The sequence below is a fragment of the Bacillus sp. FSL M8-0063 genome (assembly GCF_038005545.1).
In the GTDB taxonomy this organism is placed as follows: domain Bacteria; phylum Bacillota; class Bacilli; order Bacillales; family Bacillaceae_G; genus Bacillus_A; species Bacillus_A wiedmannii.
This window is the reverse complement of record NZ_JBBOTJ010000002.1, coordinates 57,672-173,014: the sequence shown is the minus strand read 5'-3', so window position 1 is coordinate 173,014 and position 115,343 is coordinate 57,672. Positions and strand designations below refer to the sequence as shown.

Annotated in this window: 111 protein-coding genes, 20 tRNA genes, 9 rRNA genes and 2 other annotated features (2 of these 142 cut by a window edge); of the genes, 138 read left to right on the top strand and 2 right to left on the bottom strand. The window is 39.8% G+C overall.

The annotated features are described in order from the left end of the window. The 116 genes from glmU to MKX31_RS22855 form a co-directional block, all read left to right on the top strand. Positions 1–847 carry the 3' portion of a bifunctional UDP-N-acetylglucosamine diphosphorylase/glucosamine-1-phosphate N-acetyltransferase GlmU gene (gene glmU / locus MKX31_RS23430; RefSeq protein WP_064475154.1) on the top strand. Its footprint begins 533 nt before the window's first position, so 847 of the gene's 1,380 nt are visible here — the last part of the coding sequence; the start codon falls outside the window, past its left edge; the stop codon is at positions 845–847. Positions 848–865: 18 nt separating this feature from the next. Further along, a complete protein-coding gene (locus MKX31_RS23425) occupies positions 866–1,819 on the top strand; it encodes a ribose-phosphate diphosphokinase (protein ID WP_000107420.1) in 954 nt (317 codons plus the stop codon). Positions 1,820–1,891: 72 nt separating this feature from the next. After that, positions 1,892–2,452 carry an aminoacyl-tRNA hydrolase gene (pth, locus tag MKX31_RS23420; protein WP_078183735.1) on the top strand — a complete coding sequence of 187 codons (561 nt, stop codon included), beginning with the start codon at positions 1,892–1,894 and terminating at the stop codon, positions 2,450–2,452. A gap of 70 nt (positions 2,453–2,522) precedes the next feature. After that, entirely contained in the window at positions 2,523–2,747 is a 225-nt protein-coding gene (locus MKX31_RS23415; RefSeq protein ID WP_000399441.1) for an anti-sigma-F factor Fin family protein, read from the top strand. Positions 2,748–2,852: 105 nt separating this feature from the next. Beyond that, on the top strand, positions 2,853–6,383 hold the full coding sequence (mfd, locus tag MKX31_RS23410; RefSeq protein ID WP_064475156.1) for a transcription-repair coupling factor: 3,531 nt from the start codon (positions 2,853–2,855) through the stop codon (positions 6,381–6,383). 136 nt (positions 6,384–6,519) lie between these two features. After that, complete coding sequence (gene spoVT / locus MKX31_RS23405; protein WP_000648312.1) at positions 6,520–7,056, top strand: stage V sporulation protein T; 537 nt, start codon at positions 6,520–6,522, stop codon at positions 7,054–7,056. 232 nt (positions 7,057–7,288) lie between these two features. After that, the gene (locus MKX31_RS23400) at positions 7,289–8,890 is read left to right on the top strand and encodes a putative polysaccharide biosynthesis protein (protein WP_154131842.1); all 1,602 of its coding nucleotides are present in this window, start codon (positions 7,289–7,291) and stop codon (positions 8,888–8,890) included. A 12-nt stretch (positions 8,891–8,902) separates the two neighbouring features. Further along, positions 8,903–10,363 (top strand): nucleoside triphosphate pyrophosphohydrolase, encoded by a 1,461-nt coding sequence (gene mazG, locus MKX31_RS23395; protein ID WP_064475158.1) that lies wholly within the window; start codon positions 8,903–8,905, stop codon positions 10,361–10,363. A 14-nt stretch (positions 10,364–10,377) separates the two neighbouring features. Continuing rightward, on the top strand, positions 10,378–10,653 hold the full coding sequence (locus MKX31_RS23390; RefSeq protein WP_001234876.1) for an RNA-binding S4 domain-containing protein: 276 nt from the start codon (positions 10,378–10,380) through the stop codon (positions 10,651–10,653). 58 nt (positions 10,654–10,711) lie between these two features. Beyond that, positions 10,712–11,020: a sporulation protein YabP gene (gene yabP / locus MKX31_RS23385; RefSeq protein ID WP_001059101.1), complete on the top strand. Its 309-nt coding sequence runs from the start codon at positions 10,712–10,714 to the stop codon at positions 11,018–11,020. Beyond that, complete coding sequence (gene yabQ, locus MKX31_RS23380; protein ID WP_016085301.1) at positions 11,017–11,670, top strand: spore cortex biosynthesis protein YabQ; 654 nt, start codon at positions 11,017–11,019, stop codon at positions 11,668–11,670. The genes yabP and yabQ overlap by 4 nt, the downstream gene beginning before the upstream one ends. Beyond that, the gene (gene divIC, locus MKX31_RS23375; RefSeq protein WP_001208737.1) at positions 11,667–12,026 is read left to right on the top strand and encodes a cell division protein DivIC; all 360 of its coding nucleotides are present in this window, start codon (positions 11,667–11,669) and stop codon (positions 12,024–12,026) included. The genes yabQ and divIC overlap by 4 nt, the downstream gene beginning before the upstream one ends. Positions 12,027–12,113: 87 nt before the next feature. Further along, entirely contained in the window at positions 12,114–12,602 is a 489-nt protein-coding gene (locus MKX31_RS23370) for a S1 domain-containing RNA-binding protein (RefSeq protein ID WP_000021454.1), read from the top strand. 160 nt (positions 12,603–12,762) lie between these two features. Further along, positions 12,763–12,836 (top strand) — tRNA-Met (locus tag MKX31_RS23365). Between the two features lie 13 nt (positions 12,837–12,849). Beyond that, a tRNA-Glu gene (locus MKX31_RS23360) sits at positions 12,850–12,921 on the top strand. Positions 12,922–13,181: 260 nt separating this feature from the next. Continuing rightward, positions 13,182–15,653, top strand: a complete 2,472-nt coding sequence (gene spoIIE, locus MKX31_RS23355; RefSeq protein WP_340981596.1) for a stage II sporulation protein E — start codon at positions 13,182–13,184, stop codon at positions 15,651–15,653. A gap of 233 nt (positions 15,654–15,886) precedes the next feature. Next, on the top strand, positions 15,887–17,317 hold the full coding sequence (tilS, locus tag MKX31_RS23350; RefSeq protein ID WP_064475160.1) for a tRNA lysidine(34) synthetase TilS: 1,431 nt from the start codon (positions 15,887–15,889) through the stop codon (positions 17,315–17,317). After that, a complete protein-coding gene (gene hpt / locus MKX31_RS23345) occupies positions 17,314–17,856 on the top strand; it encodes a hypoxanthine phosphoribosyltransferase (protein ID WP_000981838.1) in 543 nt (180 codons plus the stop codon). Before tilS ends, hpt begins: the two co-directional genes overlap by 4 nt. A gap of 85 nt (positions 17,857–17,941) precedes the next feature. Continuing rightward, complete coding sequence (gene ftsH / locus MKX31_RS23340) at positions 17,942–19,843, top strand: ATP-dependent zinc metalloprotease FtsH (protein WP_016085296.1); 1,902 nt, start codon at positions 17,942–17,944, stop codon at positions 19,841–19,843. A gap of 225 nt (positions 19,844–20,068) precedes the next feature. Beyond that, complete coding sequence (locus MKX31_RS23335; RefSeq protein WP_000578367.1) at positions 20,069–20,857, top strand: type III pantothenate kinase; 789 nt, start codon at positions 20,069–20,071, stop codon at positions 20,855–20,857. A 6-nt stretch (positions 20,858–20,863) separates the two neighbouring features. Next, positions 20,864–21,742, top strand: coding sequence for a redox-regulated molecular chaperone HslO (gene hslO / locus MKX31_RS23330; RefSeq protein ID WP_088047084.1), 879 nt, complete (start codon positions 20,864–20,866; stop codon positions 21,740–21,742). Between the two features lie 110 nt (positions 21,743–21,852). Beyond that, on the top strand, positions 21,853–22,776 hold the full coding sequence (gene cysK / locus MKX31_RS23325; RefSeq protein WP_064475161.1) for a cysteine synthase A: 924 nt from the start codon (positions 21,853–21,855) through the stop codon (positions 22,774–22,776). Positions 22,777–22,995: 219 nt separating this feature from the next. Next, positions 22,996–24,393 carry an aminodeoxychorismate synthase component I gene (gene pabB, locus MKX31_RS23320; protein ID WP_087979110.1) on the top strand — a complete coding sequence of 466 codons (1,398 nt, stop codon included), beginning with the start codon at positions 22,996–22,998 and terminating at the stop codon, positions 24,391–24,393. Between the two features lie 5 nt (positions 24,394–24,398). Beyond that, the gene (pabA, locus tag MKX31_RS23315) at positions 24,399–24,986 is read left to right on the top strand and encodes an aminodeoxychorismate/anthranilate synthase component II (protein WP_064475163.1); all 588 of its coding nucleotides are present in this window, start codon (positions 24,399–24,401) and stop codon (positions 24,984–24,986) included. After that, complete coding sequence (pabC, locus tag MKX31_RS23310; RefSeq protein WP_088047082.1) at positions 24,980–25,837, top strand: aminodeoxychorismate lyase; 858 nt, start codon at positions 24,980–24,982, stop codon at positions 25,835–25,837. Before pabA ends, pabC begins: the two co-directional genes overlap by 7 nt. Further along, positions 25,827–26,687: a dihydropteroate synthase gene (gene folP / locus MKX31_RS23305; RefSeq protein WP_142315072.1), complete on the top strand. Its 861-nt coding sequence runs from the start codon at positions 25,827–25,829 to the stop codon at positions 26,685–26,687. The genes pabC and folP overlap by 11 nt, the downstream gene beginning before the upstream one ends. After that, positions 26,688–27,050 carry a dihydroneopterin aldolase gene (gene folB, locus MKX31_RS23300; protein ID WP_064475166.1) on the top strand — a complete coding sequence of 121 codons (363 nt, stop codon included), beginning with the start codon at positions 26,688–26,690 and terminating at the stop codon, positions 27,048–27,050. It abuts the gene before it with no gap. Beyond that, positions 27,047–27,562, top strand: a complete 516-nt coding sequence (gene folK / locus MKX31_RS23295; protein ID WP_064475167.1) for a 2-amino-4-hydroxy-6-hydroxymethyldihydropteridine diphosphokinase — start codon at positions 27,047–27,049, stop codon at positions 27,560–27,562. The genes folB and folK overlap by 4 nt, the downstream gene beginning before the upstream one ends. After that, a complete protein-coding gene (locus MKX31_RS23290) occupies positions 27,514–27,717 on the top strand; it encodes a helix-turn-helix domain-containing protein (RefSeq protein WP_000387029.1) in 204 nt (67 codons plus the stop codon). Before folK ends, MKX31_RS23290 begins: the two co-directional genes overlap by 49 nt. 23 nt (positions 27,718–27,740) lie before the next feature. Further along, positions 27,741–28,739: a tRNA dihydrouridine synthase DusB gene (gene dusB, locus MKX31_RS23285; RefSeq protein WP_064475169.1), complete on the top strand. Its 999-nt coding sequence runs from the start codon at positions 27,741–27,743 to the stop codon at positions 28,737–28,739. A gap of 159 nt (positions 28,740–28,898) precedes the next feature. Then, the gene (gene lysS, locus MKX31_RS23280) at positions 28,899–30,398 is read left to right on the top strand and encodes a lysine--tRNA ligase (RefSeq protein ID WP_000369672.1); all 1,500 of its coding nucleotides are present in this window, start codon (positions 28,899–28,901) and stop codon (positions 30,396–30,398) included. 373 nt (positions 30,399–30,771) lie between these two features. Continuing rightward, positions 30,772–32,321: ribosomal RNA gene (locus MKX31_RS23275) — 16S ribosomal RNA — on the top strand. A 146-nt stretch (positions 32,322–32,467) separates the two neighbouring features. Beyond that, a 23S ribosomal RNA gene (locus MKX31_RS23270) occupies positions 32,468–35,381 on the top strand. Positions 35,382–35,482: 101 nt separating this feature from the next. Continuing rightward, positions 35,483–35,598 (top strand): 5S ribosomal RNA (gene rrf, locus MKX31_RS23265). A gap of 5 nt (positions 35,599–35,603) precedes the next feature. Further along, positions 35,604–35,679, top strand: a tRNA-Val gene (locus MKX31_RS23260). A gap of 4 nt (positions 35,680–35,683) precedes the next feature. Continuing rightward, positions 35,684–35,759: transfer RNA gene (locus tag MKX31_RS23255), tRNA-Thr, on the top strand. A gap of 13 nt (positions 35,760–35,772) precedes the next feature. Continuing rightward, positions 35,773–35,848, top strand: a tRNA-Lys gene (locus tag MKX31_RS23250). Positions 35,849–35,862: 14 nt separating this feature from the next. Further along, positions 35,863–35,942: transfer RNA gene (locus tag MKX31_RS23245), tRNA-Leu, on the top strand. 29 nt (positions 35,943–35,971) lie between these two features. Beyond that, a tRNA-Gly gene (locus MKX31_RS23240) sits at positions 35,972–36,046 on the top strand. A 16-nt stretch (positions 36,047–36,062) separates the two neighbouring features. Further along, positions 36,063–36,150, top strand: a tRNA-Leu gene (locus MKX31_RS23235). Positions 36,151–36,153: 3 nt separating this feature from the next. Beyond that, positions 36,154–36,227, top strand: a tRNA-Arg gene (locus MKX31_RS23230). Positions 36,228–36,235: 8 nt separating this feature from the next. Continuing rightward, positions 36,236–36,309 (top strand) — tRNA-Pro (locus MKX31_RS23225). A gap of 9 nt (positions 36,310–36,318) precedes the next feature. Next, positions 36,319–36,394, top strand: a tRNA-Ala gene (locus MKX31_RS23220). 77 nt (positions 36,395–36,471) lie between these two features. Further along, positions 36,472–38,021, top strand: a 16S ribosomal RNA gene (locus tag MKX31_RS23215). A gap of 145 nt (positions 38,022–38,166) precedes the next feature. Continuing rightward, positions 38,167–41,081 (top strand): 23S ribosomal RNA (locus tag MKX31_RS23210). Positions 41,082–41,130: 49 nt separating this feature from the next. After that, a 5S ribosomal RNA gene (rrf, locus tag MKX31_RS23205) occupies positions 41,131–41,246 on the top strand. Together the 16S, 23S and 5S rRNA genes with 9 tRNA genes alongside form the textbook arrangement of a ribosomal RNA operon. A 207-nt stretch (positions 41,247–41,453) precedes the next feature. After that, on the top strand, positions 41,454–41,915 hold the full coding sequence (ctsR, locus tag MKX31_RS23200) for a transcriptional regulator CtsR (protein ID WP_340981593.1): 462 nt from the start codon (positions 41,454–41,456) through the stop codon (positions 41,913–41,915). Between the two features lie 169 nt (positions 41,916–42,084). Beyond that, entirely contained in the window at positions 42,085–42,633 is a 549-nt protein-coding gene (locus MKX31_RS23195; RefSeq protein WP_000128406.1) for a UvrB/UvrC motif-containing protein, read from the top strand. Between the two features lie 4 nt (positions 42,634–42,637). Further along, complete coding sequence (locus tag MKX31_RS23190; RefSeq protein ID WP_061672638.1) at positions 42,638–43,702, top strand: protein arginine kinase; 1,065 nt, start codon at positions 42,638–42,640, stop codon at positions 43,700–43,702. Between the two features lie 22 nt (positions 43,703–43,724). After that, positions 43,725–46,160, top strand: a complete 2,436-nt coding sequence (gene clpC / locus MKX31_RS23185) for an ATP-dependent protease ATP-binding subunit ClpC (protein ID WP_000971181.1) — start codon at positions 43,725–43,727, stop codon at positions 46,158–46,160. A 96-nt stretch (positions 46,161–46,256) separates the two neighbouring features. Then, positions 46,257–47,633, top strand: a complete 1,377-nt coding sequence (radA, locus tag MKX31_RS23180) for a DNA repair protein RadA (protein WP_001085204.1) — start codon at positions 46,257–46,259, stop codon at positions 47,631–47,633. 3 nt (positions 47,634–47,636) lie between these two features. Further along, entirely contained in the window at positions 47,637–48,710 is a 1,074-nt protein-coding gene (gene disA, locus MKX31_RS23175; protein ID WP_000392165.1) for a DNA integrity scanning diadenylate cyclase DisA, read from the top strand. Between the two features lie 160 nt (positions 48,711–48,870). Continuing rightward, positions 48,871–49,974 (top strand): PIN/TRAM domain-containing protein, encoded by a 1,104-nt coding sequence (locus tag MKX31_RS23170; RefSeq protein ID WP_000919687.1) that lies wholly within the window; start codon positions 48,871–48,873, stop codon positions 49,972–49,974. 16 nt (positions 49,975–49,990) lie between these two features. Further along, positions 49,991–50,671 carry a 2-C-methyl-D-erythritol 4-phosphate cytidylyltransferase gene (ispD, locus tag MKX31_RS23165; protein WP_064475094.1) on the top strand — a complete coding sequence of 227 codons (681 nt, stop codon included), beginning with the start codon at positions 49,991–49,993 and terminating at the stop codon, positions 50,669–50,671. A gap of 115 nt (positions 50,672–50,786) precedes the next feature. Then, positions 50,787–51,263: a 2-C-methyl-D-erythritol 2,4-cyclodiphosphate synthase gene (gene ispF, locus MKX31_RS23160; protein ID WP_098516956.1), complete on the top strand. Its 477-nt coding sequence runs from the start codon at positions 50,787–50,789 to the stop codon at positions 51,261–51,263. Between the two features lie 89 nt (positions 51,264–51,352). Beyond that, entirely contained in the window at positions 51,353–52,810 is a 1,458-nt protein-coding gene (gene gltX, locus MKX31_RS23155) for a glutamate--tRNA ligase (RefSeq protein WP_064475095.1), read from the top strand. 47 nt (positions 52,811–52,857) lie between these two features. Continuing rightward, positions 52,858–53,104 (top strand) — a binding site (T-box leader). A 147-nt stretch (positions 53,105–53,251) separates the two neighbouring features. Beyond that, positions 53,252–53,917, top strand: a complete 666-nt coding sequence (gene cysE, locus MKX31_RS23150) for a serine O-acetyltransferase (protein WP_064475096.1) — start codon at positions 53,252–53,254, stop codon at positions 53,915–53,917. Beyond that, positions 53,898–55,295, top strand: a complete 1,398-nt coding sequence (cysS, locus tag MKX31_RS23145; protein ID WP_064475097.1) for a cysteine--tRNA ligase — start codon at positions 53,898–53,900, stop codon at positions 55,293–55,295. Before cysE ends, cysS begins: the two co-directional genes overlap by 20 nt. A 2-nt stretch (positions 55,296–55,297) precedes the next feature. Beyond that, a complete protein-coding gene (locus MKX31_RS23140) occupies positions 55,298–55,705 on the top strand; it encodes a Mini-ribonuclease 3 (protein ID WP_087979119.1) in 408 nt (135 codons plus the stop codon). Then, positions 55,702–56,445 carry a 23S rRNA (guanosine(2251)-2'-O)-methyltransferase RlmB gene (rlmB, locus tag MKX31_RS23135; RefSeq protein ID WP_000093757.1) on the top strand — a complete coding sequence of 248 codons (744 nt, stop codon included), beginning with the start codon at positions 55,702–55,704 and terminating at the stop codon, positions 56,443–56,445. The genes MKX31_RS23140 and rlmB overlap by 4 nt, the downstream gene beginning before the upstream one ends. Positions 56,446–56,448: 3 nt before the next feature. Further along, on the top strand, positions 56,449–56,961 hold the full coding sequence (locus MKX31_RS23130) for an NYN domain-containing protein (RefSeq protein WP_000997888.1): 513 nt from the start codon (positions 56,449–56,451) through the stop codon (positions 56,959–56,961). A gap of 67 nt (positions 56,962–57,028) precedes the next feature. Next, complete coding sequence (locus tag MKX31_RS23125; protein WP_000387198.1) at positions 57,029–57,688, top strand: RNA polymerase sporulation sigma factor SigH; 660 nt, start codon at positions 57,029–57,031, stop codon at positions 57,686–57,688. Between the two features lie 128 nt (positions 57,689–57,816). Further along, positions 57,817–57,963 carry a 50S ribosomal protein L33 gene (rpmG, locus tag MKX31_RS23120; protein ID WP_002070160.1) on the top strand — a complete coding sequence of 49 codons (147 nt, stop codon included), beginning with the start codon at positions 57,817–57,819 and terminating at the stop codon, positions 57,961–57,963. Positions 57,964–57,995: 32 nt separating this feature from the next. Continuing rightward, the gene (gene secE, locus MKX31_RS23115) at positions 57,996–58,175 is read left to right on the top strand and encodes a preprotein translocase subunit SecE (RefSeq protein ID WP_001241321.1); all 180 of its coding nucleotides are present in this window, start codon (positions 57,996–57,998) and stop codon (positions 58,173–58,175) included. A 131-nt stretch (positions 58,176–58,306) separates the two neighbouring features. Continuing rightward, on the top strand, positions 58,307–58,840 hold the full coding sequence (gene nusG / locus MKX31_RS23110) for a transcription termination/antitermination protein NusG (RefSeq protein WP_000415794.1): 534 nt from the start codon (positions 58,307–58,309) through the stop codon (positions 58,838–58,840). A gap of 167 nt (positions 58,841–59,007) precedes the next feature. Continuing rightward, positions 59,008–59,433 (top strand): 50S ribosomal protein L11, encoded by a 426-nt coding sequence (gene rplK / locus MKX31_RS23105; RefSeq protein ID WP_001085872.1) that lies wholly within the window; start codon positions 59,008–59,010, stop codon positions 59,431–59,433. Positions 59,434–59,609: 176 nt separating this feature from the next. After that, positions 59,610–60,302, top strand: coding sequence for a 50S ribosomal protein L1 (gene rplA, locus MKX31_RS23100; protein ID WP_002096939.1), 693 nt, complete (start codon positions 59,610–59,612; stop codon positions 60,300–60,302). A gap of 49 nt (positions 60,303–60,351) precedes the next feature. Beyond that, positions 60,352–60,495 (top strand) — a sequence feature (ribosomal protein L10 leader region). A 39-nt stretch (positions 60,496–60,534) separates the two neighbouring features. After that, on the top strand, positions 60,535–61,035 hold the full coding sequence (gene rplJ / locus MKX31_RS23095; protein ID WP_000048721.1) for a 50S ribosomal protein L10: 501 nt from the start codon (positions 60,535–60,537) through the stop codon (positions 61,033–61,035). A gap of 67 nt (positions 61,036–61,102) precedes the next feature. Beyond that, complete coding sequence (gene rplL, locus MKX31_RS23090) at positions 61,103–61,462, top strand: 50S ribosomal protein L7/L12 (RefSeq protein WP_000159737.1); 360 nt, start codon at positions 61,103–61,105, stop codon at positions 61,460–61,462. A gap of 75 nt (positions 61,463–61,537) precedes the next feature. Continuing rightward, positions 61,538–62,137 carry a class I SAM-dependent methyltransferase gene (locus MKX31_RS23085; RefSeq protein ID WP_064475099.1) on the top strand — a complete coding sequence of 200 codons (600 nt, stop codon included), beginning with the start codon at positions 61,538–61,540 and terminating at the stop codon, positions 62,135–62,137. A gap of 291 nt (positions 62,138–62,428) precedes the next feature. Beyond that, positions 62,429–65,962 (top strand): DNA-directed RNA polymerase subunit beta, encoded by a 3,534-nt coding sequence (rpoB, locus tag MKX31_RS23080; protein WP_064475100.1) that lies wholly within the window; start codon positions 62,429–62,431, stop codon positions 65,960–65,962. Positions 65,963–65,999: 37 nt separating this feature from the next. Then, on the top strand, positions 66,000–69,611 hold the full coding sequence (rpoC, locus tag MKX31_RS23075) for a DNA-directed RNA polymerase subunit beta' (protein ID WP_000567948.1): 3,612 nt from the start codon (positions 66,000–66,002) through the stop codon (positions 69,609–69,611). Positions 69,612–69,724: 113 nt separating this feature from the next. Then, positions 69,725–69,973, top strand: coding sequence for a 50S ribosomal protein L7ae-like protein (locus tag MKX31_RS23070; RefSeq protein WP_000121828.1), 249 nt, complete (start codon positions 69,725–69,727; stop codon positions 69,971–69,973). 114 nt (positions 69,974–70,087) lie between these two features. Beyond that, positions 70,088–70,510 carry a 30S ribosomal protein S12 gene (rpsL, locus tag MKX31_RS23065; protein WP_001142341.1) on the top strand — a complete coding sequence of 141 codons (423 nt, stop codon included), beginning with the start codon at positions 70,088–70,090 and terminating at the stop codon, positions 70,508–70,510. Positions 70,511–70,539: 29 nt separating this feature from the next. Then, a complete protein-coding gene (gene rpsG, locus MKX31_RS23060; RefSeq protein WP_001137489.1) occupies positions 70,540–71,010 on the top strand; it encodes a 30S ribosomal protein S7 in 471 nt (156 codons plus the stop codon). A gap of 208 nt (positions 71,011–71,218) precedes the next feature. Next, positions 71,219–73,297 (top strand): elongation factor G, encoded by a 2,079-nt coding sequence (gene fusA / locus MKX31_RS23055; RefSeq protein ID WP_000196381.1) that lies wholly within the window; start codon positions 71,219–71,221, stop codon positions 73,295–73,297. A gap of 117 nt (positions 73,298–73,414) precedes the next feature. Next, positions 73,415–74,605, top strand: coding sequence for an elongation factor Tu (gene tuf / locus MKX31_RS23050; RefSeq protein WP_001029616.1), 1,191 nt, complete (start codon positions 73,415–73,417; stop codon positions 74,603–74,605). 402 nt (positions 74,606–75,007) lie between these two features. Continuing rightward, positions 75,008–75,316 (top strand): 30S ribosomal protein S10, encoded by a 309-nt coding sequence (gene rpsJ, locus MKX31_RS23045; RefSeq protein WP_001040595.1) that lies wholly within the window; start codon positions 75,008–75,010, stop codon positions 75,314–75,316. 34 nt (positions 75,317–75,350) lie between these two features. Then, positions 75,351–75,983: a 50S ribosomal protein L3 gene (rplC, locus tag MKX31_RS23040; RefSeq protein WP_000160209.1), complete on the top strand. Its 633-nt coding sequence runs from the start codon at positions 75,351–75,353 to the stop codon at positions 75,981–75,983. A 25-nt stretch (positions 75,984–76,008) separates the two neighbouring features. Continuing rightward, positions 76,009–76,632, top strand: coding sequence for a 50S ribosomal protein L4 (rplD, locus tag MKX31_RS23035; protein ID WP_001127258.1), 624 nt, complete (start codon positions 76,009–76,011; stop codon positions 76,630–76,632). Further along, complete coding sequence (gene rplW / locus MKX31_RS23030) at positions 76,632–76,922, top strand: 50S ribosomal protein L23 (protein WP_001205558.1); 291 nt, start codon at positions 76,632–76,634, stop codon at positions 76,920–76,922. Before rplD ends, rplW begins: the two co-directional genes overlap by 1 nt. A gap of 28 nt (positions 76,923–76,950) precedes the next feature. Further along, the gene (gene rplB / locus MKX31_RS23025; protein WP_000511583.1) at positions 76,951–77,781 is read left to right on the top strand and encodes a 50S ribosomal protein L2; all 831 of its coding nucleotides are present in this window, start codon (positions 76,951–76,953) and stop codon (positions 77,779–77,781) included. A gap of 60 nt (positions 77,782–77,841) precedes the next feature. Then, on the top strand, positions 77,842–78,120 hold the full coding sequence (rpsS, locus tag MKX31_RS23020) for a 30S ribosomal protein S19 (RefSeq protein WP_000124454.1): 279 nt from the start codon (positions 77,842–77,844) through the stop codon (positions 78,118–78,120). 17 nt (positions 78,121–78,137) lie between these two features. Then, positions 78,138–78,479 carry a 50S ribosomal protein L22 gene (gene rplV, locus MKX31_RS23015; RefSeq protein ID WP_001148024.1) on the top strand — a complete coding sequence of 114 codons (342 nt, stop codon included), beginning with the start codon at positions 78,138–78,140 and terminating at the stop codon, positions 78,477–78,479. A gap of 3 nt (positions 78,480–78,482) precedes the next feature. Then, a complete protein-coding gene (gene rpsC, locus MKX31_RS23010; RefSeq protein WP_000529958.1) occupies positions 78,483–79,142 on the top strand; it encodes a 30S ribosomal protein S3 in 660 nt (219 codons plus the stop codon). 1 nt (position 79,143) lies between these two features. Next, positions 79,144–79,578, top strand: a complete 435-nt coding sequence (gene rplP, locus MKX31_RS23005) for a 50S ribosomal protein L16 (RefSeq protein WP_000928969.1) — start codon at positions 79,144–79,146, stop codon at positions 79,576–79,578. After that, positions 79,568–79,768: a 50S ribosomal protein L29 gene (rpmC, locus tag MKX31_RS23000; RefSeq protein WP_000855718.1), complete on the top strand. Its 201-nt coding sequence runs from the start codon at positions 79,568–79,570 to the stop codon at positions 79,766–79,768. The genes rplP and rpmC overlap by 11 nt, the downstream gene beginning before the upstream one ends. Positions 79,769–79,788: 20 nt before the next feature. Beyond that, positions 79,789–80,052, top strand: coding sequence for a 30S ribosomal protein S17 (rpsQ, locus tag MKX31_RS22995; RefSeq protein ID WP_000004106.1), 264 nt, complete (start codon positions 79,789–79,791; stop codon positions 80,050–80,052). A gap of 43 nt (positions 80,053–80,095) precedes the next feature. Next, the gene (gene rplN, locus MKX31_RS22990; protein WP_000615912.1) at positions 80,096–80,464 is read left to right on the top strand and encodes a 50S ribosomal protein L14; all 369 of its coding nucleotides are present in this window, start codon (positions 80,096–80,098) and stop codon (positions 80,462–80,464) included. 38 nt (positions 80,465–80,502) lie between these two features. Then, positions 80,503–80,814, top strand: a complete 312-nt coding sequence (rplX, locus tag MKX31_RS22985; protein WP_000558201.1) for a 50S ribosomal protein L24 — start codon at positions 80,503–80,505, stop codon at positions 80,812–80,814. A gap of 26 nt (positions 80,815–80,840) precedes the next feature. Further along, positions 80,841–81,380 carry a 50S ribosomal protein L5 gene (gene rplE, locus MKX31_RS22980; protein ID WP_001080829.1) on the top strand — a complete coding sequence of 180 codons (540 nt, stop codon included), beginning with the start codon at positions 80,841–80,843 and terminating at the stop codon, positions 81,378–81,380. A 33-nt stretch (positions 81,381–81,413) separates the two neighbouring features. After that, positions 81,414–81,599: a 30S ribosomal protein S14 gene (gene rpsN, locus MKX31_RS22975; protein WP_001085700.1), complete on the top strand. Its 186-nt coding sequence runs from the start codon at positions 81,414–81,416 to the stop codon at positions 81,597–81,599. A gap of 29 nt (positions 81,600–81,628) precedes the next feature. After that, positions 81,629–82,027: a 30S ribosomal protein S8 gene (gene rpsH / locus MKX31_RS22970; RefSeq protein WP_000245511.1), complete on the top strand. Its 399-nt coding sequence runs from the start codon at positions 81,629–81,631 to the stop codon at positions 82,025–82,027. A gap of 32 nt (positions 82,028–82,059) precedes the next feature. Further along, a complete protein-coding gene (gene rplF, locus MKX31_RS22965; RefSeq protein WP_064475101.1) occupies positions 82,060–82,599 on the top strand; it encodes a 50S ribosomal protein L6 in 540 nt (179 codons plus the stop codon). 31 nt (positions 82,600–82,630) lie between these two features. After that, positions 82,631–82,993: a 50S ribosomal protein L18 gene (gene rplR, locus MKX31_RS22960; protein ID WP_000628818.1), complete on the top strand. Its 363-nt coding sequence runs from the start codon at positions 82,631–82,633 to the stop codon at positions 82,991–82,993. 21 nt (positions 82,994–83,014) lie between these two features. Further along, complete coding sequence (rpsE, locus tag MKX31_RS22955; protein WP_000554646.1) at positions 83,015–83,515, top strand: 30S ribosomal protein S5; 501 nt, start codon at positions 83,015–83,017, stop codon at positions 83,513–83,515. 13 nt (positions 83,516–83,528) lie between these two features. Then, positions 83,529–83,711 carry a 50S ribosomal protein L30 gene (gene rpmD / locus MKX31_RS22950; protein WP_001085231.1) on the top strand — a complete coding sequence of 61 codons (183 nt, stop codon included), beginning with the start codon at positions 83,529–83,531 and terminating at the stop codon, positions 83,709–83,711. A gap of 33 nt (positions 83,712–83,744) precedes the next feature. Then, a complete protein-coding gene (gene rplO, locus MKX31_RS22945; protein ID WP_000766083.1) occupies positions 83,745–84,185 on the top strand; it encodes a 50S ribosomal protein L15 in 441 nt (146 codons plus the stop codon). After that, entirely contained in the window at positions 84,185–85,486 is a 1,302-nt protein-coding gene (gene secY, locus MKX31_RS22940; RefSeq protein WP_000490119.1) for a preprotein translocase subunit SecY, read from the top strand. The genes rplO and secY overlap by 1 nt, the downstream gene beginning before the upstream one ends. A 56-nt stretch (positions 85,487–85,542) precedes the next feature. Next, positions 85,543–86,193, top strand: coding sequence for an adenylate kinase (locus MKX31_RS22935; RefSeq protein ID WP_001048998.1), 651 nt, complete (start codon positions 85,543–85,545; stop codon positions 86,191–86,193). Next, a complete protein-coding gene (gene map / locus MKX31_RS22930) occupies positions 86,193–86,939 on the top strand; it encodes a type I methionyl aminopeptidase (protein WP_000582542.1) in 747 nt (248 codons plus the stop codon). The genes MKX31_RS22935 and map overlap by 1 nt, the downstream gene beginning before the upstream one ends. A gap of 68 nt (positions 86,940–87,007) precedes the next feature. Next, positions 87,008–87,226: a translation initiation factor IF-1 gene (gene infA / locus MKX31_RS22925; RefSeq protein ID WP_001029884.1), complete on the top strand. Its 219-nt coding sequence runs from the start codon at positions 87,008–87,010 to the stop codon at positions 87,224–87,226. A gap of 35 nt (positions 87,227–87,261) precedes the next feature. Continuing rightward, on the top strand, positions 87,262–87,375 hold the full coding sequence (gene rpmJ, locus MKX31_RS22920) for a 50S ribosomal protein L36 (RefSeq protein WP_000868344.1): 114 nt from the start codon (positions 87,262–87,264) through the stop codon (positions 87,373–87,375). 21 nt (positions 87,376–87,396) lie between these two features. Beyond that, positions 87,397–87,762 carry a 30S ribosomal protein S13 gene (gene rpsM, locus MKX31_RS22915; protein ID WP_000090790.1) on the top strand — a complete coding sequence of 122 codons (366 nt, stop codon included), beginning with the start codon at positions 87,397–87,399 and terminating at the stop codon, positions 87,760–87,762. Between the two features lie 24 nt (positions 87,763–87,786). Then, complete coding sequence (rpsK, locus tag MKX31_RS22910) at positions 87,787–88,176, top strand: 30S ribosomal protein S11 (RefSeq protein WP_000101797.1); 390 nt, start codon at positions 87,787–87,789, stop codon at positions 88,174–88,176. A gap of 180 nt (positions 88,177–88,356) precedes the next feature. After that, positions 88,357–89,301 (top strand): DNA-directed RNA polymerase subunit alpha, encoded by a 945-nt coding sequence (locus MKX31_RS22905; protein ID WP_000569644.1) that lies wholly within the window; start codon positions 88,357–88,359, stop codon positions 89,299–89,301. 35 nt (positions 89,302–89,336) lie between these two features. Beyond that, positions 89,337–89,699: a 50S ribosomal protein L17 gene (gene rplQ / locus MKX31_RS22900; RefSeq protein ID WP_000331490.1), complete on the top strand. Its 363-nt coding sequence runs from the start codon at positions 89,337–89,339 to the stop codon at positions 89,697–89,699. 103 nt (positions 89,700–89,802) lie between these two features. Continuing rightward, on the top strand, positions 89,803–90,645 hold the full coding sequence (locus tag MKX31_RS22895; RefSeq protein WP_064475103.1) for an energy-coupling factor ABC transporter ATP-binding protein: 843 nt from the start codon (positions 89,803–89,805) through the stop codon (positions 90,643–90,645). Beyond that, positions 90,621–91,502, top strand: a complete 882-nt coding sequence (locus tag MKX31_RS22890) for an energy-coupling factor ABC transporter ATP-binding protein (RefSeq protein WP_340981591.1) — start codon at positions 90,621–90,623, stop codon at positions 91,500–91,502. The genes MKX31_RS22895 and MKX31_RS22890 overlap by 25 nt, the downstream gene beginning before the upstream one ends. Then, a complete protein-coding gene (locus MKX31_RS22885; protein ID WP_064475104.1) occupies positions 91,490–92,284 on the top strand; it encodes an energy-coupling factor transporter transmembrane component T family protein in 795 nt (264 codons plus the stop codon). Before MKX31_RS22890 ends, MKX31_RS22885 begins: the two co-directional genes overlap by 13 nt. Positions 92,285–92,298: 14 nt before the next feature. Beyond that, entirely contained in the window at positions 92,299–93,042 is a 744-nt protein-coding gene (gene truA / locus MKX31_RS22880) for a tRNA pseudouridine(38-40) synthase TruA (protein ID WP_002096935.1), read from the top strand. Between the two features lie 152 nt (positions 93,043–93,194). Then, positions 93,195–93,632, top strand: coding sequence for a 50S ribosomal protein L13 (rplM, locus tag MKX31_RS22875; RefSeq protein WP_001260795.1), 438 nt, complete (start codon positions 93,195–93,197; stop codon positions 93,630–93,632). Between the two features lie 21 nt (positions 93,633–93,653). Beyond that, positions 93,654–94,046: a 30S ribosomal protein S9 gene (gene rpsI, locus MKX31_RS22870; protein WP_000079986.1), complete on the top strand. Its 393-nt coding sequence runs from the start codon at positions 93,654–93,656 to the stop codon at positions 94,044–94,046. Positions 94,047–94,207: 161 nt separating this feature from the next. After that, on the top strand, positions 94,208–94,636 hold the full coding sequence (locus MKX31_RS22865) for a YbaK family protein (RefSeq protein ID WP_001101006.1): 429 nt from the start codon (positions 94,208–94,210) through the stop codon (positions 94,634–94,636). A gap of 66 nt (positions 94,637–94,702) precedes the next feature. Then, a complete protein-coding gene (cwlD, locus tag MKX31_RS22860) occupies positions 94,703–95,416 on the top strand; it encodes an N-acetylmuramoyl-L-alanine amidase CwlD (RefSeq protein WP_000822446.1) in 714 nt (237 codons plus the stop codon). Between the two features lie 143 nt (positions 95,417–95,559). After that, complete coding sequence (locus MKX31_RS22855; protein ID WP_064475105.1) at positions 95,560–96,627, top strand: Mrp/NBP35 family ATP-binding protein; 1,068 nt, start codon at positions 95,560–95,562, stop codon at positions 96,625–96,627. 56 nt (positions 96,628–96,683) lie between these two features. Here the strand turns inward: MKX31_RS22855 and gerD are convergent, their stop codons facing one another. Further along, positions 96,684–97,301, bottom strand: a complete 618-nt coding sequence (gene gerD / locus MKX31_RS22850) for a spore germination protein GerD (protein ID WP_064475106.1) — start codon at positions 97,299–97,301, stop codon at positions 96,684–96,686. 139 nt (positions 97,302–97,440) lie between these two features. Here gerD and kbaA point away from each other — a divergent pair, with 139 nt between their 5' ends. Then, positions 97,441–98,052 carry a KinB signaling pathway activation protein KbaA gene (kbaA, locus tag MKX31_RS22845; protein ID WP_046958112.1) on the top strand — a complete coding sequence of 204 codons (612 nt, stop codon included), beginning with the start codon at positions 97,441–97,443 and terminating at the stop codon, positions 98,050–98,052. A 128-nt stretch (positions 98,053–98,180) separates the two neighbouring features. On the opposite strand, the gene pdaB is transcribed toward kbaA, so the two are convergent. Beyond that, complete coding sequence (gene pdaB, locus MKX31_RS22840) at positions 98,181–98,945, bottom strand: polysaccharide deacetylase family sporulation protein PdaB (protein WP_064475108.1); 765 nt, start codon at positions 98,943–98,945, stop codon at positions 98,181–98,183. A 170-nt stretch (positions 98,946–99,115) separates the two neighbouring features. Between pdaB and MKX31_RS22835 the strand changes: the two genes are divergently transcribed. The 21 genes from MKX31_RS22835 to MKX31_RS22735 form a co-directional block, all read left to right on the top strand. Further along, positions 99,116–99,334: a hypothetical protein gene (locus tag MKX31_RS22835; RefSeq protein ID WP_000900298.1), complete on the top strand. Its 219-nt coding sequence runs from the start codon at positions 99,116–99,118 to the stop codon at positions 99,332–99,334. Between the two features lie 225 nt (positions 99,335–99,559). Then, positions 99,560–101,108: ribosomal RNA gene (locus MKX31_RS22830) — 16S ribosomal RNA — on the top strand. A 145-nt stretch (positions 101,109–101,253) separates the two neighbouring features. Then, positions 101,254–104,170 (top strand): 23S ribosomal RNA (locus MKX31_RS22825). An 89-nt stretch (positions 104,171–104,259) separates the two neighbouring features. After that, positions 104,260–104,375, top strand: a 5S ribosomal RNA gene (gene rrf / locus MKX31_RS22820). Between the two features lie 9 nt (positions 104,376–104,384). Continuing rightward, positions 104,385–104,459 (top strand) — tRNA-Asn (locus MKX31_RS22815). A gap of 4 nt (positions 104,460–104,463) precedes the next feature. Further along, positions 104,464–104,536, top strand: a tRNA-Thr gene (locus MKX31_RS22810). A gap of 22 nt (positions 104,537–104,558) precedes the next feature. Then, positions 104,559–104,633, top strand: a tRNA-Glu gene (locus MKX31_RS22805). A 5-nt stretch (positions 104,634–104,638) separates the two neighbouring features. Further along, positions 104,639–104,714: transfer RNA gene (locus MKX31_RS22800), tRNA-Val, on the top strand. A 17-nt stretch (positions 104,715–104,731) separates the two neighbouring features. Then, positions 104,732–104,814: transfer RNA gene (locus MKX31_RS22795), tRNA-Tyr, on the top strand. Between the two features lie 96 nt (positions 104,815–104,910). Next, a tRNA-Gln gene (locus tag MKX31_RS22790) sits at positions 104,911–104,985 on the top strand. A 5-nt stretch (positions 104,986–104,990) separates the two neighbouring features. After that, positions 104,991–105,066: transfer RNA gene (locus MKX31_RS22785), tRNA-Lys, on the top strand. A gap of 5 nt (positions 105,067–105,071) precedes the next feature. Next, a tRNA-Gly gene (locus MKX31_RS22780) sits at positions 105,072–105,143 on the top strand. A 10-nt stretch (positions 105,144–105,153) separates the two neighbouring features. Then, positions 105,154–105,226: transfer RNA gene (locus MKX31_RS22775), tRNA-Ala, on the top strand. Positions 105,227–105,342: 116 nt separating this feature from the next. After that, entirely contained in the window at positions 105,343–106,488 is a 1,146-nt protein-coding gene (locus MKX31_RS22770; protein WP_064474424.1) for a glycerate kinase, read from the top strand. Positions 106,489–106,697: 209 nt separating this feature from the next. After that, a complete protein-coding gene (rocF, locus tag MKX31_RS22765; protein WP_000711562.1) occupies positions 106,698–107,591 on the top strand; it encodes an arginase in 894 nt (297 codons plus the stop codon). Positions 107,592–107,840: 249 nt separating this feature from the next. After that, on the top strand, positions 107,841–108,662 hold the full coding sequence (gene cdaA / locus MKX31_RS22760; protein WP_064474423.1) for a diadenylate cyclase CdaA: 822 nt from the start codon (positions 107,841–107,843) through the stop codon (positions 108,660–108,662). Next, the gene (locus MKX31_RS22755) at positions 108,655–110,142 is read left to right on the top strand and encodes a CdaR family protein (RefSeq protein ID WP_088048205.1); all 1,488 of its coding nucleotides are present in this window, start codon (positions 108,655–108,657) and stop codon (positions 110,140–110,142) included. Before cdaA ends, MKX31_RS22755 begins: the two co-directional genes overlap by 8 nt. Continuing rightward, positions 110,135–111,481 (top strand): phosphoglucosamine mutase, encoded by a 1,347-nt coding sequence (glmM, locus tag MKX31_RS22750; protein ID WP_000521485.1) that lies wholly within the window; start codon positions 110,135–110,137, stop codon positions 111,479–111,481. Before MKX31_RS22755 ends, glmM begins: the two co-directional genes overlap by 8 nt. A gap of 286 nt (positions 111,482–111,767) precedes the next feature. Beyond that, positions 111,768–111,953 carry a hypothetical protein gene (locus MKX31_RS22745; RefSeq protein ID WP_064474421.1) on the top strand — a complete coding sequence of 62 codons (186 nt, stop codon included), beginning with the start codon at positions 111,768–111,770 and terminating at the stop codon, positions 111,951–111,953. Between the two features lie 12 nt (positions 111,954–111,965). After that, a complete protein-coding gene (gene glmS / locus MKX31_RS22740; protein WP_064474420.1) occupies positions 111,966–113,768 on the top strand; it encodes a glutamine--fructose-6-phosphate transaminase (isomerizing) in 1,803 nt (600 codons plus the stop codon). 254 nt (positions 113,769–114,022) lie between these two features. Next, on the top strand, positions 114,023–115,343 hold the 5' portion of the coding sequence (locus tag MKX31_RS22735) for a S9 family peptidase (RefSeq protein WP_340981587.1). It continues 644 nt past the right edge of the window; 1,321 of the gene's 1,965 nt are visible here — the first part of the coding sequence; the start codon lies at positions 114,023–114,025; its stop codon lies beyond the right edge, outside the window.

Genomic DNA, 115,343 nt, shown 5'->3' with positions numbered 1-115,343 from the left:
TAAAGCTTTATTCGCCTCACTTTCTAAAGTTTCAAATGATAACGTACAAGGTGAATATTACCTGCCAGATGTTATTGAGATTTTAAAAAATGAAGGTCATATCGTATCAGCTTATCAAACAGAGCACTTCGATGAAACGTTAGGTGTTAACGACAGAGTCGCTCTATCGCAAGCGGAAATTATTATGAAAAACCGTATCAACCGAAAGAACATGGTAAATGGTGTTACAATTATTGATCCAAGTAACACGTATATTTCTGCTGATGCGATTATCGGTAGTGATACAGTTCTTCATCCAGGAACAATTATTGAGGGGAATACTGTAATTGGTTCTGATTGTGAAATTGGACCGCATACAGTAATTCGCGATAGTGAAATTGGAGATCGTACAACAATTCGTCAATCTACTGTACATGATAGTAAACTTGGTACAGAAGTATCGGTTGGTCCATTTGCACATATTCGCCCAGATTCAGTTATTGGAGATGAAGTACGCGTTGGAAACTTCGTGGAAATCAAAAAAACTGTTTTTGGTAATAGAAGTAAAGCTTCACACTTAAGTTATATCGGGGATGCACAAGTTGGAGAAGACGTGAATCTTGGTTGTGGTTCAATTACGGTGAACTATGACGGTAAGAATAAATTCAAAACTGTGATTGGTAACGGGGTATTTATTGGATGTAATTCAAACCTTGTTGCTCCTGTAACAGTTGAAGATGGTGCTTATGTGGCAGCAGGCTCTACAATTACAGAGAATGTTCCATCAAAAGCATTATCTGTAGCACGTGCACGTCAAGTTAACAAAGAAGACTATGTTGATCAATTGCTGAATAAGAAAAAATCATAATGTGGAGGGTTAATCTAGATGTCGACTCAATATCTAAATTCTAATTTGAAAGTATTCTCTTTAAACTCTAATAAGGAACTTGCTGAGCAAATTGCAAAGCACATTGGAGTAGGACTAGGAAAATGTTCTGTTGATCGTTTTAGTGATGGAGAAGTTCAAATTAACATTGAAGAAAGTATCCGTGGTTGCGATGTATTCATTATTCAATCTACAAGCTTCCCAGTAAACGAACATATCATGGAATTACTTATTATGATCGATGCATTAAAGCGTGCATCTGCAAAAACAATTAATATTGTTATTCCTTACTATGGTTATGCGCGTCAAGACCGTAAAGCGCGTTCTCGTGAACCAATTACATCGAAACTTGTAGCAAACTTGCTTGAAACAGCAGGTGCAACTCGTGTAATCACTCTAGATTTACATGCTCCACAAATTCAAGGGTTCTTTGATATCCCAATCGACCACCTAATGGGTGTGCCGATCCTTTCAGATTACTTTGAAACAAAAGGTCTTAAAGATATCGTAATCGTGTCACCTGACCACGGTGGGGTAACTCGTGCTAGAAAAATGGCAGATCGTCTAAAAGCACCAATCGCTATTATTGATAAGCGTCGCCCTCGTCCGAACGTATCAGAGGTAATGAACATTATCGGTAATATTGAAGGTAAAACAGCAATTTTAATTGATGACATCATTGATACAGCTGGTACAATTACATTAGCAGCAAACGCTCTTGTTGAGAACGGTGCTTCTGAAGTATATGCTTGCTGTACACACCCAGTATTATCTGGTCCAGCAATTGAGCGTATCCAAAATTCAAATATTAAAGAGTTAGTTGTAACGAACTCTATCGTATTACCAGAAGAGAAGAAAATCGACAAAGTACATGAACTTTCAGTTGCTCCACTAATCGGAGAAGCAATCATTCGTGTATACGAAGAAGAATCTGTAAGTGTATTATTCAATTAATTGGATAGAATGAGACGTAACCAAGATTGGTTACGTCTTTTCGTATCGAAAAAAGAAAGTAGTGGTACAAGAATGAAATTGATAGTAGGACTTGGGAACCCGGGTAGAGAATATGAATTAACAAGGCATAATATTGGATTTATGGCGATTGATGAACTTGCAAAGCGTTGGAATATTTCTTTGAATGAACAAAAATTTAAAGGAATATTTGGTGCAGGATTTGTTAATGGAGAAAAAGTAATCTTATTAAAGCCACTTACATATATGAATTTATCTGGGGAAAGTATTCGACCACTCATGGATTACTATAAAATTGATGTTGAAGACTTCGTTGTTCTGTACGATGATTTAGACATCCCTGTAGGTAAATTACGCCTTCGTATGAAAGGTAGTGCTGGTGGACATAATGGTGTGAAATCAACAATTTCACATTTAGGAACACAAGAGTTTCAACGTATCCGCATGGGAATTGATCGTCCGAAAAATGGCATGAAGGTAGTAGATTACGTATTAGGACGTTTTACATCGGAAGAAATTCCTGATGTGAGTCATTCTATTGAAAAAGCAGCGGATGCATGTGAAGAATGGTTAAATAAACCTTTTCTTCAAATCATGAATACCTTCAATAGTTAAGGGTATGATTGGGAATATTTTGTCTTATTTTTACCCATACTAGTAGTAATTGGATTTTTAGGAGGCTAGTATGGAAGGTTATTATTATTGCAGACATTGCGGGAGTAATGTAGGCTCCGTTACTGCAGAAAAAGTGTATAGCGACGTTTTATTTCAACTAACAGAGCAAGAAGTAGTAGAGATGATTCATTTTCATGAGAATGGAAATATATATATAAAAACGATTTGTGAATCGTGTCAAGAAACGCTCGCATCTTATCCTGAGTATTATGAATATGAAAAATTTCTGCAATAAAATGTTGTCGCTTTGGCATGTCCAAAGCATTTTTCTGTTTTCTTTTTCCAAAATATTTGCATAAAATATAGTGGCTTGCTCTTTATGTTGAGAGGGGTTTTGAAAATGATAGGTTTATTAGAGCAATTTTATAAAAATGAAGAGATCCAATCGGTTATTAATGGACTAGAAGATGGTTTAAAAGAACAACTTGTATCAGGTATGGCAACCTCTTCTCGTTCGTTATTAATGGCGGCCTTATATAAAAAAACAAAAAAATCACAACTTATTGTGACGCATAATTTATATCAAGCACAAAAAGTGCATGAAGATTTAGTGGCGTTACTTGGTGAAAAAGATGTGTGGTTATACCCAGTAAATGAATTGATAGCATCAGAAATTGGTGTTGCAAGCCCAGAATTGAAGGCGCAACGTATTGAAGTATTGAATCGTTTAGCGGCAGGAGAGAACGGGATTATTGTAGCGCCAGTTGCAGGACTACGCAGATTTTTACCAATGAAAGAGTTGTGGAAGCAAAGGCAAATCGAAATCAACCTAGGGCAAGAGATTGATTTAGATACATTCTTGCATACTTTACATCATATTGGTTATGAGCGTAAGTCGATGGTAGAAGCTCCTGGGGAATTCAGTTTGCGTGGGGGAATATTAGATATTTACCCATTAACTGAAGAGTTACCATTTCGTATTGAATTTTTCGATACAGAAGTTGATTCTATTCGATTATTTGATGTGGATGAACAGCGCTCTCAAGATAAAAAAGAAAGTGTTAGATTTGGTCCAGCAACAGAGTTTTTATTTTCACAGGAAGAATTGAAGTCGGGAATTGAGCATCTTGAGGAAGGCTTGACTAAGACGATGCAAAAACTTTCCGATGATAAATTGAAGACTACAGTGCTTGAAACGGTAAGTCATGAAATTGAGATGTTAAAAAACGGGCAAAGTATAGAACAGATGTTTAAATATTTATCTATTTTCTATAAAGAACCTGCTAGTCTTATAGATTATTTACCAGAAGATGGTATTGTGGTTTTAGATGAGATTTCCCGTATTCAAGAAACAGCATCACATCTTGAAACAGAAGAGGCGGAATGGTATATATCACTTCTTGGTGAGGGAATAATTATTCAAGATTTATCTTTCTCACACTCGTTTGAGGAATTTCTTCATCATAAAAAAAGAAGTTTTGTATATTTAACGTTATTCTTACGTCATATAGCACATACACATCCGCAAAACATTGTGAATGTGACATGTAAAACAATGCAAGATTTCCATGGGCAGATGCAGTTGTTGAAAACTGAAATTGATAGATGGAACGAAGGGCATTTTACGACTGTTGTGCTCGGCACAGATGATGAACGTGTAAAAAAACTACAACATATTTTAAGTGATTATGATATTGAGGCAGATATCGTAGAGGGCACAGACATATTATTGCCTGGAAGGTTACAAATTGCTGTAGGTGATTTACATGCAGGATTTGAAATGCCGATGCAAAAGCTTGTTGTTATTACTGAAAAAGAGCTTTTTCATAAGAAAGTTAAAAAATCACAACGTAAGCAGAAGTTATCTAATGCTGAACGTATTAAAAGTTATTCGGAATTAAAAGTTGGAGATTATGTAGTTCATGTAAATCATGGTATAGGTAAATTCTTAGGTATCGAGACATTAGAGATTAATGGTGTTCATAAAGATTACTTGAATATTAAATATCAAGGTAATGATAAGTTATACGTTCCAATTGAACAAATTGACCAAGTGCAGAAATATGTAGGATCTGAAGGTAAGGATCCAAAAGTTTATAAATTGGGCGGAAATGATTGGAAAAAGGTCAAAACGAAAGTTGAAAAATCTGTACAAGACATTGCGGATGACCTAATTAAACTATATGCTGAGCGCGAAGCTTCAAAGGGTTATGCATATACACCAGATACGGCAGAACAACAAGAATTTGAATCTTCTTTCCCATATCAAGAGACAGAGGATCAATTACGTTCTATTGAAGAGATTAAGAAAGATATGGAACGTGGACGTCCGATGGATAGGCTTCTTTGTGGTGATGTAGGATATGGAAAGACGGAAGTAGCTATCCGTGCGGCATTTAAGGCAATTATGGATGAAAAACAAGTTGCAATTTTAGTGCCGACAACGATCCTTGCACAACAACACTATGAAACAATTCGAGAGCGTTTTCAAGATTATCCAATCAATATAGGATTATTAAGTAGATTCCGTACGAGAAAACAGCAAAATGAAACAATTAAAGGCTTAAAAGATGGTACGGTAGATATCGTAATCGGAACGCATCGTATTTTATCTAAAGATGTTACTTATAAAGATTTAGGTCTTCTTATTATTGATGAAGAACAAAGGTTTGGTGTAACCCATAAAGAAAAAATTAAACAATTAAAAGCAAATGTTGACGTGTTAACATTAACGGCAACTCCGATTCCGCGTACACTCCATATGTCTATGCTTGGTGTGCGTGACTTATCTGTTATTGAGACACCACCAGAAAATCGTTTCCCAGTCCAAACGTATGTAGTAGAGTATAACCCAGCGTTAATGCGAGAAGCGATAGAACGAGAGCTTGCAAGAGGTGGGCAAATTTACTTCCTATATAATCGTGTGGAGGATATCGAAAGAAAAGCGGATGAAATTTCGATGTTAGTTCCAGACGCGCGTGTAACTTATGCGCATGGGAAAATGAACGAAGGTGAATTAGAGTCTGTTATGCTATCGTTTTTAGAAGGGCAGCATGATGTTCTTGTAAGTACAACAATTATTGAGACGGGTGTAGATATTCCGAATGTAAATACGTTAATTGTATTTGATGCAGATCGTATGGGACTATCGCAGCTGTATCAGCTTCGTGGTCGTGTTGGACGTTCTAATCGTGTTGCATATGCATACTTTGCATACAAACGAGATAAAGTGTTATCAGAAGTTGCAGAGAGGCGTCTGCAAGCCATTAAAGAGTTCACAGAGCTTGGGTCAGGTTTCAAAATTGCAATGAGAGACTTATCCATTCGTGGTGCAGGTAACTTGTTAGGAGCCGAACAGCATGGATTTATTGATTCTGTCGGATTTGATCTATATTCTCAAATGTTAAAAGATGCAATTGAACAGCGTAGAGGAACAGATGGGGTTGAAAATACAGTTAATGTTGAAATTGATTTAGAAGTAGATGCATATTTACCAGATGCTTATATTTCAGATAGTAAACAAAAGATTATGATGTATAAACAGTTTAGAGGTGTTTCTGCAATTGAGGATATTGAAGAGTTGCAGGAAGAGATGATAGATAGATTTGGTGATTATCCGCAAGAAGTTGGTTACTTATTGCAAATTGCAAATATTAAAGTATTGGCAATGAAAGAACAAATTGAGTTAATTAAGCAAAATAAATTTGAAGTGACAATTCTGTTCTCAGAACAAGCAAGTCAAAATATTGATGGCGGAAAATTATTCATGCTTGGAAATAGTTTTGGACGTATGATTGGTCTAGGAATGGAAGGATCGCAATTGAAAATCGTTATGAAAACAAATGGTTTAGAGACATCGAAGTGGTTAACAATTGCTGAAAATTTATTAAAAGGCCTGCCAGATGTAAAAAAAGAAGTCATAAATGCCTAATATAAGATAAAAAAATACAATTCGGCGTGCATAGAAGAACTAATGTGTAAAATACTATGTCTAACAGTTGGTGATTTTTACATGAACAGGTAAATTCACCACTTTGATCATCAGTAGAAAGTGAGGCAGCATTAGAATGAAAGCAACTGGAATCGTACGTCGAATTGATGATTTAGGTAGGGTAGTAATTCCGAAGGAAATTCGTAGAACTTTACGTATTCGAGAAGGAGACCCACTAGAAATATTTGTTGATCGCGATGGAGAAGTGATTTTGAAAAAATATTCTCCAATTAGTGAACTAGGTAATTTTGCAAAGGAATATACGGAAGCTTTATACGATAGCTTAGGACATAATGTGCTTGTATGCGATCGTGATTCTATTATCGCAGTAGCAGGCGTATCTAAAAAAGAATACTTAAATAAAAGTGTTGGCGATTTAATTGAGAAGACAATGGAAGAGCGTAAGTCTGTAATTATGACAGATGAAAGCGAAATTTCAATTATTGATGGAGTAACAGAAAAAGTGAGTTCCTATACAATTGGCCCGATTGTTGCGAATGGGGATCCAATTGGAGCTGTTGTTATCTTCTCTAAAGAGGCTATTATAAGTGAAGTAGAGCATAAGTCAGTAAATACAGCTGCAAGCTTTTTAGCGAAACAAATGGAGCAGTAAGGCTATATGGAATTTTAGAAGTAGCAATCTTTCCTAATTATGATATTTCTTCTTGAGAAATCAAATATTTGGAGATATATGTATATTGAATGAAGGTAGCGCTTTGCTACCTTTTTTCGTTGAACATTTCTATCGTTGCGCGAACGTATTATTACTCGTGTAGGCAAGGAAGCTTGTCCTTTTCTTTATGATATAATACGAGGGGTGAGAATAGAAAAAGGAGTTTTCTTGTATGGAATCAAAGAAGTATCAAGCCTTTTGGCGTGGGGCTATTATATTAACAATCGCAAGTTTTGTTACAAAGGTATTAAGCGCTTTTTACCGTATTCCATATCAAAATATAGCGGGTGATATTGGTTTTTATATTTACCAACAAATTTATCCGTTTTATGGATTTTGTTTAATTTTAGCTACTTATGGGTTCCCCATTATAATTTCAAAAATGGTTGCGGAACGATTAGAGCGAGGGAAACAACAAGAAGCAGAAGAAATTATCTGTGTATCTTTTTGGTTTTTATTGGGAATTGGTTTCGTAGGCTTTTTTACATTGTTTTTTGGTGCCGAAACAATTGCAGCAGCCATGGGTGATATACACTTAGATAAGTTATTACGTGTTATTTCATTTTCATTCATATTGATGCCGTTTTTATCTGTAGCAAGAGGATATTTTCAGGGATTCAATAATATGATGCCAACAGCTGTTTCGCAAGTGATAGAACAAACGATTCGTGTTTCTATTATTGTATTTTTATCTCTATTCCTAATTGCTCGCGGATTTGATTTATATACAGTCGGTGCAGGTGCTATGTTAGGTTCAATCGCAGGCGGACTGATTGGGATTATCGTACTTGTACTTTATATGCGTCATGACTTTCGTTCTATATTTTTCAAGAGTGTAAAGAGAATTAAGGGGAAAAAGAGGATCATTAAAATTCTGTTTTGGCAGGGATTGGCGATTTGTGTTAGTAATTTAGTACTTATTTTTATACAAATGGCTGATTCCATTTCCTTCTATTCCTTACTTATTGGGGCAGGAGAACAAGCTGAAAGTGCAAAGGTATTAAAAGGTGTTTACGACAGAAGTATCCCGCTTATGCAATTAGGTACTGTCGTGACAACTTCTTTCTCATTGTCACTTATTCCAATTATTACAGCGGCGAAGGAAAGAGGAGATCTTTCCTTTATTCGAGAAAAGGTAAAGTTAGCAATGAAAATAACATTTGTTATTGGATTTGCAGCTGCCATTGGATTAACTTGTATTATTCAGCCTACGAATATTATGTTGTTTGAAAATAGTGATGGGTCAGATGTTTTATCCATTTTATCTTTATCTATTTTATTTAGTTCATTGTCGATTACAACTGCTTCTATTTTGCAAGGGTTAGGACAAACATTAAAACCAGCAATATTCGTTATATTTGGGGGTTGTTTAAAGTTAGCTTTAAATTATACATTAATGCCGTATTTTGGTGTGAAGGGAGCTGCAATTGCAACACTAGTTGCGTTAATTGTAATTTCTGTGCTAAATAGTGCATTACTTATGCAAGCTGTATCTGAATCGCTTATCGATAAGCGTAATATGTTAGGTGTAGTTATTAGTGGTATCGGTATGGGGTTTGTATTAATAATATTTATACGTGTGATGCAAATGTCTGGATTAGTAATTGATACAACGCATAGAGGAATTGCAACACTTGAGGCATTGTTAGGTGTAGCTATCGGTGGATTAACATATGTGTTTTTAATTTTAAAATTACGTGTATTTACAAAAGCGGAAATAGGAACCGTTATGAAAAAAGAGAAAAAAGAAGGTTTATTGAAGAAGAGTGGATAGAGGTGGCAGGTTGTGAGTGGAATCATTACTATTTTAGGGTTAGGTGCTGGTGAGTTAGATCAGTTAACGATGGGTGTATATCGAAAAATAAAAGAAGCAGATCACATGTTTGTTAGAACGAAGGAACATCCCGTTATAGAAGAGTTGGAGAAAGAAGGTATACAATATACAGCCTTTGACAGTGTATATGAAGCGCATGATACATTTGAAATTGTATATGAAACAATCGCGAATACATTGCTAGAACAAGCTGAAGGCACAGAAATCATCTATGCCGTGCCAGGGCATCCGCTTGTAGCGGAAAGAACGGTTCAGCTACTGTTGGAAAAAGGCGAAGTAGCGAATGTTGAAGTGCGCATTGAAGGTGGACAAAGTTTCCTTGATCCTATGTTTGCGAGTCTAAAGATTGATCCGATTGAAGGATTCCAATTAATTGACGCCACATCATTTGAAAGAGGACAATTAGAATTACGTCAACATTTAATCTTTTGCCAAGTATATGATGCATTCGTTGCGTCTGATGTGAAATTAACATTAATGGAGATGCTATCAGATGATTATGAAGTGTATATCGTAACAGCTGCAGGGACTTCGTTTGAACAAGTTAAAAAGGTACCGTTGTACATGTTAGATCATGAAACAGAGTTGAATAATTTAACGAGTGTATATGTACCACCAGTTAAAGAACGTGCGTCCTTGTATCAACAGTTTGATGTGCTTAGAGAAATTATTGCAGACCTTCGTGGACCGAATGGTTGTCCGTGGGATAAAAAGCAAACACATCAATCTTTAAAGAAGTATTTAATTGAGGAAGCTTATGAAGTGTTGGAAGCAATTGATGAAGAGGATGATGATCACTTAGTAGAAGAACTGGGTGATATATTATTACAAGTTATGTTGCATGCTCAAATCGGGGAGGATGAAGGTTGGTTCTCTATAGATGATATTATTCGAACTTTATCTGAGAAAATGGTTCGCCGCCACCCGCATGTATTTGGGAATATGGATGTAAATAATGCCGATGAAGTAATTGCCAATTGGGAAGAAATTAAAAAACAAGAAAAAGGATTCGTGAAAGAATCTGTTTTAAATGGGGTTCCAAAAAGTTTGCCCCAGTTACTACGCGCCTATGAAATCCAGAAAAAAGCTGGCAAAGTTGGTTTCGATTGGGTTGATGTACAACCGATGATAGAGAAAGCCTTAGAAGAATGGCAAGAGTTCCAACAAGAAGTTACAAATATGGATGAGGCGAAAATGTTAGGTGAATTTGGCGATTTACTATTTGCGTTTGTGAATATAGCTCGTCATTATAAAATAGATCCCGAAGAGGCGTTACGTTCAACGAATGAGAAATTCGTCGGTCGTTTCTTATACATGGAAGCAAAGGTAGCTGAAATGAATAAAGAGATGCAAGATTTATCATTAGAGCAGTTAGATGTTTTATGGGAAGAGGCAAAACAAACAGAGCGTTAATAGGGGGATTTGATATGCGTCTAGATAAGTTTTTAAAAGTATCACGTTTAATTAAAAGAAGAACATTAGCGAAAGAAGTAGCTGATCAAGGAAGAATATCAATTAATGGTCAAGTGGCAAAAGCGAGTTCAGATGTGAAAGTAGCTGATGAATTAACAATTCGTTTTGGTCAAAAAATAGTAACTGTAAAAATAAACGAATTGAAAGAAACGACTAAAAAAGAAGATGCAGCAAATATGTATAGTTTAGTTCGCGAAGAAAAAGTAAAGGCTGAAGAAGGCTTGTTCTAAAATCAATTATCCCTTCATACATTACTATTAGCTAGTATAAATCTATGGGGGGATTTACGTGAATAATGGTTACTCACCTATGTCTTCTAATCAACAAAATGTTTCGGTAGAGCATGATATTATTATGCGTGGCAGGCGTGTAATTGATATTACCGGTGTAAAGCAGGTAGAGAGTTTTGATAGCGAGGAGTTTTTACTTGAGACCGTAATGGGTTTTTTAACAATTCGTGGTCAAAATTTGCAAATGAAAAATTTAGATGTAGAAAAAGGTGTTGTATCGATTAAAGGGAAAGTTCATGAGATGCTGTATATTGATGAGAATCAAGGGGAGAAAACTAAAGGATTCTTTAGTAAGTTGTTTAAATGAGCCTAACAATTCAGTTGTATACGATGCTCTCAATGATCGGAATGGGTGCTTGGATTGGAGCGTCTTTAGATACATACCAACGATTTTTAAAGCGGCAAGAACGTAAACGTTGGCTTGTATTTATACATGATATACTATTTTGGATTGTCCAAGCATTATTCGTTTTTTATGTATTGCTTCTTGTAAATGAAGCTGAACTACGTATATATGTATTTTTGGCATTATTATGTGGTTTTGCGGCGTATCAAAGCTTATTGAAAGCACTATACATGAAACTGTTAAATTTTCTCATCTATATTTTTATGCAAACAACACATTTTTTTGTTCAAATTATAAAGCTACTCATGATAAAACCTGTTATTATTATAGCGCAGCTATTTATTGCATTTATATTATTCTTATTTCGTATACTGCTTTCAATTGGACATGTGTTATGGAAAATGGTGATTTGGATATTACTTTTCATATGGAAAGTTTTTTTCTGGCCTGTTCGATTTATTGCTTCGCTCATATGGAAACTTCTCCCTAATCGTGTTAAACTTTTTATAATGAAACATGTAGGGTTCCTGCAATATATAGCAAAATTGAAGGGACACATCTTCCAATTATGGGAGCGTATAAAAAAGAAGTTAGGGGGACCTCGGAAATGAGGGAACTGAGACAAAGAACAATCGAAAAACAGAGTCCAAATCCTGTTAAAGAGCATATAATACAAACGGATGAGAACAGGAAGCGACTTTATCGCCGTTTAGCGGTTTTTCTTGTCTTTGCTTTTACAATTATTGCGAGTATTAGTGTAACGTTTTATCAACAAAACAGTTCCATTAGAGCAAAAGAAGCAAAAGTTAAGGACATGAAAAAAGAACTGGATTCATTAACGAATAAAGAAAAGAGTCTAAAAGACGAAGTTCAAAAGTTAAATGATGAAGAGTACGTATTAAAGATTGCTAGAAGGGATTATTTCTTCTCTGGAAAAGGGGAGATAATTTTTCCTGTTTCTAAGTAGAGTATGTCTTATTGACACTATATTTTAGGATTATATATAATAAAGTAAAATTTGACTTTTTAACCACTAAGGAGGAGCATTTTTTTTATGTCAATCGAGGTAGGCAGCAAGTTACAGGGTAAAGTAACAGGTATTACAAATTTTGGGGCTTTTGTGGAGCTGCCAGAAGGCTTAACGGGTCTTGTTCATATTAGTGAAGTTGCTGATAATTATGTGAAAGATATTAACGATCACTTAAAAGTGGGCGACCAAGTAGAAGTAAAAGTTATTAACGTTGAAAAAGATGGCAAGATCGGTCTATCTATTAAAAAAGCGAAAGAGCGTGAAAAAACAGAAGGAGATCGTCCACGTGGTGAATACCAACGCGGTGGCGGTGGCGATCAACAACGTTCTGGACGTCCACAACGTAATCGTTCTTTCAACAGAGATAACCGTGGTGGCGGTAACGAACGAGCTCCAAAAGAAACATTCGAGCAAAAGATGGCACGTTTCTTAAAGGACAGTGAAGATCGTTTAACTTCTTTAAAGCGTAACACAGAATCTAAACGTGGTGGCCGTGGCGCACGTCGCGGATAATAAGAACGTTTAATTCTTAGCATATAGAGAGGTACCCAGGGCGATTGCTCGGGGTGCTTTTTTATATGTGAAAATATATTTTTAAAAAAGTTTTCAAGATGTATTGACTTTAAAATATATCTGAGGTAAGATACTAATTGTCCGTTAAATAAGACGACATGGCGGTGTAGCTCAGCTGGCTAGAGCGTACGGTTCATACCCGTGAGGTCGGGGGTTCGATCCCCTCCGCCGCTATATTTAATTTAACGGCCCGTTGGTCAAGTGGTTAAGACACCGCCCTTTCACGGCGGTAACACGGGTTCGAATCCCGTACGGGTCATCCTAAAAAGATCATGCAAATTTGCATGATCTTTTTTTGTTAAATAAATTAAGACATACAACACTTCTACAAAATCACCCTATATTTTCTGAATGTTCAATTAAAATAGTGAGAATAAATTACATACCGTGTATATATGTAGAGTTATTTCGAATAAAAAGTCGAACGATTATAAAAGTGAAAACTGTTGTTTTGACAAAAATCCCAATAATCATCTTTTATAATGACAGTAATTAAACTATGCAGGTGGTGTTAAAAATATGCCTAAAGCAGGAAGGAATACTATGAATACAAGTGCATTGGCAATGAATGAGAGTCAGCTTGGAGCAGTAAAGTGGACGAGTAAGTTGCGAATGAAGTTTGAGCAGGTTTTCTTTAGATGGGGATTTATTATTGTTGTTATTGGTTTTCTTTTGGGACGAGCGTATATATTAACAAACATTTTACCGTTTGCACTGCCGTTTTTTGCTGCTGTTTATGTTATGAAGCGGGATAAAATGCCGCTCGCGTTCTTGGCTCTTATGGGGGGCGCACTTTCAGTTTCGATAGATAATTTATTCTTTACCTTTGCATCTATTTTTACTTTCTTCATTTATAATATCTTCTTTAGTCGGTTTACACGTAAAACTGTTGGACTTGTTCCATTCCAAGTATTTATCTCCGCATTAACCGCACATTTAGTTGTTGTATATTTCGCGCAACAAACTGTCACCATGTACGATTTACTCGTTAGTACGATTGAGGCAGGGCTTAGCTTCGTATTAACTATGATATTTTTACAAAGTGTTCCGCTTTTAGTAGAACGAAAAGGTAAACAACAAGCGCTAGAGACAGAAGAAATTGTTTGTTTAATTATATTACTAGCATCTGTTTTAACAGGTACAACAGATTGGTTTGTATATGACGCTTCTATTCAACATATTTTTACTAGGTATTTAGTGCTCGTGTTTGCATTTATCGCGGGGGCTGCTACAGGATCTACAGTGGGGGTCGTCACTGGATTAATATTAAGTTTAGCCAATGTCTCCAGTTTGTCTCAACTTAGTCTACTTGCTTTTTCTGGGTTGCTTGGTGGTTTGTTAAAAGAAGGGAAGCGTTTAGGTGTTAGTTTAGGTTTATTAATTGGGACGAGCTTGATTACGCTATATGTAGACAGGCAAACAAACATTGTGACAACTTTAATTGAATCTGGTGTGGCGATTGTGTTCTTCTTATTAACACCGAAACTTGTTATGGATCGTATTGCTAAATTCATGCCAGGCACACAGGAACATTCACAAGATCAACAACAGTATTTAAGAAGGATGCGTGATGTTACAGCGAATAAAATTAATCAATTTGCCAATGTATTTGCTGCTTTATCTAATAGCTTTTCTGTATATGGATATGTGGAGGAGGAAGATAAAGAGACAGAAGCGGATTTGTTCTTAAGTACAATTACTGCAAAAACATGTCAAACATGCTTTAAAAAGGACCAATGCTGGGTAGTTAATTTCGACAAAACGTACGATTATATGAAACAAATAATGAGTGAAACGGAAGAGGGGACGTTGCAGCATAATCGGAAGTTAGTTCGTGAATGGGACAAGCATTGTGTGAGAGGGAAGAAAGTGACGGATTTAGTAGCGGGTGAATTAGATCACTTCTATGAAGGACAAAAATTACGAAAACAAATGAAAGAAAACCGTAGAATAGTAGCGGAGCAACTATTAGGTGTATCAAAAGTTATGGAGGATTTTGCTAAGGAGATCCAAAGAGAACGAGAAAATCATCAAGTGCAGGAAGAACAGATTATGCAAGCGTTTCGTGATTTTGGCGTAGAAGTAGAGCATGTTGATATATATTGTTTAGATAGAGGAAGTATTGATATTGAAATGTTGATTCCGGTTGCATCTAATGAACATGGAGAATGTGAAAAGTTAGTTGCGCCGATGCTTTCTGATATTCTAAAGGAAAATATTGTTGTTAAACATGAAGAAAAATCTTCTTATCCGAACGGCCACAGCTTAATATCATTTGGTTCAGCAAAAACGTATTCTCTTGATACTGGGTTGGCCACAGCTGCAAAAGGCGGTGGGTTTGTTTCTGGTGACTCTTATGCGATGATGGATTTGAGTGTTGGTAAATATGCGCTTGCAATTAGTGATGGTATGGGAAATGGGCAAAGAGCTCATATGGAGAGTAAAGAAACGGTGAAATTATTACAAAAAATACTTCAATCAGGCATTGATGAGGAAATAGCGATTAAATCTATCAATTCTATTCTTTCTTTAAGAACAACAGAAGAGATGTTTACGACGTTAGATTTAGCTATGGTGGATTTACGGGATGCGAGTGCGAAATTTTTAAAGATTGGATCGACGCCGAGTTTTGTTAAACGCGCGAATAATATTTTGAAAATTGAGGCAAGTAATTTACCGATGGGGATTATTGAGGATGTTGAAGTTGATGTAGTAGGTGAACAATTAAAAACGGGCGATATCCTTATTATGATGAGCGATGGGATTTTCGAAGGAGCGCAACATGTAGAGAATCACGAGCTATGGATGAAACGAAAAATTAAAGAATTACAAACCGAAGATCCGCAAGAAATTGCTGATATCATTATGGAAGAGGTGATTCGCTCTTGTGATGGTTATATAAATGACGATATGACTATCGTTGTGGCGAAAGTGAAGAAAAATATGCCGAAGTGGGCTACGATTCCAATTGTAGGAATGCAGGCACAATAAATTTTAAGTGTGATGTTTCTTTATCACTGTTTCTTTCTAAAAACCTAGGTGGATGCCTAGGTTTTTTTACTTTAAAAGATAATGTTATTATTTTTGTGAATATGTACGGATGATGTAAGATAAAAATGTAATTTTTGTATATCTTTTTTTTGCACAATGTTTGTAAAAGTTGTACCATTATAAACAAGGTAACTAACGTTGCTGTTCTTGTTTAATGAAAGGTGATTACGAAGTTGAAAGATACATTTGTTGAAAAGGTAGATGACTTTGTAAAGCAGCATGATGTATTAAAGGAACGTTCAACAATTGTTGTAGGGGTTTCTGGTGGTCCTGACTCTTTGGCTCTTTTATATTATTTGTTAGAAAAAAGAGCAGCAAAACAGTTTGAAATTGTAGTGGCACATGTGGATCATATGTTTAGAGGTGATGAATCTCATGAGGACCTACAGTTTGTGCAGGACCTTTGTAAAGGGCTGGGAGTTATTTGCGAAACGATAAGGATTAATGTGTCGCAATATCAACAGCAACACGGAATGAATGCACAGGTTGCTGCTAGAGAATGCAGATATGCATTTTTGGAAAGAATAATGAAGAAATATGATGCGAGATATGTAGCTCTTGGACATCATGGTGATGATCAAGTAGAGACGATTTTAATGCGCCTTGTACGAGGGAGTACTCCGAAAGGATATGCAGGAATTGCAGTGAAGCGTCCTTTTCATAATGGATATTTAATTAGGCCGTTACTTGGAGTAACGAAGGAAGAGATTGTTGATTACTGTAATAAGCTAAAAATAATTCCCCGTATAGATCCAAGTAATAAAAAGGAAGTATATACAAGGAATCGATTACGTAAATATGTTCTTCCTCATTTGAAAGAAGAAAATTCACAAGTGCATGAGAAATTCCAAAAATTTAGCATGCAAATGCAAGAGGATGAGGCGTATTTGCAGGAATTAGCTTTTGAGAAAATGAATAAAGTAATTACAAAAAAAAGTGATAAACAAATTAGCTTATCAATTCCTGCCTTTGAATCCATGTCTATGTCTTTACAAAGAAGAGGGATTCAACTAATATTAAACTATCTTTATGAATATAAGATTCCATCTTCTCTTTCCTCTATACATATTGACAAAGTGATTGAGTTTTTTAAGCGGACACAACCTTCGGGTTCACTTGATTTTCCAGGTGATTTAAAAATTGTTCGCGCATACGAAGAGTGCAGCTTTGGATTTAAACAAGGAATTGTTTCTCCTTTTTTACAAGATTTATCAGTGCCCGGGACAATTACGCTATCGAACGGGGATAAGCTTGTAACAGAGGTGAGCGAAGACATACCAAGTAACATGAATGAAACAGTATTTGTTGCTAAGTATAATGATATATCATATCCACTTCGTATTCGTTCTAGAGAAAATGGAGATCGCATGTCAATACAAGGTATGAATGGCACAAAAAAGATAAAAGCTATCTTTATCGAAGCGAAAGTACCAAGAGAAAAAAGAGAAGAATGGCCGGTCGTTTGTGATGCAAGTGGGAATATTATTTGGGTACCCTTGTTGAAGCGATCTGCATTTGCTATCTCGAAAGAGACGGCAAAGAAGGATAAATATATGATTATTCACTACAAAAGCAAGGAGTCTTCCGGGAGGATAATGAAATGATGAATCAAGATATCGAAAAAGTATTAATTTCTGAAGAACAAATACAAGAAAAGGTGCTCGAATTAGGCGCAATTATTGCAGAGGATTATAAAAACACAGTACCTCTTGCGATTGGCGTATTAAAGGGCGCGATGCCATTCATGGCAGATTTATTAAAGAGAACAGATACATATCTTGAAATGGACTTTATGGCTGTATCTAGTTATGGTCACTCTACCGTTTCAACAGGCGAAGTGAAAATTTTAAAAGACCTTGATACTTCTGTAGAAGGTCGCGATATTTTAATCGTTGAAGATATTATTGATAGCGGTCTTACGCTAAGTTACTTAGTAGACCTATTTAAATATCGTAAAGCGAAGTCTGTAAAAATTGTTACGTTATTAGATAAGCCGACAGGCCGCAAGGTAGATTTGAAAGCGGATTATGTTGGATTTACTGTTCCGCATGAATTTGTTGTAGGATATGGATTAGATTATAAAGAGCAGTACCGTAATCTTCCTTATGTAGGAGTATTAAAACCAAGCGTTTACTCAAATTAATTAAATACAGGCGTTACAATTGTATAGGAAAGTTTTTCTATGTTACGATTTACAATAGTGTTTATGCCGTGAGAGGAGGTTAGGAATGAATCGTATCTTCCGTAATACCATCTTTTATTTACTGATATTCCTAGTAGTAATTGGAATCGTGAGCTATTTTAATGGTTCGACGCAAAAAACGACATCAGTTAGCTACGATAAATTCATTACTAAACTAGAAAAAGGTGAAGTGCGTAATGTGCAACTTCAACCGAAAAATGGTGTATTTGAGGTAAAAGGACAATTTAACAACTCTAGCCAAGGAGAACAATTTGTTACTTATGCACCAAATACTGAGGAATTACAAAAGAAAATTAATGACAAAGCGCAAGGTGCTGAAGTTAAGTATCAACCAGCAGAAGAAACAAGTGCTTGGGTAACGTTCTTTACTTCTATCATTCCGTTTGTCATTATCTTCATTTTATTCTTCTTCTTATTAAACCAGGCTCAGGGCGGCGGTAGCCGTGTTATGAACTTCGGGAAAAGTAAGGCGAAGTTATATAATGACGAAAAGAAAAAAGTTCGTTTCAGAGATGTTGCTGGAGCGGATGAAGAGAAACAAGAGCTTGTTGAGGTAGTTGAATTCTTGAAAGATCCTCGTAAGTTCGCTGAAGTTGGTGCTCGTATTCCGAAGGGTGTTCTATTAGTAGGACCTCCAGGTACAGGTAAAACTTTACTAGCACGTGCCGTTGCAGGTGAGGCTGGCGTTCCATTCTTCTCTATCAGTGGTTCTGATTTCGTAGAGATGTTCGTTGGTGTCGGTGCATCACGTGTACGTGATTTATTCGAAAATGCAAAGAAAAATGCTCCTTGTATCATTTTCATTGATGAAATTGATGCAGTAGGACGTCAACGTGGCGCAGGTCTTGGTGGTGGCCATGATGAGCGTGAGCAAACGTTGAACCAATTACTTGTTGAAATGGATGGATTCGGTGCAAACGAAGGTATTATTATCATTGCTGCAACAAACCGTCCCGATATTCTTGATCCAGCGTTATTACGTCCAGGTCGTTTTGACCGTCAAATTACAGTAGATCGTCCAGATGTAAATGGCCGTGAAGCTGTACTGAAAGTACATGCTCGTAATAAACCGCTTGATGATCATATCAACTTAAGAGCAATTGCAACTCGTACACCAGGGTTCTCTGGTGCTGATCTTGAAAACTTATTAAACGAAGCTGCTTTAGTAGCTGCGCGTCAAGATAAGAAGAAAATTGATATGAGTGACATTGATGAAGCAACGGATCGTGTTATTGCAGGTCCTGCTAAGAAAAGTCGTGTTATCTCTGAAAAAGAACGTAATATCGTTGCATTCCATGAAGCTGGCCATACTGTAATTGGTGTTGTCCTTGATGAAGCAGATATCGTTCATAAAGTAACAATTGTCCCTCGTGGTCAAGCTGGTGGATATGCAGTGATGCTTCCGAAAGAAGATCGTTACTTCATGACAAAACCAGAGTTACTTGATAAAATCACTGGTTTACTTGGTGGTCGAGTAGCTGAAGAGATTGTGTTTGGTGAAGCAAGCACAGGTGCTCACAACGACTTCCAACGTGCGACTGGTATTGCAAGACGTATGGTTACGGAATTCGGTATGAGTGATAAGCTTGGACCAATGCAATTCGGTAGCTCACAAGGTGGTCAAGTGTTCTTAGGAAGAGACTTCCATTCAGAACAAAACTACAGTGATGCAATTGCACATGAAATCGATGTGGAAATGCAAACTATTATAAAAGAATGTTATGCTCGCGCGCACCAAATTCTTACTGAAAAACGTGATAAGCTAGATATTATTGCGAAAACGTTACTTGAAGTAGAAACGTTAGATGCAGAGCAAATCAATCATTTATATGATTACGGCAGATTGCCAGAGCGTCCAACATCTTCAGATGATGTGAAAGTAAACATCAATATGAAGAAGGACGATGAAGAATCAGAAGATAAGTAAGAGATGAAGGAGTGACGATGGTCACTCCTTTTTTTATTTGTGGAACGAAATGAAGTAGAAAAAGAATTTAAATAAATTGGGTATTAAAAATTGAAATAGAGCGTAATCTTTTTGTAAAATGATGAGGATAGAAAAGCTGATTATATAAGTATGTGTGATATGATGTTTTTATAAGTTTTATACATACTGCACAAATATAGATTAAATAAGATAAGTGGTGAGAATATGATTTTTGTATTGGATGTAGGGAACACAAATGCTGTACTAGGCGTGTTTGAAGAGGGGGAACTTCGTCAACACTGGCGCATGGAAACAGATCGTCATAAGACAGAAGATGAATATGGAATGCTTGTCAAGCAGTTGCTTGAGCATGAAGGTCTTTCGTTTGAAGATGTGAAAGGTATTATCGTGTCTTCAGTCGTACCACCAATTATGTTTGCTTTAGAGCGCATGTGTGAAAAGTATTTTAAAATTAAACCGCTTGTAGTAGGTCCTGGAATAAAAACAGGGCTAAATATTAAATATGAAAATCCACGTGAAGTAGGCGCGGACCGAATTGTAAATGCGGTAGCAGGAATCCACTTGTATGGAAGTCCGCTTATTATTGTCGATTTCGGTACGGCTACTACATATTGTTATATTAACGAAGAAAAGCATTATATGGGTGGAGTTATTACGCCGGGAATTATGATTTCAGCAGAGGCTTTATATAGTAGAGCGGCAAAACTTCCTCGTATTGAAATTACAAAACCAAGCAGTGTTGTTGGAAAGAATACGGTAAGTGCAATGCAATCTGGTATTCTTTATGGTTATGTTGGACAAGTGGAAGGTATTGTTAAGCGTATGAAAGAGGAAGCTAAACAAGAACCGAAAGTTATTGCAACAGGTGGATTAGCGAAATTAATTTCAGAAGAATCGAATGTAATTGACGTTGTAGATCCATTTTTAACATTAAAGGGTTTGTATATGTTATACGAGCGTAATGCAAATTTACAGCATGAGAAAGGTGAATAAATGAGTATGAAAGATTATTTAGTAAAAGCGTTAGCGTTTGATGGGGAAGTGCGTGCATATAGTGTACGTACTACAAACACAGTAAGTGAGGCGCAAAGACGTCATGATACATGGAGAACAGCTTCAGCGGCACTTGGTCGTTCTTTAACTGCAGGTACAATGATGGGCGCGATGTTAAAAGGTGACCAAAAGTTAACGATTAAGGTAGAAGGTAATGGTCCGATTGGTCCCATCTTAGTAGATGCTCATGCAAATGGGGATGTACGTGGTTATGTAACGAATCCACATGTTGATTTTGAAGGAACGGAACAAGGAAAATTACGTGTATATCAAGCGGTAGGTACTGAGGGATTTGTAACAGTAATTAAAGATATTGGTATGCGTGAGCCGTTTATTGGTCAATCTCCAATTGTTTCAGGAGAATTAGGGGAAGACTTCACGTATTATTTTGCAGTTTCTGAGCAAACACCTTCTTCTGTAGGAGTTGGCGTTCTTGTAAATGGAGATGACAGCGTATTAGCGGCAGGTGGATTTATCCTTCAAATTATGCCAGGTGCACAGGAAGAAACAATTTCATTCATCGAAGATCGTTTGCAAAAAATTCCTCCTGTATCAACGTTAATCGAACAAGGGCTTTCTCCAGAAGAGTTACTGTATGCAGTTCTTGGAGAAGATAAAGTAAAAGTATTAGAAGTGATGGATGTTCAATTTAATTGCACATGCTCACGCGAACGTATTGAGAGTGTGTTAATTAGTTTGGGTAAAACAGAGTTAGAGCAAATTCGCGAAGAAGAAGAAGAGACAGAAGTTCATTGTCATTTCTGTAATGAGCGATACAAGTTTTCTAAAGAAGATATTACAAATTTAATTGAGAGTTTGTCATAAGGGAAGTGAGGGAATCCATCCTCTAAATAGATTGACAAACAGGGAATTTTCTGACAAAATCGAAATATAGATAAAACCAATAAAAATACTCGGTGTTAGGAGTGACAGGAATGCGAGTGGCACAATCAGTTTCAGAATTAATCGGGAAAACGCCGATCGTTAAGTTGAACCGCATCGTAGAATCAAACAGCGCAGATATATACTTAAAATTAGAATTTATGAATCCAGGGAGCAGTGTTAAAGATCGTATTGCATTAGCTATGATTGAAGATGCTGAAAAAAAAGGATTATTAAAAGAAGGCGATACAATCATTGAGCCAACAAGTGGTAACACAGGAATTGGTTTAGCGATGGTAGCGGCCGCTAAAGGATATAAGGCAATTTTAGTAATGCCAGAAACAATGAGTATTGAGCGTCGTAATTTATTACGTGCTTACGGTGCAGAATTAGTATTGACTCCAGGACCTGAAGGAATGGGTGGAGCGATTCGTCAAGCGACTGAATTAGCAAAAGAGCATGGCTACTTTATACCACAACAGTTCAAAAATCAATCAAATCCAGAAATTCATCGTTTAACAACAGGGCCAGAAATTGTTGAACAAATGGGTGAACAATTAGATGCGTTTATTGCAGGTATTGGTACAGGTGGAACGATTACTGGTGCTGGTGAAGTACTGAAGGAAGCGTATAAAGATATTAAAATTTATGCAGTAGAACCTGCGGATTCACCAGTACTATCTGGTGGGAAACCGGGTCCACATAAAATCCAAGGAATTGGGGCGGGATTCATCCCAGAGACATTGGATGTAGAGGTATATGATGAAATTGTTCAAGTAAAAGCAGAGCAAGCATTTGAATATGCAAGAAGAGTGGCTAAAGAGGAAGGTATTTTAGTGGGTATCTCTTCTGGAGCAGTTATTTATGCAGCAACAGAAATTGCGAAAAAGTTAGGTAAAGGGAAAAAGGTACTTGTTATTATCCCAAGTAACGGTGAACGTTATTTAAGTACACCGCTTTATCAATTTGAGTCTTAATTATATGTGATTGAAAAAGCATCCTTGAAAAGGATGCTTTTTCTTTTTGGATTGGAAATAGGAAAAGAGTGAATGACTAGAAAACTTCATGTAAAATAAGAGGTAGTATAATTAATTTATTTTCACTAGCCTTCGAGTATAACCACTTTATATACATAACGAATGTAGTTTGAAGTGGTTAATCTAAGAGGGTGGGATAAAAGAAGACGGGGTGTTGATATGCAACGAAGAAAATCTTTAGCGCTTTCTATTCCATATCAGTTAGATTTCTTTAAGCAGTATAAATTTCTTTCTAAGGATAAACCGCAACATATTTTGTTAGAGAGTGGACGTGGCGGTCGTTATAACATTGTGGGGTTGAACCCAGTAGCGGTAATCCGAGGGAAGGGTGAAACGTTACATATAAGCGAAAGTGGTAAGGAAACAATAAAACAAGGAAACCCATTAGATTTAATGCAGGAATATATGGAGCGATGGAAAACGGACTATAATCCGGAATACCCTCCATTTCAAGGTGGTGCAATTGGTTACTTTAGTTATGATTGCATCCGTTATATTGAAAAACTCCCTTCCCTTGCGGAAGATGACATTAATATACCTGATATATTCTTTTTATTATTTGATGATGTGTTTGTTTATGATCAAAAAGAAAAAGTATTATGGATTATTACACATTATGTAGATAAGCATGAAGAGGCAAAAGAGCGATTAAATGAATGGAAGATTCTTTGGGCGACAGAAGCGCCAGAAGTGAATATACCTTTTGCGTGCCCTGAAGAGAAAAGTGAAACAGTTGCTTTTACAGAAGAAAGCTTTATGAAGGCGGTTGAATGTATTCAAGAATATATTGGAGCTGGTGATGTGTTCCAAGTAAACTTGTCGACAAGGCAAGAAAGAACGTTACAAACACACCCACTCGAAATTTATACAAGTCTTCGTGAAATTAATCCATCTCCATATATGGGTTACTTGGAGCTCGGGGATTTTCAAATTGTTAGTGGATCGCCAGAGTTGCTAATTAAGAAAGAGGGAACCGAAGTAAGTACAAGACCGATTGCTGGAACGAGATCTAGAGGGGCGAATGAGCAAGAGGATGAAGAATTAGCAAAAGAATTAATTGAGAACGAAAAAGAAAGAGCAGAGCACGTCATGCTTGTGGATTTAGAACGAAATGATTTAGGGCGTGTTTGTAAATATGGCACTGTAGAAGTAGATGAATTTATGGTAATTGAGAAATACTCACATGTTATGCATATTGTTTCTAATGTGCGTGGTGAGGTGGAAGAAGATAAAGATGCTTTTGATTTAGTGAAGGCTGTATTCCCTGGGGGAACAATTACTGGTGCCCCGAAAATACGTACGATGGAAATTATTGAAGAATTAGAACCTGTTCGCCGAGGGATTTATACAGGTTCAATCGGGTGGATCGGTTATTCTGGAGATACAGAATTGAATATTGTAATTAGAACACTGCTTGCTAAAGATGGAAAAGCACATGTACAAGCAGGAGCAGGAATTGTAATTGATTCGAATCCGGAAAATGAATATAAAGAGTCGTTAAAAAAGGCGATTGCTTTATGGCGTGCAAAAGAACGTAGCGAAGAAACGGTTAGGTGAGAGAAATGATATTAATGATTGATAATTATGATTCTTTTACATTTAATTTAGTGCAGTTTCTTGGAGAACTTGGACAAGAGCTTGTTGTTAAACGTAACGATGAAGTGACTATTTCAGATGTTGAGAATATGAAACCAGACTTTTTAATGATTTCGCCAGGTCCGTGTAGTCCTAATGAAGCGGGTATTAGTATGGAGGTTATTCAATACTTTGCTGGAAAGATTCCGATTTTTGGGGTTTGTCTTGGACATCAATCCATTGCACAAGTGTTTGGTGGAGAGGTTATACGTGCGGAGCGCTTAATGCATGGGAAAACGTCGCTTATGCATCATGACGGAAAGACGATTTTTTCGGATATCCCTAATCCGTTTACTGCGACACGTTATCATTCCCTTATCGTTAAGAAAGAGACGTTACCTGATTGCTTAGAGGTAACATCTTGGACAGAAGAAGGGGAAATTATGGCGCTCCGTCATACAACATTACCGATTGAAGGTGTACAGTTCCATCCGGAATCAATTATGACTTCCCACGGAAAAGAGTTGTTGCAGAATTTCATTCGTAAATACAGTCCAAGTGTGACATCATGTTAATTTACTTAAATGGTGAGTATGTAGAAGCAAGTGAAGCGAGAATTTCTCCTTATGATCATGGTTATTTATATGGTCTTGGAGTTTTTGAGACGTTTCGTATTTATAATGGTCATCCTTTCTTATTGGATGATCATTATGACCGTTTAATAGATGCGCTGGATACATTGCAAATTAAATGGACAATGACGAAAGATGAAGTACTGCTTATTTTGAAGAATTTACTCGTTAAGAATGAATTAGAGCATGCATATGTACGTTTTAATGTATCAGCGGGTATAGATGAAATTGGATTGCAAACGAAAATGTATGAAGAGCCGTCTGTTATTGTTTTTATAAAACCTTTAGCAGCCCCTGAAGATGTAGTAGAAAAAGAAGGGGTTGTTTTAAAGCAAGTGCGAAATACACCAGAGGGTGCGTCTCGCTTAAAGTCTCATCATTATTTAAATAACATTTTAGGAAAACGTGAAATTGGAAATGTTGTGAATAAGGAAGGTATTTTTCTTACTGAAACAGGTTATGTTGCAGAGGGTATTGTTTCGAATCTCTTTTTCGTGAAAGGTGATATTTTGTATACACCTTCGTTAAAAACGGGGATTTTAAATGGTATCACTCGTGCGTTTATTATAAAGGTTGCTGAAGGGTTGGGCATCGAAGTAAAGGAAGGTTTCTTTACAAAAGATGAATTACTTTCCGCTGATGAAGTTTTCGTAACAAACTCGATTCAAGAAATTGTTCCACTTTATCATATAGAGGGGCGAGATTTCCCGGGTAAAGTAGGTGTGGTTACAAAAAGGTTTATGAATCTTTACGAAATGCAGAGAGAGAAATTGTGGAGCAGAAATGAATTGTGAAGAGGAGATGTGTAGTTTGAAGTGGGATTATGATTTGCGCTGCGGCGAATATACATTGAACTTAAATGAAAAAACTTTAATTATGGGGATTTTAAATGTAACACCAGATTCGTTTTCCGATGGTGGGAGTTACAACGAGGTAGAGGCTGCGGTGCGCCATGCGAAAGAAATGCGAGATGAAGGTGCTCATATTATTGATATCGGCGGTGAATCTACTCGCCCAGGTTTTGCTAAAGTATCAGTGGAAGAAGAAATCAAGCGAGTTGTTCCGATGATTCAGGCGGTTGCAAAAGAAGTGAAATTGCCTATTTCTATCGACACGTATAAAGCTGAAGTTGCAAAACAAGCAATCGAAGCTGGCGCTCATATTATTAATGACGTTTGGGGAGCGAAGGCGGAACCAAAAATCGCTGAAGTTGCAGCTCATTACGATGTACCTATTATCTTGATGCACAATCGCGATAACATGAATTACCGCAATTTAATGGCTGATATGATTGCTGATTTATATGACAGTATTAAAATTGCTAAAGGTGCTGGTGTGCGAGATGAGAATATCATTTTAGACCCAGGCATTGGTTTTGCTAAAACACCTGAACAAAATTTAGAAGCGATGCGTAATTTAGAACAGTTAAACGTACTGGGTTATCCGGTTCTCTTAGGTACTTCAAGAAAGTCCTTTATTGGACATGTGTTAGATTTACCGGTAGAGGAACGTCTTGAGGGAACGGGAGCTACCGTTTGTCTCGGCATTGAAAAGGGCTGTGAGTTTGTTCGTGTTCATGATGTGAAGGAAATGACACGTATGGCTAAGATGATGGATGCGATGATTGGTAAGGGGGTAAAGTAATTGGATAAAATTTATGTTCATGATATGGAGTTTTACGGTTATCATGGTGTATTCCCAGAGGAAAATAAATTGGGTCAGAGATTTAAAGTGGACTTAACGGTGGAGTTGGATTTGAAACAGGCAGGAGAAAGTGATGACTTAGAGCATTCTGTCAATTATGGAGAGCTTTTCGAGTTATGTAGAAAAGTTGTTGAAGATAGAACGTATAAGCTTGTAGAGAGTATCGCTGAAAATATTGCTGCAGATATATTGAAACGATATGAGAGTATTTTCCGTTGTACAATTAAAGTAATTAAACCAGATCCGCCGATACCTGGACATTATCGTGCTGTAGCAGTGGAAATTACGAGAGAACGTCCATGAATAATATAGCTTACATTGCATTAGGTTCAAATATCGGAGAACGTTATACGTATTTAACTGAAGCGATTCAGTTTTTAAACAAAAACCCGTATATCCAAGTTAACGATATTTCATCTATATATGAAACAGAGCCAGTTGGCTATACTGACCAAAGTTGCTTTTTAAATTTAGTTATAAAAATTTCTACCAATTTATCACCGCAAGAATTATTGAAAATTACACAAAGAGTAGAGAATGATTTAGGAAGAAAAAGGGAAATTAGATGGGGTCCGAGGACCATCGACCTTGACATTTTACTATATAATCAAGAGAATATTGAAGCAGAGAATCTTATTGTTCCGCATCCGCGGATGTTCGAAAGAGCTTTTGTTATCGTTCCGTTGTTAGAGATTAATCAAGATATAAAACAAAACATTTCACGTTCACAAGTAGAAGAAATGAAAAGGCGAGAGGGAGTAACGGTATGGAAGCAGAAAAATGGGGAAGACGCATTCGTGCTTTTCGAAAGCTGAAAGGTTATACACAAGAAGGTTTTGCGAAAGAGTTAGGGGTATCTGTATCTGTTTTAGGTGAAGTTGAGAGAGGGAATCGATCGCCTTCCCAAGATTTTGTAGTGGAAGTTGCTAAGGCATTAAAGGTTTCAGTGGAGGAATTAATGCCGAAGTGACTATGAAGGAAGGAGTAAGTCGAGTGTTAAAGATTGCAAACATTGAGATGAAAAACCCGGTTGTATTAGCACCGATGGCGGGAGTGTGTAACTCTGCATTCCGTTTGACAGTAAAAGAATTTGGTGCAGGTTTAGTTTGTGCTGAAATGGTAAGTGATAAAGCGATATTACTTAATAACAAAAGAACATTAGATATGTTATATATTGATGAAAGAGAAAAGCCATTAAGTTTACAAATTTTTGGTGGAGAGAAAGAAACTCTTGTAGATGCTGCGAAATACGTAGATAAATATACGACAGCAGACATTATTGATATTAATATGGGTTGCCCAGTACCAAAAATCATTAAGTGTGATGCGGGAGCAAAGTGGCTTTTAGACCCAAATAAAATATATGAAATGGTAGCGGCAGTTGTAGATGCTGTTGAAAAGCCGGTTACAGTTAAGATGCGTATTGGTTGGGATGCAGATCATATTTTTGCAATTGAGAATGCAAAAGCTGTTGAGCGTGCTGGCGGACAAGCAGTAGCAGTTCATGGACGTACACGAGTACAAATGTATGAAGGGAAAGCGGATTGGGATATTATTAAACAAGTAAAGCAAGCTGTAAATATCCCGGTTATCGGAAATGGTGATGTCGAAACGCCACAAGATGCAAAGCGTATGCTTGATGAAATTGGTGTAGACGGTGTTATGATTGGTCGTGCTGCCCTTGGGGACCCGTGGATGATTTATCGTACGGTAAAGTATTTGGAAACAGGTGAATTAATGCCGGAACCGACAGTGCGTGAGAAAATTGACGTATGTATGTTGCATCTAGATCGTCTTATCGATTTAAAGAACGAAATTGTCGCTGTAAGAGAGATGAGAAAGCATGCAGCTTGGTATTTAAAGGGTGTTCGTGGTAATGCAACTGTACGTAATGGTATCAATGCTTGTAATACGCGTGAGGACCTTGCGAATGTATTAGGTGCATTTGTAGAAGAAGTAGAAGCGAAACAACAAACAATTCACGTTGGTTAATAATAGATAGGGAAGATTGACATTCTTCTATACACTTCCTATAATTACGTGAAAGAAAGAAGAACTGCCAGCTAGTTGCTGGCAGTTTTTCTAGTTGAGTAGAAAATGCTATACTGTATATATTGTAAAAATTAATAGAGCTGGAGTGATATCAATACCATGGATAACATGAACCACGAAGAATTAAACGACCAATTGCTTGTTCGTCGTGAAAAGTTACATAACTTACGTGAGCAAGGAATCGATCCGTTCGGTAAACGATTTGAACGTACAAATGCAACAAATGACTTATTAAGCTTATATGGAGAGTTCTCTAAAGAAGAATTAGAAGAGAAAGAAATCTCTGTTTCTATCGCTGGTCGTATTATGACAAAACGCGGTAAAGGAAAAGCTGGATTTGCACATATTCAAGATTTACATGGACAAGTTCAAATTTATGTTCGTAAAGATGCTGTTGGAGATGAAGAGTACGAATTATTTAAAACAGCAGATTTAGGTGATTTAGTAGGTATTGAAGGTAAAGTGTTCAAAACGAACGTTGGAGAACTTTCGGTGAAAGCAACGGGCTTTACACTATTAACGAAATCTCTTCGTCCATTACCGGATAAATATCATGGATTAAAAGATGTTGAACAACGCTACCGTCAACGTTACTTAGACTTAATCACAAGTATGGAAAGCCGTGAAACATTCGTTACTCGCAGTAAAATCATTCGTGAAATGAGAAGATACTTAGATGACAATGGTTATCTTGAAGTGGAAACACCTATGATGCATGCAATTGCAGGTGGAGCTTCTGCGCGTCCTTTCATTACGCACCATAATGCGTTAGATATGGAATTATACATGCGTATCGCAATTGAACTTCATTTAAAACGCCTTATTGTGGGTGGATTAGAAAAAGTTTATGAAATCGGTCGTGTATTCCGTAATGAGGGTGTATCAACTCGTCATAATCCAGAGTTTACAATGATTGAATTATATGAAGCGTATGCTGATTATAAAGATATTATGAAACTAACAGAAAATATGGTTGCTCATATTGCGAAGCAAGTACTAGGTACAACAACAATCCAATATGGTGATTATGAAATTAATCTAGAACCAGAATGGACACGTCTTCATATGGTAGATGCAATCAAGGAACATTCAGGAGCAGATTTCTGGAATCCAATGAGTGTAGAAGAAGCGCGTGAACTTGCAAAAGAACATAATGTAGGTATTAAGGATACGATGGAAGTTGGTCATATTATAAACGAATTCTTCGAACAAAAAGTAGAAGATAAATTAATCCAACCAACATTTATTTACGGTCATCCGGTAGAAATTTCGCCACTTGCGAAAAAGAATGACGAAGATCCACGATTCACAGATCGTTTCGAATTATTTATCGTTGCACGTGAACATGCAAATGCATTTACTGAGCTAAATGATCCGATTGATCAAAAAGAACGTTTTGAAGCGCAATTAAAAGAACGCGAACAAGGTAATGATGAAGCTCACATGATGGATGATGATTATATTGAAGCTCTTGAGTACGGTATGCCTCCTACAGGTGGACTAGGAATTGGTATTGATCGTCTTGTTATGTTGTTAACGAATGCACCATCTATTCGTGATGTATTATTATTCCCTGCTATGCGTCATAAACAAGACTAAGCTTTGGAGATTTCTCCAAAGCTTTTTTTATTTGAGTATGAGCTACGTGGGGATAGTAGTTCTTGATGGTGCGAGAAATTATATTTATATAGAAGAAATGTGCTGTTTTTATACTTTTTTACTAAGTTGAAAATTTTATTAGAAAAACTATTGCATTTTAATAATCAAACTGGTATATTTATATTCGTTGCCACGAAAGGTAACAAGCAAAACAAACGAAAAACAACTTATTGAAAAAAGTTGTTGACGAAAATATAACGAAATGTTATATTAATAAAGTCGCTTCTGAGCGGCAGACGAGTTCTTTGAAAACTGAACGAAACAAACAACGTGAAACGTCAATTTTTATTTTTAGATGCTAGACAAACTAACTTTATTGGAGAGTTTGATCCTGGCTCAGGATGAACGCTGGCGGCGTGCCTAATACATGCAAGTCGAGCGAATGGATTAAGAGCTTGCTCTTATGAAGTTAGCGGCGGACGGGTGAGTAACACGTGGGTAACCTGCCCATAAGACTGGGATAACTCCGGAAACCGGGGCTAATACCGGATAACATTTTGAACTGCATGGTTCGAAATTGAAAGGCGGCTTCGGCTGTCACTTATGGATGGACCCGCGTCGCATTAGCTAGTTGGTGAGGTAACGGCTCACCAAGGCAACGATGCGTAGCCGACCTGAGAGGGTGATCGGCCACACTGGGACTGAGACACGGCCCAGACTCCTACGGGAGGCAGCAGTAGGGAATCTTCCGCAATGGACGAAAGTCTGACGGAGCAACGCCGCGTGAGTGATGAAGGCTTTCGGGTCGTAAAACTCTGTTGTTAGGGAAGAACAAGTGCTAGTTGAATAAGCTGGCACCTTGACGGTACCTAACCAGAAAGCCACGGCTAACTACGTGCCAGCAGCCGCGGTAATACGTAGGTGGCAAGCGTTATCCGGAATTATTGGGCGTAAAGCGCGCGCAGGTGGTTTCTTAAGTCTGATGTGAAAGCCCACGGCTCAACCGTGGAGGGTCATTGGAAACTGGGAGACTTGAGTGCAGAAGAGGAAAGTGGAATTCCATGTGTAGCGGTGAAATGCGTAGAGATATGGAGGAACACCAGTGGCGAAGGCGACTTTCTGGTCTGTAACTGACACTGAGGCGCGAAAGCGTGGGGAGCAAACAGGATTAGATACCCTGGTAGTCCACGCCGTAAACGATGAGTGCTAAGTGTTAGAGGGTTTCCGCCCTTTAGTGCTGAAGTTAACGCATTAAGCACTCCGCCTGGGGAGTACGGCCGCAAGGCTGAAACTCAAAGGAATTGACGGGGGCCCGCACAAGCGGTGGAGCATGTGGTTTAATTCGAAGCAACGCGAAGAACCTTACCAGGTCTTGACATCCTCTGAAAACCCTAGAGATAGGGCTTCTCCTTCGGGAGCAGAGTGACAGGTGGTGCATGGTTGTCGTCAGCTCGTGTCGTGAGATGTTGGGTTAAGTCCCGCAACGAGCGCAACCCTTGATCTTAGTTGCCATCATTAAGTTGGGCACTCTAAGGTGACTGCCGGTGACAAACCGGAGGAAGGTGGGGATGACGTCAAATCATCATGCCCCTTATGACCTGGGCTACACACGTGCTACAATGGACGGTACAAAGAGCTGCAAGACCGCGAGGTGGAGCTAATCTCATAAAACCGTTCTCAGTTCGGATTGTAGGCTGCAACTCGCCTACATGAAGCTGGAATCGCTAGTAATCGCGGATCAGCATGCCGCGGTGAATACGTTCCGGGCCTTGTACACACCGCCCGTCACACCACGAGAGTTTGTAACACCCGAAGTCGGTGGGGTAACCTTTATGGAGCCAGCCGCCTAAGGTGGGACAGATGATTGGGGTGAAGTCGTAACAAGGTAGCCGTATCGGAAGGTGCGGCTGGATCACCTCCTTTCTATGGAGAATTGATGAACGCTGTTCATCAATATAAGTTTCCGTGTTTCGTTTTGTTCAGTTTTGAGAGAACTATCTCTCATATATAAATGTATGTTCTTTGAAAACTAGATAACAGTGTAGCTCATATTTTTTTAATTTTAGTTTGGTTAAGTTAGAAAGGGCGCACGGTGGATGCCTTGACACTAGGAGTCGATGAAGGACGGGACTAACGCCGATATGCTTCGGGGAGCTGTAAGTAAGCTTTGATCCGAAGATTTCCGAATGGGGAAACCCGCCATACGTAATGGTATGGTATCCTTACCTGAATACATAGGGTAAGGAAGACAGACCCAGGGAACTGAAACATCTAAGTACCTGGAGGAAGAGAAAGCAAATGCGATTTCCTGAGTAGCGGCGAGCGAAACGGAACATAGCCCAAACCAAGAGGCTTGCCTCTTGGGGTTGTAGGACATTCTATACGGAGTTACAAAGGAACGAGGTAGACGAAGCGACCTGGAAAGGTCCGTCGTAGAGGGTAACAACCCCGTAGTCGAAACTTCGTTCTCTCTTGAATGTATCCTGAGTACGGCGGAACACGTGAAATTCCGTCGGAATCTGGGAGGACCATCTCCCAAGGCTAAATACTCCCTAGTGATCGATAGTGAACCAGTACCGTGAGGGAAAGGTGAAAAGCACCGGAAGGGGAGTGAAAGAGATCCTGAAACCGTGTGCCTACAAATAGTCAGAGCCCGTTAATGGGTGATGGCGTGCCTTTTGTAGAATGAACCGGCGAGTTACGATCCCGTGCGAGGTTAAGCTGAAGAGGCGGAGCCGCAGCGAAAGCGAGTCTGAATAGGGCGTTTAGTACGTGGTCGTAGACCCGAAACCAGGTGATCTACCCATGTCCAGGGTGAAGTTCAGGTAACACTGAATGGAGGCCCGAACCCACGCACGTTGAAAAGTGCGGGGATGAGGTGTGGGTAGCGGAGAAATTCCAATCGAACCTGGAGATAGCTGGTTCTCCCCGAAATAGCTTTAGGGCTAGCCTTAAGTGTAAGAGTCTTGGAGGTAGAGCACTGATTGAACTAGGGGTCCTCATCGGATTACCGAATTCAGTCAAACTCCGAATGCCAATGACTTATCCTTAGGAGTCAGACTGCGAGTGATAAGATCCGTAGTCAAGAGGGAAACAGCCCAGATCGCCAGCTAAGGTCCCAAAGTGTGTATTAAGTGGAAAAGGATGTGGAGTTGCTTAGACAACTAGGATGTTGGCTTAGAAGCAGCCACCATTTAAAGAGTGCGTAATAGCTCACTAGTCGAGTGACTCTGCGCCGAAAATGTGCGGGGCTAAATACACCACCGAAGCTGCGAATTGATACCAATGGTATCAGTGGTAGGGGAGCGTTCTAAGTGCAGTGAAGTCAGACCGGAAGGACTGGTGGAGCGCTTAGAAGTGAGAATGCCGGTATGAGTAGCGAAAGACGGGTGAGAATCCCGTCCACCGAATGCCTAAGGTTTCCTGAGGAAGGCTCGTCCGCTCAGGGTTAGTCAGGACCTAAGCCGAGGCCGACAGGCGTAGGCGATGGACAACAGGTTGATATTCCTGTACCACCTCTTTATCGTTTGAGCAATGGAGGGACGCAGAAGGATAGAAGAAGCGTGCGATTGGTTGTGCACGTCCAAGCAGTTAGGCTGATAAGTAGGCAAATCCGCTTATCGTGAAGGCTGAGCTGTGATGGGAAGCTCCTTATGGAGCGAAGTCTTTGATTCCCCGCTGCCAAGAAAAGCTTCTAGCGAGATAAAAGGTGCCTGTACCGCAAACCGACACAGGTAGGCGAGGAGAGAATCCTAAGGTGTGCGAGAGAACTCTGGTTAAGGAACTCGGCAAAATGACCCCGTAACTTCGGGAGAAGGGGTGCTTTCTTAACGGAAAGCCGCAGTGAATAGGCCCAAGCGACTGTTTAGCAAAAACACAGGTCTCTGCGAAGCCGTAAGGCGAAGTATAGGGGCTGACACCTGCCGGTGCTGGAAGGTTAAGGAGAGGGGTTAGCGTAAGCGAAGCTCTGAACTGAAGCCCCAGTAAACGGCGGCCGTAACTATAACGGTCCTAAGGTAGCGAAATTCCTTGTCGGGTAAGTTCCGACCCGCACGAAAGGTGTAACGATTTGGGCACTGTCTCAACCAGAGACTCGGTGAAATTATAGTACCTGTGAAGATGCAGGTTACCCGCGACAGGACGGAAAGACCCCGTGGAGCTTTACTGTAGCCTGATATTGAATTTTGGTACATTTTGTACAGGATAGGCGGGAGCCATTGAAACCGGAGCGCTAGCTTCGGTGGAGGCGCTGGTGGGATACCGCCCTGAATGTATTGAAATTCTAACCTACGGGTCTTATCGACCGGGAGACAGTGTCAGGTGGGCAGTTTGACTGGGGCGGTCGCCTCCTAAAGTGTAACGGAGGCGCCCAAAGGTTCCCTCAGAATGGTTGGAAATCATTCGTAGAGTGCAAAGGCATAAGGGAGCTTGACTGCGAGACCTACAAGTCGAGCAGGGACGAAAGTCGGGCTTAGTGATCCGGTGGTTCCGCATGGAAGGGCCATCGCTCAACGGATAAAAGCTACCCGGGGATAACAGGCTTATCTCCCCCAAGAGTCCACATCGACGGGGAGGTTTGGCACCTCGATGTCGGCTCATCGCATCCGGGGCTGTAGTCGGTCCCAAGGGTTGGGCTGTTCGCCCATTAAAGCGGTACGCGAGCTGGGTTCAGAACGTCGTGAGACAGTTCGGTCCCTATCCGTCGTGGGCGTAGGAAATTTGAGAGGAGCTGTCCTTAGTACGAGAGGACCGGGATGGACGCACCGCTGGTGTACCAGTTGTTCTGCCAAGGGCATAGCTGGGTAGCTATGTGCGGAAGGGATAAGTGCTGAAAGCATCTAAGCATGAAGCCCCCCTCAAGATGAGATTTCCCATAGCGTAAGCTAGTAAGATCCCTGAAAGATGATCAGGTTGATAGGTTCGAGGTGGAAGCATGGTGACATGTGGAGCTGACGAATACTAATAGATCGAGGACTTAACCATATAATATGAAGCAATGTTATCTAGTTTTGAAAGAATATAAAAAACTTGTTGACTTTAAAAGTTAAATAAGTTACAATAATTCTTGTCTTAAATGAATACAGTCTGGTAATGATGGCAGAGAGGCCACACCCGTTCCCATACCGAACACGGAAGTTAAGCTCTCTAGCGCCGATGGTAGTTGGGACCTTGTCCCTGTGAGAGTAGGACGTTGCCAGGCAATTCGGAGGATTAGCTCAGCTGGGAGAGCACCTGCCTTACAAGCAGGGGGTCGGCGGTTCGATCCCGTCATCCTCCACCATTTAGCCGACTTAGCTCAATTGGTAGAGCAACTGACTTGTAATCAGTAGGTTGGGGGTTCAAGTCCTCTAGTCGGCACCAGTTTTTATTGCAAGAGCCATTAGCTCAGTTGGTAGAGCATCTGACTTTTAATCAGAGGGTCGAAGGTTCGAATCCTTCATGGCTCACCATTTTAATGAAATATGCGGGTGTGGCGGAATTGGCAGACGCACTAGACTTAGGATCTAGCGCCTTTGGCGTGGGGTTCGACTCCCTTCACCCGCACTTTTAATGAAATATCTCAAACATGTCTTGCGGAAGTAGTTCAGTGGTAGAATACAACCTTGCCAAGGTTGGGGTCGCGGGTTCGAATCCCGTCTTCCGCTCCAATTTCCAATATGACATGCCGGGGTGGCGGAACAGGCAGACGCACAGGACTTAAAATCCTGCGGTGGGTGACCACCGTGCGGGTTCGACCCCGCCCTCGGCACCATATGCGCCCGTAGCTCAATTGGATAGAGCGTTTGACTACGGATCAAGAGGTTAGGGGTTCGACTCCTCTCGGGCGCGTTTTCTTTCGGGAAGTGGCTCAGCTTGGTAGAGCACCTGGTTTGGGACCAGGGGGTCGCAGGTTCAAATCCTGTCTTCCCGATAATTGTTTGGGGCCTTAGCTCAGCTGGGAGAGCGCCTGCCTTGCACGCAGGAGGTCAGCGGTTCGATCCCGCTAGGCTCCACCAAAAAGTTCTTTGAAAACTGAACGAAACAAACAACGTGAAACGTCAATTTTTATTTTTAGATGCTAGACAAACTAACTTTATTGGAGAGTTTGATCCTGGCTCAGGATGAACGCTGGCGGCGTGCCTAATACATGCAAGTCGAGCGAATGGATTAAGAGCTTGCTCTTATGAAGTTAGCGGCGGACGGGTGAGTAACACGTGGGTAACCTGCCCATAAGACTGGGATAACTCCGGAAACCGGGGCTAATACCGGATAACATTTTGAACTGCATGGTTCGAAATTGAAAGGCGGCTTCGGCTGTCACTTATGGATGGACCCGCGTCGCATTAGCTAGTTGGTGAGGTAACGGCTCACCAAGGCAACGATGCGTAGCCGACCTGAGAGGGTGATCGGCCACACTGGGACTGAGACACGGCCCAGACTCCTACGGGAGGCAGCAGTAGGGAATCTTCCGCAATGGACGAAAGTCTGACGGAGCAACGCCGCGTGAGTGATGAAGGCTTTCGGGTCGTAAAACTCTGTTGTTAGGGAAGAACAAGTGCTAGTTGAATAAGCTGGCACCTTGACGGTACCTAACCAGAAAGCCACGGCTAACTACGTGCCAGCAGCCGCGGTAATACGTAGGTGGCAAGCGTTATCCGGAATTATTGGGCGTAAAGCGCGCGCAGGTGGTTTCTTAAGTCTGATGTGAAAGCCCACGGCTCAACCGTGGAGGGTCATTGGAAACTGGGAGACTTGAGTGCAGAAGAGGAAAGTGGAATTCCATGTGTAGCGGTGAAATGCGTAGAGATATGGAGGAACACCAGTGGCGAAGGCGACTTTCTGGTCTGTAACTGACACTGAGGCGCGAAAGCGTGGGGAGCAAACAGGATTAGATACCCTGGTAGTCCACGCCGTAAACGATGAGTGCTAAGTGTTAGAGGGTTTCCGCCCTTTAGTGCTGAAGTTAACGCATTAAGCACTCCGCCTGGGGAGTACGGCCGCAAGGCTGAAACTCAAAGGAATTGACGGGGGCCCGCACAAGCGGTGGAGCATGTGGTTTAATTCGAAGCAACGCGAAGAACCTTACCAGGTCTTGACATCCTCTGAAAACCCTAGAGATAGGGCTTCTCCTTCGGGAGCAGAGTGACAGGTGGTGCATGGTTGTCGTCAGCTCGTGTCGTGAGATGTTGGGTTAAGTCCCGCAACGAGCGCAACCCTTGATCTTAGTTGCCATCATTAAGTTGGGCACTCTAAGGTGACTGCCGGTGACAAACCGGAGGAAGGTGGGGATGACGTCAAATCATCATGCCCCTTATGACCTGGGCTACACACGTGCTACAATGGACGGTACAAAGAGCTGCAAGACCGCGAGGTGGAGCTAATCTCATAAAACCGTTCTCAGTTCGGATTGTAGGCTGCAACTCGCCTACATGAAGCTGGAATCGCTAGTAATCGCGGATCAGCATGCCGCGGTGAATACGTTCCAGGCCTTGTACACACCGCCCGTCACACCACGAGAGTTTGTAACACCCGAAGTCGGTGGGGTAACCTTTATGGAGCCAGCCGCCTAAGGTGGGACAGATGATTGGGGTGAAGTCGTAACAAGGTAGCCGTATCGGAAGGTGCGGCTGGATCACCTCCTTTCTATGGAGAATTGATGAACGCTGTTCATCAATATAAGTTTCCGTGTTTCGTTTTGTTCAGTTTTGAGAGAACTATCTCTCATATATAAATGTATGTTCTTTGAAAACTAGATAACAGTGTAGCTCATATTTTTTAATTTTAGTTTGGTTAAGTTAGAAAGGGCGCACGGTGGATGCCTTGACACTAGGAGTCGATGAAGGACGGGACTAACGCCGATATGCTTCGGGGAGCTGTAAGTAAGCTTTGATCCGAAGATTTCCGAATGGGGAAACCCACCATACGTAATGGTATGGTATCCTTACCTGAATACATAGGGTAAGGAAGACAGACCCAGGGAACTGAAACATCTAAGTACCTGGAGGAAGAGAAAGCAAATGCGATTTCCTGAGTAGCGGCGAGCGAAACGGAACATAGCCCAAACCAAGAGGCTTGCCTCTTGGGGTTGTAGGACATTCTATACGGAGTTACAAAGGAACGAGGTAGACGAAGCGACCTGGAAAGGTCCGTCGTAGAGGGTAACAACCCCGTAGTCGAAACTTCGTTCTCTCTTGAATGTATCCTGAGTACGGCGGAACACGTGAAATTCCGTCGGAATCTGGGAGGACCATCTCCCAAGGCTAAATACTCCCTAGTGATCGATAGTGAACCAGTACCGTGAGGGAAAGGTGAAAAGCACCCCGGAAGGGGGAGTGAAAGAGATCCTGAAACCGTGTGCCTACAAATAGTCAGAGCCCGTTAATGGGTGATGGCGTGCCTTTTGTAGAATGAACCGGCGAGTTACGATCCCGTGCGAGGTTAAGCTGAAGAGGCGGAGCCGCAGCGAAAGCGAGTCTGAATAGGCGTTTAGTACGTGGTCGTAGACCCGAAACCAGGTGATCTACCCATGTCCAGGGTGAAGTTCAGGTAACACTGAATGGAGGCTCGAACCCACGCACGTTGAAAAGTGCGGGGATGAGGTGTGGGTAGCGGAGAAATTCCAATCGAACCTGGAGATAGCTGGTTCTCCCGAAATAGCTTTAGGGCTAGCCTTAAGTGTAAGAGTCTTGGAGGTAGAGCACTGATTGAACTAGGGGTCCTCATCGGATTACCGAATTCAGTCAAACTCCGAATGCCAATGACTTATCCTTAGGAGTCAGACTGCGAGTGATAAGATCCGTAGTCAAGAGGGAAACAGCCCAGATCGCCAGCTAAGGTCCCAAAGTGTGTATTAAGTGGAAAAGGATGTGGAGTTGCTTAGACAACTAGGATGTTGGCTTAGAAGCAGCCACCATTTAAAGAGTGCGTAATAGCTCACTAGTCGAGTGACTCTGCGCCGAAAATGTACCGGCTAAATACACCACCGAAGCTGCGAATTGATACCAATGGTATCAGTGGTAGGGGAGCGTTCTAAGTGCAGTGAAGTCAGACCGGAAGGACTGGTGGAGCGCTTAGAAGTGAGAATGCCGGTATGAGTAGCGAAAGACGGGTGAGAATCCCGTCCACCGAATGCCTAAGGTTTCCTGAGGAAGGCTCGTCCGCTCAGGGTTAGTCAGGACCTAAGCCGAGGCCGACAGGCGTAGGCGATGGACAACAGGTTGATATTCCTGTACCACCTCTTTATCGTTTGAGCAATGGAGGGACGCAGAAGGATAGAAGAAGCGTGCGATTGGTTGTGCACGTCCAAGCAGTTAGGCTGATAAGTAGGCAAATCCGCTTATCGTGAAGGCTGAGCTGTGATGGGGAAGCTCCTTATGGAGCGAAGTCTTTGATTCCCCGCTGCCAAGAAAAGCTTCTAGCGAGATAAAAGGTGCCTGTACCGCAAACCGACACAGGTAGGCGAGGAGAGAATCCTAAGGTGTGCGAGAGAACTCTGGTTAAGGAACTCGGCAAAATGACCCCGTAACTTCGGGAGAAGGGGTGCTTTCTTAACGGAAAGCCGCAGTGAATAGGCCCAAGCGACTGTTTAGCAAAAACACAGGTCTCTGCGAAGCCGTAAGGCGAAGTATAGGGGCTGACACCTGCCCGGTGCTGGAAGGTTAAGGAGAGGGGTTAGCGTAAGCGAAGCTCTGAACTGAAGCCCCAGTAAACGGCGGCCGTAACTATAACGGTCCTAAGGTAGCGAAATTCCTTGTCGGGTAAGTTCCGACCCGCACGAAAGGTGTAACGATTTGGGCACTGTCTCAACCAGAGACTCGGTGAAATTATAGTACCTGTGAAGATGCAGGTTACCCGCGACAGGACGGAAAGACCCCGTGGAGCTTTACTGTAGCCTGATATTGAATTTTGGTACATTTTGTACAGGATAGGCGGGAGCCATTGAAACCGGAGCGCTAGCTTCGGTGGAGGCGCTGGTGGGATACCGCCCTGAATGTATTGAAATTCTAACCTACGGGTCTTATCGACCCGGAGACAGTGTCAGGTGGGCAGTTTGACTGGGGCGGTCGCCTCCTAAAGTGTAACGGAGGCGCCCAAAGGTTCCCTCAGAATGGTTGGAAATCATTCGTAGAGTGCAAAGGCATAAGGGAGCTTGACTGCGAGACCTACAAGTCGAGCAGGGACGAAAGTCGGGCTTAGTGATCCGGTGGTTCCGCATGGAAGGGCCATCGCTCAACGGATAAAAGCTACCCGGGGATAACAGGCTTATCTCCCCCAAGAGTCCACATCGACGGGGAGGTTTGGCACCTCGATGTCGGCTCATCGCATCCTGGGGCTGTAGTCGGTCCCAAGGGTTGGGCTGTTCGCCCATTAAAGCGGTACGCGAGCTGGGTTCAGAACGTCGTGAGACAGTTCGGTCCCTATCCGTCGTGGGCGTAGGAAATTTGAGAGGAGCTGTCCTTAGTACGAGAGGACCGGGATGGACGCACCGCTGGTGTACCAGTTGTTCTGCCAGGGCATAGCTGGGTAGCTATGTGCGGAAGGGATAAGTGCTGAAAGCATCTAAGCATGAAGCCCCCTCAAGATGAGATTTCCCATAGCGTAAGCTAGTAAGATCCCTGAAAGATGATCAGGTTGATAGGTTCGAGGTGGAAGCATGGTGACATGTGGAGCTGACGAATACTAATAGATCGAGGACTTAACCATATAATATGAAGCAAATGTTATCTAGTTTTGAAGGAATATGCCTTCATAGTTTGGTGATGATGGCAGAGAGGTCACACCCGTTCCCATACCGAACACGGAAGTTAAGCTCTCTAGCGCCGATGGTAGTTGGGACCTTGTCCCTGTGAGAGTAGGACGTCGCCAAGCAATTAAACACGAGTCAAATGACTCGTGTTTTTTCGTGTTTTCTTTTATAATCCATAGTAATTAAAAAATGTGTTTAAATAATTATTATTTTGATTAAATACAGGGGAATGTGGCTAGGATAGTGAATAAGCAAAAGAGTTGCAAATTTTATTAATACGTATATAATTAAAGTCAAAGATAGTCAAAGTCAATAAGGGTGGCGGATAAATGAGAAATATATCTGATATCATTGAGCAATATCTAAAGCAAGTTATTGACTTGAGTAATAATAATGTGATTGAAATCAAAAGAAATGAGATTGCGGATCGATTCGAGTGCGTACCATCTCAAATCAATTATGTAATCAATACCCGTTTTACGATAGAAAGAGGATTTGTTGTAGAAAGTAAACGTGGTGGAGGAGGTTACATTCGCATTATAAAAGTCAAACTGCATGACGATATAGACATGATCGATCAAATGCTTCATATGATTGATCATAGCGTTGCGCAAGGGAATGCAGAGAGTATGATTATACGTTTAATAGAAGAGGGCATCATAACAAATCGTGAAGCTAAACTTATGTTAAGTGTACTAGATCGTTCTGTATTATCAATGGATGTTCTTTCTCGAGATGAACTTAGGGCTCGAATATTATGCGCAATGTTAAGAACACTGAAATATAAATAAATATAGCTTTTGTAAAAGAATAATAACTAAGAGATAAGGCAGTTAAATATTGTAGAGGTTTTGAAAAAAGAACACGCACTTTTATTTAAATAAAGGAAAGTGAACAATCTAGTAATGTATGAAAAGTACTATCAGATAGATCGTTCCTATTGTAAAGGTGGGGATAGTGATGACTTGTCAAAACTGTAATATAAGACCAGCAACTTTACATTATACAAAAGTAATCAACGAACAGAAGACGGAAGTTCATCTTTGTGAGCAATGTGCAGAACAAAGTGGCTATACGTCTTTCTTTCAATCACCGCAGTCTAACTTTTCATTCCATGATTTATTTGCTGGGTTATTACACGGTGAATCAACAATGTTTGAAGAAGGACAAAATGGGCTTTCGAATACAAGTATATTAAGGTGTCCAGATTGTAAGATGACATCTGAGCAATTTACAAAGGTGGGACGCTTTGGATGTGCTTCTTGTTACGATACATTTAAGGAACATTTAAAGCCATTATTAAAACGTCTGCATGGCGGACATACAGATCATTGTGGAAAAATTCCGGAACGTATAGAAGGAAATCTTCACTTAAAGAAAGAATTAGATGAACTAAAACTCATTCTGAAACAATACGTACAGAAAGAGGAGTTTGAGAAAGCTGCTGAAGTAAGGGATAAAATTCGAGGTCTTGAAAATCAGCTTAGTGAGCATAGAGAGGGGGAATAGTTCTATGTCACTGGACAAAATTATGAATGAAGCGATTAGTCCATGGATGAAGGGGGATGGCCCTGATTCGGATATTGTTTTAAGTAGTCGAATTCGTTTGGCTCGTAATTTTAAAAAATATCAATTCTCTACTATGCAAAACGAAGAAGAAGCTAAACAGATTCATGAATTATTTAAAAAGGAATTTATTAATAAAACCGTAGAACCTTTTGGAGAGTTTGAACTATTAAAAATGAATGAATTAACGCCTCTTCAAAGGAGAGTATTAGTTGAAAAGCATTTAATTAGTCCTAACCTTGCAGGCACAGAATATGGAGCATGTCTATTATCAGAAAGCGAACATATTAGTGTTATGCTTAATGAAGAAGACCACATTAGGATACAGTGCTTATTTTCAGGGTTGCAGTTATCAGAGGCCCTTCAAAGTGCCAATCAAATAGATAATTGGATAGAGGAAGAGGTTGAGTATGCTTTTGATGAATCACTTGGATATATAACGAGCTGCCCTACTAACGTTGGTACAGGATTGAGGGCTTCCGTAATGCTTCACTTACCGGGACTCGTTTTAACGAAAAGAATTAGCCGCATTATACAAGTAATTCAAAAATTAGGGTTAGTAGTAAGAGGAATATACGGTGAAGGTAGCGAAGCGTTAGGTAATATATTTCAAGTGTCAAATCAAATGACGCTAGGAAAATCTGAAGAAGATATTATTGCAGATTTAAAGAGTGTCATTCAACAAATCATACAGCAAGAAAAAATGGCTAGAGAATTAATTGTACAAAATTCAAGTATTGAGCTTGAAGATAAAGTTTATCGCTCTTATGGCATACTAGCAAACAGTCGGTTAATTCAATCTGCAGAAGCGGCCACTTGCTTATCAGATGTACGACTTGGTATTGATTTAGGATATATAAAAGGTGTATCGAGAAATATTTTGACTGAGCTAATGGTTCTTACACAACCAGGCATTTTACAACAATATGCAGGTGGACCTTTAGGACCAGAAGAAAGAGATTATCGAAGAGCAACCTTAATCCGTGAGCGATTACGTATTGAAAAAAACTAAGCGCAAGTAGGAGGCGATTTCTATGATGTTTGGAAGATTTACAGAAAGAGCACAGAAAGTATTAGCTTTATCTCAAGAGGAAGCAATTCGTATTGGGCATAATAATATTGGAACAGAACACATTTTACTTGGGCTTGTACGCGAAGGGGAAGGAATTGCAGCAAAAGCGTTAATTGCTCTTGGATTAAGTCCAGAGAAGGTTCAAAAAGAGGTAGAAGCGTTAATTGGACGCGGAACAGAAGCTTCTCAAACTGTACATTATACACCGCGTGCTAAAAAGGTTATTGAGTTGTCTATGGATGAAGCTCGTAAATTAGGTCATTCTTACGTTGGAACAGAACATATCTTACTTGGTTTAATCCGTGAAGGTGAAGGTGTAGCAGCACGTGTTTTAAATAACTTAGGTGTTAGCCTAAATAAGGCAAGACAACAAGTATTGCAACTTCTTGGAAGTAATGAAGCAAGTTCAGGTCACCAAGGTGGTTCTTCAACGAATGCCAATACACCGACACTGGATAGCTTAGCACGTGATTTAACAGTTGTTGCACGTGAAAATCGTCTAGATCCTGTTATCGGTCGTGGTAAAGAAATTCAACGTGTAATTGAAGTTTTAAGCCGTAGAACAAAAAACAATCCTGTATTAATTGGAGAACCTGGTGTAGGTAAAACGGCAATTGCAGAAGGATTAGCACAACAAATTGTAAATAATGAAGTTCCTGAAACATTAAGAGATAAGCGTGTTATGACACTAGATATGGGTACAGTTGTAGCTGGAACGAAATATCGTGGTGAATTTGAAGATCGTTTAAAGAAAGTTATGGATGAAATCCGTCAAGCTGGAAACATTATTCTATTTATTGATGAACTTCATACATTAATTGGTGCAGGTGGAGCAGAAGGTGCAATTGATGCATCAAACATTTTAAAACCATCTTTAGCACGCGGAGAGTTACAATGTATCGGGGCGACAACCTTAGATGAATATCGTAAATATATTGAAAAAGACGCGGCTTTAGAAAGACGTTTCCAACCAATTCACGTTGATGAGCCAAGTTTAGACGAATCAACTCAAATCTTGAAAGGTTTACGTGATCGTTACGAAGCGCATCACCGTGTATCTATTACAGATGATGCAATTGATGCAGCTGTAAAGCTTTCAGACCGCTATATTACAGATCGTTTCTTACCAGATAAAGCAATTGATTTAATTGATGAAGCTGCTTCAAAGGTTCGCTTACGCTCTTATACAACACCACCAAATCTAAAAGAGCTTGAAGTAAAGCTTGAGGAAATTAGAAAAGAAAAAGATGCAGCTGTGCAAAGTCAAGAATTTGAAAAAGCTGCTTCCTTACGTGATATGGAACAACGTTTACGTGAGAAGTTAGAAGATACGAAGCGTCAATGGAAAGAGCAACAAGGAAAAGAAAACTCAGAAGTGACAGTAGAAGATATTGCAAATGTCGTTTCTACGTGGACTCGTATACCTGTTTCTAAACTTGCACAAACAGAGACTGATAAATTATTAAACTTAGAATCCATTCTTCACAACCGTGTTATTGGTCAAGATGAAGCGGTAGTAGCTGTAGCAAAAGCTGTTCGTCGTGCTAGAGCAGGATTGAAAGATCCGAAACGTCCGATTGGTTCATTTATTTTCTTGGGACCAACAGGTGTAGGTAAAACGGAACTAGCAAGAGCATTAGCAGAATCTATGTTCGGTGATGAGGATGCAATGATTCGCATCGATATGTCTGAGTACATGGAGAAGCATTCGACTTCTCGTTTAGTTGGATCTCCTCCAGGATATGTTGGATATGAAGAAGGTGGACAATTAACAGAAAAGGTTCGCCGTAAGCCATATTCAGTTGTTCTATTAGATGAAGTAGAGAAAGCTCATCCTGATGTGTTTAACATTTTACTACAAGTATTAGAAGATGGTCGCTTAACGGATTCTAAAGGGCGTACAGTTGATTTCCGTAATACAATTGTTATTATGACATCTAACGTTGGTGCAGATGCGTTAAAACGTAATAAACATCTTGGATTTAACGTACAAGATGAGAGCCGCGATTATTCAGATATGAAAGGTAAAGTAATGGATGAACTGAAAAAGGCATTTCGTCCAGAATTCTTAAACCGTATTGATGAAATTATCGTGTTCCATATGCTTGAGAAAAAACATATTCAAGAGATTGTAACACTTATGGTGAATCAGTTAGTGAAGCGCTTAAAAGAGCAAGAGATTGAATTGCATTTAACAGAAGGAGCGATTTCAGCCATTGCTGATAAAGGATTTGACCGAGAATACGGTGCTCGTCCGCTTCGTAGAGCAATTCAGAAACATGTAGAAGATAGACTATCGGAAGAACTTTTAAAAGGTGCTATTGAGAAAGGACAAAAAGTTATCTTTGATGTTGAAGGGGAATCATTTGTCATTCATAGTGCTGAAAAGGTAAAATAAGTATAGACAAACTAAGAGGGCTACGAGATAGCCCTCTTTCTTGTACGAGAAGGATAAATTGTTTATAGATGAAAGTGAAGTGAAATATAAAACGATATGGCTAAAAAGAAAACAAAATTCACATGTCAAGAGTGTGGTTATCAGTCACCAAAATATATGGGGAAATGCCCTGGTTGTGGTCAATGGAATACGCTTGTTGAAGAGATGGAACCGGTTGTATCATCAAGACGCCTTAATTATGCCAATGCAATTCAATCGGAAGTAACAAAACCAAGACGTCTAACAGAAGTAGAAACAAAATCTGAGGCACGTATTGAAACGAAATTCCAAGAGTTTAACCGTGTACTTGGCGGTGGGATTGTAGATGGATCCTTAGTACTTATTGGTGGAGACCCTGGGATTGGGAAATCAACATTGTTATTACAAATTTCATCGCAATTAGCAGATTCTTCATATGATGTACTATACATATCAGGTGAGGAGTCAGCAAAGCAGATTAAACTTCGTGCAGATCGTTTGCATGTAAAGGGTAGTAATCTATTTGTTGTAGCAGAAACGGATCTACAGCGAATTGCAGCGCACATTGAAGAGATGAATCCAGCTTTTGTTGTTATTGACTCTATTCAAACGATACATTTACCTGAAGTGACGTCAGCCCCAGGAAGTGTAGCGCAAGTACGTGAATGTACAGCGGAATTAATGAAACTTGCAAAAACGAAAGGAATTCCTATTTTTATCGTCGGACATGTAACAAAAGAGGGGGCAATTGCAGGACCTCGTATGTTAGAACATATGGTCGATGCAGTTCTTTACTTTGAAGGAGATCGTCATCATACATATCGTATCTTGCGAGCTGTGAAGAATCGTTTTGGTTCCACGAATGAAATGGGTATTTTTGAAATGAAAGAGCTTGGTCTTGCGGAAGTCTTAAACCCTTCTGAAATTTTTCTTGAGGAAAGACCCGTTGGAGTCGCAGGATCAACAGTAGTTGCCTCAATGGAAGGAACAAGACCGGTTTTAGTAGAAATACAAGCATTAATCTCCCCTACTAGTTTTGGAAACCCTCGAAGAATGGCGACGGGAATTGATCATAACCGTGTATCGCTTATTATGGCAGTGCTAGAAAAAAGAACAGGTTTATTATTGCAAAACCAAGACGCATATTTAAAAGTAGCAGGTGGTTTGAAATTAGATGAACCAGCAATTGATTTAGCTGTGGCTTTAAGTATTGCTTCAAGTTTTAGAGATAAACCCACGACACCAACTGATGCAGTAATAGGAGAAGTGGGATTAACTGGAGAAATAAGAAGAGTATCAAGAATTGAACAACGTGTACAAGAAGCAGCTAAATTAGGATTTCAACGTGCCATTATTCCTAGAAAAAATTTGGGGGGATGGACAATTCCGGATGGGATTGAGGTAGTAGGTGTATCTAATTTAGGGGAAGCGCTTCGTTTGACATTAGGAGGCTAGGCTATGGAAGAAAACAAGCAACGTGTCAAAAGTATGATTAATATTTTACAGCTCGTGGCCCCAGGAACACCACTGCGCGAAGGGATAGATAATGTGCTTCGCGCACAAACAGGGGGACTAATTGTTCTTGGATATAATGAACAAATTAAAAGTATTGTTGATGGGGGATTTCACATTAATTGTGCATTCTCTCCTGCTAGTTTATACGAATTAGCAAAAATGGATGGGGCACTTATTTTAAATGAAACTGGAAGTAAAATTTTAATTGCAAATGCACAGTTAGTTCCAGAGGCATCTATTGATTCTATTGAAACAGGTATGCGCCACCGGACGGCAGAGCGTGTAGCAAAGCAGACAGGTAGTCTCGTTGTGGCTATTTCACAAAGACGTAACGTAATTACACTATATCAAGGGAATTTACGTTATACACTAAAGGATATAGGTGTTATTTTAACAAAGGCAAACCAAGCTATTCAAACGTTAGAAAAATATAAGGCTGTATGGAATGATGGTATTACGAATTTGGGCATTCTAGAATTTGAAGAAGTCGTTACAATGTCCGAGGTGGTTCATGTGTTACATAGTGTTGAAATGGTACTGCGGATTAAAAATGAAATATTGAGCTATATTCATGAGCTAGGAACAGAAGGTAGGTTAATTCGTTTACAACTTACAGAACTACTAGCTGATTTAGAGGCAGAGGCAGCGTTATTAATTAAAGATTATTATCAAGAAAAAACACAAGACCATCATCAAATTTTGAAAAAGTTACAAGATCTTGCGAATACACAACTTCTAGAGGATAGCGATTTAGTTAAATTGCTTGGCTACCCAGGACAAATGAGTTTAGAAGAAAGTGTGACGCCGAGAGGATACCGAATCACAAGCAAAATTTCGCGCGTTCCGCCACTTATCATTGAAAATTTAATTAATCGATTTAAGACCTTGCAAGGTGTTTGTCGAGCAACTATTAATGAATTGGATGATGTGGAAGGAATTGGAGAAGTCAGGGCGAAGAAAATACGAGAAGGCCTAAAAAGAATCCAAGAGCATCTCTATATGAGTAGACACAATTAAGAATATTACATTGATTCTATAATATAACGACACTAGAACATTTTTGGTATATGATATGGTATATTGGTAAATAAAACTATTTATAAAAAAACACGTCCGCTTTTGCATTCGGCGTTTTGATTAGCGAAACAATGGTTAATAATGAGTAGGAGGTGGTTGGATGTTAAAACGAATTGTACAGCTCTTCTTTCTAGTAATTGGCGGAGCGTTAGGGATTTACTTAATCCCAAAAGTTATTAATGTATTAGACATGGGTGCTGTTCCTTTATTGGAAGGATCGTATGTTCGTGCAATTATTGGTGCAATTATTTTATTTTTAACAACATTTTGGCTTGTAGATTATATTGTTCAACTTATTAAGCATATTGAAGAGGCTCTTGTAAAGGCGCCTGTAGCGGATGTTTTATTTGGTACATTAGGATTAATCTCTGGTCTTATTGTTGCATATTTAATTTTAATACCAATTCGTGAATTTACAATTCCAGTTATTAGTACAGTGTTGCAAGTGTTCTTTACTCTTTTACTTGGATATTTAGGATTCCAAGTAGGGTTTAAAAAGAGGAATGAATTGCTAGGATTATTTACATTACCACAACGTGGGAAGAAGAAAAATAATAATAGTGAGAATGAAGAAACTGAGGTAGAAGAATCTACAACTCATTGGAAAATTCTCGATACGAGTGTAATTATCGATGGGCGTATTGCTGATATTTGCCAAACAAAGTTTTTAGAAGGAACAATTGTGATTCCACAATTCGTGTTAGAAGAACTTCAGCACATTGCCGATTCTTCTGATGCTTTAAAGCGTAATCGTGGTCGCAGAGGATTAGATATTTTAAATCGTATTCAAAAAGAGATGCCGATTCCGGTAGAAATTTATGAAGGCGATTTCGATGATATTCAAGAAGTGGATAGCAAACTTGTAAAGTTGGCGAAAATCACTGGTGGAACGGTAGTAACGAATGATTTCAACTTAAACAAAGTTTCTGAATTACAAGGGGTAACGGTGTTAAATATTAACGATTTAGCTAATGCAATTAAACCTGTTGTACTCCCAGGTGAAGAACTGAGTGTTTATGTTGTCAAAGATGGAAAAGAACAAAATCAAGGTGTTGCATATTTAGATGATGGTACGATGATTGTAGTAGAAGATGGTAGAGAATATGTAGGTTCACAACTCAATGTGCTTGTTACTAGTGTGTTACAAACATCGGCTGGGCGCATGATTTTCGCCAAACGTAAATTATTAGAAAAAGCATTATAAGTAGAGGATTATTAATATGTATACATTAATTATTCCAGCAGCTGGTCAAGGTAAGCGGATGGGTGCTGGTAAAAACAAGTTGTTCTTACTTATTAATGAAGTACCGATTATTGTGCATACGTTACGTGCTTTTGAAAAAGATAAAGCATGCAAAAGTATTATTATGGCAATTAACGAAGAAGAACGTCCGTATTTTGAAGAATTAATGCAGAAGTATCCAATTGAAAAGCCAGTACAATTTATTCAGGGCGGAGCCGAAAGACAAGATAGTGTATATAACGCTATTCAGCATACTAGTGATGTTGAGTATGTTCTTGTACATGACGGCGCGCGTCCATTTGTAACGAATAAAGTGATTCAAGATGTATTAACTGCAGCGGAAAAATATGGAGCGTCCATTTGTGCGGTACCAGTGAAAGATACAGTTAAGAAAGTAGAGCTGGGTATCGTTGTCGAAACGGTAGAAAGATCTCAGCTTAAAGCTGTACAAACACCACAAGGGTTCGCTGTTTCTCTTTTGTTAGAAGCTCATAGAAGTGCAAAACAGGGTTGTTTCCTTGGTACAGATGATGCAAGCCTCGTAGAACGTATCGGGAAGCAAGTAGGTGTAGTAGAGGGGAGTTACTATAATATTAAAGTGACGACTCCAGAGGATTTAGTAATTGCTGAAAGTTTCCTTCATGTTCAAAAGAAATGACAGTGATGATTATAGCGAAAAAAAGCTCGGCAACAGCCGGGCTTTTCTTTATAAGGATAGCAATATAATATAGAATCATAAAGCTCTGTAGTTTAGCTTGAGGAGGATGTAAAAAATGTTTCGAATTGGACAAGGTTTTGATGTGCATGAGTTTGCGGAAGGTAGACCGTTAATTATTGGTGGAATTACAATTCCTCATGAGAAAGGATTAATTGGTCATTCAGATGCAGACGTATTGTTACATACGATTGCGGATGCATGTTTAGGTGCGATTGCAGCTGGAGATATTGGAAAGCATTTCCCTGATACAGATCCTGCCTTTAAAGATGCTGATTCAGCTGTATTGCTGCAAAAGGTTTGGGAATTTGTAAGTGAACAAGGTTACGAGTTAGGGAATCTAGATTGTACAATTATTGCTCAAAAGCCAAAGATGGCACCACATATTGAAAGTATGCGTAAACGTATTAGTGAACTATTAGAAACGTCTATTGACAATATCAATGTAAAGGCAACAACAACAGAAAAATTAGGATTTACAGGTAGAGAAGAAGGAATTGCTTCTCAAGCAGTTGTTTTATTACAGAAAAAATAATGGTTTTTAATTCGTAAGATGGATAATCACATTTTTTTGGTGTACAATTATAGAATGTGTTGACATTAAGAATGGAAGGTGTACCAATTATGGAAAAGCAAGTGAGAGTGCGCTATGCGCCAAGTCCAACAGGACACTTACATATCGGAAATGCGCGTACGGCATTATTTAATTATTTATTTGCTCGTCATCAAGATGGTAAGTTTATTATTCGTATTGAAGATACTGATGTGAAACGTAATGTTGCTGGTGGAGAAGAAAGCCAATTAAAATACTTGAAATGGCTCGGTATGGACTGGGATGAAGGTGTTGATGTTGGTGGTGAATTTGGACCATATCGTCAAACAGAGCGTTTAGATATTTATAAAAAATTATATGAAGATTTACTAGAGCGTGGTTTAGCTTACAAATGTTATATGACAGAAGAAGAGCTAGAAGCAGAACGTGAAGGACAAATCTCTCGTGGTGAAACACCTCGTTATGCAGGTAACCACCGTGATTTAACTGAAGTACAAGTGAAAGAATTTGAAGCTGAGGGACGTATTCCAAGTATTCGTTTCCGTGTACCAGTTGATCGCGACTACACGTTTAAAGATATCGTAAAAGATGAGGTTGCATTCCATTCAAATGATTTCGGTGATTTCGTTATCGTGAAAAAAGATGGAATACCAACTTATAACTTTGCGGTAGCAGTAGATGATCACTTAATGGAGATTACACATGTACTTCGTGGTGATGATCATATTTCAAATACGCCAAAACAAATGATGATTTACGAAGCTTTCGGTTGGGATATTCCGCAATTTGGTCATATGACTTTAATTGTAAACGAAAGCCGTAAAAAATTAAGTAAGCGTGATGAATCTATTATTCAATTTATTGAGCAATATAAAGAGCTTGGATATCTTCCAGAAGCAATCTTTAACTTTATTGCACTACTAGGTTGGTCGCCAGTAGGAGAAGAAGAAATCTTCTCTCAAGAAGAGTTTATCAAAATGTTCGATGCAGCTCGTTTATCAAAATCACCTGCATTATTTGATTCTCAAAAATTAAAATGGATGAACAACCAATATATGAAAAAGCAAGATTTAGATACGGTGGTAGAATTAAGCTTACCGCATCTAGTGAAAGCTGGACGTATAGGTGAAACTTTAAGTGAACAAGAGCAAGCTTGGATTCGTGATGTAATTGCGTTATATCATGAACAAATGAGTTTTGGAGCTGAAATTGTAGAGCTTTCTGAAATGTTCTTCAAAGATCATGTTGATCATGAAGAAGAAGGACAAGAAGTATTAAAAGGTGAACAAGTACCAGAAGTACTTCGTGCATTTGCGGGTCAAGTAGAAGCGCTAGAAGCGATGGAACCAGCAGCAATTAAGGCGGCTATTAAAGCGGTGCAAAAGGAAACAGGTCATAAAGGTAAAAACTTATTTATGCCAATCCGTGTTGCAACTACTGGTCAAACACATGGTCCAGAGCTTCCTAATGCTATTGCACTTCTTGGAAAAGAAAAAGTTTTAAATCGTCTTCAAAAAGTAATTGGTTAACATTTTCTAGGTTTAGAAATATAATAAGTATACTTAAAACCTAATAAGGAAAAGCGACGAGAAGGAGAAGTAGAAAATCAGGCTTTTTACAGAGAGAACCACCTTTAGGCTGGAAGTGGTTTATAAGCGGATTTTTGAAATGCCCCTTCGAGTCTTCTGCTGAACAGCGAATTGTTTTGCGAAACGTTTTAGGGCGTAAAGTAAGCAGAAGCGGTGTACACCGTTATCAGAGATGAGTTTGAGGCTTTTTTTAGCCTAAACAGAGTGGAACCGCGCTTAAAAGGCGTCTCTGTCAATATGACAGAGGCGTCTTTTTTTATACCGTAAAAGTGGATATGAGTATAAGTTTTATCCCTGTGTATAAAGATTTAGGGGGATAAGTAGGGAGTAAAGGGAGTTAGTTCACTCGAAAAAGCAGCCCATAAAGGGGAGGGAACATCGATGTTTAAGAGGCTTCGGGAAGATATTGAAGTCGTTTTTGAACAGGATCCAGCGGCAAGAAGTTATTTCGAAGTCATTTTGACTTACTCTGGATTACATGCAGTTTGGGCCCATCGAATTGCACATGCTTTTTATAAAAAGAATTTCTTCTTTATTGCACGTTGGATCTCGCAAGTTAGTCGTTTCTTTACTGGTATTGAGATTCATCCAGGAGCAACAATTGGTCGTCGTTTTTTCATAGACCATGGAATGGGGGTTGTAATTGGAGAAACGTGCGAAATTGGTGATAATGTAACGATCTATCAAGGTGTTACATTAGGTGGTACGGGTAAAGAAAAGGGGAAGAGGCACCCTACAATTCAGGATAATGTATTAATTGCAACAGGTGCTAAAGTACTAGGTTCTATTACAGTCGGAGAGAATTCTAAAATTGGAGCAGGGTCTGTCGTATTAAAAGAAGTGCCCGCACATTCTACAGTTGTAGGTATACCTGGCCGAGTCGTTGTTCAAAATGGAGTAAAGATCGGTCAAGAATTAAATCATTCTGACCTTCCAGACCCAATTTTTGATAAGTTAAAGATTATGGAAGTAGAACTTGATAAATTGAAAAAACAACTTGAAGTAAAGGGAGAAAGGAAGGATAAAAATGACTATTCACATTTATAATACGTTAACGCGTCAAAAAGAAGAGTTTACTCCATTAGAAGAAAATAAGGTAAAGATGTATGTGTGTGGACCTACAGTTTATAACTATATTCACATTGGGAATGCAAGACCACCTATGGTATTTGATACGGTACGCCGTTATTTAGAATATAAAGGGTATGATGTGCAGTATGTATCTAACTTTACTGACGTAGATGATAAATTAATTAAAGCAGCAAATGAATTAGGTGAAGATGTGCCGACAATTGCTGACCGTTTCGTTGAAGCGTATTTTGAAGATGTAACGGCACTAGGTTGCAAACATGCAACAGTTCATCCCCGTGTAACGGAAAATATGGATATCATTATTGAATTTATTCAAGAACTTGTGAATAAAGGATATGCATATGAATCAGAAGGTGATGTGTACTTTAGAACGAAGGAATTTGAAGGATACGGTAAATTATCGCATCAACCAATCGCCGACTTACGTCACGGTGCACGCATTGAAGTAGGAGAAAAGAAACAAGACCCTCTTGATTTTGCTTTATGGAAAGCTGCGAAAGAAGGAGAAATCTTCTGGGAAAGCCCTTGGGGTAAAGGTCGTCCAGGCTGGCATATTGAATGCTCGGCAATGGCGCGTAAATACTTAGGAGATACAATCGATATTCATGCTGGTGGTCAAGACTTGGCATTTCCTCATCATGAGAATGAAATTGCGCAGTCTGAGGCATTAACAGGAAAAACATTTGCACGTTATTGGATGCACAATGGATATATTAATATTAATAATGAGAAGATGTCTAAGTCACTGGGGAACTTCATTTTAGTTCACGATATCATTAAGCAATATGATCCACAGCTAATTAGATTCTTTATGCTATCGGTACATTACCGTCACCCAATTAATTTCAGTGAAGATTTACTACAAAGTACAAATAACGGACTGGAAAGAATTAAAACGGCTTACGGTAATTTAAAACACCGTATGGAAAGTAGTACTGATTTAACAGATCATAATGAGAAATGGTTAGCGGAACTGGAAAAATTCCAGACTGCATTTGAAGAAGCAATGAATGATGACTTCAACACTGCTAATGCAATCACTGAGTTATATAATTTAGCAAATCATGCAAATCAATATTTACTGGAAGAACATACGTCTACAGTTGTAATTGAAGCATACGTAAAACAACTTGAAACATTATTTGATATTTTAGGGTTAGAATTAGCGCAAGAAGAGTTGCTTGATGAAGAAATTGAGGTACTTATTCAAAAGCGCATTGAAGCTCGTAAAAATCGTGATTTTGCATTATCGGATCAAATTCGCGATGATTTAAAAGACCGTAATATTATTTTAGAAGATACCGCTCAAGGTACAAGATGGAAAAGAGGATAAGAATGATTGATGCAAAGCAATTAAACAGCTTAGCGTTAGCATATATGGGTGATGCGGTATATGAACAATATATCCGCTATCACCTACTTCAAAAAGGGAAAGTTCGTCCTAATCAATTGCATCGATTAGGGACAAGCTTTGTTTCGGCAAAAGCACAGGCGAAAGTTGTTTATCATTTATTAGAGACGGCATTTTTAACAGAGGAAGAAGAGGCGGTACTAAGAAGAGGGCGTAATGCAAATTCAGGTACTGTTCCGAAGAATACTGATGTACAAACATATCGATATAGTACAGCCTTTGAAGCGCTAATTGGCTATCATCACTTATTAAATAATCGTGAAAGATTAGACGAAATTGTATATAAGGCAATTGATGTTTTAGAAGAAAAGGAAGGGGGCACATCATCATGAGTAGTGAATATATTATCGGACGTAACCCTGTAATTGAAGCGTTACGATCAGGAAGAGATATTAATAAAATTTGGATCGCGGAAGGTGCTGCCAAAGGACAAATACAAATTGTACTAGCACTAGCGAAAGAAAATAAGATTATTTTACAACATGCACCAAAGAAGAAGTTAGATCAATTAGTTGAGGGGAACCATCAAGGTGTAATTGCTCAAGTGGCTGCATATCAATACGCTGAGCTAGAAGATCTATTTAAAGTAGCAGAGAAGCGTAACGAAGATCCGTTCTTCTTAATTTTAGATGAAATTGAAGACCCGCATAACCTAGGTTCTATTATGCGTACTGCGGATGCAACGGGAGCTCATGGAATTATTATTCCGAAAAGAAGAGCTGTGGGACTTACTGCATCAGTTGCGAAAGCATCGACTGGAGCGATTGAATATATTCCTGTTGCACGTGTAACGAATTTATCTCGTACAATCGATGAATTAAAAGAACGTGGACTTTGGATTGCTGGTACAGATGCAAAAGGGAAAACGGATTACCGCAATTTAGATGGTAAAATGCCAATTGGATTAGTAATTGGAAGTGAAGGAAAAGGTATGAGTCGTATTATTGGTGAAAAATGTGATTTCCTAATTACTTTACCGATGGTCGGTAAAGTTACATCCTTAAATGCTTCAGTAGCCGCAAGTTTGTTAATGTATGAGGTATATCGTAAGCGTCACGAAATTGGTAAATAAAAAATGAACGATATTTTAATCGTTGACGGTTACAACATTATCGGAGCTTGGGGAGACTTGAAGAAACTACGGGATGTAGATTTGCAATCATCAAGGGATGCACTGATTGATAAGATGGCGGATTACCAAGGTTACACAGGTACAAAGGTAATGATAGTTTTTGATGCTTATACGGTCCAAGGTATTGAAAAAAAGATGAAACAATCGCGTGTGGAAGTCATATTCACGAGAAAGAATCAAACTGCAGATGAAAAGATAGAGCAACTAGCGATTGAGCTTAGAAATATAAATACGCAAATATATGTTGCGACTTCTGATTATACGGAACAATGGGTTATATTTGCGCAAGGTGCTCTTCGGAAATCTGCACGTGAATTAGAGTTGGAAGTACAAGCGATGGAGCAACAAGTAAGAAGGCGTACACAAGACACAAAAGAAAAGCAACCCGCCATGCGAAAGATATTTAGTAAAGATATTACAGAAAAATTAGAAAAATTAAGAAGAGGAGAGCGTTGAAGCATTGACGCTCTTTATCTTTTTACTGTATAATATTGCTAAATAAATAGCGGTCGGAGGGATCAAGGTGGAAGCAGGCTTCGTAAGTGTAGGCGACGTTACATTTCGTGATTTAGAGGATGAGGCAATCGTTGAGTTAGTTCGAAAAGGTAATACTGACGCTCTAGAATATTTGATTCACAAATATAAGAACTTTGTTCGCGCGAAATCAAGATCTTATTTCTTAGTGGGTGCCGATCGAGAAGATATTGTTCAAGAAGGTATGATTGGATTGTTTAAAGCGATTCGTGATTATAAAGAGGACAAGCTGTCTTCATTCAAAGCATTTGCTGAACTGTGTATCACTCGGCAAATTATTACCGCTATTAAAACAGCAACAAGGCAAAAACATATTCCGTTAAATTCGTATGTGTCTCTAGATAAACCGATTTATGATGAGGAATCCGATCGGACATTATTAGATGTTATTTCGGAAGCGAAGGTAACGGATCCTGAAGAAATGATTATAAGCCAGGAAGAATATACAGACATAGAATCTAAAATATCTGAATTATTAAGCGATTTAGAAAGAAAAGTGCTTTCTTTATATCTAGATGGTCGTTCTTATCAAGAGATTTCGGAACAGTTAAATCGACATGTGAAATCTATTGATAACGCTTTACAGAGGGTGAAGCGGAAATTGGAACGATATATGGAAATGAGAGAGAGTACCACTTTAAATTCATAACAAATGCTACAGGTGTAAAAAATCACCTGTTTTCTTTTTGTAGAGAGTACAAAAGGCATGTCATTGACATTGTCTTTTGTTGTATGATACATTTTTAGGGACATAATGTTACAAGGTTGGTGTAACTAATGAGGAAAAAAGTTGTACTCTCATGTGAAGAGTGTAAAAATCGAAACTACTCTACGATGAAAGATACGAGCTCAGTAGAGCGACTTGAAATAAAGAAGTTTTGTAAAACATGCAATCAGCATACAGTTCACAAGGAAACAAAATAAATAATTGAAATAATACACTGGAGGTCCCGTAGATGCGTTTAACGAACTTTTTCGGCGATGTAGGTCGCGAAATGAAAAAAGTAAGTTGGCCTAAAAAAGATGAATTACTCCGTTCAACAGCGACTGTTATCGCTACAGTTGTCTTCTTTGCGATTTTCTTCGCAGTGGTTGATATGGGCATTTCTTCTTTAATTCGGTTAATTCTTGGTTAATTCTTGAATAAGAAGCACTTATCCATGATATAATGTTATTTATAAGAACTGTGTAAAAGCCCGGTGAACGGGTTTTTTCATTTGCGCAAAAAAATGTACGTCAGGGAGGGAAGGACGCTCGTCCTAAATGAATGGAAAAAAGTTGGTATGTTGTCCATACTTATTCTGGATATGAAAATAAAGTGAAAGCAAACCTAGAGAAGCGTGTAGAATCAATGGGTATGCAAGATAAAATTTTCCGTGTTGTTGTCCCGGAAGAAGTAGAAGTAGAAATGAAAAACGGCAAAGAAAAATTAATGAAAAGAAAAGTGTTCCCAGGTTATGTATTAGTAGAATTAATCATGACTGATGACTCTTGGTATGTTGTACGTAACACGCCAGGTGTAACTGGGTTCGTTGGTTCTTCTGGTTCTGGATCTAAACCATCACCTCTATTAGAAGAGGAAGTTGTTACCATTATGAAGCATATGGGAATGGATAACGAAGTGGTTGATTTCGACTTTGAACTTCATGAGACAGTGCGTGTAAATGAGGGGCCATTCGCAGATTATACAGGTGCTATTGAAGAAATTGATGTGGAGAAGAAAAAGGTTAGCGTGCTTGTGGACATGTTTGGTCGCGAGACTCCAGTTGAGCTTGACTTCCATCAAATTGAAAAATTATAAAATGAAACTTGAAATGAATTGTAAAAAGTGATAATATCTTTTAAGTCAGTACGTCTTCGTTACCGGAGACGTTTTTTGAAAGATTTTATCCTTACAGATAAAATATGACGTGGGAGGGCAAATCACTGTCCAATTGACCACATCACGGACTTAAGGAGGTGTGTCTCGTGGCTAAAAAGGTAATTAAAATGGTAAAGCTTCAAATTCCTGCAGGTAAAGCTAACCCAGCTCCACCAGTTGGTCCAGCATTAGGACAAGCAGGTGTTAACATCATGGGCTTCTGTAAAGAGTTTAACGCTCGTACAGCTGATCAAGCTGGTCTTATCATCCCTGTTGAAATTACGGTATTTGAGGACCGTTCATTCACTTTCATTACTAAAACTCCTCCTGCTGCTGTTCTTCTTAAGAAAGTAGCTGGTATTGAGTCTGGTTCTGGTGAACCAAACCGTAATAAAGTGGCAACTGTTAAGCGTGATAAAGTACGCGAAATCGCTGAAACTAAAATGCCTGACCTAAACGCTGCTAGTGTAGAAGCTGCAATGCGTATGGTTGAAGGTACTGCACGCAGTATGGGCATCGTTATCGAAGACTAATTCGATTTGTTTTTAAAAAAGGTTGCGGGTCTGGAATTCCAATTCGCAACCTTTATTATCGTAAATGATTATCGTTTTTAAATAAATGGATGGCGCGCATCCTCAGGTTATACCTGAAAATAAGCGTAAACGTGGGAGGTTATTCCGCTAAAACCACATTCGAGGAGGAAATAAAAATGGCTAAAAGAGGTAAAAAGTACGTAGAAGCTGCAAAGCTTGTTGATCGTGCAACTGCTTACTCTGCAACAGAAGCAGTAGAATTAGTAAAGAAAACAAACACAGCTAAATTTGATGCGACTGTAGAAGTTGCATTCCGTTTAGGTGTTGACCCTAAGAAAGCTGACCAACAAATCCGTGGTGCAGTTGTTCTTCCACACGGTACTGGTAAAGTACAACGTGTATTAGTATTCGCTAAAGGTGAAAAGGCTAAAGAAGCTGAAGCTGCTGGAGCTGACTTCGTAGGCGATGCTGATTACATCGGTAAAATCCAACAAGGTTGGTTCGATTTCGATGTAGTAGTAGCAACTCCTGACATGATGGGTGAAGTTGGTAAACTTGGTCGCGTATTAGGACCTAAAGGTTTAATGCCAAACCCTAAAACTGGAACAGTTACTTTCGATGTAACTAAAGCTGTTAACGAAATCAAAGCTGGTAAAGTTGAATACCGCGTTGATAAAGCTGGTAACATCCATGTTCCAATCGGTAAAGTATCTTTCGAAGATGCTAAATTAGTAGAAAACTTCGGAACAATTGCTGACACTTTACAAAAAGTTAAGCCAGCTGCTGCAAAAGGTACTTACATGAAGAACGTAACAGTTGCTTCTACAATGGGACCTGGCGTACGTGTAGACGTTTCTACATTAGCGTAAATTTTGGAAGTTGACTTCATAAAGAAGTTTTTATATAATCATTTATGTTGTGAATTTAATTAGTGTACCGTAGACAGTAGGTGTCAATAGACTTAATTTCCTACCTAGGTGTTAATATACGAAACGGAAATTTTTTCTGTGACTATATGCCTCCATGTCTACAAGTTGGGCATGGAGGTTTTTAGTGCACTTTCGGTACATCTTCTATATAATCTACAGGAGGTGTAATAACATGAGCAAAGTAATCGAAACTAAACAACAAGTTGTAACTGAAATCGCGGACAAACTTCGCGAAAGTAAATCTACAATCGTTGTTGACTACCGTGGTTTAACAGTTTCTGAAGTAACAGAATTACGTAAAAACTTACGTGAAGCTGGCGTTGAGTTCAAAGTTTACAAAAACTCTTTAACTCGTCGTGCTGCAGAGTCTGCTGAAATGGCTGAGTTAAACGAATTCTTAACAGGACCAAACGCAATCGCGTTCAGTAACGAGGATGTAGTTGCTCCTGCGAAAGTATTAAACGACTTCGCTACAAAACATGAAGCTTTAGAAATTAAAGCTGGTGTAATCGAAGGTAAACTTGTAACACTTGATGAGGTTAAAGCTATCGCTACTCTTCCATCACGTGAAGGCTTACTTTCTATGCTTCTTAGCGTTCTTCAAGCTCCAATCCGTAACCTTGCACTTGCTACTAAAGCAGTTGCAGAACAAAAGGAAGAGCAAGGCGCTTAATTTTTTAAAAGATAATTACTTGTTATCTATAAAACAATACAAACCTATTTAAGGGAGGATATTTACAATGACTAAAGAACAAATCATTGAAGCAGTTAAATCTATGACTGTATTAGAACTTAACGACTTAGTAAAAGCTATCGAGGAAGAATTCGGCGTAACTGCTGCTGCTCCTGTAGCTGTAGCTGGTGGCGCTGGTGAAGCTGCTGCTGAGAAAACTGAATTTGACGTAGTACTTGCAAGTGCTGGCGCTCAAAAAATCAAAGTTATCAAAGCTGTACGTGAAATCACTGGTCTTGGCTTAAAAGAAGCTAAAGAATTAGTTGACAACACTCCAAAAGCAATCAAAGAAGGCGTTTCTAAAGAGGAAGCTGAAGAAATGAAAGCTAAACTTGAAGAAGTTGGCGCTGCTGTAGAAGTTAAGTAATTAACTTTTGATGCTTTAAAAAAGCTCGCTCTCATGCGAGCTTTTTTTTTAACTGTAAAGAAAAGAGGTGGCCATATGGCAGACCATTATTTTTCTAACGACCCTTCTAGTAAAAGTGATCGTAAGCGATGGGAATTTCCGCTTCGTGGATCTCGATTTACTTTCTTATCTGACCGTGGGGTGTTCTCGAAAAACGAAGTGGACTTTGGTTCTCGTCTTTTAATTGAAGCGTTTCAAGTGCCAGATATTAAAGGTGATATATTAGACGTAGGTTGTGGATATGGACCAATTGGTTTATCGTTGGCGAAAGAGTTTCAAGACCGTAAAGTTCACATGGTGGATGTGAATGAAAGGGCGCTTGAGCTTGCGAAAGAAAATGCCGCTAACAATAGAATTGGAAATGTACACATTTTTCAAAGTAGCGTCTATGAAAATGTAGATGGTATGTATGCTGCTATTCTATCTAATCCTCCAATTCGTGCAGGTAAAGATATCGTGCATGAGATTTTAGAAAAGGCTGTAGAGTATTTAGTTCCAGGTGGAGAGTTGTGGATTGTTATTCAAAAGAAGCAAGGTGCACCATCTGCACTGAAGAAACTAGAAGAAGTATTTTCTGAAGTCGAAGTTGTAGAAAAGAAAAAAGGATATTATATCATAAAATCAAAAAAACGTTGACGGTTATTTTTGGCTATGTTAACATTATACAATGCCAATATATGATTTTCTGCGTTGAGAAAGATGTATATTTTTGTTTCTCTTGGAAAAGATAGTAAAATCAGCAGATTATGAAACAGAATGATGGTTTTCTTATAGAAGCCATTTTTCTTTTTTGAGCAGGTAGAAAGACTCAACGTATTTATCTTTAAGAGAAAAAAACTACGCTAATAGCAGTAGTTGTATTTATTTGTGATTTTGCACAAATTTTTTTGTGCATTTATAATACTCATGATTTGAGGGGTGAAGCAGTTGACAGGTCAACTAGTTCAATACGGACGCCACCGCCAACGAAGAAGTTATGCCCGTATTAGTGAAGTATTAGAGTTACCAAATCTTATCGAAATTCAAACCTCTTCTTATCAGTGGTTTCTTGATGAGGGTTTGCGAGAAATGTTCCAGGACATTTCTCCGATCGAAGACTTTACGGGAAATCTATCGCTTGAATTTATCGACTACAGCTTAGGTGAACCTAAATACTCTGTAGACGAATGCAAAGAGCGTGATGTGACGTATGCAGCACCACTTCGTGTAAAAGTGCGTCTAATCAACAAGGAAACTGGTGAAGTAAAAGAACAAGATGTGTTCATGGGAGATTTCCCACTCATGACAGAGACTGGAACATTCGTAATTAACGGTGCAGAACGTGTTATCGTTTCCCAGTTAGTTCGCTCTCCAAGCGTATACTATAGTGGCAAAGTGGATAAAAACGGAAAACGTGGTTTTACTGCTACTGTAATTCCAAACCGCGGAGCTTGGTTAGAGTATGAAACAGATGCTAAGGATGTTGTATATGTGCGTATTGACCGTACGCGTAAACTTCCTGTAACTGTTTTGTTACGCGCATTAGGGTTTGGCTCTGATCAAGAAATCACCGAGCTTTTAGGTGATAACGAATACTTAAGCAACACATTAGAAAAAGACAACACAGATAGCACAGAGAAAGCATTGCTTGAAATTTATGAGCGTCTACGCCCTGGTGAACCACCAACAGTAGAAAATGCAAAGAGCTTACTTGTGTCTCGTTTCTTTGATCCGAAGCGCTATGATTTAGCAAATGTAGGTCGCTATAAGATCAACAAAAAGCTACACATTAAAAACAGATTGTTTAATCAACGTTTAGCTGAAACATTAGTGGATCCAGAAACTGGTGAAATTTTAGCGGCAGAAGGAACAATCTTAGATCGTCGTACACTTGATCGCATTTTACCTTACTTAGAGAAAAACATTGGATTCAAAACAGCGAAACCAATGGGTGGAGTGGTAGAAGGCGATGTTGAGCTGCAATCTATTAAGATTTATGCTCCTGAGTCAGAAGGCGAACGCGTAATTAATGTAATTGGTAATGCAAATATTACTCGCGATGTAAAACACATCACACCAGGTGATATCCTTGCTTCTATCAGTTACTTCTTCAACCTACTATACAAAGTGGGGGATACAGATGATATCGACCATTTAGGAAACCGTCGTCTGCGTTCTGTTGGAGAACTATTACAAAATCAATTCCGTATCGGTCTTTCTCGTATGGAACGTGTTGTTCGTGAGAGAATGTCGATTCAAGATACAAATGCAATTACACCACAAGCGTTAATTAACATTCGCCCGGTTATTGCATCTATTAAAGAGTTCTTCGGAAGTTCTCAGTTATCTCAGTTCATGGATCAAACAAACCCATTAGCAGAGTTAACTCACAAACGAAGACTATCTGCATTAGGACCCGGTGGTTTAACGCGTGAGCGCGCAGGCTTTGAAGTGCGTGACGTTCACTACTCTCACTATGGTCGTATGTGTCCGATTGAAACACCAGAGGGACCAAACATCGGTTTGATTAACTCATTATCATCGTTCGCGAAAGTAAATGAGTTTGGTTTCATTGAAACACCATACCGTCGTGTTGATCCAGAATCTGGTCTTGTAACAGGGCAGGTTGATTACTTAACAGCAGATGAAGAAGATAATTATGTTGTAGCCCAAGCGAATATGAAATTATCTGAAGAAGGAGAATTCCTTAGCGAAGATATCGTAGCTCGTTTCCGTGGTGAAAACATTGTCACAAATAAAGAACGCATCGACTACATGGATGTATCTCCAAAACAAGTAGTGTCGGCAGCGACAGCTTGTATTCCGTTCTTAGAAAACGATGACTCTAACCGCGCACTTATGGGAGCGAACATGCAACGTCAGGCGGTTCCGTTAATGAATCCGGAATCTCCGATTGTAGGTACAGGTATGGAGTACGTATCAGCAAAAGACTCAGGTGCTGCAGTAATCTGTAAACATCCTGGTGTTGTTGAACGCGTAGAAGCACGTGAAGTTTGGGTACGTCGCTATGTAGAAGTTGACGGTCAAACAGTAAAAGGCGACTTAGATCGCTACAAAATGCAAAAATTCATTCGTTCTAACCAAGGAACTTGCTACAACCAACGTCCAATCGTAAGTGTTGGAAATGAAGTTGTAAAAGGTGAGATTCTTGCGGATGGTCCTTCTATGGAATTAGGTGAACTAGCACTTGGACGTAACGTGCTTGTTGGCTTCATGACTTGGGACGGTTATAACTACGAGGATGCGATCATTATGAGTGAGCGCCTTGTAAAAGATGATGTGTACACTTCTATTCATATTGAAGAATATGAGTCAGAAGCTCGTGATACGAAGCTTGGACCAGAAGAAATTACACGTGACATTCCAAACGTTGGGGAAGATGCATTACGCAACCTTGACGAGCGCGGTATCATTCGCGTTGGTGCGGAAGTAAAAGATGGAGATTTACTTGTTGGTAAAGTAACACCTAAAGGTGTAACAGAATTAACAGCTGAAGAACGTCTATTACATGCTATCTTTGGAGAAAAAGCACGTGAAGTACGTGATACATCACTACGTGTACCACACGGTGGTGGCGGTATTATCTTAGACGTAAAAGTGTTCAACCGTGAAGATGGCGATGAATTGCCACCAGGCGTGAATCAACTTGTACGTGCATATATCGTTCAAAAACGTAAAATCTCTGAAGGTGACAAGATGGCCGGACGTCACGGTAACAAAGGTGTTATCTCTCGTATTTTACCAGAAGAAGATATGCCTTACTTACCAGACGGTACGCCAATCGATATCATGTTAAACCCATTAGGGGTACCATCTCGTATGAATATCGGTCAGGTATTAGAGCTTCATCTTGGTATGGCAGCAAGATACCTTGGTATTCACATTGCAACACCAGTATTCGATGGTGCTCGTGAGGAAGATGTTTGGGGCACGATTGAAGAAGCTGGTATGGCAAATGACGCGAAAACAATCCTGTATGACGGACGTACTGGTGAACCATTCGATAACCGCGTATCTGTTGGTGTCATGTATATGATCAAACTTGCGCACATGGTTGACGATAAACTTCATGCTCGTTCTACTGGACCATACTCACTTGTAACGCAGCAGCCTCTTGGAGGTAAAGCTCAGTTCGGTGGACAGCGTTTCGGTGAGATGGAGGTTTGGGCACTTGAAGCTTACGGTGCTGCTTATACTCTTCAAGAAATCTTAACAGTGAAGTCTGATGATGTTGTTGGACGTGTTAAGACGTATGAAGCAATTGTTAAAGGCGAAAATGTTCCAGAACCAGGCGTTCCTGAATCATTCAAAGTATTGATTAAAGAGCTGCAAAGTTTAGGTATGGACGTTAAAATGATGTCTAGCGACGATAAAGAAATCGAAATGCGTGATACAGAAGATGACGATGATCATCAATCAGCAGATAAATTGAATGTCGAAGTTGAGGCAACTAAAGAATAATTGGGATAACCTGTAGACTAAAAGGGAGGTAGGCCCCTTGATAGATGTAAATAACTTTGAATATATGAAGATTGGACTTGCTTCACCTGACAAGATTCGTTCTTGGTCATACGGTGAAGTTAAGAAACCAGAAACAATTAACTATCGTACGTTAAAGCCTGAAAAAGATGGCTTGTTCTGTGAGCGTATTTTCGGACCACAAAAGGACTGGGAATGTCATTGCGGAAAATACAAACGTGTACGTTATAAAGGTGTAGTTTGTGATCGATGTGGCGTTGAAGTAACGCGTGCAAAAGTTCGTCGTGAACGTATGGGTCATATCGAATTAGCTGCTCCTGTATCTCATATTTGGTATTTCAAAGGTATCCCGAGCCGCATGGGACTTGTCTTAGACATGTCCCCTCGCGCGCTTGAAGAAGTAATTTATTTCGCTTCTTATGTTGTAACAGAAAGTGGAGATACACCACTTGATAAGAAGCAATTACTTTCTGAAAAAGAATACCGTGCATATCGTGATCGATATGGTAGCACATTCCAAGCTGCTATGGGTGCGGAAGCGATTAAAAAGCTACTACAAGACATCGATTTAGATAAAGAAGTAGACTTCTTAAAAGAAGAATTAAAAACAGCGCAAGGACAACGCCGTACTCGTGCTATTAAACGTCTAGAAGTATTAGAAGCATTCCGTAACTCTGGAAATCACCCATCTTGGATGATCCTAGATGTTCTTCCAGTTATCCCACCAGAACTACGCCCAATGGTACAGTTGGATGGTGGACGTTTTGCTACTTCTGACTTAAACGACTTATACCGTCGTGTAATTAACCGTAATAATCGTTTAAAACGTCTATTGGACTTAGGTGCACCAAGCATCATCGTTCAAAACGAAAAACGTATGTTACAAGAAGCTGTAGACGCATTAATCGATAATGGTCGCCGTGGCCGTCCAGTTACTGGACCAGGTAACCGTCCATTAAAATCACTATCTCACATGCTTAAAGGTAAACAAGGACGTTTCCGTCAAAACTTATTAGGTAAACGTGTTGACTACTCTGGCCGTTCTGTAATCGTTGTAGGACCGAACTTAAAGATGTACCAATGTGGATTACCAAAAGAAATGGCGCTTGAATTGTTCAAGCCTTTCGTTATGAAAGAGTTAGTTGGAAAAGGTTTAGCACACAACATTAAGAGTGCTAAACGTAAAATCGAGCGTGTACAACCTGAAGTTTGGGACGTTTTAGAATCTGTGATCAAAGAGCATCCAGTACTTCTAAACCGCGCACCAACACTTCACCGTCTTGGTATCCAGGCGTTTGAACCTACATTAGTAGAAGGTCGCGCAATTCGTCTTCACCCCCTTGTATGTACTGCATACAACGCGGACTTTGACGGTGACCAAATGGCAGTTCACGTACCGTTATCATCAGAGGCACAAGCAGAAGCTCGTATTCTTATGTTAGCGGCACAAAACATCTTGAATCCAAAAGACGGAAAACCAGTTGTTACTCCATCTCAGGATATGGTATTAGGTAACTACTACTTAACACTTGAGCGTGAAGGCGCAATCGGTGAAGGTATGGTCTTCAAAGATGCAAACGAAGCAATACTTGCATACCAAAATGGATATGTACATCTGCACACACGTGTTGCAGTTGCTGCAAGTTCAGTAAATAATGTAACATTTACTGAAGAGCAAAAAGGTAAGCTTCTATTAACAACAGTTGGTAAATTAATATTTAACGAAATCTTACCAGAGTCGTTCCCTTATATTAATGAACCGACAAACTCAAACCTTGAAAAAGAAACACCAGCGGAGTATTTCGTTGAAAAAGGTGCGAACATTAAAGAAATTATTGCTAGTCGCGAAGAAGTGGCGCCATTTAGCAAGAAGATCCTTGGTAACATCATTGCGGAAGTATTCAAACGTTTCCAAATTACGGAAACATCTCGCATGCTTGACCGCATGAAAAACTTAGGATTTAAGTACTCTACAAAAGCTGGTATTACAGTTGGGGTATCTGACATTCTTGTATTAGGCGAAAAAGATGAAATTCTCCATGAAGCACAAGCAAAAGTAGATAATGTAATTAAACAATTCCGTCGCGGTTTAATCACGGAAGAAGAACGTTACGATCGCGTTATCTCTATTTGGAGTAATGCAAAAGATGTTATCCAAGGAAAACTGATGAAATCCTTGAATAAACGCAACCCAATCTTCATGATGAGTGATTCCGGTGCCCGTGGTAACGCATCGAACTTTACTCAGCTTGCTGGTATGCGTGGTCTGATGGCCAATCCATCTGGTCGTATTATCGAACTTCCAATTAAATCAAGTTTCCGTGAAGGTTTAACAGTACTTGAGTACTTCATCTCTACGCATGGTGCGCGTAAAGGTCTTGCCGATACAGCACTTAAAACTGCCGATTCTGGTTACTTAACACGTCGTCTTGTAGACGTTGCACAAGATGTAATTGTCCGTGAAGATGATTGTGGAACAGATCGTGGTCTATTAATTGGTGCGATTAAAGAGGGTAATGAAGTAATTGAGTCATTATATGATCGTCTTGTTGGACGTTTTGCAAGAAAAACTGTAAAACATCCTGAAACAGGTGAAGTATTAGTTAGTGAAAACCAACTAATTACTGAAGATATTGCTCATATCGTTGAAAATTCGGGTGTTGAAACTGTAAACATTCGTTCAGCGTTCACGTGTAACACTCGCCACGGTGTATGTAAGAAGTGTTACGGTCGTAACTTAGCAACTGGTACAGACGTAGAAGTAGGAGAAGCGGTAGGTATTATCGCAGCTCAATCTATCGGTGAGCCAGGTACACAGTTAACGATGCGTACGTTCCATACAGGTGGGGTTGCCGGAGATGATATCACTCAAGGTTTACCTCGTATCCAAGAGATCTTCGAAGCTCGTAACCCGAAAGGTCAGGCAGTTATCAGTGAAATCGATGGTGTTATCGCAGCGATTAACGATGTTAAAGATCGCCAAGAAGTAGTTGTACAGGGTGAAGTTGAAGCTCGTACGTATGCTATTCCTTACGGTGCGCGTCTGAAAGTAACTCTAGGACAGCCAATTAGCCACGGTAAAGAGTTAACAGAAGGTTCTATTGATCCGAAAGAATTACTAAAAGTAACGGACATTACGGCGGTTCAAGAATACTTACTACGTGAAGTTCAAAAAGTATACCGTATGCAAGGGGTAGAAATTGGTGACAAACACGTAGAAGTAATGGTACGTCAAATGTTACGTAAAGTTCGTGTAAGTGATGCGGGTGAAACAGATGTATTACCAGGAACACTACTAGATATCCATCAGTTTACTGATGCAAATGCGAAGGTGTTACTGAAAGGTAAACAACCAGCAACGGCTAGACCTGTTCTACTTGGTATTACAAAAGCTTCACTTGAAACTGATTCATTCTTATCTGCAGCATCGTTCCAAGAAACGACACGTGTCTTAACTGATGCAGCGATTAAGGGTAAACGCGATGAGCTTCTAGGATTGAAAGAAAATGTTATTATCGGTAAACTTGTTCCTGCTGGAACAGGTATGAATCGTTATCGCAAAGTGGATCTTGTAAAAACAACACAAGGTGACATGAATGTAGAAAACGATGAAGTTTATGTGGAACAGTAAAATTTTCCGTCGTAAATTTTGTATAAAAACAGTTAATCCTAGTTGACATTGTATGAGTCAAAATGTTACTATAATCAAGGTTGCTCCTGAACGATGCTTTGGAGGATATTTATATGTCTTATCAAAAAGTGTCAAATGCTGAAAATGTAGTCGTTGGTCATAAACGCACATTGGAGGCAATCAAAAATGGTATAGTTAAAGAAGTTGTTATTGCGGAAGATGCTGATATGCGGTTAACCCATATGATTATTCGTACCGCCTTGCAACATAACATACCCATAACCAAAGTTGAATCAGTTCGTAAGCTTGGAAAAGTTTCGGGGATTCAAGTGGGAGCTTCAGCAATAGGAATAATAAGTTAAAACTGTTTTTGTGAGGAGAGAGCATTTGCTCTCCCTTGCAAAAACTTTGTTTTCAACTAATAATGAACCACCTGGATATGTGGTCATACAAACATGCGAAGGGAGGATAATCAAATGCCTACTATTAACCAATTAGTGAGAAATGGTCGTACTGATAAAGTATGGAAATCTAAATCACCTGCGTTAAACAAAGGGTTCAACTCTTTAAAGAAAAAATCAACTGATATCTCTGCACCTCAAAAACGTGGTGTATGTACTCGTGTTGGTACAATGACTCCAAAGAAACCTAACTCAGCGTTACGTAAATACGCTCGTGTACGTTTAACAAACGGTATCGAGGTTACAGCTTACATCCCAGGTATCGGTCATAACCTACAAGAGCATAGCGTAGTATTAATTCGCGGTGGTCGAGTAAAGGATTTACCAGGGGTACGTTACCACATCGTTCGTGGTGCGCTTGATACAGCTGGTGTTGACAAACGTATGCAAGGACGTTCTAAATATGGTACTAAGCGACCAAAACCTGCTAAAAAATAATAAACTTATAATGAAAGGAGGAACTCAATATGCCTCGTAAAGGACCTGTTGCGAAACGTGACGTGTTACCAGATCCAATGTACAAGTCTAAGCTAGTAACACGCCTTATCAACAAAATGATGGTTGACGGTAAAAAAGGTAAATCTCAAACAATTCTTTATAACGCTTTCGATATCGTTCGTGAACGTTCAGATAAAGACCCTATGGAAGTATTCGAGCAAGCTCTTAAGAACATCATGCCTGTTCTTGAAGTACGTGCTCGTCGTGTTGGTGGTGCTAACTACCAAGTTCCAGTTGAGGTTCGTCCAGAACGCCGTACAACTTTAGGTCTTCGCTGGTTAGTAAACTATGCTCGTCTTCGTGGTGAAAAAACTATGGAAGAGCGTCTAGCTTACGAAATCTTAGATGCAGCTAACAACGCTGGTGCATCTGTTAAGAAACGTGAAGACACTCATAAAATGGCAGAAGCTAACAAAGCATTTGCTCATTACCGTTGGTAGGATTCAACGTAAAATAAATGTAAGCATAAACCGCTTTATTTGTCGCTTATGGAAGTGTGGAGAGGGAGAATGCCTCTCCCTTTCGTTGGGCGCTCGTTTTACATAATGAGGGTACTGGACATACTGACATGTGTAACAATATAAAGTGGCTTTTTTGCTACTTAAAATAAAAAAATCCAATCCATATATGGAAGGAGCAAGACACCAAATGACAAGAGAGTTCTCTTTAGAAAACACTCGTAATATTGGTATCATGGCTCACATCGATGCTGGTAAAACAACAGCAACTGAGCGTATTCTGTATTATACAGGACGTATTCATAAAATCGGTGAAACTCATGAAGGTGCATCTCAGATGGACTGGATGGAGCAAGAGCAAGAGCGTGGTATCACAATTACTTCTGCTGCAACTACAGCTCAATGGAAAGGTCACCGTGTAAACATCATTGACACTCCAGGACACGTAGACTTCACAGTAGAAGTAGAACGTTCTTTACGCGTACTTGATGGTGCGGTAGCAGTACTTGATGCACAATCTGGTGTAGAACCACAAACAGAAACTGTTTGGCGTCAGGCTACTACTTACGGTGTACCTCGTATCGTATTCGTTAACAAAATGGATAAGATTGGTGCGGATTTCTTATACTCTGTAGGAACAATCCACGATCGTTTACAAGCAAACGCACACCCAATTCAGTTACCAATCGGTGCTGAAGATGAGTTCAATGGTATCATTGACCTTGTTGAAGAATGTGCTTACATGTACGGTAACGATTTAGGAACAGACATCGAGCGTGTTGAAATTCCTGAAGAGCACAAAGAATTAGCTGCAGAATACCGTGGAAAGCTTATTGAAGCGGTAGCTGAGCTTGATGAAGAAATGATGATGAAGTACCTAGAAGGTGAAGAAATCACTGTAGAAGAGCTTAAAGCTGGTATCCGTAAGGCTACAACTTCTGTAGAATTCTTCCCAGTAATCTGTGGTTCTGCATTCAAAAATAAAGGTGTTCAAATTCTGTTAGACGCAGTTATCGACTACCTACCATCTCCATTAGATGTACCAGCTATTAAAGGTACTCTTCCGGATACAGATGAAGAAATCGAACGTAAGTCTAGCGATGAAGAACCATTCGCAGCTTTAGCATTCAAAATCATGACTGATCCTTATGTTGGTAAGTTAACGTTCTTCCGTGTGTATTCTGGTGTGTTAAACTCTGGATCATACGTGAAAAACTCAACTAAAGGTAAGCGTGAGCGTGTAGGTCGTATCCTACAAATGCACGCTAACAGCCGTGAAGAGATTTCAACAGTTTACGCTGGTGATATCGCTGCTGCTGTAGGTTTAAAAGATACTACTACTGGTGATACTCTTTGTGATGAGAAGAGTCTTGTTATCCTTGAGTCTATGGAATTCCCAGAGCCAGTTATCTCTGTAGCTATCGAACCAAAATCTAAAGCTGACCAAGATAAAATGGGTACAGCATTATCTAAGCTTTCTGAAGAAGATCCAACATTCCGTGCTCACACTGACCAAGAAACTGGCCAAACAATCATCGCTGGTATGGGTGAACTTCACCTTGATATCATCGTTGACCGTATGCGCCGTGAATTCAAAGTGGAAGCAAACGTTGGTGCTCCTCAGGTAGCATACCGTGAGACTTTCCGCGCTGCTGCGAAAGTTGAAGGTAAGTTCGCTCGTCAATCTGGTGGTCGTGGACAATTCGGTCACGTTTGGATTGAGTTTGAACCTAATGAAGAAGGTAAAGGTTTTGAATTCCAAAACAAAATCGTCGGTGGTGTAGTTCCACGTGAATACATCCCAGCTGTTGGAGCGGGTCTTGAAGACTCACTTAAAAATGGTGTACTAGCTGGTTATCCACTAGTTGACATCAAAGCTGCGTTAGTTGACGGATCTTACCATGATGTCGATTCATCTGAGATGGCGTTCAAAATCGCTGCATCTATGGCACTTAAAGCTGCGGTTTCTAAATGTAGCCCAGTAATTCTTGAGCCAATGATGAAAGTTGAAGTTGTAATTCCTGAAGAGTACATGGGTGACATTATGGGCGACGTAACATCTCGCCGTGGACGTGTAGAAGGTATGGAAGCTCGCGGTAACGCACAAGTTGTTCGCGCTATGGTTCCACTTTCTGAAATGTTCGGTTATGCAACGGCATTACGTTCTAACACTCAAGGACGCGGAACATTCTCAATGACATTTGATCATTATGAAGAAGTACCGAAGTCTGTTTCTGAAGAAATTATTAAAAAAAATAAAGGTGAATAATTGATTTTTATCGATTGTTCAAGTATAACTACTTATGTAAGCTTAGAAAGTGGGACGTAAGTTTCACTTTCTAGTCTAAATATAAAATAACCTATATAAACTAAGGAGGAATTTAGAATGGCTAAAGCTAAATTCGAACGTTCTAAACCCCATGTTAACATCGGTACAATCGGCCACGTTGACCATGGTAAAACTACATTAACTGCTGCGATCACTACAGTTCTTGCAAAAGCTGGTGGTGCTGAAGCACGCGGATACGATCAAATCGACGCTGCTCCAGAAGAAAGAGAGCGCGGAATCACAATCTCAACTGCACACGTTGAGTACGAAACTGAAACTCGTCACTATGCACACGTTGACTGCCCAGGTCACGCTGACTATGTTAAAAACATGATCACTGGTGCTGCTCAAATGGACGGCGGTATCTTAGTAGTATCTGCTGCTGATGGCCCAATGCCTCAAACACGTGAGCACATCCTTCTTTCTCGTCAAGTAGGTGTTCCTTACATCGTTGTATTCTTAAACAAATGCGACATGGTAGACGACGAAGAATTATTAGAATTAGTAGAAATGGAAGTTCGCGACCTATTATCTGAATACGGATTCCCAGGCGACGACATTCCTGTAATCAAAGGTTCTGCTCTTAAAGCTCTTCAAGGAGAAGCTGATTGGGAAGCAAAAATCATTGAATTAATGACTGAAGTTGATGCTTACATCCCAACTCCAGAACGTGAAACTGACAAACCATTCTTAATGCCTATCGAGGATGTATTCTCTATCACAGGTCGTGGTACAGTTGCAACTGGTCGTGTAGAGCGCGGAATCGTTAAAGTTGGTGACGTAGTAGAAATCATCGGTCTTGCTGAAGAAAATGCTTCTACAACTGTAACTGGTGTAGAGATGTTCCGTAAACTTCTTGACCAAGCTCAAGCTGGAGACAACATCGGTGCTTTACTTCGTGGGGTTGCTCGTGAAGACATCCAACGTGGACAAGTTCTTGCTAAAACTGGCTCTGTAAAAGCTCACGCTAAATTCAAAGCTGAAGTTTTCGTATTATCTAAAGAAGAAGGTGGACGTCACACTCCATTCTTCGCTAACTACCGTCCTCAGTTCTACTTCCGTACAACTGACGTAACTGGTATCATCCAATTACCAGAAGGTACTGAAATGGTAATGCCTGGTGACAACATCGAAATGACTATCGAACTTATCGCTCCAATCGCTATCGAAGAGGGAACTAAATTCTCTATTCGTGAAGGTGGACGTACAGTAGGTTACGGTGTAGTTGCTACAATCGTTGCTGAGTAATCTTTAAATAGATTATTAAAAAACTCAAGGGATTCTCCCTTGAGTTTTTTTATTGTTAATTAATATAGAAGGAAGAGGTGTGTTTTCTATCTTTGAATGAGTTTCTTCTATAGTATATAAAACAAGAAGTAACATCCATAAACTGTAAGTTGAATAAGAGCAGATGAAAACTTGAAATTCTTTAAAGTGCCATGTATAATAGCAAAAGTAGAGAAAAGCAGATGCAAACAAAAAGATGCTTGCATCTAGACGAATAACATTGTATAATAAACAATGTTGGTCTTTGACTGCGATGAAGTGGAAGGTTGCTGACACACCCGGCCGCTTTGCCATGGCATGGTGTGGGGAAATTTCCATGGAGAAGGTCTATTTTAGAAATAGGCGAACGAAGGAGGGAAAATAATGGCAAAAGAAAAAATTCGTATCCGTTTAAAAGCTTATGATCACCGTATTCTTGATCAATCAGCTGAGAAAATTGTAGAAACAGCTAAGCGTTCTGGGGCAACAGTTTCTGGTCCGATCCCATTACCAACTGAGAAGACTATTTACACAATTCTTCGTGCTGTTCATAAGTACAAAGATTCTCGTGAGCAATTCGAAATGCGCACACACAAACGTTTAATCGATATCGTGAGTCCTACTCCACAAACAGTAGATTCATTAATGCGTTTAGACTTACCGTCTGGTGTAGATATCGAAATCAAACTATAATTCATATAACTTAAAAATGTAGGAGGTGTAACTCATGACCAAAGGAATCTTAGGAAGAAAGATCGGTATGACTCAAGTATTTGCTGAGAACGGTGAGTTAATCCCAGTAACAGTTATCGCTGCTAATCCAAACGTTGTTCTTCAAAAGAAAACAACTGAAACTGATGGCTACAATGCAATCCAGTTAGGATTTGAAGATAAACGTGAAAAGTTAACTAACAAACCTGAACAAGGCCACACTGCTAAAGCATCTACAACTCCTAAGCGCTTCATTCGCGAAATCCGCGATGCAGACGTGGACGGATTAGAGGTTGGTCAAGAGGTAAAAGTTGAAGTTTTCGCTGCAGGTGAAATCGTTGACGTAACAGGAATTTCTAAAGGTAAAGGTTTCCAAGGTGTTATCAAACGCCACGGACAATCTCGCGGACCTATGTCTCATGGTTCTCGCTATCACCGTCGTCCAGGTTCAATGGGCCCAGTTGCTCCGAACCGTGTATTCAAAGGCAAAAAACTTGCTGGACGTATGGGTGGAGACCAAGTTACTATCCAAAATTTAGAAATCGTTCAAGTTGACACTGAGCGCAACTTATTACTAGTAAAAGGTAACGTTCCAGGTGCTAAGAAATCTCTTGTAGTTGTTCAAGGCGCTGTGAAGGTTAGCAAATAATTCACAATAGGAAGGAGGAATTCCAATGCCAAAAGTTACTGTATATAACCAAACTGGTTCACAGGTTGGTGAAATCGAATTAGCTGAAGCTATTTTCGGTATCGAACCAAATGAAGCTGTACTTTTCGAAGCTGTAATGATGCAACGTGCATCTTTACGTCAAGGTACACACAAAGTAAAAACTCGTTCTGAAGTTCGTGGTGGTGGTCGTAAACCATGGCGTCAAAAAGGAACTGGACGTGCTCGTCAAGGGTCTATCCGCTCTCCTCAATGGCGTGGTGGTGGTACGGTATTCGGACCTACACCAAGAAGCTATGCGTACAAACTTCCTAAGAAGGTTCGTCGTTTAGCAATCAAATCTGCATTAGCTACTAAAGTAGTTGAGAACAACATTGTAGTTCTTGAAGACCTAGTGTTAAATGCACCAAAAACAAAAGACATGCTAGCAGTACTTAAAGGATTAACTGTTGAGAAGAAAGCTCTTATCGTAACTGCTGATGCAAACGAATCTGTAGAGTTATCTGCTCGCAATATCCCTGGAGTAACAGTAATCACTGCTGATGGCGTAAACGTTTTAGACGTGCTTCATCATGATAAGCTAATCATGACAAAAGCGGCAGTGGAAAAAGTAGAGGAGGTGCTTGCATAATGAGAGATCCTCGTGATATCATTAAGCGCCCAGTTATCACTGAACGTTCTATGGAAATGATGGCTGAAAAAAAATACACGTTCGATGTGGACGTTAAATCTAATAAAACAGAAGTTAAAGATGCTCTTGAAGCGATCTTTGGTGTTAAAGTAGAAAAAGTGAACATCATGAACTACAAGCCGAAAGCAAAACGCGTTGGTCGTCACGCTGGTTTTACTAGCCGTCGTCGTAAAGCAATCGTTAAGCTAACTGCTGACAGCAAAGAAATCGAAATCTTCCAAGGCGTTTAATTCTTACTAAAGAAGGAGGGAAATTGAGATGGGAATTAAAAAGTATAATCCAACTACTAACGGTCGTCGTAATATGACTACGAATGATTTCGCTGAAATCACGACTGACAGACCAGAAAAGTCATTACTTGCTCCTTTAAGCAAGAAGGCTGGTCGTAATAACCAAGGTAAAATTACTGTACGTCATCAAGGTGGCGGACATAAGCGTCAATACCGTATCATCGACTTTAAGCGTAACAAAGATGGAATTCCAGGACGCGTTGCTACGATCGAATACGATCCAAACCGCTCTGCGAATATCGCATTAATTAACTACGTTGACGGTGAAAAACGTTACATTCTTGCTCCTAAATCTTTAGAAGTAGGTATGGAAGTTATGTCTGGCCCAGAAGCTGACATCAAAATCGGTAACGCATTACCATTAATCAACATTCCAGTAGGTACTGTTGTTCATAATATCGAGCTTAAGCCTGGTCGTGGCGGACAATTAGTTCGTTCTGCTGGTACATCTGCTCAAGTACTTGGTAAAGAAGGTAAATACGTACTTGTACGTTTAACTTCTGGTGAAGTACGTCTTGTATTATCTGCTTGTCGCGCTTCAATCGGTCAAGTAGGTAACGAACAACACGAACTTATCAAAATCGGTAAAGCAGGTCGCTCTCGCTGGTTAGGTAAACGCCCAACAGTTCGTGGTTCTGTAATGAACCCGGTTGATCACCCACACGGTGGTGGTGAAGGACGTTCTCCAATCGGACGTAAGTCTCCAATGTCTCCATGGGGTAAACCAACTCTTGGATTCAAGACTCGTAAGAAAAACAAAGCGTCTGACAAATTCATCGTTCGTCGTCGTAAAAAATAATGGGATTGTAGTACGGTTCATTTCTAGAACCGTACGCCAATCACGAAGGGAGGCACCAAAATGGCTCGTAGCTTAAAAAAAGGACCATTTGTCGATGATCACTTAATGAGCAAAATGGAAAAATTAGTTGCATCTGAGCAAAAACAAGTTGTTAAAACTTGGTCTCGCCGTTCAACAATCTTCCCTCAGTTCATCGGACACACAATCGCTGTATATGATGGTCGTAAACACGTACCTGTATACATCACTGAGGATATGGTTGGCCATAAGTTAGGTGAATTCGCACCAACTCGTACGTATAAAGGTCACCTTGCTGACGATAAGAAAACTAGAAGATAATGAGAGGAGGCACTTCAATGCAAGCTAAAGCAGTAGCGAGAACAGTTCGTATTGCTCCTCGTAAAGTTCGTTTAGTAGTAGACTTAATCCGAGGTAAGCAAGTGGGTGAAGCGATTGCTATCCTTAACCACACACCAAAAACTGCTTCTCCAGTTGTAGAGAAAGTTTTAAAATCTGCAATCGCAAATGCAGAGCACAATTATGAGATGGATATTAACAACCTAGTTGTTGAAAAAGTTTTCGTTGACGAAGGTCCAACGTTGAAACGTTTCCGTCCACGTGCAATGGGTCGTGCAAGCCAAATTAACAAACGCACAAGCCACATTACAGTTGTGGTATCAGAAAAGAAGGAGGGATAATCGATGGGTCAAAAGGTTAATCCAATTGGTCTTCGTGTCGGCGTTATCCGTGACTGGGAATCTCGTTGGTTCGCAGAGAAAGATTATGCTACATTATTACATGAAGACATCAAAATCCGTGAGTACATTACTGTACGCTTAAAAGATTCTGCTGTTGCTAAAGTAGAAATCGAACGTGCAGCAAATCGTGTAAATGTTACAATTCACACTGCAAAACCTGGTATGGTAATTGGTAAAGGTGGTACTGAAGTTGAAGCACTTCGTAAAGCACTTAACCAATTAACAGGCAAGCGTGTACACATCAACATTTTAGAAGTTAAGAGAGCTGATCTTAACGCTAAATTAGTAGGCGAAAACATCGCTCGTCAATTAGAAAACCGTGTATCATTCCGTCGTGCACAAAAGCAAGTTATTCAACGTGCTATGCGTGCAGGTGCTAAAGGTATTAAAACACAGGTTTCTGGTCGTCTTGGCGGAGCTGATATCGCTCGTGCAGAATCTTACAGTGAAGGAACTGTTCCACTTCATACACTTCGCGCTGATATTGACTATGCAGCAGTTGAAGCTGATACAACATACGGTAAATTAGGCGTAAAAGTATGGATCTACCGTGGAGAAGTCCTTCCTACAAAAAAGAAAGCTTCTGAGGAAGGAGGAAAATAATATGTTAATGCCAAAACGCGTAAAATATCGTAGAGAGCATCGTGGTAAAATGCGTGGTCGTGCAAAAGGTGGAACTGAAATTGCTTTCGGTGAATTCGGTTTACAAGCACAAGCTGCTTCATGGATTACAAACCGTCAAATCGAAGCTGCTCGTCGTGCAATGACTCGTTACATGAAACGTGGCGGTAAAGTATGGATTAAAATTTTCCCTTCTAAACCTTACACTGCAAAACCTCTAGAAGTACGTATGGGTTCCGGTAAAGGGGCACCAGAAGGCTGGGTAGCAGTAGTAAAACCTGGGAAAATTATGTTCGAAATCGCGGGTGTATCTGAAGAGGTAGCACGCGAAGCATTACGTCTTGCAGCTCACAAGTTACCTGTGAAATGTAAATTCGTAAAACGTGAAGAAAATGGTGGTGAATCTAATGAAAACTAATGATATTCGTGAATTAACCACTGCCGAAATCGAAACAAAAGTTAAAGCTTTAAAGGAAGAATTGTTCAATCTTCGCTTCCAACTTGCTACAGGACAATTAGAGAATCCAACTCGCATTCGTGAAGTGCGTAAAGCAATTGCTCGTATGAAAACTGTAGTTCGTGAAAGAGAGATCGGAATTAATCGATAAATTGAGGGGAGGTTTGCATAGTGAGCGAACGTAACCAACGCAAAGTTTATACTGGTCGTGTTGTGTCTGACAAAATGGACAAAACGATTACAGTTTTAGTTGAAACTTACAAAACTCATTCCTTGTACGGAAAACGTGTTAAGTATTCTAAGAAGTACAAAGCCCATGATGAGCAAAACCAAGCGAAACTTGGCGATATCGTTAAAATCATGGAAACTCGCCCGCTTTCTGCTACTAAGCGTTTCCGTTTAGTTGAAATCGTTGAAGAAGCGGTTATTATCTAAATAGACGAATCGGAATTTTTAGTCCGAAGGGAGGTTTCATAACATGATCCAACAAGAATCTCGTTTGAAAGTTGCTGACAACTCTGGTGCACGTGAACTTTTAACAATTAAAGTATTAGGCGGCTCTGGTCGTAAATATGCTAACATTGGTGACATTATCGTTGCTACGGTAAAACAAGCAACACCAGGTGGCGTTGTTAAAAAAGGTGACGTTGTTAAAGCAGTAGTGGTACGTACGAAGAGCGGAGCTCGTCGTCCGGACGGTTCTTATATCAAATTTGATGAAAACGCAGCGGTTATCATCAAAGACGATAAGAGCCCACGTGGTACTCGTATCTTCGGACCAGTAGCTCGTGAATTACGTGATAGCAACTTCATGAAGATCGTTTCTTTAGCTCCAGAAGTTCTATAATTTAAGGTATTGCCTTGCTAAGGAGGTGCAGAATTAAGATGCATGTAAAAAAAGGTGATAAAGTACAGGTAATCACTGGAAAAGACAAAGGAAAACAAGGCGTTATCCTTGTGGCTTTCCCAAAGCAAAACCGTGTTATCGTTGAGGGTGTTAACATCGTTAAAAAACACTCTAAGCCATCTCAATTAAATCCACAAGGTGGAATTATTACTAAAGAAGCACCTATTCACGTTTCTAACGTTATGGTTTTAGATCCGAAAACAGGTGAACCTACTCGTGTAGGCTTCAAAGTAGAAGATGGTAAAAAAGTTCGTATTGCAAAAAAATCTGGTGAATTATTAGATAAATAATTTTCTTAAGAAAGGAGGTCACTTCATTGAATCGCCTTAAAGAGAAGTTCCAAAAGGAAATTACTCCTGCTCTAGTGAGCAAGTTTAACTATAAATCTGTGATGGAAGTACCGAAAATCGAAAAGATCGTAATCAACACTGGTGTTGGTGACGCGGTATCTAACTCAAAAGCTTTAGACAATGCAGTAGAAGAATTAACACAAATCGCAGGTCAAAAACCTGTTGTAACTCGTGCTAAAAAATCAATCGCTGGTTTCCGTCTTCGTGAAGGTATGCCAATCGGTGCGAAAGTAACTTTACGCGGCGAGCAAATGTATGAGTTCTTCGACAAATTAGTATCAGTTTCTTTACCACGTGTACGTGATTTCCGTGGTGTTTCTAAGAAATCATTCGATGGTCGTGGGAACTACACATTAGGTGTTAAAGAGCAACTTATCTTCCCTGAGATCGATTATGATAAAGTAAGCAAAGTCCGCGGTATGGACATCGTAATCGTTACTACAGCGAAAACTGATGAAGAAGCTCGTGAACTTTTAACACAATTCGGTATGCCATTCCAAAAATAATGGAAGCCAACGCTAAGTAGAGGAGGCGAAAACGTGGCTAAAAAATCTATGATAGCGAAACAAAAGCGTACTCCTAAGTTTAAAGTACAAGAGTATACACGTTGCGAACGCTGCGGTCGTCCGCATTCTGTATACCGCAAATTTAAGCTTTGCCGTATTTGTTTCCGTGAACTTGCATATAAAGGTCAAATTCCTGGTGTTAAAAAAGCTAGTTGGTAAAACCCACAAATGGGAAGGAGGTAAAACACATGGTGATGACAGATCCAATTGCAGACATGCTTACTCGCATCCGTAATGCGAACATGGTACGTCATGAGAAATTAGAGGTTCCTGCTTCTAAAATCAAAAAAGAGATCGCTGAACTTTTAAAACGTGAAGGTTTCATTCGTGATGTAGAATACATCGAGGATAACAAACAAGGTATCCTTCGTATTTTCCTGAAATATGGTGCAAACAATGAACGTGTAATCACTGGATTAAAACGTATCAGTAAACCTGGCTTACGCGTTTACGCTAAAGCTGATGAAGTACCACGTGTACTTAACGGATTAGGTATCGCTCTTGTTTCTACATCTAAGGGAGTAATGACAGACAAAGACGCTCGTCAATTACAAACTGGTGGAGAAGTAGTAGCATACGTTTGGTAATATATATTTAAAACGAACGGAGGTGTGACCACATGTCTCGTATTGGTAAAAAGATTCTTGAAATCCCTGCAGGTGTTACTATTACAATTGCAGAAGACAATACTGTAACAGTAAAAGGCCCTAAAGGTGAATTAACTCGTAAATTCAATGCTGATATGTCTATCAAAATTGAAGAAAATACACTAACAGTTGAGCGTCCATCTGAACAGAAGGAACACCGTGCATTACACGGTACAACTCGTGCTTTAATCGGAAACATGGTTGAAGGTGTAACTGCAGGTTTCGCACGCGGACTTGAATTAGTCGGTGTTGGTTACCGTGCTCAAAAACAAGGAGATAAACTTGTTTTAAGCGTAGGTTATTCTCATCCAGTAGAAATGACTCCGGAAGCAGGTCTTGAAGTTGAAGTACCTGTACCAACTAAAATCGTAATCAAAGGTATCGACAAGCAACGTGTTGGCGAATTTGCTGCTAACATCCGTGCTGTACGTGCTCCTGAGCCTTATAAAGGTAAAGGTATTCGTTACGAAGGCGAAGTTGTTCGTCGTAAAGAAGGTAAAACTGCTAAGTAAACCCGTTAGGTGAGAGAAAGGAGTGACAAGAATGATCACTAAAGCTGATAAAAATGCGACTCGTAAGAAAAGACATGCACGTGTACGTGCTAAACTTACTGGTACTGCAGAACGTCCACGTTTAAACGTGTTCCGTTCTAACCAACATATTTACGCTCAAGTTATTGATGATGTAAATGGTGTAACGTTAGTAAGTGCATCTACTCTTGATAAAGACCTTGCTCTTAACGGTACTAGCAATACTGAAGCTGCTACGAAAGTAGGAGAATCAGTTGCTAAGCGTGCTGTAGAGAAAGGCGTTAAAGAAGTAGTATTCGATCGCGGTGGTTACTTATACCATGGCCGTGTTAAAGCTCTAGCTGAGGCTGCTCGTGAGGCTGGATTACAATTTTAATGGTCAAAGGAGGGAAAATTGATGCATCGCATTGACCCAAGTAAATTAGAACTTGAAGAACGTGTAGTTACGATAAATCGTGTCGCGAAAGTTGTTAAGGGTGGTCGTCGTTTCCGCTTTGCTGCACTAGTTGTAGTTGGCGATAAAAACGGTCATGTTGGATTCGGTACTGGTAAAGCACAAGAGGTACCAGACGCAATCCGCAAAGCTATCGAAGACGCTAAGAAAAACTTAATCGCTGTACCATTAGTTGGTACAACAATTCCACACACAATCAACGGTCATTTTGGAGCTGGTGAAGTATTCTTAAAACCTGCTGCTGAAGGTACTGGTGTTATTGCTGGTGGACCTGTTCGTGCGGTACTTGAATTAGCTGGTGTACAAGATATTCTTTCGAAATCTCTTGGTTCTAACACACCAATCAACATGATTCGCGCTACTGTGAACGGATTAAGCGAACTTAAGCGCGCTGAAGATGTTGCAAAATTACGCGGTAAATCTGTAGAAGAGCTACTAGGTTAAGGAGGGAAAACAAATGGCGAAAAAGTTAGAAATTACCCTCACTCGTAGTGTAATTGGTCGTCCACAAGATCAACGTGCGACGGTAGAAGCTTTAGGTCTTAAAAAGTTGAATTCAACTGTAGTTAAGGAAGAAACTCCTGCTATTCTTGGTATGATCAACAAAGTTTCTCACCTTATAACTGTAAAAGAAGCTTAAGGATAACTCATTAATATAAGGAGGTGCCTGGGAATGAAACTTCATGAATTAAAACCTGCAGAAGGTTCTCGTAAAGTACGTAACCGTGTCGGTCGTGGTATCGGTTCTGGTAACGGTAAAACTGCTGGTAAAGGTCATAAAGGACAAAACGCACGTTCTGGTGGCGGTGTTCGTCTTGGCTTCGAAGGTGGTCAAACTCCATTATTCCGTCGTTTACCAAAACGCGGCTTCACAAACATTAACCGTAAAGAGTTTACTATTGTAAACTTATCAACGTTAAATCGTTTTGAAGATGGTACAGAAGTAACACCTGAATTATTGCTGGAAACTGGCGTTATCAGCAAGTTAAACGACGGTGTTAAAATTCTTGCAAGCGGCGCAGTAGAGAAAAAATTAACTGTTAAAGCGCACAAGTTCTCTTCAAGTGCTAAAGAAGCAATTGAAGCAGCTGGCGGATCAGTTGAGGTGATCTAATGTTTCGTACAATCTCCAACTTTATGCGCGTTGCTGAGATAAGACGTAAAATATTATTCACTTTAGCGATGTTAATCGTATTCAGGATTGGCACGTTTATCCCAGTGCCATTTACAAATGGAGACGTACTGAAAGCACAAGATCAATTAAATGCCTTAGGTATCCTAAATACATTTGGCGGTGGCGCCTTGAAAAACTTCTCCATCTTTGCGATGGGAATCATGCCGTATATTACAGCATCCATCATCGTGCAATTATTGCAGATGGATGTTGTTCCTAAATTTTCGGAATGGTCGAAGCAAGGTGAAATGGGCCGTCGTAAACTAACGCAATTCACGCGTTATTTTACAATTGTTCTTGCGTTTATTCAGGGGTTTGGTATGTCAATCGGTTTTAACGGTATGGTAGGTGGGCAATTAATTTTGAATCCTGGTTGGAGCACTTATTTATACATTGCTACGGTACTGACTGCTGGTACTGCATTTTTAATGTGGTTAGGTGAACAGATTACAGCTAAAGGTGTAGGTAATGGTATTTCCATCCTTATCTTTGGCGGTATTGCCGCAGCGATCCCAAGTGTTATATCTCAAGTGTATCAACAACAGTTTCAAAATATCGGAGATCAATTGTTCATGAGTATCGTTAAAGTTGCATTGATCTTACTAGCTGTGCTAGCGGTTATTGTTGGTGTTATTTTCATTCAACAGGCTGTTAGAAAGATCCCAATTCAATATGCGAAGCGTGTAACAGGAGGGAATGGGAATCATGCTGGAGCACAAAACACACATTTACCGCTTAAGGTAAATAGTGCGGGTGTTATTCCAGTCATTTTTGCTGTTTCATTCTTAATTACGCCTCCAACTATTGCACAGTTCTTCCCGAATCATGATGTATCGCAGTGGATCATTGCAAACTTTAACTATTCTCACCCAGTGGGAATGATCATATATGTTGCGCTCATTGTAGCCTTCACATATTTCTATGCGTTTGTTCAGGTTAATCCAGAGCAAATGTCAGAGAATCTAAACAAACAAGGTGGATATGTTCCAGGTATTCGTCCGGGTAAGAATACGGAACAATATCTAACAAAAATCTTGTATCGTTTGACCTTTGTAGGATCAATTTTCCTAGCAGCGATTGCAATCTTACCAGTTATCTTTACGAAATTGGGAAATCTTCCTCCATCTGCACAGATTGGTGGAACGAGTATGTTAATCGTTGTCGGCGTTGCTTTAGAAACAATGAAGCAGCTAGAAAGCCAACTGGTAAAACGCCATTACAAAGGGTTTATCAAGCAATGAGTAAGTGGGAAGAATCGTCTTCCCTACATGCTCATGTACTCTGAGGGGGAACAAGGATGAACTTAATTTTAATGGGGCTTCCTGGTGCTGGTAAAGGTACACAAGCCGAACAGATTGTTGCCAAGTATAACATCCCTCACATTTCAACAGGAGATATGTTCCGTGCAGCTATGAAGGCTGAAACTGAAATGGGTCTACAAGCAAAATCTTTTATTGATAAAGGTGCACTTGTTCCAGATGAAGTTACAATCGGAATCGTTCGTGAACGTTTAAGTCAGGAAGACTGCGTAAGAGGTTTCTTACTAGACGGTTTCCCACGAACTGTTGCACAAGCATCAGCTCTTGAAGAGATTATGAAAGATCTTGGTAAAAAAATCGACTATGTTTTAAACATTAATGTGGATTCAGGGTTGTTATTAACACGCCTTACAGGCCGTCGCATTTGTAAAGAGTGCGGTGCGACTTACCACTTAGAATTCAATCCGCCAGCAAAAGCTGATGTGTGCGATAAATGTGGTGGCGAATTATATCAACGCTCTGATGACAATGAAGAAACTGTGGCAAATCGTTTAGATGTAAATATTAAGCAAACAAAACCTTTGCTTGATTTCTACGAAGAGCTTGGTTACTTACAAAGCATTAATGGTGAGCAAGATATCAATAAAGTATTTGCTGATATCGATGTTCTCATCGGAGGCTTAGCGTAATGATCATCTGCAAAACTCCTCGCGAGATAGAAATCATGCGAGAAGCTGGCAGGATCGTTGCTTTAACTCATCAAGAGTTGAAACAGCATATTACTCCAGGAATTACAACGAAAGAGCTCGATCAAATAGCGGAAAAGACGATTCGAAAATATGGTGCTACGCCATCTTTTAAAGGATACAACGGATTTCCGGGGAGCATATGTGCTTCTGTAAATGAAGAGCTTGTACACGGAATTCCAGGGAAGCGCAAGCTCGAAGAGGGCGATATCATCAGTATCGATATTGGTGCGAAATACAATGGGTACCATGGAGATTCTGCATGGACGTATCCAGTTGGAAACATTTCTGAATCTGTTCAAAAGCTACTTGATGTCACAGAAAAATCGTTGTATCTTGGTCTAGAACAAGTAAAACCAGGCGAAAGATTATCAAATATCTCACATGCGGTTCAAACCCATGCTGAAGAGAATGGGTTCTCGATCGTTAGGGAGTATGTTGGTCACGGAATCGGGCAAGACTTACATGAGGACCCTCAAATCCCGCACTATGGTCCACCAAATAGAGGCCCTAGATTAAAGCCGGGAATGGTCATCTGTGTTGAGCCGATGGTGAATCAAGGAAGACGATATGTAAAAACACTATCTGATGACTGGACAGTGGTAACGGTAGATGGTAAATGGTGTGCACACTTTGAGCACACGATTGCTCTTACAGAAGCAGGATACGAAATCCTTACCACTTTATAAGTAGCTGGCTCTCCGGGATTTCAGAGCAGTGTAAAATGTTACTGATTTGAAGAAGGGAGAACTATTGAATGGCTAAAGATGATGTAATTGAAGTCGAAGGTACCGTTCTTGAAACGTTGCCAAATGCTATGTTCAAAGTAGAATTAGAGAATGGGCATGTCGTATTGGCTCACGTTTCTGGTAAAATCCGTATGAACTTCATTCGTATTTTACCAGGAGACAAAGTTACGGTAGAATTATCTCCGTACGATTTAAATCGTGGTCGTATTACGTACCGTTTTAAATAATATAGCACTCCGTAATCTTTAAGGAGGTTCGAGACATGAAAGTAAGACCGTCAGTTAAACCAATCTGCGAAAAATGTAAAGTTATTCGTAGACGTGGAAAAGTAATGGTTATTTGTGAAAACCCTAAACATAAACAAAAACAAGGTTAATCAGAAGGAGGTGCATTCAGAATGGCACGTATCGCAGGTGTAGATATTCCTCGAGACAAACGCGTTGTTATTTCTTTAACTTACGTATTCGGCATTGGTCGCACAACTGCTGAAAAAATTCTAACTGAAGCTGGTATTTCTTCAGAAACACGAGTTCGTGATTTAACGGAAGACGAACTAGGACGTATCCGTGATATCATCGATCGTATTAAAGTTGAGGGAGACCTTCGTCGTGAAGTATCTCTTAACATTAAACGTCTAATGGAGATCGGTTCTTACCGTGGTCTTCGTCACCGTCGTGGTTTACCAGTTCGTGGTCAAAACTCTAAAAACAATGCTCGTACACGTAAAGGTCCACGTCGTACAGTAGCAAATAAAAAGAAATAATAAGTAAAGGAGGTTGAACTAACAATGGCACGTAAAACAAACACTCGTAAAAAACGTGTGAAAAAGAATATTGAAGCTGGTATAGCTCATATTCGTTCTACTTTCAACAACACAATCGTAACACTTACAGATACTCATGGTAACGCACTTTCTTGGTCTAGTGCTGGTGCACTTGGTTTCCGTGGATCTCGTAAGTCTACTCCATTCGCTGCGCAAATGGCTGCTGAAGCTGCTGCTAAAGTTGCAATGGAGCACGGTTTAAAAACTTTAGAGGTTACTGTTAAAGGTCCTGGTGCTGGTCGTGAAGCTGCAATTCGTGCTCTTCAAGCTGCAGGTCTAGAAGTAACAGCAATTAGAGATGTTACTCCAGTTCCTCATAATGGATGTCGTCCACCAAAACGTCGTCGTGTGTAATTTTTCTGTATAGAATTTTCCCTTTTGTCTATAATGGATATGATGCATTATCGAGAAATTTCGTACAGAAACATCGCTTGTTGTGCACAATCGGGAACTGCCTAAGGGGGACTTTCGGTTAGACAGGGGGTATCCCTTTGTTTAACCGGGGTTTCGACGTTTTGAAGGAGGGTTTAGTTAATGATTGAAATCGAAAAGCCGAAAATCGAAACGGTTGAACTTAACGAAGATGCTAAATATGGTAAATTCGTAATTGAACCGCTTGAGCGTGGATATGGTACTACTTTGGGTAACTCCTTACGTCGTATTCTTTTATCCTCACTCCCTGGTGCCGCTGTTACTGCTATCCAAATCGATGGCGTATTACATGAATTTTCAACAGTTGAGGGCGTAGTAGAAGACGTTACGACGATCATCTTAAACTTGAAAAAGTTAGCTCTTAAAATCTACTCTGAAGAAGAGAAGACGTTGGAAATTGATGTGCAGGGCGAAGGTATTGTCACAGCTGCTGATATTACTCATGATAGTGATGTAGAAATCTTAAATCCAGATTTACACATTGCAACGTTAGCAAAAAATGCGCATTTCCGCATGCGTTTAACTGCAAAGCGTGGCCGTGGGTATACGCCAGCTGATGCAAATAAAAGCGAAGATCAACCAATAGGAGTAATTCCTATTGATTCTATTTATACTCCAGTATCACGTGTGACTTACCAAGTGGAAAAGACACGTGTCGGACAAGTGGCTAATTATGATAAGCTTACGCTTGATGTATGGACGGATGGAAGCATCGGGCCAAAAGAAGCTATCTCTTTAGGTGCCAAAATCTTAACTGAGCATTTAAATATCTTTGTTGGTTTAACTGATGAAGCACAAAATGCTGAGATTATGGTCGAGAAGGAAGAAGATCAAAAAGAGAAAGTTCTTGAGATGACTATCGAAGAACTAGATCTTTCTGTTCGTTCTTATAATTGCCTAAAACGTGCAGGAATTAATACTGTACAAGAGCTTGCGAACAAAACAGAAGAAGATATGATGAAAGTTCGTAACTTAGGACGTAAATCCTTAGAAGAAGTTAAACATAAACTTGAGGAATTAGGTTTAGGTTTACGTAAAGACGACTGAGGATTTAAACCCATCAACAAAGGAGGGAACTACGAATGGCATACAGAAAATTAGGCCGTACAAGTGCGCAACGTAAAGCTATGTTACGTGATTTAGCTACTGATTTAATTATCAACGAGCGCATCCAAACGACAGAAACTCGTGCAAAAGAACTTCGTTCTGTAGTGGAAAAAATGATCACTTTAGGTAAACGCGGAGATCTTCACGCTCGTCGTCAAGCAGCAGCTTTCATTCGCAATGAAGTAGCTAACGCTGAGACTGGTCAAGATGCACTTCAAAAATTATTCGCTGATGTAGCTCCACGCTATGCTGAGCGCCAAGGCGGATACACTCGTATTGCAAAAATTGGTCCACGTCGCGGAGACGCAGCACCAATGGTAATTATCGAGTTAGTATAATGATAATTAAAAGGGCAGGACAGTTCTTTTCAAGAAACTGGTCATGGCCCTTTTTTTTAAATATAAAAATAGGCTAACTTGGCGAAGGAAAGGGTGCCTTGTATTGAAAAAAGAGAAACTTCGGACAGAAAATATATCATTTCAATATCCTGGGGCAGCCACTTATGCATTAAAAGATGTTTCATTTTCCTTGTATGAGGGAGAATGGGTATCTGTTATTGGACAAAACGGTTCAGGGAAGTCTACACTTGCAAAATTATTGAATGGTTTGTTTTTGCCGGAAACAGGGACTATTACAGTAAATGATACAATGGTTTTATCTGAGGAAACGGTATGGGATGTTCGAAAACAAATTGGTATGGTATTTCAAAATCCAGATAATCAATTTGTTGGAACGACAGTGCAAGACGACGTTGTCTTTGGCTTAGAGAATATCGGAATGCCAAGAGAGAAAATGGTAGAAAGATTAGATCAGGCCCTCAAACTTGTCCGTATGGAAGATTTTCTTAATGATGAACCTCATTCGTTATCTGGTGGGCAAAAGCAGCGAGTGGCAATAGCAGGCGTTTTAGCACTTCAGCCATCTATTTTGATATTAGATGAAGCAACGTCAATGCTAGATCCTCAAGGGAGACGTGAAGTAGTAGAAACGGTTAGACAACTTGTTAATCAAAAAGGTATTACCGTGTTATCAATTACGCACGATTTAGAAGAAGCGGCACAATCAGACCGTGTCATTATTTTAAATAAGGGAGAAATATTAGAGGAAGGGACTCCAAAGCAAATCTTCAAGTCCTCTCATATGCTCCAAGAAATTGGATTAGATGTACCCTTTTCAGTGAAAATAGCAGAATTATTAAAAAGAAATGAAATTCTCTTGCAAAATACGCATCTTACAATGGAAAGCTTGGTGAACGAACTTTGGAGATTACATTCCAAAAAGTAGAACATCGTTATCAATATAAAACTCCATTTGAAAGACGCGCACTTTATGATGTAGACGTGTCGTTTCCAAGTGGGGGCTATTATGCCATTATCGGTCATACTGGTTCAGGTAAGTCGACGATGATTCAACATTTAAATGGTTTATTGCAGCCGACGAATGGCACAGTTCAAATTGGTGAACATTTCATTTCGGCAGGAAAGAAAGAAAAAAAGCTAAAGCCACTACGTAAAAAGGTAGGGGTTGTCTTTCAATTCCCAGAACATCAGTTGTTTGAAGAGACTGTGGAGAAAGATATTTGTTTCGGCCCTACTAATTTTGGGGTATCTGTAGAAGAAGCGAAGCAAAAGGCAAGAGAGGCAATTGAACTTGTAGGGTTAGAGCCGGAACTGTTAACACATTCACCGTTTGAGTTAAGTGGTGGGCAAATGAGGCGTGTTGCGATAGCGGGTGTATTGGCGATGGAACCCGAAGTGCTTGTATTAGATGAACCTACAGCAGGACTAGATCCAAAAGGGCAGAATGAACTTATGGAGATGTTTTATAAGCTGCATAAGGAAAAAGGTCTTACAGTTATCCTAGTAACACATAATATGGAGGATGCTGCTAAGTATGCGGAGCAGATTGTAGTCATGCATAAAGGAACGGTCTTTTTGCAAGGAAGTGCAGAGGAAGTATTTTCACATGCTGATGAACTAGAGAAAATTGGCGTGGATCTTCCTATGTCTTTAAAGTATAAACGTGCAATTGAAGAGAAGTTTGGCATTTCAATCCCAAAGGCTACCTTATCTTTAGAGGATCTTACTCATGAAGTTGTGCAGGTGTTACGAAAAGGTGGTCATGAATCATGCAGCAGTTGATTATTGGAAGATATATTCCAGGGAAGTCTCTTATTCATCAACTCGACCCACGTACGAAGCTGCTGATTGTCTTTTTATATGTATTTGTTGTTTTCTTAGCAAATAATGCGATTTCATATGGATTTTTATTTTTATATGCACTCATTGCTTTATTTTTTGCAAAAGTGCCGATTCGTTATGTACTTTCGGGCTTAAAACCAATTCTATGGATTTTTCTTTTTACATTTTTCCTGCATATTTTTACAAATAAAGAAGGGGAAGTACTATTCCAGCTTGGTTGGTTTTCGATACATGAAAAAGGATTAGAGCAAGGGATATACATTTCTATACGATTCTTCGTTATTATTTTAATGACGACATTATTAACGTTAACGACGACACCTATTGAGATTACAGATGGTTTGGAGACGTTATTAAAGCCGTTGAAACGTATAAAAGTTCCTGTTCATGAAATCGCATTAATGATGTCAATTTCTCTTCGTTTTATTCCGACATTAATGGATGAAACGAGTAAAATAATGAAGGCACAAGCTTCACGTGGTATTGATTTCGCAGGAGGACCGATAAAAGATAGGATGAAAGCTATTATCTCACTACTCGTTCCTCTATTTATCAGTGCTTTTAAGCGTGCTGAGGACTTAGCGATTGCTATGGAAGCACGTGGGTATCAAAATGGCGAAGGACGTACTAAATTTAGGCAACTACGCTGGAAAACAAGCGATACAGTAACGATTATAAGCTTACTTTGTTTAGCTTGTATTTTGGCATGGGTGCGATCGTAATGGAGAATAGAGAAATGGATAGAATAAAATGTACGGTTGCATATGATGGCATGCATTTTTGTGGTTATCAAATTCAGCCGCAGCATCGTACTGTTCAACAAGAGATTGAGAAAGCTTTGCAGAAATTGCATAAAGGAGAACTTGTTCGTGTTCAGGCATCGGGCAGAACGGATTCTACCGTTCACGCCAAAGGACAAGTCATACACTTTGATACACCGTTGTCTCTTGAAGAGTGGCAATGGAGTAATGCATTAAACACAATGTTGCCAGATGATATTGTTATCAGACAGGTAGAGAAAAAAACAGAAGAATTTCATGCGCGTTACGGTGTCGAGAGAAAAGAATATCGTTATCGTGTATTATTATCAAAGACTGCGGATGTATTCCGTAGAAATTACGTATATCAATATCCATATCCGCTCGAAATAAGCTCTATAAGAAAAGCGATTCCTTATTTTATTGGAACGCATGATTTCACTTCTTTTTGTTCGGCAAAAACTGACAAAAAAGATAAAGTGCGAACGATTTATGAAATTGAGTTAATTGAGCAAGGCGATGAATTAATTTTTCGTTTTGTAGGTAATGGATTTTTATATAATATGGTCAGAATTATTGTTGGTACGTTACTGAGCGTAGGGCAAGGAAAGCTTGATCCTGATAGCATTCCAGAGATTTTAGCGAAACAAAATCGTCAGTTTGCTGGAAAGATGGCTCCAGGTCATGGACTTTACTTATGGCAGGTAAACTATAACAACTAATCCTGGTGTAACATTTGCTTGACATTAGAAACTCAAAAGTATATCATAACATATGGTATTGTTTCTAAAACCACGATTAGCCCCGGAAGGAAATCGTGTTTAAGATAAACAATAGATTTTTTCTATGGAAAAGATAACGAGGAGGGAAACACATGCGTACGACTTTTATGGCAAAAGCTAACGAAGTTGAGCGTAAATGGTATGTGGTTGATGCTGAAGGTCAAACTTTAGGTCGCCTATCTACTGAAGTAGCATCTATTTTACGCGGTAAAAACAAACCTACATTTACACCACACGTTGACACGGGTGATCATGTAATTATTATTAACGCTGAGAAAATTCATTTAACAGGTAATAAATTAAACGATAAAATTTACTACCGTCACACTAACCACCCAGGTGGACTTAAGCAAAGAACAGCTCTAGAAATGCGTACAAACTACCCTGTACAAATGTTAGAGCTTGCAATTAAAGGGATGCTTCCAAAAGGACGTTTAGGACGTCAAGTATCTAAGAAATTAAACGTGTATGCTGGAGCAGAGCATCCACACCAAGCACAAAAACCAGAAGTTTACGAACTTCGCGGATAATCAATTAAAGGAGGGCTTACTTTGGCACAGGTTCAATACTATGGCACTGGACGTCGTAAGAGTTCAGTAGCGCGCGTACGCCTAGTTCCAGGCGAAGGACGCGTTATCATTAACGGTCGTGATTTTGAAAACTATATCCCATTTGCTGCATTACGTGAAGTAGTGAAACAACCTCTAGTTGCAACAGAAACTTTAGGTAACTACGATGTACTTGTAAACGTAAATGGTGGTGGATACACTGGTCAAGCTGGTGCTATTCGTCACGGTATTTCTCGCGCTTTATTAAAAGCTGATCCAGAATACCGTCTAACACTAAAACGTGCAGGTCTATTAACTCGTGACGCACGTATGAAAGAGCGTAAAAAATACGGTCTTAAAGGCGCACGTCGTGCACCTCAGTTCTCAAAACGTTAATTTTTGCGAACTACAAACCCCAACCATTTTGGTTGGGGTTTTTTTATGTTTTATTCCTCTTTTGTAATTTTGTAGTTTGGAATATTTTAGTGCTATTCTCTCGCGTATGCTTCTTCTTTAGAAGTTTAGACTAATACGTATTAGGGAGGTTTATAAGTACTATGAATGTCATTGTCAGCTTACAAGAAAAACAAAAAGAAAAGCAGTTGAAATATGAACGGAAGATGCTGCGAGAATTATCATTAAAAACATTACGTTCAAATATTAGGGATGCCTTTCAGATGCAGGAACTTCATCGTCAGTATGAAGATTACTGTATTGAATTAGGGATAGAGTCGTATTTATTAGGAGCGAGATACAGTAAGTTTGGTTATTATGGTGAATCATTCTTTGATGTGAAATATAGAGCCTTAGAAGAAGAGCAACAATTAACGGAAACATTATTCCAATTTTTAACGAGCATGACTATGCGGGAAATTAAGTTACAAGATGAGGAATTACTTTTTGAATCTTGTCAGCAGTTTATTGGCTTATGGTGGCAAGAAGGATATGAAAAAGGTGAAAGAAGATATCGATTAAAGCTTCATTAAGACAAGCATAAACTTTCCTCTTGTCCCATATAAGTAATTAGAGGGACTAGCTGGAGGAGGAAAGGTATGAAGAGAATTCGAATTATCTCTTTTGCACTCGCTGCGGTTGTTTTGTTTTTTTTAGTCAAACAAGAATTTCAAATTACAAAATCGTGGCGAGCTTGGAATTTACCCTTATCAGGGAAAGTGATTGTATTAGATGCTGGGCATGGTGGGCCAGACGGAGGGGCTGTTGGTGGAAAAGATATTATAGAAAAAGATATTACGCTTGAGATTACAAAGAAGGTACAAGATTATTTACAAGAACAAGGTGCACTAGTTATTTTAACACGTGAGGGAGATTATGATTTAGCTCAGAAAGATACAAAATCATATAGTAGACGTAAAGCAGAGGATTTAAAAAAGCGTGTAGAGATTATTAATAAACCTGATGTAGACTTTTTTGCGAGCATTCATTTAAATGCTTTAACTAGCAGTGGATCGAAAGGCGCACAAACGTTCTACTACCGTTCTTCGGTTGAAAATGAACGTGCTGCGAAATTTATACAAGCTGAATTGAGAACAAGTTTAGAGAATACGAATCGTTCTGCTAAAACAATTTCTCATGTGTATTTATTAAAGTATGCGAAAACACCAGGTGCTCTAATTGAAGCTGGCTTTTTATCGAATGTAAACGAAAGGTATATGTTAAATTCGGAGAAATATCAGCAAAAGGTAGCGGCTGCAGTATATCGTGGTATATTACGTTATTTCACGGAAAAAGGAAATCCTCCAGAATAAGGAGGATTTTTTGAGTTTCTCTCGTTAACGAAGTTTTCCGAAAATATGTTATACTGGAAATGTAAACGCATTTATTTCAAAAATAAAGAGAGATAAATTTAATTAACATTACGTTATTTTTCATACAGGGGGCTGGGCTAACTATGGTAACGAAAGAGCAAGTAGTGGAAGCGTTAGAAGGGATTGTAGATCCGTTTTTACATAAAACGTTAAAAGAAACAGGGGCAATTAAAGAGGTAACAGTCAAGCCTGAGAAGGAACATGTAAGTGTTAAAATTGCAATTGTAAAAACCGGTACAGCGGAACAAATGCAATTGCAATCTGGAATTGTAAAGTTAGTAAAAGAACTAGGGGCAGCAACAGTAGGGCTTCGCTTTGCGGAATTTACAGAAGAGGAATTAGCTCAGTTTGCACCGGAACAGGAAGAAGAGCAAACTGAATCTTTATTGTCGCCAAATTCAAAAACGACATTTTTAGCAGTAGCGAGTGGAAAAGGTGGAGTCGGAAAATCAACAGTTTCTGTTAACCTTGCTATTGCTCTAGCTCGTCTAGGTAAAAAGGTCGGTATCATTGATGCCGATATTTATGGTTTTAGCGTACCGGATATGATGGGGATAGAAAAACGTCCTGTTGTAAGAGGGGATAAAATTATTCCAGTGGAGCGTCTAGGTGTAAAGGTAATCTCAATGGGATTCTTTGTAGAGGATAACGCACCGGTTATTTGGAGAGGACCTATGCTTGGGAAAATGTTAAATCACTTCTTCACAGAAGTAGAATGGGGCGATTTAGACTATTTAGTTTTAGATTTACCACCGGGCACAGGTGATGTTGCGCTAGACTTGCATTCGATGTTGCCGGCTTGTAAAGAGATTATTGTAACAACGCCACATCCAACAGCGGCATTTGTAGCAGCGCGTGCTGGAGCTATGGCTTTACGTACAGAACATAGCATTCTTGGCGTTGTTGAAAATATGGCGTATTTTGAAAGTAAAACAACTGGTGAAAAAGAATATGTGTTTGGAAGAGGTGGAGGAGATAAATTGGCTGCAGAACTTCAAACAGAAGTACTTGGCCGAATCCCGCTTCAACAACCTGATTGGAATAAAGAAGACTTTGCGCCGTCAGTATACGAAGATACACATACGACAGGCCTTATTTATCGCACGATAGCTGAGACAGTGATTGATAAAATAGCTGTTGCGCAAAAATAAAATAATAACGAGTGGACAATACATATATTGTCCACTCATTATTATAATCATTATTTTTACTGCTGTTCCTTTTTACCGTCTTGGGAACCACCTTCACCGCCAGCTTCCTTTTTATCAGATCCACTTTTTTCGGCTTTTTCTACACCTTTACTAATAATGTCAATCATCTTAGCTTGGAAGAGTGGGCTTTCAGCAGTTTCTGTTAATACTTGTTGTAAATATTGACGGTATTCTTTGCTCTTCATCGTTTGTAACATCATTTTTTCTACTTCTGGGTTTTTCATAATTTCTATAACGCCAGCTTGGTATTCAGGGTCTTTTAGTAATGTTTTCATTAAGGTTGTTTGTTCTTTCCCCATACTTTTAGCGAACTTTGATGAGAACTCAGGGTCTTTAAAGAGCTTTTCCCAAAATTGTTGCCCTTTGTCGGATACCATTGCATCTTCAATCGTTTTCTTTACTACTGTTTCATCTAGTATGAGTGCTTGTTTCATTTTTTCATCAGTTAATACATCTTGAATAGCCTTCTTACCTTGATCGGTTTTTAAAATATCAACAATCATTTTCTTTGTTTGATCGTAATCAAGTTCGGACTTTGCTTCTTTTTCTTGTGCACATGCTACAAGTACAAGAAATAGAAAAGAAGAAGTCAAAACGAGCAGCATCCGTTTCATAAGTTGGAACTCCTTTCAGCACAGTTCTCTCTTTTTAATATAAATATCTTTAAGGAATTTATACATGAACATGGCTAGCTTTTTGAAATTGTCATTGATACAATTTAATTAGAAATATAAGGATAATGGGGGATGTGTTGTGAATAGCCGCAAGTGGGTACGACTATTTTTTACGACGTTGTTTCTTGGTGGGATTAGCACGGTCATTATTGGGTTTGTTTTGGAGTGGGACAAGTACGCTAAATTTTTTCAAAATTTCGACGGAAAGGAGATTTTAGCAGTTTCCTTCTGGTTGATGGGTGTAGGATTTATTTTTAGTGTTATAAGTCAAATGGGGTTCTTTGCCTATTTAACAATCCATCGTTTTGGACTGGGGATGTTCAGGTCACCTTCTTTATGGAATGCAGTCCAGCTCTTCTTTATTGCATTCGTTTTATTTGATTTCGTGTACTTAAGATCCGTATTGATTGCAAATGGGGAAGTTTCGTTAGGGAATAACATACTTGTTGCTGGTGTGTTATTTGTGTTTGGGGCGATTGTTGCTTACATAAAAAGTAAAGAAACAAATAGAAAGGCATTTGTGCCCGCTTTGTTCTTTATGGTTGTTGTAACAATTCTTGAGTGGGTACCAGCGCTTCGTATTAATGATACAGATTGGTTGTATTTAATGGTGATACCACTTTTATTATGTAATGCATATCAGTTACTTATATTACATCGTTTAATTGGAAAGACGAGTAAGTCGGCTTAAGTAAGAGAGGTTTTGGGTTTTTATACAGAGGGTAGTTGTACGAATGCAAATATCGGGATGAAAAAAGCTCTATTACCTTAATGATAGGTAGTAGAGCTTTTTATGTGTGAAGGCACGAGGGAAAAGAATTACCTTACATCTTCACTTTTTGTACTTGTGTTAGAAATAAGTTGTGATACCGATATTTGCTCATATCCGTCACTCTTTAATTTTTGCAGAAGCAGTGGTAAAGCTTTATTTGTTTGGAGGGCAGAATCAGATGCATGTAATAAGACGATATCTCCACCTTTTAAATTAGTAGAGACATTGGAAACGATATTGTTTACACCTGGGTTTTTCCAGTCGTTTGAGTTATTACTCCAATGGACGATGGTGTATCCGAGTGATTCTGCTATTTTAAGTGTTGCTTTGTTAAAGTCTCCACTAGGTGGACGTAATAGTTTGACTTGTTTCACACCGAGTTTTGTAAAAACATCTTGTGCTCGTAAAAGATCTCTTCGTATTTCATTTGTCTCTAGAGAAGTGTAGGACGTGTAATTATAACCCATACTACCGATTTCATGTCCATCTTTTATGATGCGTTCAATAACATCAGGGTGTCTTTCTGCCCATGCAGCAGAAAGGAAGAAGGTTGCATTCTTAATGTCTCTTTCTTTAAGTGTATCAAGGATTGGAATTGCTTTTTTGTCTCCCCAACTAATATCAAACGTGAATGCAACTTGTTTTTTAGAGGTGTCTCCTTTGTAAATAACTTTAGGTCCTGTCGCAGTTGAAAAAGCAGATTCATGTGAATATGTTTTCAAAAAGAGAAGCCATGCTGTAAATAAGGAAAGTATCACTATTAAGCTAATGTGTTTAAAAGCTCGTTTACTCGTAATAAAAAAGAAAAACATAATATTACGCCCCTTTGTCCAATCCTTTTCAGTTACATATATGCTTTATATATTAAAAAGAGAACAAAGGATTAATATCGTAAGCAGTGGATATAATGAATGATAGGATTTTGATAAGGGAAAATGAGCGGAACGTTTATTGCTTTGTAAGAAATGATTGAGGTGATGATTTGCTTGGGTTTATGTTAACGAAAGAAGAGAAAAAAGAAATGGAATACATATTGAAGAGAGAGTTAGAAGAACTTTTATTTGATTTTGAAGATGAACGTATTCATGACGTTGTAAAAAAGGCGATGGAAGAAAGATATAAAATCATTTTTTGTTTGTTTCGAAGAGTCGCTAATGCAGAAGAATGTATGCGTTATGTAAGGAAAAGAACTTTTTATTAAAAAGTGTTGACGTTAATGGTTATTATATGATAAATTAATAACCGTCGCTGATGCAGAAACGCAGAAAACGACAAAAAAGAAATTGAAAAACTTAGTTGACATCGAAAAACGAAGATGTTAACATAAGGAAGTCGCAAATGAGCGACCAAGTAGTTCTTTGAAAACTGAACGAAACAAACAACGTGAAACGTCAATTTTTATTTTTAGATGCTAGACAAACTAACTTTATTGGAGAGTTTGATCCTGGCTCAGGATGAACGCTGGCGGCGTGCCTAATACATGCAAGTCGAGCGAATGGATTGAGAGCTTGCTCTCAAGAAGTTAGCGGCGGACGGGTGAGTAACACGTGGGTAACCTGCCCATAAGACTGGGATAACTCCGGAAACCGGGCTAATACCGGATAATATTTTGAACTGCATGGTTCGAAATTGAAAGGCGGCTTCGGCTGTCACTTATGGATGGACCCGCGTCGCATTAGCTAGTTGGTGAGGTAACGGCTCACCAAGGCAACGATGCGTAGCCGACCTGAGAGGGTGATCGGCCACACTGGGACTGAGACACGGCCCAGACTCCTACGGGAGGCAGCAGTAGGGAATCTTCCGCAATGGACGAAAGTCTGACGGAGCAACGCCGCGTGAGTGATGAAGGCTTTCGGGTCGTAAAACTCTGTTGTTAGGGAAGAACAAGTGCTAGTTGAATAAGCTGGCACCTTGACGGTACCTAACCAGAAAGCCACGGCTAACTACGTGCCAGCAGCCGCGGTAATACGTAGGTGGCAAGCGTTATCCGGAATTATTGGGCGTAAAGCGCGCGCAGGTGGTTTCTTAAGTCTGATGTGAAAGCCCACGGCTCAACCGTGGAGGGTCATTGGAAACTGGGAGACTTGAGTGCAGAAGAGGAAAGTGGAATTCCATGTGTAGCGGTGAAATGCGTAGAGATATGGAGGAACACCAGTGGCGAAGGCGACTTTCTGGTCTGTAACTGACACTGAGGCGCGAAAGCGTGGGGAGCAAACAGGATTAGATACCCTGGTAGTCCACGCCGTAAACGATGAGTGCTAAGTGTTAGAGGGTTTCCGCCCTTTAGTGCTGAAGTTAACGCATTAAGCACTCCGCCTGGGGAGTACGGCCGCAAGGCTGAAACTCAAAGGAATTGACGGGGGCCCGCACAAGCGGTGGAGCATGTGGTTTAATTCGAAGCAACGCGAAGAACCTTACCAGGTCTTGACATCCTCTGAAAACCCTAGAGATAGGGCTTCTCCTTCGGGAGCAGAGTGACAGGTGGTGCATGGTTGTCGTCAGCTCGTGTCGTGAGATGTTGGGTTAAGTCCCGCAACGAGCGCAACCCTTGATCTTAGTTGCCATCATTAAGTTGGGCACTCTAAGGTGACTGCCGGTGACAAACCGGAGGAAGGTGGGGATGACGTCAAATCATCATGCCCCTTATGACCTGGGCTACACACGTGCTACAATGGACGGTACAAAGAGCTGCAAGACCGCGAGGTGGAGCTAATCTCATAAAACCGTTCTCAGTTCGGATTGTAGGCTGCAACTCGCCTACATGAAGCTGGAATCGCTAGTAATCGCGGATCAGCATGCCGCGGTGAATACGTTCCTGGCCTTGTACACACCGCCCGTCACACCACGAGAGTTTGTAACACCCGAAGTCGGTGGGGTAACCTTTATGGAGCCAGCCGCCTAAGGTGGGACAGATGATTGGGGTGAAGTCGTAACAAGGTAGCCGTATCGGAAGGTGCGGCTGGATCACCTCCTTTCTATGGAGAATTGATGAACGCTGTTCATCAATATAAGTTTCCGTGTTTCGTTTTGTTCAGTTTTGAGAGAACTATCTCTCATATATAAATGTATGTTCTTTGAAAACTAGATAACAGTGTAGCTCATATTTTTTAATTTTAGTTTGGTTAAGTTAGAAAGGGCGCACGGTGGATGCCTTGACACTAGGAGTCGATGAAGGACGGGACTAACGCCGATATGCTTCGGGGAGCTGTAAGTAAGCTTTGATCCGAAGATTTCCGAATGGGGAAACCCACCATACGTAATGGTATGGTATCCTTACCTGAATACATAGGGTAAGGAAGACAGACCCAGGGAACTGAAACATCTAAGTACCTGGAGGAAGAGAAAGCAAATGCGATTTCCTGAGTAGCGGCGAGCGAAACGGAACATAGCCCAAACCAAGAGGCTTGCCTCTTGGGGTTGTAGGACATTCTATACGGAGTTACAAAGGAACGAGGTAGACGAAGCGACCTGGAAAGGTCCGTCGTAGAGGGTAACAACCCCGTAGTCGAAACTTCGTTCTCTCTTGAATGTATCCTGAGTACGGCGGAACACGTGAAATTCCGTCGGAATCTGGGAGGACCATCTCCCAAGGCTAAATACTCCCTAGTGATCGATAGTGAACCAGTACCGTGAGGGAAAGGTGAAAAGCACCGGAAGGGGAGTGAAAGAGATCCTGAAACCGTGTGCCTACAAATAGTCAGAGCCCGTTAATGGGTGATGGCGTGCCTTTTGTAGAATGAACCGGCGAGTTACGATCCCGTGCGAGGTTAAGCTGAAGAGGCGGAGCCGCAGCGAAAGCGAGTCTGAATAGGGCGTTTAGTACGTGGTCGTAGACCCGAAACCAGGTGATCTACCCATGTCCAGGGTGAAGTTCAGGTAACACTGAATGGAGGCCCGAACCCACGCACGTTGAAAAGTGCGGGGATGAGGTGTGGGTAGCGGAGAAATTCCAATCGAACCTGGAGATAGCTGGTTCTCCCCGAAATAGCTTTAGGGCTAGCCTTAAGTGTAAGAGTCTTGGAGGTAGAGCACTGATTGAACTAGGGGTCCTCATCGGATTACCGAATTCAGTCAAACTCCGAATGCCAATGACTTATCCTTAGGAGTCAGACTGCGAGTGATAAGATCCGTAGTCAAGAGGGAAACAGCCCAGATCGCCAGCTAAGGTCCCAAAGTGTGTATTAAGTGGAAAAGGATGTGGAGTTGCTTAGACAACTAGGATGTTGGCTTAGAAGCAGCCACCATTTAAAGAGTGCGTAATAGCTCACTAGTCGAGTGACTCTGCGCCGAAAATGTACGGGGCTAAATACACCACCGAAGCTGCGAATTGATACCAATGGTATCAGTGGTAGGGGAGCGTTCTAAGTGCAGTGAAGTCAGACCGGAAGGACTGGTGGAGCGCTTAGAAGTGAGAATGCCGGTATGAGTAGCGAAAGACGGGTGAGAATCCCGTCCACCGAATGCCTAAGGTTTCCTGAGGAAGGCTCGTCCGCTCAGGGTTAGTCAGGACCTAAGCCGAGGCCGACAGGCGTAGGCGATGGACAACAGGTTGATATTCCTGTACCACCTCTTTATCGTTTGAGCAATGGAGGGACGCAGAAGGATAGAAGAAGCGTGCGATTGGTTGTGCACGTCCAAGCAGTTAGGCTGATAAGTAGGCAAATCCGCTTATCGTGAAGGCTGAGCTGTGATGGGGAAGCTCCTTATGGAGCGAAGTCTTTGATTCCCCGCTGCCAAGAAAAGCTTCTAGCGAGATAAAAGGTGCCTGTACCGCAAACCGACACAGGTAGGCGAGGAGAGAATCCTAAGGTGTGCGAGAGAACTCTGGTTAAGGAACTCGGCAAAATGACCCCGTAACTTCGGGAGAAGGGGTGCTTTCTTAACGGAAAGCCGCAGTGAATAGGCCCAAGCGACTGTTTAGCAAAAACACAGGTCTCTGCGAAGCCGTAAGGCGAAGTATAGGGGCTGACACCTGCCCGGTGCTGGAAGGTTAAGGAGAGGGGTTAGCGTAAGCGAAGCTCTGAACTGAAGCCCCAGTAAACGGCGGCCGTAACTATAACGGTCCTAAGGTAGCGAAATTCCTTGTCGGGTAAGTTCCGACCCGCACGAAAGGTGTAACGATTTGGGCACTGTCTCAACCAGAGACTCGGTGAAATTATAGTACCTGTGAAGATGCAGGTTACCCGCGACAGGACGGAAAGACCCCGTGGAGCTTTACTGTAGCCTGATATTGAATTTTGGTACATTTTGTACAGGATAGGCGGGAGCCATTGAAACCGGAGCGCTAGCTTCGGTGGAGGCGCTGGTGGGATACCGCCCTGAATGTATTGAAATTCTAACCTACGGGTCTTATCGACCCGGAGACAGTGTCAGGTGGGCAGTTTGACTGGGGCGGTCGCCTCCTAAAGTGTAACGGAGGCGCCCAAAGGTTCCCTCAGAATGGTTGGAAATCATTCGTAGAGTGCAAAGGCATAAGGGAGCTTGACTGCGAGACCTACAAGTCGAGCAGGGACGAAAGTCGGGCTTAGTGATCCGGTGGTTCCGCATGGAAGGGCCATCGCTCAACGGATAAAAGCTACCCGGGGATAACAGGCTTATCTCCCCCAAGAGTCCACATCGACGGGGAGGTTTGGCACCTCGATGTCGGCTCATCGCATCCTGGGGCTGTAGTCGGTCCCAAGGGTTGGGCTGTTCGCCCATTAAAGCGGTACGCGAGCTGGGTTCAGAACGTCGTGAGACAGTTCGGTCCCTATCCGTCGTGGGCGTAGGAAATTTGAGAGGAGCTGTCCTTAGTACGAGAGGACCGGGATGGACGCACCGCTGGTGTACCAGTTGTTCTGCCAAGGGCATAGCTGGGTAGCTATGTGCGGAAGGGATAAGTGCTGAAAGCATCTAAGCATGAAGCCCCCCTCAAGATGAGATTTCCCATAGCGTAAGCTAGTAAGATCCCTGAAAGATGATCAGGTTGATAGGTTCGAGGTGGAAGCATGGTGACATGTGGAGCTGACGAATACTAATAGATCGAGGACTTAACCATATAATATGTAGCAATGTTATCTAGTTTTGAAGGAATATATATTAAAATTCCTTTTGACATTCTGAAAAGAATGTGTATAATGATAAAAGTCTGGTAATGATGGCAGAGAGGTCACACCCGTTCCCATACCGAACACGGAAGTTAAGCTCTCTAGCGCCGATGGTAGTTGGGACCTTGTCCCTGTGAGAGTAGGACGTTGCCAGGCTTGTATTATTCCGCAGTAGCTCAGCGGTAGAGCTATCGGCTGTTAACCGATCGGTCGTAGGTTCGATTCCTACCTGCGGAGCCATTATGCTTCCATAGCTCAGCTGGTAGAGTACTTCCATGGTAAGGAAGAGGTCACCGGTTCAAGCCCGGTTGGAAGCTTGGAAAAAGTTTTTAAATTTTTGGCCCGTTGGTCAAGTGGTTAAGACACCGCCCTTTCACGGCGGTAACACGGGTTCGAATCCCGTACGGGTCACCACTTTTGGAGGATTAGCTCAGCTGGGAGAGCACCTGCCTTACAAGCAGGGGGTCGGCGGTTCGATCCCGTCATCCTCCACCATATATATCTTAAATGTCGGAGGGGTAGCGAAGTGGCTAAACGCGGCGGACTGTAAATCCGCTCCTTCGGGTTCGGCAGTTCGAATCTGCCCCCTCCACCATTTTCTTTAAAATAACTTCTGCTATTTGGCAGTTGTTTTTTGTTGGACATTATGTTACAATAACATTTGTCTTTGAAAAGAAGATAAATATTTCGATGGGCTATAGCCAAGCGGTAAGGCAACGGACTTTGACTCCGTCATGCGCTGGTTCGAATCCAGCTAGCCCAGCCATTTACGAGCCATTAGCTCAGTTGGTAGAGCATCTGACTTTTAATCAGAGGGTCGAAGGTTCGAATCCTTCATGGCTCACCATTTTCGCGGAAGTAGTTCAGTGGTAGAATACAACCTTGCCAAGGTTGGGGTCGCGGGTTCGAATCCCGTCTTCCGCTTCATTACTAAGGGGCCTTAGCTCAGCTGGGAGAGCGCCTGCCTTGCACGCAGGAGGTCAGCGGTTCGATCCCGCTAGGCTCCATCTAATAGAAAAGCTTACATCATATGATGTAAGCTTTTTTTGTGTGTTTAAAAAGACAACTTTCATATTTGTCATTTAAAATGGAGAAAACGCGAAAATAAAGGATGGGGATAATTGTGAAAGTTGTTATTGCATCTGATTCATATAAAGAAAGCTTAAAAGCTATAAAAGTATGTGAAGCTATTGAAAGAGGATTTGAAGCAATTTTTCCTAAAGCAGAGTACGTAAAAATACCAATTGGAGATGGAGGTGAAGGAACGGTTGATTCACTTGTGGATGCTACTGATGGAAGAATGATACCTCTTCATGTGACAGGGCCGCTTAGAGAACGTATACAATCCTTTTACGGTATGTCTAAAGATAAAAAGACAGCGTTTATTGAAATGGCAGCAGCATCAGGATTACAACATGTTCCGGTTAAAAAGCGAAACCCACTTATTACAACGACTAAAGGAACCGGAGAGCTTATACTACATGCGCTAGACGAAGGAGCTGAGCACATTATTTTAGGACTTGGCGGAAGTGCTACAAATGATGGTGGAGCAGGTATGCTGTCAGCTTTAGGGGTCAGGTTTATAAATGGAAAAGGGGAAGTAATAGAGCCATCTGGAGGAACATTACATTCGATTGTCGCTATTGATTTTTCATGCATGGATTCACGCTTACTGCATATAAAGATAGAAGCAGCATGTGATGTAGATAATCCGTTAGTTGGAATAAGGGGAGCATCTTTCGTATTTGGGAGGCAAAAGGGTGCGAATGCAGAGATGATGAAAGAGCTGGATGAGAATTTAAAGCATTATGCGAATATCCTTAAACAATACTTATCTTGCGACGTATCTAAAATACCTGGCGCAGGAGCCGCAGGAGGAATGGGAGCAGCTGTTATTGCAGTGTTAAAGGGAAACTTGCGGAGAGGAATTGAAATTGTATTAGACTATACAAATTTTGATAAGCATATAGAAGGTGCAGATTTAATTATAACTGGCGAAGGGAGAATAGATGAACAAACAGCATATGGAAAGGCCCCTGTAGGTGTTGCGGAGCGTGCAAAGCATTTTCGTATTCCTGTCATTGCTATTGGAGGATCTGTATCTCCGAATTATCCAGCTGTTCATGAAAAAGGAATCGATGCAGTATTTAGTATTACAGCGAGTCCTATGACATTAGAAGAGGCATATAAAGTAGCGGAAGAGAATATCGAAATGACAGCAAAGAATATTGCCGCAGTATGGAAAATAGCATCAGAAAAACACTTCTAAATGTAGGAGTGTTTTTTATTATTATTTAATAATAATGATGGTAGTTGTTTCATTAAGTTAACTTTATACATAGAATAGTCTTGAAATTGGGTTTTTAAGGCGAATACAAGTGAATAATTTGTATATCCATACAGAAAAATGTCGAGTTGAGTCAGACTATATAAAAGATTTAAAATATTTAGTGAAGGCATAAAAGGGGGATACTATCTATGAAAAAAGAAATCTCAGTTATTGGAGTTCCAATGGATTTAGGACAGATGCGTCGTGGGGTAGATATGGGGCCGAGTGCAATCCGTTATGCAGGCGTAATTGAAAGAATTGAAGAAATTGGATATGACGTTAAAGATATAGGAGATATACGTATAGAGAGAGAAAAAGAAGTAGATGTAAATACAAACTTAAGAAACCTTACACAGGTTGCAACTGTATGTAACGAATTAGCAAGTAAGGTGGATCATATTATAGAAGAGGGACGTTTTCCACTTGTATTAGGTGGTGACCATAGTATCGCAATTGGTACATTAGCTGGTGTTGCGAAACATTATAAAAATTTAGGTGTTATTTGGTACGATGCACATGGTGACTTAAATACAGAAGAAACTTCACCATCTGGAAATATTCATGGCATGTCACTTGCAGCAAGTCTAGGGTATGGACATCAAACGCTTGTAGATTTATACGGGGCATATCCAAAGGTGAAAAAAGAGAATGTTGTAATTATCGGTGCACGTGCATTAGATGAAGGAGAAAAAGACTTTATTCGCAATGAAGGTATTAAAGTATTCTCGATGCACGAGATTGATCGTATGGGTATGACGGCTGTTATGGAAGAAACAATCGCTTATTTATCTCATACTGATGGTGTACATTTATCATTAGATTTAGATGGTCTTGATCCTCATGATGCACCAGGAGTTGGCACGCCTGTAATTGGTGGCCTATCTTATCGTGAAAGCCATTTAGCAATGGAAATGTTAGCGGAAGCTGATATTGTTACATCTGCTGAGTTTGTTGAAGTAAACACAATTTTAGATGAGCGAAACAGAACGGCAACAACAGCAGTTGCTTTAATGGGTTCTTTATTCGGTGAAAAACTAAAATAAATGTAAGAAAAGCAACTGAGAAGTTGCTTTTTTTATTTGAAAATAAGCGTATAATAATGATTTATATTATACTGTACGATAATAATGTTTGACATCTTACCAATTTAGACTAAAGGAGGGTTGTTTGTAATTGTCGTTTGTTTCATGTATGGTATAATTAACTAGTTGTTGGAAATACATACAGATAGAGCATAAAACAATATTTCAATATATGGATAGAATTGCTCGTAAGTAGGAGGAAGGGTTAGCATGCCTTTTGAAGATACGACCATTTTGAAATATCTTAGTACGGTATTAGATATTGCCGTTGTATGGTTTATTATATATAAGCTAATTCTCATAATTCGAGGGACGAAAGCTGTTCAACTTTTAAAAGGGATTACAGTTATTATTGTCGTTCGGATGATCAGTATTTTCCTTGAATTGCATACGCTTTATTGGCTAACTGAGCAAGTATTAACGTGGGGATTTTTAGCCGTTATTATTATTTTCCAGCCAGAATTGCGAAGAGCACTTGAGCAGCTAGGACGCGGGAGTTTATTTTCGCGTGTTGGAACTCATGAGGATGATGAACCTGAAATCGTTGCAACAGCGATAGCGAAAGCAACGGAATATATGGGGAAACGTAGAATTGGTGCATTAATTACTTTGTCAAAAGAGACCGGTATGGGTGATTATGTGGAAACGGGTATTCCGCTAAATGCACACGTATCATCGGAATTACTTATTAATATTTTCATTCCTAATACACCTCTTCACGATGGAGCGGTTATTATGCAAGGAAGTACCATTAAAGCAGCAGCGTGTTATCTTCCGTTATCGGAAAGTCCGTTTATTTCTAAGGAGTTAGGAACTAGGCATCGCGCTGCAATGGGAGTTAGTGAAGTTACTGATAGTATTACAGTAGTTGTGTCGGAAGAAACTGGCCAAATTTCTTTAACGAAAAATGGTAAGTTGCATCGTGATTTGAAGACAGAACAACTGAAAGATATGTTGTTAGCTGAATTTAGTGCGAACGAAAAAACGACTTCTTCGTCTTTATGGAATTGGAGGAGAAAGCGTCATGGATAAGTTAATGGAGAATCATTGGTTTCTAAAAGGGATCTCATTACTATTGGCGTGTATGCTTTTTATGTCAGCGACTTTAACTGAAAAAAATACGACATCGGGGATAATACCTTTCGCAAATGATGCGAAAGAAACCTTAACTAATTATGCCATTAACCTTAAGTATGATGAAGAAAAATATATTGTAAGTGGTATTCCGTCAGAGGGCGTTAAGGTGAAGTTAGAGGGCCCAAAAGCAGCAGTTGCTACAGCAAAAGCAAAAAAACAATTTGATATACCAGTTGATTTGAGAGATAGCGAAAAAGGAACTTATGAAGTTTCTTTGAAAACGAACGGGCTTCCAGATGATGTGAAAGGAACAGTTCAGCCATCAACAATTAAAATTACTCTACATGAAAAAGCGAGAAAATACGTTCATGTAGACTTAAAATTATCAAATGAGGATCAAATGCCAGCGGGTTCTACTCTCGAAAAATCAAACATTAAACCTGATACTGTTGAGGTAGTTGGGACGAAAGAAGAAATTGAAAGTATTTCATCTGCTAAGGCGTATATTGATTTAAAAGGTGTTAATAAAACTGTTACAAAAACAGTCGAAGTTACATTATACAATAAAGAAGGAAAACGTTTAAATGTAAGAACGAGTCCATCTAAAATTAGTGTAACATTGAATGTGGCGACGCAAGCTACGGCCAATAATACTGAAAAAACTGTTCCTGTAACGTATACGAAAAAGGGGAGTTTACCAGAAGGATTGGCCGTTACAAATATTAGCATTGAGCCGAGAGAAGTAACGATAGCAGGTCCAAAGGATATCTTGGATAATATACAATCGATAGAGGGGGTCGAAGTAGATCTTAGTCAATTGACAGAGTCTACAACATTCGATACCTCTGTTTTATTGCCAAAGGGTGTAACAAGTGCAAAACCGAATCAAGTGAAGGTTTCGGTAGGAGTACAAAAAACAAAACAAACGAAAACAAGAACGATTGATGGTATATCAATTCAAAAAAATGGACTTTCTAAAGATGTTACGGCCCAGCTACTTTCGCCGCAAGATGGGAAGATAAGCGTTGATATTTCAGGAGAAACAAGTATAGTAGATAAAATAACAGCTGCTCAAATAACAGCAGCCATTAATTTGCAAAATGTATCTCCGGGGACGAAGGATGTTTCTATTCAAGTGAGCGGTCCTGGTAATATTTCAATAGAGCCAAAGCAAAAAAGTGCTAAAGTCACAATTGTGAAGAAAGAAAATCCAGATAAAGAAGTACAGGGGAACGGTGAAAAACCGGATTCAAATAATAACCAAGATAATCAAACTGAAAAACCAAAAAATCCTGAACCTGAACCTAAGCCTGACACGGAACAGGAACAAAATAAAGAAAAAGAAACTAGTCAAGAGCCAACAAAAGAAACTAGTCAAGAGCCAACAGTAGATAATCAAAAAGAGCCAGAAAAAGGAGCGAATCATAATGGGTAAATATTTTGGTACAGATGGAGTACGCGGGGTTGCGAACCAGGAGTTAACACCTGAATTAGCGTTCAAAATTGGACGTTTTGGTGGTTATGTATTAACAAAAGATACAGATCGTCCAAAAGTAATTATTGGCCGTGATACACGTATATCAGGACATATGTTAGAAGGAGCTTTAGTAGCGGGTCTATTATCAACTGGAGCAGAAGTAATGCGCCTTGGCGTTATTTCTACACCAGGCGTTGCTTATTTAACAAAAGCGTTAGATGCACAAGCAGGTGTTATGATTTCTGCATCTCATAATCCAGTACAGGATAACGGAATCAAATTCTTCGGTTCAGACGGTTTTAAATTAACAGATGAGCAAGAAGCAGAAATTGAAGCTTTATTAGACAAAGAAGTTGATGAACTACCACGTCCAACAGGTACGAATCTTGGACAAGTGAGTGATTATTTTGAAGGCGGACAAAAATATTTACAATATATTAAACAAACTGTAGAGGAAGATTTCTCTGGTTTACATATCGCTTTAGATTGTGCGCATGGTGCTACGTCTTCTTTAGCTCCATACTTATTTGCGGATTTAGAGGCTGATATTTCAACAATGGGAACTTCACCAAACGGTATGAACATTAACGATGGAGTAGGTTCTACGCATCCAGAAGTATTAGCAAAATTAGTAAAAGACAAAGGCGCTGATATCGGTCTTGCCTTTGATGGTGATGGTGACCGTTTAATCGCTGTAGATGAAAAAGGAAACATCGTTGATGGCGATCAAATTATGTTTATTTGTGCGAAGTACATGAAAGAAACTGGTCAACTAAAGCATAATACAGTCGTTTCAACTGTTATGAGTAACTTAGGTTTCTACAAAGCACTTGAAGCTAACAATATCACAAGTGATAAAACAGCAGTTGGTGACCGTTACGTAATGGAAGAGATGAAGCGTGGTGGTTACAACTTAGGTGGAGAACAATCGGGTCATATTATCTTACTTGATTACATTACAACTGGTGATGGAATGTTAAGTGCACTTCAACTGGTAAACATCATGAAAATGACGAAAAAACCATTATCTGAGCTTGCAGGTGAGATGACAAAATTCCCACAATTACTAGTAAACGTTCGTGTAACAGATAAAAAACTAGCATTAGAAAATGAAAAAATTAAAGAAATTATTCGTGTTGTAGAGGAAGAAATGAACGGTGATGGCCGTATTCTTGTTCGTCCATCTGGAACAGAGCCACTTATTCGTGTAATGGCAGAAGCACCAACACAAGAAGTGTGTGACGCATATGTACATCGTATTGTAGAAGTTGTGAAAGCTGAAGTTGGCGCTGAATAATTTGATGAATTTATTGAAAAGGAGCACAAGAAGTGCTCCTTTTTCATATGTTTTATAGACGATGAAAAAAATTTCATTGACGGTTTATCCATGTTTGTTATAAGATGGTCTTGTTCTTTTTCTCAAAGGAAATATTGTAAATTATAAAAGCGCCAGAACTACAAGTAGTGTAGTTGACGAGGTGGAGTTTATCGAGATTTCGGCGGATGACTCCCGGTTGTTCATCACAACCGCAAGCTTTTACTTAAATCATTAAGGTGACTTAGTGGACAAAGGTGAAAGTGTGATGAGAGAAAGGGAACGGATGAAAACTAGCTGTATAAGTATATACGGACTTAAACCCAATCGAGAGGAAGGTGAAAGCCGTTACAAGCTTACAGGGCTAGCAATATGTAATCCGTTTTTTAGTATAAATAAAAATGGTATCGGACTATGTCGTTACATGTTCGCAGAGCAATGTAAGCATTTGTAACGGCGACTAAACATGTGTGGAATCGTAGGATTTATTGGAGAACAAGATGCAAAGGAAATTTTATTAAAAGGTTTAGAAAAGCTAGAATATCGTGGATATGATTCAGCAGGTATTGCAGTACAAACAGAGAACGGTGTTGTTGTATACAAAGAAAAAGGCCGTATTGCAAAACTTCGCGAAATCGTAGATGAGAACGTAGCGGCAAGCGTGGGAATCGGTCACACACGCTGGGCTACACATGGTGTTCCAAGCAAAGTAAACGCGCATCCGCATCAAAGTACATCAAAACGTTTTACACTAGTTCATAACGGTGTAATTGAAAACTATGAATTAGTGAAAAAAGAATATTTACAAGATGTAACGTTCGTAAGTGAAACTGATACAGAGATTATCGTACAGCTTATGGAACAACAAGTGAGCACAGGATTAAGTGTAGAAGAAGCGTTCCGTAATACGCTATCTCTTTTACATGGCTCTTATGCGATCGGATTACTTGATGCTGAAAATCCAAACATGATTTATGTTGCTAAAAACAAAAGCCCGCTATTAGTAGGTGTTGGTGACAACTTTAATGTTGTGGCGAGCGACGCTATGGCGATGTTACAAGTTACAGATCAATTTATTGAGTTAATGGATAAAGAAATCGTAATCGTAACGAAAGAAAGTATTACAATTAAAAACTTACAAGGTGAAACGATTGAACGTGCACCGTTTACAGCGGAATTAGACGCAAGTGATATTGAAAAAGGAACATACCCTCATTTCATGCTTAAAGAAATCGATGAGCAACCACTTGTAATCCGTAATATAATTCAAAAGTATCAAGATGAAAATGGCGAGATTGAATTAGATCAAGACATCCGCAATGCGATTTTAGATAGCGATCGTGTTTACATCATTGCATGTGGAACGAGTTATCATGCAGGTCTTGTTGGAAAACAATTTATCGAGAAGTTTGCAAAAATGCCAGTTGAAGTGCATGTAGCAAGTGAATTCTCTTATAACATGCCATTATTAACAGAGAGACCATTCTTCATTTACATTTCACAAAGTGGTGAAACAGCTGATAGCCGTGCAGTACTTGTACAAACGAATGAAATGGGTCATAAAGCATTAACGATTACAAACGTACCTGGTTCTACGCTTTCTCGTGAAGCTGATTATACACTTCCGTTATACGCGGGACCAGAAATCGCAGTTGCATCAACGAAAGCTTACACAGCACAGCTTGCAGTACTTTCAATTTTAGCTGCGGACATTGCTAAAGCGAAAGGCGAAGTTCTTGATTTCGATTTAACACACGAATTAGGACTTGTAGCAAATGCAATGATAGAACTTTGTGATCAAAAAGAAGAAATGGATGCATTAGCAAAACAATTTTTAGCAACAACTCGTAACTGTTTCTTCATCGGACGTAGCGTAGACTTCTACGTAGGATTAGAAGGTGCGTTAAAGCTAAAAGAAATCTCTTACATCCAAGCAGAAGGATTTGCTGGAGGAGAATTAAAACATGGTACAATCGCTTTAATTGAAAATGGTACACCAGTTATCGCACTTGCTACACAAGAGCACGTAAACCTTGGAATTCGTGGTAACGTGAAAGAAGTAGTAGCACGCGGAGCTAACCCATGTATCATCTCAATGAAAGGCTTAGAAATGGAAGGTGACAGCTTCGTATTACCAGCTGTACACGAAGCACTAGCACCGCTAGTAGCAGTTATTCCATTCCAACTTATCTCATACTATGCAGCACTTCACCGCGAGTGTGACGTTGATAAGCCACGTAACTTAGCTAAGTCTGTTACTGTTGAGTAGGAGATTGGTAGGTTAATAAATATATGAATCGGTACCCCTTTAGATATGTTATCTAAAGGGGTATTTTTGTGTTGAAAAAGAACATCTGAAATTGGTAAGTAGACAGAACCCCAAAAATTAAAGTTTTACTTTATCGGATTTATTTTTATTTATCTGAATTTTTAGTTATCATTTTAAGTATGTGTGAACAATTTTCTTTATTATGAAGAGAAGAGACGATAGATGCATGGACATTACAAGGGGGACCTTATTATATGAAAGTGAAAGCAAAAACATATTTAAGTATAGAAGAGATTATTTCATTACCGGCCTTATTAAGTGCAAACATAAGTGATGATGGAAAAAACGTAGCATTTGTAAAAAAGACAGCTAACTGGGACGACAATACGTATAGAAATCATGTATGGATATATGAGAAAGATAAAGGGCAGAGTTATCTACTAACAAATGGGGATATAGATAGTACACATCCATTATGGTCTCCAGATTCTAAGACTATTGCATACCTTAGCCCAGGCCGTGACGGGGCTAATACAAATCAGATCTTTGTTAAGTCAATAGACGGTGGTAGTGAGGTTCAAATGACGGATGAGAAGGAAGGAGTTAATACATTCAAATGGGAGCCTACTGGTAAAGGTTTTTATTATATTGCACAGTCAAAAGAATGTGAGGAAATCAAGAAACGTAAGGAACGATATGGAGATTTCCACCATGTAGGTAAGGAACATCGGAATAATTGTTTATACTACATTGAGATAGAAAAAGCGATACAAAGTGATAAAGAGGAACGCGAGATTAAAAATGTTTATCAATTAACGGATGGTAAGGATTTTTATATACATAACTTTGATATTTCAAATGATGGGAAAAAGGTTGTATGTATGGCTACACCAAGCCTAAACGATTATATGAATGGTGAGCTCTACATATTAGATGTTGAAGCTGGAGAACTACAAAAAATGAATATGGATAAGTTGTTAGGAGCAAGCGTCTGCTTTTCTCCCGAGGGCGATAAAATATGTTACGCAGCAAGCATAAGAGAGAAGGATTACTATAGGAATCATATACAAGATAGTACATTAGAGATATATGATATGAATACGGGAGAGGTAATTCAACCTTTAACAAATTTTGATAGTACGGTTATGCCATTACAGTGGACGGCTAAAGGGATTTTAATTAGGTGGCAGGATAAAACGAATTACCGTATTGGATTGCTATGTGAGGATGGCACTGTGGAAATGTTAAGCGAAACAGTAGAAGGATTTATAATGGATGCCTCTATAACAAGGGATGGAAATCATATAACATATACTAAGGCTATAACAAATGAAACCTTTGAAATCTATTTGGATGATAAAAAAATAACGAATGAAAATAGCTTTTTCGAAGGCAGGCTTAAAAGTAACAGGGAAATCATCTCATGGAGAAGTAGTGATGGTCTTGAAATAGAAGGTGTTTTATCAACCCCAGTAGAGTTTGAGGCAAATAAAAAATATCCCTTATTAGTAGTAATCCATGGTGGTCCGAATTGGGCGTCCTTTCCGATATTTTCAGACTGCTTCAATGAGAAAT

What these genes read in the sequence shown, in the direction of transcription:
- rplC (WP_000160209.1), top strand. Translation starts at nt 75,351, where the DNA reads ATGACCAAAGGAATCTTAGGAAGAAAGATCGGTATGACTCAAGTATTT.
- MKX31_RS23195 (WP_000128406.1), top strand. Translation starts at nt 42,085, where the DNA reads ATGACTTGTCAAAACTGTAATATAAGACCAGCAACTTTACATTATACA.
- rplM (WP_001260795.1), top strand. Translation starts at nt 93,195, where the DNA reads ATGCGTACGACTTTTATGGCAAAAGCTAACGAAGTTGAGCGTAAATGG.
- spoIIE (WP_340981596.1), top strand. Translation starts at nt 13,182, where the DNA reads ATGCCTAAAGCAGGAAGGAATACTATGAATACAAGTGCATTGGCAATG.
- radA (WP_001085204.1), top strand. Translation starts at nt 46,257, where the DNA reads ATGGCTAAAAAGAAAACAAAATTCACATGTCAAGAGTGTGGTTATCAG.
- rpsH (WP_000245511.1), top strand. Translation starts at nt 81,629, where the DNA reads ATGGTGATGACAGATCCAATTGCAGACATGCTTACTCGCATCCGTAAT.
- folP (WP_142315072.1), top strand. Translation starts at nt 25,827, where the DNA reads ATGAATTGTGAAGAGGAGATGTGTAGTTTGAAGTGGGATTATGATTTG.
- MKX31_RS23400 (WP_154131842.1), top strand. Translation starts at nt 7,289, where the DNA reads ATGGAATCAAAGAAGTATCAAGCCTTTTGGCGTGGGGCTATTATATTA.
- folK (WP_064475167.1), top strand. Translation starts at nt 27,047, where the DNA reads ATGAATAATATAGCTTACATTGCATTAGGTTCAAATATCGGAGAACGT.
- lysS (WP_000369672.1), top strand. Translation starts at nt 28,899, where the DNA reads ATGGATAACATGAACCACGAAGAATTAAACGACCAATTGCTTGTTCGT.
- ctsR (WP_340981593.1), top strand. Translation starts at nt 41,454, where the DNA reads ATGAGAAATATATCTGATATCATTGAGCAATATCTAAAGCAAGTTATT.
- cysK (WP_064475161.1), top strand. Translation starts at nt 21,853, where the DNA reads ATGCGAGTGGCACAATCAGTTTCAGAATTAATCGGGAAAACGCCGATC.
- MKX31_RS22935 (WP_001048998.1), top strand. Translation starts at nt 85,543, where the DNA reads ATGAACTTAATTTTAATGGGGCTTCCTGGTGCTGGTAAAGGTACACAA.
- map (WP_000582542.1), top strand. Translation starts at nt 86,193, where the DNA reads ATGATCATCTGCAAAACTCCTCGCGAGATAGAAATCATGCGAGAAGCT.
- gerD (WP_064475106.1), bottom strand. Translation starts at nt 97,301, where the DNA reads ATGAAACGGATGCTGCTCGTTTTGACTTCTTCTTTTCTATTTCTTGTA.
- rpsE (WP_000554646.1), top strand. Translation starts at nt 83,015, where the DNA reads ATGCATCGCATTGACCCAAGTAAATTAGAACTTGAAGAACGTGTAGTT.
- divIC (WP_001208737.1), top strand. Translation starts at nt 11,667, where the DNA reads ATGAGGGAACTGAGACAAAGAACAATCGAAAAACAGAGTCCAAATCCT.
- pdaB (WP_064475108.1), bottom strand. Translation starts at nt 98,945, where the DNA reads ATGTTTTTCTTTTTTATTACGAGTAAACGAGCTTTTAAACACATTAGC.
- MKX31_RS23290 (WP_000387029.1), top strand. Translation starts at nt 27,514, where the DNA reads ATGGAAGCAGAAAAATGGGGAAGACGCATTCGTGCTTTTCGAAAGCTG.
- MKX31_RS22855 (WP_064475105.1), top strand. Translation starts at nt 95,560, where the DNA reads ATGGTAACGAAAGAGCAAGTAGTGGAAGCGTTAGAAGGGATTGTAGAT.
- rplV (WP_001148024.1), top strand. Translation starts at nt 78,138, where the DNA reads ATGCAAGCTAAAGCAGTAGCGAGAACAGTTCGTATTGCTCCTCGTAAA.
- rpsJ (WP_001040595.1), top strand. Translation starts at nt 75,008, where the DNA reads ATGGCAAAAGAAAAAATTCGTATCCGTTTAAAAGCTTATGATCACCGT.
- MKX31_RS22905 (WP_000569644.1), top strand. Translation starts at nt 88,357, where the DNA reads ATGATTGAAATCGAAAAGCCGAAAATCGAAACGGTTGAACTTAACGAA.
- cwlD (WP_000822446.1), top strand. Translation starts at nt 94,703, where the DNA reads ATGAAGAGAATTCGAATTATCTCTTTTGCACTCGCTGCGGTTGTTTTG.
- MKX31_RS22755 (WP_088048205.1), top strand. Translation starts at nt 108,655, where the DNA reads ATGGATAAGTTAATGGAGAATCATTGGTTTCTAAAAGGGATCTCATTA.
- rplF (WP_064475101.1), top strand. Translation starts at nt 82,060, where the DNA reads ATGTCTCGTATTGGTAAAAAGATTCTTGAAATCCCTGCAGGTGTTACT.
- MKX31_RS22745 (WP_064474421.1), top strand. Translation starts at nt 111,768, where the DNA reads ATGAGAGAAAGGGAACGGATGAAAACTAGCTGTATAAGTATATACGGA.
- yabQ (WP_016085301.1), top strand. Translation starts at nt 11,017, where the DNA reads ATGAGCCTAACAATTCAGTTGTATACGATGCTCTCAATGATCGGAATG.
- rpsK (WP_000101797.1), top strand. Translation starts at nt 87,787, where the DNA reads ATGGCACGTAAAACAAACACTCGTAAAAAACGTGTGAAAAAGAATATT.
- MKX31_RS23370 (WP_000021454.1), top strand. Translation starts at nt 12,114, where the DNA reads ATGTCAATCGAGGTAGGCAGCAAGTTACAGGGTAAAGTAACAGGTATT.
- rpsS (WP_000124454.1), top strand. Translation starts at nt 77,842, where the DNA reads ATGGCTCGTAGCTTAAAAAAAGGACCATTTGTCGATGATCACTTAATG.
- nusG (WP_000415794.1), top strand. Translation starts at nt 58,307, where the DNA reads ATGGAAAAAAGTTGGTATGTTGTCCATACTTATTCTGGATATGAAAAT.
- hslO (WP_088047084.1), top strand. Translation starts at nt 20,864, where the DNA reads ATGAAAGATTATTTAGTAAAAGCGTTAGCGTTTGATGGGGAAGTGCGT.
- rplO (WP_000766083.1), top strand. Translation starts at nt 83,745, where the DNA reads ATGAAACTTCATGAATTAAAACCTGCAGAAGGTTCTCGTAAAGTACGT.
- MKX31_RS22885 (WP_064475104.1), top strand. Translation starts at nt 91,490, where the DNA reads ATGCAGCAGTTGATTATTGGAAGATATATTCCAGGGAAGTCTCTTATT.
- rplX (WP_000558201.1), top strand. Translation starts at nt 80,503, where the DNA reads ATGCATGTAAAAAAAGGTGATAAAGTACAGGTAATCACTGGAAAAGAC.
- MKX31_RS23170 (WP_000919687.1), top strand. Translation starts at nt 48,871, where the DNA reads ATGTTAAAACGAATTGTACAGCTCTTCTTTCTAGTAATTGGCGGAGCG.
- rplJ (WP_000048721.1), top strand. Translation starts at nt 60,535, where the DNA reads ATGAGCAAAGTAATCGAAACTAAACAACAAGTTGTAACTGAAATCGCG.
- cysS (WP_064475097.1), top strand. Translation starts at nt 53,898, where the DNA reads ATGACTATTCACATTTATAATACGTTAACGCGTCAAAAAGAAGAGTTT.
- rplW (WP_001205558.1), top strand. Translation starts at nt 76,632, where the DNA reads ATGAGAGATCCTCGTGATATCATTAAGCGCCCAGTTATCACTGAACGT.
- truA (WP_002096935.1), top strand. Translation starts at nt 92,299, where the DNA reads ATGGATAGAATAAAATGTACGGTTGCATATGATGGCATGCATTTTTGT.
- MKX31_RS23085 (WP_064475099.1), top strand. Translation starts at nt 61,538, where the DNA reads ATGGCAGACCATTATTTTTCTAACGACCCTTCTAGTAAAAGTGATCGT.
- pabC (WP_088047082.1), top strand. Translation starts at nt 24,980, where the DNA reads ATGTTAATTTACTTAAATGGTGAGTATGTAGAAGCAAGTGAAGCGAGA.
- rplP (WP_000928969.1), top strand. Translation starts at nt 79,144, where the DNA reads ATGTTAATGCCAAAACGCGTAAAATATCGTAGAGAGCATCGTGGTAAA.
- cysE (WP_064475096.1), top strand. Translation starts at nt 53,252, where the DNA reads ATGTTTAAGAGGCTTCGGGAAGATATTGAAGTCGTTTTTGAACAGGAT.
- rpmG (WP_002070160.1), top strand. Translation starts at nt 57,817, where the DNA reads ATGAGGAAAAAAGTTGTACTCTCATGTGAAGAGTGTAAAAATCGAAAC.
- clpC (WP_000971181.1), top strand. Translation starts at nt 43,725, where the DNA reads ATGATGTTTGGAAGATTTACAGAAAGAGCACAGAAAGTATTAGCTTTA.
- MKX31_RS23190 (WP_061672638.1), top strand. Translation starts at nt 42,638, where the DNA reads ATGTCACTGGACAAAATTATGAATGAAGCGATTAGTCCATGGATGAAG.
- secE (WP_001241321.1), top strand. Translation starts at nt 57,996, where the DNA reads ATGCGTTTAACGAACTTTTTCGGCGATGTAGGTCGCGAAATGAAAAAA.
- rplR (WP_000628818.1), top strand. Translation starts at nt 82,631, where the DNA reads ATGATCACTAAAGCTGATAAAAATGCGACTCGTAAGAAAAGACATGCA.
- cdaA (WP_064474423.1), top strand. Translation starts at nt 107,841, where the DNA reads ATGCCTTTTGAAGATACGACCATTTTGAAATATCTTAGTACGGTATTA.
- gltX (WP_064475095.1), top strand. Translation starts at nt 51,353, where the DNA reads ATGGAAAAGCAAGTGAGAGTGCGCTATGCGCCAAGTCCAACAGGACAC.
- rpsC (WP_000529958.1), top strand. Translation starts at nt 78,483, where the DNA reads ATGGGTCAAAAGGTTAATCCAATTGGTCTTCGTGTCGGCGTTATCCGT.
- rlmB (WP_000093757.1), top strand. Translation starts at nt 55,702, where the DNA reads ATGAGTAGTGAATATATTATCGGACGTAACCCTGTAATTGAAGCGTTA.
- ftsH (WP_016085296.1), top strand. Translation starts at nt 17,942, where the DNA reads ATGAATCGTATCTTCCGTAATACCATCTTTTATTTACTGATATTCCTA.
- MKX31_RS23140 (WP_087979119.1), top strand. Translation starts at nt 55,298, where the DNA reads ATGATTGATGCAAAGCAATTAAACAGCTTAGCGTTAGCATATATGGGT.
- MKX31_RS23390 (WP_001234876.1), top strand. Translation starts at nt 10,378, where the DNA reads ATGCGTCTAGATAAGTTTTTAAAAGTATCACGTTTAATTAAAAGAAGA.
- rplB (WP_000511583.1), top strand. Translation starts at nt 76,951, where the DNA reads ATGGGAATTAAAAAGTATAATCCAACTACTAACGGTCGTCGTAATATG.
- ispD (WP_064475094.1), top strand. Translation starts at nt 49,991, where the DNA reads ATGTATACATTAATTATTCCAGCAGCTGGTCAAGGTAAGCGGATGGGT.
- glmS (WP_064474420.1), top strand. Translation starts at nt 111,966, where the DNA reads ATGTGTGGAATCGTAGGATTTATTGGAGAACAAGATGCAAAGGAAATT.
- pth (WP_078183735.1), top strand. Translation starts at nt 1,892, where the DNA reads ATGAAATTGATAGTAGGACTTGGGAACCCGGGTAGAGAATATGAATTA.
- fusA (WP_000196381.1), top strand. Translation starts at nt 71,219, where the DNA reads ATGACAAGAGAGTTCTCTTTAGAAAACACTCGTAATATTGGTATCATG.
- glmM (WP_000521485.1), top strand. Translation starts at nt 110,135, where the DNA reads ATGGGTAAATATTTTGGTACAGATGGAGTACGCGGGGTTGCGAACCAG.
- rpmJ (WP_000868344.1), top strand. Translation starts at nt 87,262, where the DNA reads ATGAAAGTAAGACCGTCAGTTAAACCAATCTGCGAAAAATGTAAAGTT.
- infA (WP_001029884.1), top strand. Translation starts at nt 87,008, where the DNA reads ATGGCTAAAGATGATGTAATTGAAGTCGAAGGTACCGTTCTTGAAACG.
- rocF (WP_000711562.1), top strand. Translation starts at nt 106,698, where the DNA reads ATGAAAAAAGAAATCTCAGTTATTGGAGTTCCAATGGATTTAGGACAG.
- rpmD (WP_001085231.1), top strand. Translation starts at nt 83,529, where the DNA reads ATGGCGAAAAAGTTAGAAATTACCCTCACTCGTAGTGTAATTGGTCGT.
- MKX31_RS23335 (WP_000578367.1), top strand. Translation starts at nt 20,069, where the DNA reads ATGATTTTTGTATTGGATGTAGGGAACACAAATGCTGTACTAGGCGTG.
- MKX31_RS23415 (WP_000399441.1), top strand. Translation starts at nt 2,523, where the DNA reads ATGGAAGGTTATTATTATTGCAGACATTGCGGGAGTAATGTAGGCTCC.
- rplA (WP_002096939.1), top strand. Translation starts at nt 59,610, where the DNA reads ATGGCTAAAAGAGGTAAAAAGTACGTAGAAGCTGCAAAGCTTGTTGAT.
- tuf (WP_001029616.1), top strand. Translation starts at nt 73,415, where the DNA reads ATGGCTAAAGCTAAATTCGAACGTTCTAAACCCCATGTTAACATCGGT.
- ispF (WP_098516956.1), top strand. Translation starts at nt 50,787, where the DNA reads ATGTTTCGAATTGGACAAGGTTTTGATGTGCATGAGTTTGCGGAAGGT.
- rplD (WP_001127258.1), top strand. Translation starts at nt 76,009, where the DNA reads ATGCCAAAAGTTACTGTATATAACCAAACTGGTTCACAGGTTGGTGAA.
- MKX31_RS23130 (WP_000997888.1), top strand. Translation starts at nt 56,449, where the DNA reads ATGAACGATATTTTAATCGTTGACGGTTACAACATTATCGGAGCTTGG.
- pabB (WP_087979110.1), top strand. Translation starts at nt 22,996, where the DNA reads ATGCAACGAAGAAAATCTTTAGCGCTTTCTATTCCATATCAGTTAGAT.
- rpsL (WP_001142341.1), top strand. Translation starts at nt 70,088, where the DNA reads ATGCCTACTATTAACCAATTAGTGAGAAATGGTCGTACTGATAAAGTA.
- pabA (WP_064475163.1), top strand. Translation starts at nt 24,399, where the DNA reads ATGATATTAATGATTGATAATTATGATTCTTTTACATTTAATTTAGTG.
- spoVT (WP_000648312.1), top strand. Translation starts at nt 6,520, where the DNA reads ATGAAAGCAACTGGAATCGTACGTCGAATTGATGATTTAGGTAGGGTA.
- MKX31_RS23425 (WP_000107420.1), top strand. Translation starts at nt 866, where the DNA reads ATGTCGACTCAATATCTAAATTCTAATTTGAAAGTATTCTCTTTAAAC.
- disA (WP_000392165.1), top strand. Translation starts at nt 47,637, where the DNA reads ATGGAAGAAAACAAGCAACGTGTCAAAAGTATGATTAATATTTTACAG.
- mfd (WP_064475156.1), top strand. Translation starts at nt 2,853, where the DNA reads ATGATAGGTTTATTAGAGCAATTTTATAAAAATGAAGAGATCCAATCG.
- MKX31_RS22865 (WP_001101006.1), top strand. Translation starts at nt 94,208, where the DNA reads ATGAATGTCATTGTCAGCTTACAAGAAAAACAAAAAGAAAAGCAGTTG.
- rplL (WP_000159737.1), top strand. Translation starts at nt 61,103, where the DNA reads ATGACTAAAGAACAAATCATTGAAGCAGTTAAATCTATGACTGTATTA.
- secY (WP_000490119.1), top strand. Translation starts at nt 84,185, where the DNA reads ATGTTTCGTACAATCTCCAACTTTATGCGCGTTGCTGAGATAAGACGT.
- rpsM (WP_000090790.1), top strand. Translation starts at nt 87,397, where the DNA reads ATGGCACGTATCGCAGGTGTAGATATTCCTCGAGACAAACGCGTTGTT.
- rpmC (WP_000855718.1), top strand. Translation starts at nt 79,568, where the DNA reads ATGAAAACTAATGATATTCGTGAATTAACCACTGCCGAAATCGAAACA.
- MKX31_RS23070 (WP_000121828.1), top strand. Translation starts at nt 69,725, where the DNA reads ATGTCTTATCAAAAAGTGTCAAATGCTGAAAATGTAGTCGTTGGTCAT.
- hpt (WP_000981838.1), top strand. Translation starts at nt 17,314, where the DNA reads ATGATGAATCAAGATATCGAAAAAGTATTAATTTCTGAAGAACAAATA.
- rplQ (WP_000331490.1), top strand. Translation starts at nt 89,337, where the DNA reads ATGGCATACAGAAAATTAGGCCGTACAAGTGCGCAACGTAAAGCTATG.
- rpsG (WP_001137489.1), top strand. Translation starts at nt 70,540, where the DNA reads ATGCCTCGTAAAGGACCTGTTGCGAAACGTGACGTGTTACCAGATCCA.
- rplN (WP_000615912.1), top strand. Translation starts at nt 80,096, where the DNA reads ATGATCCAACAAGAATCTCGTTTGAAAGTTGCTGACAACTCTGGTGCA.